Below are 115,343 nucleotides of genomic sequence, written 5' to 3' on the forward strand. Positions count from 1 at the left end.
TTTCCAACTGTTATCCCCCTCGACTGGGCAGATCCCTAGGCATTACTCACCCGTCCGCCGCTCGCCACCTCAGGAGTAAACTCCCTTGTGCTGCCGCTCGACTTGCATGTGTTAGGCCTGCCGCCAGCGTTCAATCTGAGCCATGATCAAACTCTTCAATTAAAGTTTTGTTGCTTCCGTCTTGCGACTTCAGCGGCTCAATGAATTCTGATTTTTTGTTTCTAACTAAAGAAACAAACTGTACATATTACTATGAACACTCATTGTTACATTGATTTAAATTTTTGACTGCCAACCCGAAGGTTAAGCAGTTTCGATTAACTCAACACCTGTGAGTGTCCACACAGATTTCTTGTTTTATCTTGTTAAAGAGCAACTCAATATTCGTAAGAGAACTTGAGTACCACACTGAGCGTCGAACGCTTCCAGTTGGCTAGGGCTGCGTATTCTACGCATTTCCCGTTTCGCGTCAAGGAGTTTTTGCAAACTTTCTCAACACTCATCAATCAGTAAACTCATCGATGAACTGTCACATCAGGCTGCTTAACGCTGTCTGCCGTGTCAGTGGATGCGCATTATAGGCAGCAGAGGATTTTGTGCAACCCCTATTTTAAGGAAATTTGCAGTTAATTCTAATTATCTAATCTAGCCACACCATACCCACCACTTACCCCCAAAGTTATCCACACCCCGCTCATTTTAGACTCAGTTTCAACTTAAAATGAGGTTTGATGAACCTCTATTACTACGAATAAAGCACGGAGATTCCGTTGATTCTCGAGGCCAGAGGTGGGTTCTTGATGCAGCTTGTTCTAATAAATGGGCGAACGATAGATTAAAGAAACTCTTTGCCGACTTAATCAGAGATACAGGCCGTATTGCACAAAGCTGATATTGGCCACTTGTTAGCGATGAGCTTATCTATTAAAGCTAAGTTGATTTATCAAAGACGTCATGCACATTAAGAGTGGCATGTTCGCTTACCTATATTTAGTGACAGAAAATTTAGTGGCAATAATTTAGAAGCAAAAAAATACCCGCCAATGGCGGGTATTTTCTCATTCAGCTATGGCGTTAAACGCTGAACTTATTCTTCAACAGGCGAGACCACGAACAGTAAGTCGCCTTGAGACACTTGCTGACCATTGCTGTTCAGGATGCGCTCGATACGATACTTCTTATCTTCAGGGTACAGAATCGCACTCTGACGGTTAAAGCCGGCTAAGGTCACTTGCGAGAACATCTTCATCGCTTCTGTTAGTGCTAGTGTTTGATCGACCGTGACTATGTCACCTTCTTTCACAAAATCCGCTTCACCCGGTGCAGAAGAGGTATAGAAGATACCTGCGCCTTGGGCTAACACTTTCAGTTCGTTACTTTCGCCAACACGCAGTGACTCAGTGTCTACTTCCACAGTTTCAGCGGCAGCTTCCATTTCTGCGATCAACGCAGGAATATCGAGCTCGGCCATTAAGCGTGGCAGATAGTTAGTATCGTAAACACCTTCGTTGAAAGTACCATCTTTCAAGATCAGCTTGAGCAACGGAATGTTAGTCGCGATGCCTTTCAGCACTACACTGTCTAAGTATTCGTACAGTTTGGCAATCACATCCTCACGGTTTTCACCACGCATGATGATTTGCGCAATCAAGCTATCGTAGTATGGCGATACTTCTTTACCTGGCGCAGCAATCGAAATGATTTCCACATCGGGATGATCTGGGAACACACACTCAGTGATCTTGCCCGGATTAGGAATCAGCTGCAGTATGCCATGGCTATCGAGCGCCGCTTTCTCAGCCGTCACACGTACTTCCATCGCATAACCAATTTCTTTCGGTTCTAACGCTGCAATCGAACGGCCAGCAGCAATATCAAACTGCGCGCTAACGATATCAATACCTGAAGTCGCTTCCGTAACTGGATGCTCAACCTGCAGACGCGTGTTCATTTCCATGAAGTAGACTTCGTTTGCATCTAAGTTATAGATGAACTCAACGGTACCTGCGCCCATGTAATCGGTCGCGTCGCCTAAGGCACGGGTATAAGCCAGCACTTGTCGCTTCAGCTCATCCGGCAGCATAGTTGAGCCAGATTCTTCGACCACTTTTTGATTGTTACGTTGAACCGAACAGTCACGCAAACCTAATACTTTCGCGTTGCCGAACTTATCACGCAGCAACTGCACTTCGATGTGACGTAGTGATGTCACATACTTCTCTAAGTACAAGTCACCATTACCGAAGGCGGCGGCCGCTTCAGTTGCGGTTTTTTGGAATAAACCAATCATGTCTTCAGGACGTTTTACAACCTGAATACCTTTACCGCCACCACCTTGTACCGCTTTAAGCAGTACTGGATAGCCGATTTCGCTCGCCACGTTTACGGCTTGTTCAGCATTGGTCAGAATACCGTGCGAACCAGGAACAACAGGTACGTTTTGCGCTTGCGATGTCTTAATTGCGTTCGACTTGTTACCCATAGTCGTCATTGAATGCACGCTAGGACCGACGAAGTTAACACCGTTATTCACACACAATGCAGCAAACTGCGGGCTTTCTGATAGGAAACCGATACCTGGATGCAATGCATCAACCTGTTCATATTCGGCCACTTTCAGCACTGAGTATGCGTTCAAGTAACTTTCGTCCGAGGTGTTACCACCAAGACAAACTAACTTGTCAGTTTCTTTAAGCATATCCGCGGGGACTGACGTCATATCAGGATCCGACGCCACTAATACCACATTGATATTATTGTCATGCGCCTTGCGAATAAGTTTCACCGCAGTACAACCACGGGCGTGAACCAATACTTTGTTAATTGGCTTCATTAACTTACGTGGATCGTTCTGCACGATCACTTCTTCTTCAACAGTAGCTTCAACCACTAAGGTCGACAGTGCATTGATGATCACGTCGTTAATTTTTGCCGAAGGCATTGGCATCAGAGGATCGATACCCGCTAACTGAGAGTCTAAATTGTCGCTGAATGGGTTATGGACTAAGCCCGCCATTGCGCCAGGTACTTTTGACAAGTAGTTAGACAGCGTTGCCGTTGATGGTAAGTAAGCTGGCACCACCATTTGACCTGCGAACGGCATGTTAGTACCAGACAGATAGTAAGTTTGCACCAATGGGTGAGTCACAAAACTCGCCTGCGCACCACCAGTACAGTCACCAAAACCAAACATCAGTACTGGCAATTCGTTATCACGAATAAAGCGCGTGATACGATCGTTCACCACAGCCATAGAGAATAGCGCCGCGGCGCCTTCTTTAGTCTGCATACCGCCTGAACTGATAAAGCACACAACGGGTAATTTACGCTTAGCACACTCGATTAATAGTGCAGAGAATTTCTCAGCACTGGCCATATCGAATGCACCCGCTTGGAATGCGGTGTTAGACACTGCCACACCCACACGCACTTTTTGACCTTTTTCTTTAAAGTCAGCAATACCTGTGATCAAACCACATGGGCGAATGCCTTTATCTAATGCGTCTTCAATCGATAAACGGAAGCCTGGGAAGTTGAGCAAGTTAGCCGACATTTTGTCGCCGTTGATCTCTTCGAAATGGGTAAAGAACTGCTTCACCACATTTTCCCAAGTCATGTTGCCTTTACGTTTTTCGTCACGTAGCACTTTTTGGATCAATAGATCTTGATAACCCATGGTCAAGCGGTTCCAGAAGTCCTTACGACGACCGATACGTACAGGGTTGATCGCACCAGTGTACTTGCTGGTATCGCTTTCACTATCGAAATACTCAGGCAGTAAACGCTCGAAGAAGTAAGTCAGTACCACGAATAGACTGTCGTTAAGTTGTGGGAAACCCACACTCTTCCACTGCTCTACTCGCACCAACAAATCGGCGCGGTTCGATTGACCCATAAAATACTTGAGCCACTTATAGAACTTAGCTTTGTCGTTCGAGGTATCTTGCGTCGACAATGCATGGTCAATTGACTTGTGCAACAGGTTGTTCACTGAGTTACGTGACAAACTCTTCGACATCATGGCTTCTTTAGCGATTGACGCTAAGCTGCCCACAACGTTGTCATACAAGGCATTAAAGATCAGAATGTTATGGCATTGCCAAATAAAGTCTTCACGCAGTTCTTCATTTACCACCACATCAAGCACAGTCAGCTGATTCAGCTCAGGCCATTTAGCTTGAGTCACAGACTTTGGCAAACTTTCTAAGTGCTGAATCAGCCCTTTAAAGTTGTTAGCCGCATTGCTCTTCCAGCGATGATACAAAGACCAGCTAATGTTGAATAACAACGCCTTACGTGCTTTTTTATAGTTCTCTTTTGGCTCACCCAAAATCAAACGTGTCAGCATGTTACGCTCGGTAGAGACTTCGTCACGTTTAGCGACAAAGTTAGTCCACAATTTATTCAAATCTTCGTCATAAACTAGCTTGTCAGGGTTAGACAACCAAGCTTGGAACACACGGTCTTGTTCCTGTTGAATACGTGCCAACAGATCACCTTCTGGCACGCTAGCACGTGACAGACGGCCATATTGCTCTTGAGAAATAGAATGGATACGGCTACGTAGCGTTAAATAACGCAGATAGCGATAGGCGCTACCGAACAAGTTATGGTGACTGGTTGGGCTCGTTGCCACAGCCAATTCTGCGTTCAGTTCCAAAGCCATCAAGTTTTTAGATGGATTAAGGAAACGAGTTAAACTGCGATCATAATGCTCACGTAAATCTTTAGATTCACGCACAAAATTCATCGCTGCACGCTCAACCGCTTCTACGCTGCTAATAATAGCGCGGCGCAGATTGTGCTGACGCTCGTCGCGATCGCCTGGTGAAAAGTCGATGATACCGTCGATACAACCTGAGGTATAAAGCTCTTCTGGTGATACACCCACAGATTTCGCACATTCTTGCCAAGATAAGTTGTACTTACGGGCAATACTTTGCAGACCTTGTGGCTGGATCGTGTTGAAAATACCGTCACGCAACGACAACAGAATGTTCGCCGCCGCTAATGGAATTGCGCCACCAGAATAACCAGCACCAATTACGATACCGACTGTCGGTACGTCAACGTTGGCACTTTCTGCGATGGCTTTAGAAATTGAATGCGCTTGGTTTTGGCTGTTAGCGATTTCGCCAGCATCCGCCCCTGGGGTATCAATTAAATAGATAATAGGCATAGACAATTCGGCGAAATGACGAATTGCTTTACAAGCGGCGTAATGATGCTCAGGCATCCAAGCACCGTTAGCGGTAGTGCGTTCTTGGGCAATAAAGCCAATACGACGAGTGCGTGAACCAAAGTTCAGCTCGACCTCAGCACTGTAAAAAGAGCCCAAGTGAGTTTCCGTAATCAAACGACCTTTAAGATCGGCAATAATACGTTTTGCACCAGGACGACCTTTATCTTGGGTCGGCTGGATCACTTTAGCAACGTAACCGTCGACATCTAAAGATGCCAAGTCTTTTAAGTTTGCTTGAATAGCATCCTCATTTAAAAGACCTTTAATTTCTTCCGATAAACTCTGTTTACTGTGCTTAGGAAACAGAGAAAAATCTTTTGCCAAATGCTCGGCCTGTAAAAAAAGCGGATCGGGCGTTTGGGCTTGAGTCATGTGTTTGGGCTGATTATTGCTGGTCATCAAAAGATCCTCTGCTTAGCCTCTGAAAATTTTTAGCCAATAAATATAACTTTGTTATCCCGTCAAATGCCATTAAACTGCATAGGACGCTTTGTTCCAAATATGAGACAGTGGGAATAACATGCCAGATTTAAACGGTATGATGCTATTTGCAGCCGTAGTTAGAGCGAAGGGATTCTCCCAAGCTGCACGTGAAACCGGCCACCCAAAATCCACCATAAGTCGCAAAATCGCGCAGCTAGAAGAACAACTTGGCGTGCGATTACTACAGCGCGACACCCGTAATTTGAGTTTGACCCAAATCGGGGCACTCTTTTATCAACACTGTGATTCGATTCGCAATGAGGTAGAAGCGGCCAAGGCAGTTATCGAGAATACTCACGATGATGTGTCAGGATCATTACGCATTGCAATCCCAGTGTCATTTAGCCAAGAACTTATCGCTAACCTCTGTAGCGGATTTATGCGTTTATATCCCAATGTTGAATTGGATGTCCAGTTTACCGACAACGATATTGGTTTAGTCGGTGAAGGATATGACATAGCCATCAAATATGGTCCACTTCAATCGTCGGACTTAGTCGCAAGATTACTGTTTGAACGCCAGCCAATTTTGGTGGCAAGCCCTGCATACTTAAAACTCAAAGGCACACCCGCGACCCCAAAGGAACTCAGCCTGCACAGTGGGATTTTATTGGGGACTTCTCGCTCAGCACCAATTTGGCCATTGGGTAAAGGTTCACGTAAAACCATGGCGAACTTTCAGCGTAAAGTGAGGGTCAACAGCCCGATAATGGTGAAGCAATTAGCCATAGATGATTTTGGCATCGCCATGTTATCCAATTCAGCCTGTAAGACAGAACTCGCCAATGGACAGCTAGTACCTATTCTACAGGAGTGGCCGATTGAACCTTTTAAGGTTTATGGGGTTTATTCGAGCCGACGCCAACTGGCCACCAACATCAGTGTCTTCTTAGACTTCTTTGTAAAACGCTTCAGCAGCCAAGAAAGCCTGCAATCCCTAATGGGTTAACGTTTCCCGTCGTATCAAGGAAGCCTGTTTCAAGAAAGCCCAATAAAAAAGCCTAGATCTGAGTCTAGGCTTTCAGTATCACGATTGATGTCAGCCAAGTAGGTCGCTTCATACGCAATTCTCGCAAGGTTTAGATACGCTATGCTTACGCGACCTAGCATGGGCTAAGGAATAACGCGTTCCCGTTTTAAGATTTCCTTAGTAATGGCTTGACGCAATGGTAAACCTGCCGCGTCGGGAATATCCATATTCATCGCAAAAAACCATACATTATCATCGAGTTCAACCCAACCTACCCACCAGCCAATGCTTGGTTCTGCTCTGACTGCAAAACCGGTTTTCGCACGGATAATATAATCAGAATTCGCTTCAGTAAGCATGGCTTGCTTAACAATACGTAAACTGCGCTCAGAAGCGTGTATCTTGTTGTGATAAAGCTTACGTAGGAAATCGATTTGCTCCGTAGCCGAAATTCGTATGCCACCATCTAACCAAAAGCTATCCAAATTTCCCGAAATATCCTCATTACCATAATCAAACGAGGCGATCATCTTCGACATACGCGCCTCACCAATTTGGCGAGCAAACTCTTGGTAGACAGGCACAACCGAATACTTCATTGCAGTAATAAGGTTATGATCACGATTCCAAGTTGCGATATCTCGACTTTTACCATCCCACTTAAAGACTTGATGCTCATCCTTTACCACGCCAAGCTCTAGCGCGATCAAACTGTTAGGAATTTTAAACGTCGATGCAGGTAAAAAACCTTGATTGGCACGTTTAAGATTATTAGTGAATCCCTGTTGCTTGTTTTCATTCCATAACACCACTACGCCTTTAGTTTGGTGCTGAGTAAAACTGGCATCCCAACTGCGGGTTTCTTGCCACTCCTTAGCTGTAGTAGATGCAAAAGTCGGCGCCACTAAGCTTGACGACACTAAAATAGACGACATCACCAGCACAGCCGATATGGTGAACAAACGCATAAAGTCTCCTTGTAGAAAAACAACCAATCCAATGAACTAAAAAAGTGATTAAGGCTATCACTTAGGGTTTTGGCAAGCCCTAGCAAACTGCTGACCAATTGTGGCAAAAAAAAGGCAAACTAGACCCTATTGCACTGTTGCAGATGGATTAATGCTAGCGCCATATGATTTGTGATAGAAGATATTGACATAAGATGACGAAGATCACTGAGCTTAACTTTATTACCCTCAGCTTGTAGTGCATACTTTTTGGCATAAGAGCCTATCCGTACGAAAAAAATAATTATTATTTCCAATGAATAACGTCTAATCACTACAGGGAAGCCAAACATGTTAAAGCCAGTGTTAACACTCATCCTCACCACCAGCTTAATGACTACAGCCAGTGCCGTGCAGTTATTTGGTGACGTTGAAGTTTCCCGCCTACCAGCAGCCGAAAAAACCATAGGCGACGTAGTAACTCGCTATCAAGCACTTGACGATGGTCTGGCTCAGCTGAGCTCAAAGAAAAACGAAGTTGACGCCACCCAATTAGCGGCGCGCCAAGGACACAGATTATGGCAACAAGCTGTCCGCGATGTGCAGTCAGGGCATTTTGACGACCGACCTTTATACTGGGCTCGCCTTGCCATGCTTAATAGTCTAAAAACCACCAGCGCCAACTTTAAAATGGCCGATTGGCAACAAGATATATTAATGAGTGCAGTTGAAAAGGCCTCACGGGGTTTTAGCGATATTCAATATGGTGATGATGTCCAAATCAAAATATTCCTCACGGGTTTCGATCCTTTCTTCCTCGACAAAGATATCACCCAGAGTAATCCTTCAGGTCTAGTCGCCCTCGCCTTGGATGGTTTTCGCTTTGATATTAATGGGAAAACGGCGCAAATAGAAACCGCTATGGTGCCAGTGCGTTTTGAAGATTTTGACCAAGGGCTTATCGAGTCGCTATTGAGCCCGATTTATCGCGATCCCAAAACCCAATTTGTGTTCACCGTTAGCATGGGCCGAACTGATTTTGATATTGAACGTTTCCCAGGGCGAAATCGCAGTGCAGCGGCGCCCGATAACCAAAACGTACTCACTGGCGGCACTAAAACCGCACCGGTTGCCCCAAAGCTTAATGGTAAAGATTTTATCGGCCCCGAATTTGTGGAATTTTCACTGCCTGTTTCGGCTATGCAAGTCAAAGATGGTCAATGGAAAGTCAATGATAACCATACTGTCACTACCCTTGCCCGCGGTGAATTTAGCGCGACGTCATTAAACGAACTGCAAAACGAAACCTCAGTCGAAGGTTCTGGCGGCGGTTATCTCTCTAATGAAATCTCCTATCGCGCCATAGTCTTGCAGCAAAAGTTTAATAGCCATGCCAAGGTCGGCCACATTCACACCCCAAGAGTGAAAGGCTATGATGCCGAAACAGAGCAAGCGATAGTCGAGCAAGTACGCACTATGGTGATGCAAGCGGCGGCGAGTTTATAGCCAAGTCACATTTCCTGAAACAGGCTGAAACTGGCATTGTCAGATAGCGTTCGCTATGATGCGAACGCTTAGGCAGGCTTAATCACCGATAAGTTTTAAGCACTCAATTTTATCTTTAACCGACGAGATCCAACGCTAACCCTATGCTGAAACCCGCTGACTTACTCAATGCCTTACGCCGTCGCAGCAGTGAAGCACTTGCCCCGCTGACAAAATCGACGTACGCAGCCTTAGGCCAAAGCCAAGATAAGTCGCAGGGGATAACGAGTCCACCATTACAAGATCCGGCTCAAGCACATATTTTCACCGGTTCATCACGCCCACTCTCGTCACTACAAATTCAAGTACTAGAGCGAATTGAAGCCTGTTATCAAGAGGCCGAGATATCGCTTAAGCGCACTTTTTCACGCCCAGTCACTCAATTTAGTCTAAGGGGTAAGAGTGCGGGTACGGCTCATCTGCAACAGAATCGCTTGCGATTCAATCCTGTATTGCTACGCGAAAACAGCGAGGCATTTCTGACTGAGGTCGTCCCCCACGAAATTTGTCATTTACTGTGTTTTCAGCTTTTTGGCAAAACCAAGCCCCACGGTAAAGAATGGCAATCTTTGATGTTAACGGTATTTAAGGTCAATCCGAGTACCACACATAGCTTTAATACCACTTCAGTTACGAGTCGCGATGTTGAGTATCGCTGCGCCTGTGGACCAATTCGACTGAGTATTCGCCGCCATAACAAGGTGCTGCGCGGTGAAAGTCGTTATATCTGTAAACGCTGTAAGACCCATTTAACTGCGATCTAGCGACTTTCAGCAAACAAAACTCCCACCTAAGTACGACTCAATTTGCATAAACAGCGATATTTCCCTTACCATCACGCCATAAAAGACGAGCCAAAGGCTCGCGTAGTGTTTGTTATTTTGGGATAAATTTTGAACATAGCTTCTTTAACCGTTAATTCACGGCGACTTTTGTTGTGCCTAATCACTTGGGCGGCGACCTTATCTGTGCCCGCAAGTGCCTCAGTGTCACATCCCAGCAGTTTCAGCCAAGCGAAAACCAAGTCACAGGCGCTCTACGCAGGCAGTCGCCAAGGTACTCTGCCCGCAGTCAGCTTTTACTGTGGCTGTGAAATTCAGATCAAAGGCAAATCGTGGAAACCCGATCTCGCCAGCTGTGGTTATCAAGTCCGTAAACAGGAAACACGCGCCAACCGTATCGAGTGGGAACACATAGTCCCCGCCTGGGAATTTGGCCATCAACTCCAATGCTGGCAAAAGGGCGGCCGTAAAAACTGTACCGATAACAGTAATGAATTTAATAAAATGGAATCGGACATGCATAATTTGGTACCCGCAATTGGTGAGGTCAATGGCGATCGCAGCAACTTCCGATTTAGCCAATGGAACGGTAAGGCTGACCAATATGGCCAATGTGCTATGGTAGTCGACTTTAAGAATCGTCAAGCACAACCTCCCGCGAATACCCGCGGTAAGATAGCCAGAACCTACCTCTATATGCAGCAGACCTATGGTCTTAAAATCGCCTCTAGCCAATTAAAATTATTTAAGGCATGGGATAAAACCTATCCAGTTGATACTATTGAGTGCAAACGTGATAACGCCATAGCGCAAACCCAAGGTAACCATAACCCCTTTGTGCAGAATGCCTGTAATGCGCCACCACAGCGTCAACAATTAGCCGAATAAGGTCGACAATGAGAGTCCCAAGAATTTATCAACCTCAGCCATTAGCCATCAATCAACAGTTGAACTTAGACGAAGATGGCGCGGCCCATATCGGCAAGGTGCTACGCATGGGCAACGGCGAACATATCAGTCTATTTAATGGCGATGGCAATGATTATCTTGCTGAAATTGTCGATGCAGGTAAGAAGCATGTCACAGTAAAACTGCTTTCCTGTGAGGCCAATTTATCTGAGTCGCCACTCAACTTGCACTTAGGCCAAGTGATTTCCCGTGGCGATAGAATGGAGTTCACCATTCAAAAATCGGTCGAGCTTGGCGTGAATACGATTACGCCGCTGTTTTCAGATCGCTGCGGTGTGAAACTCAACGGTGAACGCCTAGAGAAAAAAATTCAGCAATGGCAGAAGATCGTCGTGAGCGCCTGTGAGCAATCGGGACGCAGCCAAGTGCCCATGGTTCGCCCAGCGATGGACTTGCACGATTGGTGCAGTGAGCCGACCTCGGCGCTTAAACTCAATTTGCATCCACGTGCCGCACACGGTATCAATGGCTTAGATTTAGCCCATACCCGCGTGCGACTATTAATTGGCCCTGAAGGCGGTTTGTCGGCGGAAGAAATCGCCATGACAGAAACCTATCAGTTTACCGATGTGTTGCTTGGCCCCAGAGTGCTACGCACCGAAACCGCCTCGCTCACCGCCATTACGGCACTGCAACTCAGATTTGGTGATTTAGGCTAGACCGTCCACAACCGCACACTGCGGTGGTATGGCCCCCCATTATCCAATAAATGCTTTTTTGCCTGCAAACGGCGACAAATAAGGAACAGATTAATGATAAAACTCGGCATAGTGATGGACCCCATCAGTGAGATCAACATTAAGAAAGACTCCAGTTTTGCCATGTTAATGGCCGCGCAGGAAAGAGGTTATCAGCTGTTTTATATGGAAATGGCCGATCTTGCCATGGTCAACGGTGTGGCTATGGCCAATATGCGTCCGTTAACTGTTTTCAATGATGCGAGCAAATGGTTTGAACTCGGCGAAGCTACAGACACGCCGATGAGCGAACTCGACGTGATCTTAATGCGTAAGGACCCGCCATTCGATACTGAGTTTATCTACGCAACTTACATGCTTGAACGCGCCGAGGAACAAGGCGTGTTGATCGTTAACAAGCCGCAAAGCTTACGTGATGCTAACGAGAAACTGTTTACCGCATGGTTTAGCGAATTCACGCCAGAAACGATCGTAACCCGTGATGCCAAACGTATCCGCGCTTTCCACCAAGCGAAGGGCGATATTATTCTTAAGCCACTTGATGGTATGGGCGGCACCTCGATTTTCCGCGTGAAGCAGGACGACCCAAACCTTGGGGTCATCATAGAAACCTTGACCAGCTATGGCCAACAATATGCCATGGCGCAAGCCTTTATCCCTGAGATAACCAAAGGCGATAAACGCATTTTAGTGGTCGATGGTGAGCCTGTGCCCTACGCCTTGGCGCGTATCCCAATGAAAGGCGAAACCCGTGGTAACTTAGCGGCAGGCGGAAGCGGTGTGGCTCAACCTTTATCCGACAGCGATTGGGCAATTGCCCGCGCCATTGGTCCAGAACTTAAAAAACGTGGACTGATTTTTGTCGGCCTCGATGTCATTGGTGACAAGCTGACTGAGATCAACGTAACCAGTCCAACTTGTATCCGTGAGATCCAAGCAGCATTTGATGTCGACATCACCGGCATGTTAATGGATGCTATTGAAGCACGCATTAACACCAAAGCATAAAAATTTACCAACGAGTTTGTTGATTTAAGGCGCTTTGACATCACAAGCGCCTAGCCACTTTCTAGGGATGTGATATGAGTTTCACCAAAGCGCCATTCTTGTTACTCGGCATAGGTTTATTACTATCGACTCCGACTTGGGCCAACATAGAAACAGGTCCAACGAAAGCACCGTCGCGTCCCAAAAATATTGTCATCATGATAGGTGATGGTATGGGACCGTCTTACACTAGCGCTTACCGTTACTACAAAGATAATCCTGACACAGAGGAAGTCGAACAAACCGTATTCGACCGTTTACTTGTAGGGATGGCGAGCACTTATCCCGCCAGTGTCAGTGGTTATGTTACCGACTCAGCCGCGGCAGCAACTGCGCTCGCCACTGGCGTTAAATCTTACAATGGGGCGATTTCGGTCGATACCCAAAAGCAACCGCTGCCGACCATACTCGAAAAAGCCAAATCCCTTGGCCTCAGCACAGGTGTGGCTGTTACATCCCAGATAAACCACGCCACGCCTGCAGCCTTTTTAGCCCACAATGAGAGCCGTAAAAACTACGACGCCTTAGCACTCAGCTATCTAGAAACCAACGCCGATGTATTCTTAGGCGGTGGTCAAAAATACTTTACCCCTGAACTATTAGCGCAATTTAAAGCCAAGGGTTATCAACATATTACTCGTTTTGAAGACCTCGCCAGCATCACCCAACCTAAAGTGCTAGGCTTGTTTGCCGAAGTCCAATTACCTTGGGCGATTGATGAAAAAGATGCGAAAAAACTCAGCACTTTAACCCAAAAAGCGCTCCGTTTACTGTCGCAGAATGACCAAGGTTTTGTACTGTTAGTCGAAGGAAGCCTCATCGACTGGGCGGGTCACAATAACGACATAGCTACAGCCATGGGTGAAATGGATGAATTCTCCAATGCCATTGAAGTGGTTGAGCAATTCGTGCGTGAACATCCTGATACCCTGATGGTGATCACCGCCGACCATAACACCGGCGGCCTATCGATTGGCGTCGATGGAAAGTACAACTGGAACCCTGAAATCCTACGCAACATTTCAGCCAGTACCGACACATTAGCCTTGGCCGCCATCAGCGGTGAACAATGGCAGGCCGATCTCGCCCGCGGTTTAGGTTTTGAGCTCAACGAAGAAGAAATCGCAAAATTAACGGTCGCCAGAATGCAGGGATTAGAAACCATCGCGGTTGCAATTCGCCATGTTATTGATAAGCGAACTGATACAGGTTGGACAACCGACGGTCACACAGGCACAGACGTACAAGTGTTTGCCGCAGGTCCCGCATCTGAGCTGTTTAACGGCCATCAAGACAATACTGATATCGCCAATAAGATTTTCAGCTTATTGCCAAAACCGAAGAAACCTAAGAGCTAAGCGTTAATCGATTCCTTTCATTAAAGGCAATCACATAAGGCAACCGCATAATGCAGTTGCCTTTTTTATTGGGTCTTTTATTAGGGATTTTATTAGGTCTTAGCGCAGTGATTCGATGCAAACTGGCTCGGGCGTGAATAACGGGTATAATGCCCACACTTAAGTTTATAGGTGCCTGTAACTGTGTTAACTAATCCATCGCAAGTCATTATTCGTAATCAAGACAGCCTAAGCCAACATAAGGTGTTAGTGCTCAATCATGAAGCCGATCTACTGCCAAAAGCCCTGCTCGATGTCGCGGCCTCGGTCGATGCCCTCGCCTTGGATTATCACCATTATTTACACTTAGCGCCGCACGCGAATTCAAAACTGCGTTGCTACTTCGGCCACGAACTGCCACATCAAGACCCAATTAAACCAGAAAAGTACGATACGGTTATCGTTTATTTCCCCAAAGCTAAACCCCTCGCACCCTATCTGTTTAACCTCGCCGCCAGCCATCTTGTGCCTAACGGCCAGCTATTAGTCGTTGGGGAAAACAAAGGCGGGATTAAGTCTTTAGTTAAACTCTTGCCTGAGTATTTTGCGACGGGAATGAAGCTCGATAACGCCCGCCACTGCCTGCTGTTTGGTAGCCATTTAGAGGGCAGCGCCCCGGCAATGAAACTTAGCGACTGGGTCAGTCAGTATCAACTCACAACGCCGCAAGGCGAGATCAGTATCTGTAATTTAGTCGGGGTATTTAGCGAAAAACGGTTAGATCTCGGCACTGAATTATTATTGTCACACCTACCAACACTCTCGGGCCGAGTGCTCGATTTTGGTTGCGGCGCTGGCGTAATCACCGCAGCTCTACTAAAAGCACAACCGAGCCTATCCCTAGAATGCGTTGATATTAATGCCATGGCGTTAGCTTCTTGCGAACTCACCCTCGCGGCCAATGGCATGACAGCCAAAGTGTATCCATCCGATGGGCTCACGCAAACCACAGGAAAATTTAACGGCATTATCTCTAATCCGCCGTTTCATGATGGCCTCGCCAGCACCACCAGCATAGCGCAGAACTTTGTTACCGATAGCGCTAAGCAATTACAACATAATGGTATTTGGCAAATAGTCGCCAATCGCCACCTGCCCTATTCCGATATTATCGCTGCCGAATTTGGCCAATTGAAAGTGGTTGCCGACAACAACAAGTACAAGTTGTATTACTTCCAGCACAAATAGATGTTTGATTAATAACGCGCAGATGCTTTCGCTGAAGCGCGTTATTGGCAACTCAGCCACTCACTCTTATCCCAATCCCTGTTTGTTTTCAGATAAAACCTCCCTTTCATCGTGTTACAAAATTCAATATTGTGATCTGCCGCATGCCAGCGATTCTGACAAGTCCTCACTTATAGTCACTCAACAGCCGTTCCTAACATAGGGATTCGATTTAAAACATCAAAATAATGGTTAAACCTAAAATCAATATAAGTTGTGGTTTATTCAGTAATTTTTGCTATAAAACCAGAGATAACACTGATTATAGGACTCAAATTTTTATAAAAAACTATTTTAAAATTCACTCATAGACCATTAACAACAAAATGACAACATTTGCTGATTTTGCAGCCAAAAAGGCTTCTTTACCCTAAGTTTCTACTGTTATACTCAAAACAGCTTCTTAACAAGAATAAAACGCAATTACTAGGAATGCCCCTATGCTGGACCCTGAACTCATAGAGCTAAACAGCGATAAGACAAAAGCTGAATTGCGCCTGATCCCTAATGTCCATGGTCCAGTCACCCATGAAGACATAATGCGCCTGTTGTCTTTACCTGAATTCGCCGCCCTGTTTCCGCTAGAGCCAGCCATTACTAAAACCGTCGCTAAAATCAACTCTCTTTGTAATCAAGACGATGGAAAATTTGAGCTCTATACTACTTTGGCCGAACGTCGCGATGGCAGCATAGCTATCGAGATTAGTCCCGATAAAATGCAAGCCAGCCTTAAACTTACCGCAGCATGGGGTGGTAAACAGATAGATTTGCCAGAGATCCTCACTCATCTCAAAAAAAACAACGTCTGCATGGGGCTAAGCAAACTCAAAATTCAAGCTCTACTAAAGCAACTCAGCACACTCAAGCCAGGGGAAATCTGCCAAAGCGAAATAGCCCAAGGCAAAGCCCCTGTTAATGGACTCAATGCGGTATTAGAACGCAAAGTATTCCTTGCGCGGGAACGCTTGCTTCAGCCACAAGAGCGCGAAGATGGCAGTGTCGATATGCGCAATTTAGGCGCAATGATCGTTGTTAAAGCCAATGATCTCTTGATGGTTAAACATTTAGCCACCGAAGGCACTCCAGGCTACAACATCAAGGGCGAAGTCCTTAAACAAAAACCAGGTAAGGATGCAGTGCTTCAAGCAGGTACAGGCACAGCTTTTCATCCCAGAGATCCCAATAAGCTGATCGCCACAGTGCCGGGGCAACCCGTCGAAACCCGTACAGGTATGAATGTCGATGATGTACTGCAACTTAAAGATGTCGACATCAGTACAGGCCATGTCACCTTCAAGGGCAGTATTTTAATCACAGGTGATGTCCACGAGGGCATGATAGTTAAAAGCTCAGGCGATATTACCGTGATGGGGTTTGTAGACTCCGCCACCCTTGAAGCGGAAGGCGATGTCACTGTGAGTAAAGGCATCATTGGCCGCCAGATTAAAGCCAATGAATACTCTACCAATATCTATTCTCAAGGGCAGATCAGCGCCCAATTTGTGCAATATTCTCAATTAGTTGCCAAAGGAAATATCTTAGTCACTAAACAGTTGCTGCACAGTAATACCAAAACCGCTGGCAGTTTAACGGTCAGCGATCCTAGCGGTCGTCGTGGTGATCTGGTTGGCGGAATCGCACACGCTGAAAAAGGCATCACGGCGGTTGTCATAGGTGCAACGGCAGGGACTAAAACTGACGTTTACTGCGCAATGGGACAGGCTGAACTCAAGCAAGATCTCAAGTTACTCGATGAGAGCGTTAAAGCTATGGTCGTCGCCAGTTTAGATATCGAGGCTCGCCTCAATAAACTGCCCCCCAAGTCAGAATGGCAAGCGGACGCGGTTATGATTGAGCAAATAAAGATGATGCTTGATGAGAAGAATCGCATCATGGACGAACGTACCCGTGAAGAGCTTGAATTCGATACCTTTAAACAAGAAGTCGAAGGCTACTACGAAAAATACCGTATCGAAGTGCTTAAACACGTATTCCTTAACATTGAGCTGCATATAGGTCCAGCAAATCACCGTACGGCACGTGAACACGGCACTTGTTGTATTGCCAATGTTAATCAAGAGATTAACTTTGACTATAACGCCAAGGCCAAAGCTGCACCGAGCACATAAGGTTCACTAGGGTTCTTAACGCCAGTGCTGAGGCGGCTTTCGCTCGGTAGCCAAACTCTGAACTCGTTCTGGCCTCTATCTATCTTCTCCAAGCGTGGCATACTGCTCACAGATAAACACACGCAGCAGTATGCCAAGTCATCTTCTTGCTAAATCCTAATCCTTGTCTACTGCCGCCGATTGATCTCAGAGAATACCTCAGAGCCCATTTTAAACTTCCTAAGGATCTGAAATGACTAGCGTTAAGATGTCGAGTATTGAATGGCCAGCGATTGTAAAACTGACTCAAAATGACGAATTACTTTACCTAGAACATCAAAGAGATTGGCTCGAACTGGCCTGTCTCTATCAGCATCACTTCATCGAAACCGATCAATTATTAGACTCCAAAGGGCAGCGATACCTTATCAGTGCCTGTCCACAAAAAATCCATGAAGATCCTGTTGGCGAATTACCTCGATTACTGCGCCAAAAACAGGATTTGCCACTCAATGAATTTATCAAATGGGTTCAAAATCATGCCCAAGCACTAGGACAATGTTGTGTCGCTAAACTGGCTTTCACGACAATTGCCCAAGGCATCGAAATTGTTCGTACCCTCGATGAATAAACAGCAAGCACATGATAAGCCATAATAAATGGCTATCAATAACTCAGTTAATCAATAAAAAACAATATGACCTTAAAAGCTAATATCCTCATAATCAATTCACAGGCATAATTTGCCGCGGTGTAACAGCGCTAAGCCAGACGGTAAAGCGCTTAAGATCCACTCCAAAATAACCGTTTTCTGCGTCGACTCAAGAGATGACGTTTAAGTTGGCACTAAATATACAAACAGATGGAACCGAAATTGGAACTACTTAAGATTGACTGCTTAGGCAAACAACTGCGCTTAGAAGGCTCGCTCGCGGGCTGGCAACAACTCTACTGGGACAACACCTTAGTCTCACAAAAAGAAGCTTCCGTCGATAATGGCGGCCTCAAAGTCCATGTCTTTGAGCTCACCCACCACAGCAGCCCGTTGGTGACAGAAAGTGGTGAGCAAGCCATCGCCATGACAGAAGCTAAAATCCAAGTTCGCCTCGAAACCGATCTCGTTTGGCAGCCTTTCCGCCTCGATTACTGCTTGCTGATGGATGACAAGATTATCGACCAAGGGCGACGGACAGAGAAAGATATCGAACGCCAAACACCAGAAACGCCCATCGTTAAGCAGCAAAAAATCAGCATGATAGGACTCGCCTCCCTCGGCTTTAAGCTGTTAAAAAGCGCTAAAGTCATAAAGGTAGTGTTAGCGGGCGCCAGTGTTGCCGCTTACTCTTGGCTATTCTCCTTCCAATTCGCCCTCGCACTTATCGCCTGTTTGGTATTCCACGAATATGGCCATATTCGCGCAATGAAATATTTTGGGATGAAAACCAAAGGGATTTACCTTATTCCCTTTATGGGCGGACTCGCGCTCTCCGATGAGAAAATTAATACACGTTGGCAAGATGTGGTGATTTCTATCATGGGACCGACCTTTGGGCTCTTGATGTCCATCGCTTCCTTGATTGCTTACCACGCAACGGGCAATGTGTTTTTTGCTGGCCTTGCCGCCTTTAATGCGCTGCTTAACCTATTTAATTTATTGCCTATTTTGCCACTCGATGGCGGCCATATTTTAAAGAGCATTAGTTTTTCGATGAACAGCATCATGGGGCTGGTCGCCTGCGCCGCCGGTGCCGCTTTCGGAGTGTATATCAGCTACACCTTAGGCTTAGCGCTATTGGGCTTCTTGTTGTTGATCGGCAGCTTAGAAATCATCTTCGAGTGGCGAACTCGCCATCAAAGCCATTTGCTGCCATTAGACAGATACGGGCAAATCTTCTCGGTTATTTGGTATTTGCTCACGGTTGGCGCCTTAGTCGGCATCATCTGGCACTTAGCCGGAACCGGCGATGATATGCTCAGTCTGCCGCTGCAAATATTACGCAGCTAATGTGGCTTAACGGCTAAACGCAGCGCAAAGGCACTAGCACGAGTGCCTACACTTGCACTTGCCCAACAAAAAACCGCTATTAATAGCGGTTTTTTATTTTTCTGTCGCGCTGTGATGCTTTTACAAAAATGCGCTATTCCTTTGCCAAAGGCGGGGCAATATCGCTGCCGCCAAGGGCTTGATAAAGCGTCGCTTGGGCGGTGAGTTGGTTATAGCGATTCTCGAGTAAAGCCGCCTCGGCGCTGCGACGATTCTCTTGGGCATCAATCCAATTCTGAATACCGATAGCGCCATTGCGGTACTGGCTCTCATAAATGGCTTCAACGGCTGCCGCTGCACTGAATTGCTGTGCCAACTTCTCCCCTTGATAACGATATTGCTGCTTAGCCGAAATCGCGTTATCGACATCTTCAAAGGCGGAATAAAGCGTCTTGCGATAATTCACCACTGCAGTTTGATAATCGATATCGGCAATGTCATTATTGATTTGCATTTGATTCCACTGCAAAAAGGGCAAGACTAGCCCTGCGCCTAAACTGCCAACGGGATTACGTAACAACTCTTTTAACTCAGAGGTCGACTCCCCAACACCGCCGGTTAAACTCAGGCTTGGAAAATAACTCGCATAGGTCGCATCTTTACTCGCCAAGGCGGAGCGCAGTTGATACAAGGAGGCCTTCACATCTGGGCGTCTCACTAATAAATCTGCGGGTACACCCACGCTAACGTCCGGCACTGCTACGTCGGGGAGTTGCTTAATCTCAACCCAAGTTCCCCCTGAGGCTAAACTCTGCGCAGGAACAGCTGCAGGTGCCTGATTCAGTAATATCACGAGGGCATTTTTAGCCACAGTTAATTGCTGAATAAGCTGGCTATGGGCAGCCTCTTGTCCCGCCATACTGCGCTGAGCTTCAAGCACATTCACTTGCGTCACGGCCCCAGAATCATACTGCCTTTGGGTTAATGCCAGCGTTTGCTGACTGTACTCGATACTCTTTTGGCTTAAATCAATCCGTTGATTTAAATAACCTATCTGCCAATACAAGGATGCGGTGGTCGCCACTAGGCTTTGGGTGGTACTTTCTCTATCTTCGGCGCTCGCCAGCGCAGCCCATTGAGCTTGGTCGATATTGGCCGACACTTTGCCCCACAAGTCCACCTCATAACTCACGGACAATTTCGCTTGATAACTCTTAGTCGCATCGCCACCCTCAAATGGCTGATTACGGGAAGCGTCAAGGTTTGCCGATAACTGTGGGTATAGATCATCCCGCGTTAGCCCTGCCTGCAAGCGTGCTTTACGCAGCGTTAAGGCCGCTAGGGTTAAGTCATTGTTAGTGCTCAATACTTGGCTGACCAGCTTATCGAGCTCGGGCTGATGAAACTGCTGCCACCAAGGATCAACTCTCACTTGCTCATTCACTGTGGTGTTTTGCCACTGTTCGGGAATAGCCAGTGCGGGCGGTTCAAAGTCTGAACGCATAACACTGCCACAACCACTCAACAGGGCTATGCACAGAGCTGGTCCCAAAGCCGTACAAACAGCAATAGCGCAGCTACGAGGCGAAAATGGTTGATTAAATAGTTTAGTATTCATGGTGTTATTATTCTCTGGCTAGTGCATCAACGGGATCTAACTGCGCCGCATTGCGGGCGGGTAAGAAACCAAATAGCACACCAATTAAGGTCGAGCAGGCAAAGGCAGCAACGATGGAGGTGGTGGAATAAATCATTTGGAAACTGCCCCCCGTTTGAGCAAACACCACGCCAATTAAGTAGGACAAGGCGATGCCTAAGGTGCCACCACACAAACACACTAAAATGGCTTCGATAAGGAACTGGCGCAAAATATCGTTCTGGCGCGCACCCACGGCCATACGAACACCGATCTCACGGGTTCGCTCAGTCACAGACACTAACATAATATTCATCACCCCAATTCCGCCAACGACAAGGGAAATCACCGCGATAGCCGAGATCAGTAAGGTCATGGTTGCCGTGGTTTTTTCAATGTTCTGCCTAATGGTATCGGTATTAATGGTGAAGAAATCTTGCGTGCCGTGGCGCATCTTAAGCAGCGCGATAATGCCCTGCTCCGCCGCGTTACTCGGCACAGTTTCATCGAGTCGAACGGTAATACCATCCAAATAATTTTTACCCACCATACGGCCAGAAACTGTGGTGTAAGGCACCCATACATTAAGCGCATCGCTGTTACCAAAAGCACTTTCTTTGGGTTGAGTCACACCTATGATACGTACGGGTAAATCTCCAAGGAAAATCACTTGCCCTATCGCCGAGTTATTGTCGGCAGCGCTGTTAGGGAAAAGCTCCTTACGGGTGTTGTCATCAATCACCGCATCTTGGGCGAGCGATGCGACACTGGCATCATCCCAAAATTGGCCCTGCGCTAACTCGTACCCTCTTACACGGAAAAACTCAGGTCCCACACCATTCACCGATGCCGATACCGCTTTATTACCAAAACGAACCGTTGCAGTAGAGCCAATGCTTGGCGTCACGCTATCAACATAGGGCAGATTTTTAAGGGCATTGGCGTCCGTAGCGGTTAAGGTGCGCACCCGCGCCGAGCGTCTATCGCCAAAACCAGAACCGGGGCGAATATCAATCGTGTTAGTCCCCATCGAACTGATACTTTTGAGAATGGCCTGCTGCGAGCCTTCACCTAAGGCCACCACAGAAACCACTGAGGCGATACCGATAATAATCCCGAGCATAGTCAAGAAGGTACGTAACCTGTGGGTCGACATCGCCACCAGCGCCATTTTAAGCGCTTCGACATATCTGTCCCACGAAGCCACCCGCGCACGAGAGCCGTCTTTTGCTGCCACTGCACCGCTAGGCTTTTGTGGCGCTGTATTTTGTAACGTTGAGCTTTGCGATGTCGAAGTTTGTGGCTTAGCCGTTTGTTTATCCTGACTGCGCTCATCGCTGATGATCACGCCGTCTTTGATTTCGATAATGCGGTCGGCATATTGGGCCACATGCATATCGTGGGTCACGATAATGATGGTATGACCGTCGCTGTGCAGCTCCTGCAACAACTGCATCATTTCTTCGCCGCTGTGACTATCCAACGCACCCGTCGGCTCATCGGCAAGGATCACATCGCCGCCATTCATCAAAGCACGTGCCACACTGACCCGCTGCTGTTGTCCGCCACTGAGCTGATTGGGTTTATGGTCAAGCCTGTCGCCAAGGCCTAAACGCGTTAACAAATGCTCGGCCCTGTCTTTACGAACCGTGCGTTCTTTACCCGCATACACAGCAGGTACTTCGACGTTGCCTATGGCGGTCAAATCGCCCAGTAAATGATAACGCTGAAAGATAAAACCAAAGTGCTCGCGGCGCAGCTGCGCTAACTCATCAACGTCCATAGTCGAGGTATCTTGGCCGTTAATAAAATACGCGCCCTTTGACGGCTTATCTAAACAACCAAGAATGTTCATTAGGGTCGATTTACCCGAGCCAGAAGCACCTACTATCGCCACCATCTCGCCACGGCCAATCGACAAGTTCACATCTTTCAGCACAGTGAGTTGCTGCTCACCCGCCTGAAAAGTGCGATAACAACCTGAAATTTCAAGTAATGCCGTTGTCACTGTTAAAACCTCACGCTAGGTGAGCGACGTAATTTACTGCTGCCATCATCGGAAGACGGCATGCCAAGCACAACCTGATCGCCTTCCTTCAAACCCGCGGTGATTTCAGCATTGATTTTGTTGTTAATCCCCACAGTGACATCCACATATTGCACTTGGTTATCAACTAACACAGGCACTTGATATTGCGGGCCGCTGCGGGCTTTACGCTCGACAGACTTAGCCTCTGGCACCGCGGATTTCTCCCTCGGCTTTATACGCAATATCTGCGCAGGCACTAATAGCGCATCATCGGCCTTAGCTAACACTATGGACACCTGCGCCGTCATGCCGATACGCAAGGTGCGGTCAGGGTTTTCTACATCAAACAGACCATGGTAATAAATAGCGTCTGAGTCGCTAGAGCTCATATTGCTATCGTCGCCATCCATCGAAATCGGCCCAGGCTCAATCGCCCTCAAAACGCCACGGTAGGGATGATTCGGTTTTCCAAGGACAGTGAAATACACGGCTTGACCCGGATGGACATTGACAACATCGGCTTCGGAAATCTGCGCTTTAACTGTCATGGTATCCAGCTGCGCCATTTCAACTATGGTCGGTGTTGTTTGATTAGCGTTAACGGTTTGCCCCACTTCTACCGCGGAATACACCACAGTGCCATCCATCGGCGCAGTAATTTTGGTATAACCTAAATCGATTCTGGCACTGTCGACGTTAATCTCAGCCTGTTGTTTTTGCGCTTCTAATTGCTCAAGCTCGGCTTGATAAACCGTTAGATTAGCATCGGCCACTTCATAATCGGCACGAGAACTGGCCTTATCGGCAAGCATTTGCTGCTGGCGGCTAAATTCCAACTTAGCTTGGCGGATCTGCGCCTGTTTGGCGCGGAACTGAGCATTGATACTCTTGAGTGATGCGAGGGCATCCTTCAAATTATTCTGCTGCGCTAAGCTATCAATCTGAGCAATCAAATCGCCTTTCTTTACTTCATCACCCAGTGCCAGCGGCAAACTTAAGATTTGCCCCGATACCTGTGCGCCTACACTCACCAGTTTGGATGCCTGCAACATGCCATTGGCAAGTACTGAGTTTTCGATATCGCCACGGCGCACCGCTTCAGTTACATAGGTAGGTGCTGTTTCAGGCTTATGCCACATAAAATAAGCACCGCCACTCAGGAGGATTAAGCCGCTTAACGCGAGCAGCAATTTACGCTTTGAGGATTTTTTCATCGGTATTGTCGTGTCCATCAATGCTAAAGACAGCAAGCATTCATCTTGCTAAGGAACTGAAATTGTTCCAACAGTATATAGAGTTAGCCAAAGACAGTAGACGAAGGAAGTGTCGTTAACAGGTAAAGATTTGCAAATATCTGTGTAGAAATTGACAAGGAAAGCACGATTGAGTGGTGCTTAGACTGCCATGCCAATTTAGTGCGATACCAAATCGTCAGGTGATAAATTGTTGTTGTCTACATTCTATGACTATGCCACTTGTGGTAGTTCAGCCATTCAAACGAATCTAGATACAGACTTCATTTGATTCTGTTTCAAGAAAAATCAACGTTGTAAGGTGAAGCCCCACGACGTTGATCTTCTCTAAAAGAATGAAAAATACAAATCAAGTTCGTAAATAAAAGAAACCATTAGATTCCCCACCAACCCATTGCGAAAACAATAACGCCAAGTCACTGGCCATCCACAGTGAATAACCCAATGATTAATCGAATTAATTATTCAATTCGACTAATTCATGCTGGCGAGGATCACCTGCGTGACATCAAAACAGGCGAAACATGATTCGCCGACAGCCAAACTCTGCATTTGGGTGAGTGGCATCACTGAATAGATGATGTCTTTGCCATCAATATCTATGGCTAATTCGGCCTTATCGCCAAGTTCAGTCACGCTCAGCAAACGACCGCTTAGGCAATTTTGCCCATCCACTTCACAGGCATGAGTCGTCGCCAGTACAGCGGGGGCTTTAAACAGTAACAACACAGATTTATCCAGGGCTAACTGCAAGCGTTCGCGGCTCGAATGGGTCACTGAAATCTGAATCTGTTGTCCGCCCGCTAAGGTCACGCTGATTTTGTCATTTAATCCAAATGAGTCAATGCTATTGATACGCCCCGTTAACTGATTGCGGGCGCTGGTGTTGAGAGAGAAATGCGCCATCACATCCAATAAACTGTGCATATCGACGGACTCATCGAGCAAGGCAGCCAAAGCCATTTCTTGTACTTGGGAGGTGATGGAATACACCTTAAGCAACCGTTCGCCAAATTCGGTGAGTTTAGCGCCGCCACCGCCTTTGCCGCCCTTTTCGCTACACACTACGGGTTCGGGCATGGCGGTGTTCATCTCATTGATCGCGTCCCACGCCGCTTTATAACTGATCCCCGCAAGCTTGGCGCCTTGGCTGATCGAGCCTGTGTTGGCAACCTGCTCAAGCAGGCTTATCCGCCTAGGATTGGCGAAGGGCTTATCCCCGAGGGAAAGCGTAAGTAATGCATGTAAATCCATCGTCTATCCAGCACCCAAGTCTGACTTGAGTCCTATTGTCCTTCATCGTCTTGAGGATACCAATAAGATTGCCGAGATATTTCAGCGGATGAATGCCATTAATCCGCAAGAAACCGCACACAGATCACTAATTGATTGCTTAGGGCTTGAATGATCGATATATAGATTGGTATATAACGATCACTTTTTATCACGGAGGAACACAATGAAATCCATTCACCTTAAGCAATTACTGCGTTTTACCACGGCTTCGTTATTTACAATGGTACTGACATCTAGCCCAATTTTTGCGGCAGACAATGAGCAAGTGACTGTTTTTGCAGCGGCATCGCTCACCAATGCACTTAACGAAATCGGCCAGCAATATGAAAAAGAACACAATACTAAGGTGATATTCTCCTTCGCCTCTTCTTCAACACTGGCAAAACAAGTGGCCAATGGTGCGCCCGCCGATCTGTTTGTCTCGGCGAATCAAAAGTGGATGGATTATCTGGTCGATGCAAAAGCGGTCGATGTTAACAGCCGAAAAACCTTGTTAAAAAATACCTTAGTCTTGATTGCCGAGAAAAATAGTCCCATCACAGAAGTCGTGCTCAATGGCGATTGGGATATTAAAGCCGCATTAAAAGGCAGTCGTATGGCTGTTGGCGATCCAGATCATGTGCCTGCTGGACAATATGCCAAGCAAGCCCTCGAAAACCTCAAGCTATGGCAAGCCGCTGAGCCCTTACTCGCCCGTGCTAACAATGTCCGTGCCGCCCTCGCTTTGGTTGAACAGGGTGAAGCGCCGCTTGGCATAGTGTATTCAACCGATGCGAAAGTCGCCCAAAAGATCAAAATCGTTGGCACCTTCCCAGAAACGAGTTACAGCCCAATTGAATACCCTGTCGCCTTAGTCAAACAAGAATCGACCGCAAGCGCCAAAGCGTTCAATGAATATCTGCAGGGCCCAAGCGCAAAAAATGTGTTTGAGAAATATGGCTTTGGAGTGAATTAGGGTGCTGAGTGGTTCTTTGTTAAGCGGCTCTCTGCTAAGTGGCTCTCTTTTGAGCGACTATGAAATTGCCGCACTGCTGCTCAGCTTAAAGGTGTCATCCGTTGCCGTTATCGCCAGTTTACCCTTGGGTATTTTATGCGCTTGGTTGCTGGCAAGGGTCGAGTTTCCTGGCAAGGCTATATTTGACAGTGTGCTCCATCTACCACTGGTGTTACCGCCTGTGGTAGTGGGTTACCTCTTGCTGATCAGCATGGGCCGCCAAGGTTTTATCGGCCAGTGGTTATTTAATTGGTTTGGCATCAGTTTTAGCTTTAGTTGGCGCGGTGCGGCCCTCGCGGCGGCGATAGTGTCATTCCCGCTGATGGTCAGAGCCATACGCCAATCCTTTGAAACCGTTGATATTCGACTCGAACAAGCCGCACGCACTTTAGGTAGCAGTCGATGGCGGGTATTTCTCACCATCACACTGCCGCTCACCTCACCAGGGATAGTGTCGGGGATGATTATCGCCTTTGCCCGCAGCCTAGGGGAATTTGGCTCGACCATTACCTTCGTTTCTAATATTCCCGGTGAAACTCGTACTATTCCGCTCGCCATGTACTCTTTTATTGAAACCCCAGGGGCAGAATATCAGGCCATGCGTCTGTGCATTATCTCAATAGTGATCGCACTAGCATCTTTACTCGCCTCCCAATGGCTGAGTAAAAAAGCCCTGCAGAGGACAGCAAGCGTATGTTAAGGATCAATATTGAAAAACGGCTCGGACAACTGCAACTGAAAGTCGATACCCAATTGCCATTGCAAGGCGTGACAGCCGTTTTTGGCCGCTCGGGTGCGGGTAAAACCTCGCTAGTGAACCTGCTCGGCGGGCTTTCGACCCCAGATAGCGGTGAAATCCGCCTCGGTGACAAACTGCTTTATCAACAAGGCAAAGTGAACCTTCCCCCAGAGAAGCGCCAAATTGGCTATGTATTTCAAGAAGCACGACTGTTCCCGCACTATAGCGTGAAGGGCAATCTCAACTATGGTGTGCGTAAAGCTAACCCAGTCTTGTTCGATAGAATTGTGCAACTACTAGGGATTGAAAAACTCCTCAGTCGTTATCCCAGCACGCTATCTGGCGGTGAAAAACAACGGGTTGCCATTGGCCGTGCCCTGCTGACATCACCTGACATGCTGCTGATGGATGAGCCGCTGGCATCACTCGATTTACCCCGTAAACGCGAGTTACTGCCCTACCTGCAAACCTTATCGCAGGAACTAAAACTGCCGATTTTGTATGTGAGCCACAGCTTAGATGAGATCTTACAACTGGCGGATTATATGCTGGTGCTGCATCAGGGAAAATTGATCGCCCAAGGGGCCTTAAGTGAAGTGTGGAATAGCGAGCAAATGCGCCCTTGGGTGCCATTGCAGGAACTCAGCTCACTCCTCAGTGCAAAGGTCGCCGACAGACATCCCGACTACCCCATGACTCGACTCGTGATGGATGATGGAAACTATTTGTGGGTAAGTGGCTATCTGGCTGAAACGGCGAAGAAACTCAAAGTGCGTATTCAGGCAAATCATGTCTCGGTTTGCACTGAGATCCCCAAAGGCTCAAGTATCCGCAACCTGCTAAAGGGAGAAATTAAAGAGTTATACCCCAGCGATAACGGCGAGCAAATCCAATTAAAAATCGCCCTAGGCCGCGATGAACTTTGGGCCAACATCACCCCTTGGGCCTGCGACGAACTGCAACTCACTCATGGCAAAGCGATTTATGCACAAATCAAAGGCGTGACTATGACACAAATGGATATCGCCGAATCCCACTAGCTCAACCTAGAGCACCGTTCGAAAACCAAATTTCAGGCACAAAAAACCGACTCTAGGTCGGTTTTAGTTCCTTCATCTGAAGGATTTGGTACCAGTGGCCAGACTCGAACTGGCACGCTTTTAAGGGCGGGGGATTTTGAATCCCCTGTGTCTACCGATTTCACCACACTGGCATATCAAATATGCACTTAGAAGCAATCAAAACAACTGGCTGTCTCTAAGTGCTGGGAATTATACCTTTGCTTATGACAATGGCAAGTCTTTTGCCGCGACTTTAATACAAATTGCATTTAACCGCTCAAAAATCATGCTCTTGGGGTTATTCTGCGCCATGGGATAATAAAAAAACGGTATATTCTTTATCACTTTTTTGAATATGGTTTACCAACCAAGCTTTCAAGAAAGCCATTAATTCGTCGGCAACATCTTCACCTCTAACAACTCGCTTTTGAAAATCAAGTACTTGCCCAACTAACTTGCCGTGTTTTTCCTTGTGACTGTCAGTTTGAGGATAACCAAAACGCGCAAAGAGTTCCTCTTCATAGGCAAAGTGATTGGCCGTGTAATCCACTAACCCTTGCACGATACGTTTGATGGCTTCGAGTCCATACTCTTCATTTAATGTGCGGTGTAATTCATTGATCAATGAGACTAAGCGCTGATGTTGACGATTGATCTCAGGCATTCCTATGTCTAACTCAGGCCCCCATTTCACAAAGAGTTTATTTTGCGCCTGACTCGAATTAAAAAATGCCGCATTCACATGGAATCGATGCAGCAAGGAGCCTATTTCCTGCGACATGTTATACACTTTCAAACTCGATAAGTTAGTGTTGTTGGTGTGGGAGGCATTACTCAGGGCTAGCTCAGCCATCACACTGATATTTTTATTAATTTCCTCTGCTACTGTATGTTGTTGTCCCGATGCCGTGGCGATTTGGTGGGACATATCGGTAATGGTCTCCACCTGAGCGACAATCTGCCCGAGTGCACTGTGAGCTTGATCAACCATATCAGCCGTTTCGTCGGCAATCGCCACGTTTTTCAACATGACTTCAACACCATGTTGTGCGCCTTTTTGTAATGCGGCGATTTGCTGCTGGATCTCAACCGTTGCTTCGGATGTTCGTTTAGCAAGATTACGCACTTCATCGGCAACTACAGCAAAACCGCGGCCATGTTCACCCGCTCTCGCACTTTCAATGGCAGCATTTAAGGCGAGTAAATTGGTCTGTTCGGCCACCTGCGAAATGGTTTCAATAATGCTACTGATATTGTTGCTGTCGGCGGCCAAGTGCTCGATCACGGTTCGAGTATCATGGATCTGTTGCGACATAGCGCCAATTTTAGTGACTATGCCATTCATGATTTGATCGCCGCGCTTAGCAGAACTTTGTGCAATATCAGCTGCCTGCGCAGCACTCACCGCATTTTGCGATACGGCTTGTACGCTTGAAACCATCTGCGTCATTGCACTGGCTGCCAGTTCAGTTTGATGCTCTTGCTCTAACACGCCTTGCTTTGCCTGTTCACTGATAACCTTGATATCCGAGGCGACTTTTTTCATCCCTTCACAGGTATCAGATAAAGACAAAATCGTACGGCTGACATCCTCACCCATGCGATTAATGTTATGTACTACCTTAATGAACACACCCGCATCTTTCTCTTCCAATTGATAACTCAAATCTCCCTCGCCTAAGTGGTGTGCTGCACGCTCAAGTTGTCTCAAATTACGAATTAATTTATTGATGTTGAACATTAAAATGGCGGCGAGCGCGCTTAAACACAAAATGGCAACAAAGTGCCCTGTGATCACCAAACAATAGAGGGGATAAATCAGCAACAATAGTGGCGCAAAGATAGAATTATATCCCATTGAATCCTTGTGACTTTTTTTAGAATCCATTTTTTACTCCTTTAAAAAACTGATATCGCGCCTTCATATAAAAACAAGAACGAATAAATGGAATAGCGCGTTAACTGAATATCGATCGAGTTGAATAGGTTAATCCTAGACGCTAACGGAAGAAGAAACAAAGCTAAATTATTTGAACTCGTCGCTGTTAAGCATACTCTTAAATTTGACCAAGATCACAGAGTTAACTAAGGGTTATGACTTTGTATTCCTATGTCGATTTTTTATTGATCGAGATCAGTATTTTAGCTATCGAATACCGCTAATTTAGCGAGGACTTCACAGGAAAGAGGATTTCAGTCATGGCATTTTGGTTAGATCTAATGTTTGGTAACCCCATAGGCTTACTTTCAATGATCGTTATCTTTAGCACAATAGGGATAGTGTCTTATATCACTTGGATGTTCATTGTGAAGTCGGCACCGAAACCATAGTTTTTGCTCCAGTTGTTCTTCATGTTTCTTGTATAAATGCAAAATCTAGGGGGTCCTATCACCCCCATTTTTTTGTTGTCTCGCATGTTAAAAATGCTAACTAAAACATAGCTAGCACTCATCCGAGTGAGGTAGAACACGCCTATGCTGCGTGTTTTCTGTTTTGTACTAATCCATTCAAAAATTGCGGACGCGCCTTAATCAACGACTGCATTTCTTCTTGGCTCGGCTCACCGGCTGGCAAACGCAGCACATCACGGTTGAGGTACATACGCGCTTTCATGGCAATCTTATAGTCAGCGGTCGGTCCCTGAATTGCATAATGGCGCTCATTACCGAGCTTCTCTAAGATACAGGCATTCACTAAACTTTTTACAGCGGGTTCATTTTGCGGCAGAGTCAAAATCGTGGCGCCTTGAAGAAAGAATTCCCTCACTAAAGCTCGCTCAGCGGGATCAAGTAGATTCACTTTAGCTTCAATCGTCTCAATAACACGCTTATCACTTAAATGACGGATAGACTCATCTAAGCCTAAGTTAATTAATTGACTCAAAAAATAAGCGATAGAAACGATTAGACCTAATCCAACAAACTGTGCATGTTCTGGCACAAATTTATCGAGCGCCAGCACTGCCAGCACATTAGGGGGAATAAGAAGTAAGACAGAACAACTCACCATAAGCCACAGCATGACTCTAAACATCATTTTCTTCGGGCTAAAAAACTTAACTGAATCCAGCTTGAGTTTAAACATAGTGCTATCCCAGTGACAAAAAATTGAACTTATCGGCTAATAAGCAAATTTAATGCCACAAATGAAGACATATTTCGTTGATTTTATCTGCGAGAAAATGCACTTTCTGGATCTGTAGGTCTATGCTTATAAGCATCTCAAGCCGCTATTGCATAAAGAAAATTTAAGATGCTGACATTCTTTAGCCAACTTATCAAAAGCCCCATAGGCAGGCACCTTACCCTGTCTATTGTACTTTTTAGTTCTGTTATCACCTTAATCACCACTGCATATCAGTTGATCAGTGATTATCGCAATGATGTAGTGCGTATCGATAGAGTATTTTCCAACATGGAAAAGGTGAACTTAGATGTACTCGCCGCCAGTATTTGGGTTATTGACGAGCGGCTCATTAACACTCAGCTCAATGGGCTAATTCAGCTGCCCGATATTAACTATATTTCGATTAAAGATGACAGCGGCCAAGCATGGAATGCAGGCGAGCAGAAACAAGAACACTCCTTAGATAAAACCTTTCCTTTAGTCTATAAATCACCGACTGAAAACATCAATGTCGGCACACTCGAAATACAAGTCGATGTCGATGCTATCTATCAACGCTTGTATGATAAGGCCATTATCATTCTGCTTTCTAATGGCATTAAAACCTTCTTAGTGGCTGGGTTTATTCTATTTTTAGTGTGGTTCAACATTACTAAACACTTAGATAAACTCAGCCAATACTGCAAAAATATCGACATAGACCATGAATACGAGCCACTACAATTTGACCGTCATGAAAAAATTGATGAATTCAAACAAGTCGCCGATTCCATCAATAGCATGCAAGTACAACTTAGAAGCTCATTTAGCGCCTTAAAGAATTCTAAGACGGAACTGCAAATAGCCTTAGAAGATAGAGAGCGGCTACTCAAGCTCGAACGTAGCTATAAAGAAGAGCTCGCAAGGCAAGTAAAAGAAAGAACACTAGAGTTAGAACAATCCCTTAGCGCACTAAAACGAGCACAACAGGTTTTAGTTGAGCAAGAAAAAATGGCTGCCTTGGGTGGACTCGTGTCAGGGGTTGCACATGAGATAAACACCCCAATTGGCATTTGTTTGACGGCGGCAAGTGCGCAGCTCAGCCATATTGAAGAACTGATCGACCTGATCCACAGCGATCAAGCCACATTAGATGAGATAAATGAAATACTTAATGAGTACCAAGAAAGCTGTGAACTCATTGTCCGTAATATCACTAAAGCCAGTAGTTTAATTCAAAAATTTAAAACGATCGCCATCGATCGCAGTCACGAAGAACACCAATGCTGTAATCTAAACCAGCAGCTACATGAAATCCTAGAGTCGACATTAATTATGCATCCCAATGTTAACGCCTCAACGGAGATCAACGTGGAGCCTACACTCAATATCAAAACCAATATCAGTTTGTTAAATCAAATTGTTAGTAATATTCTCTCGAACGCCTTTACCCATGCATTCCAAGGACATGAAGACAATCTTATCCACATTAGTGCGACTTTGGATGAAGAATCAATTCAAATCAGCATTCAAAATAATGGCTTAGCCATTCCAGCCGATGTTGCTGAGCACATGTTCGAACCCTTCTTTACTACAAATCGTAATAAAGGTGGTACTGGCTTAGGATTATCAGCGGCCTTTAATGCCGCAACACTGTTGAAAGGCACTATGAGTTATTGCGCAGACTCAAAACTAGGCGGCCCACAATTTGATATTAAATTTCCATACACTCAATGTGAACCAGTCAATAATCAACAAGATTTTTATATCTAGGTATAACCTAATGAAATTACATAATATTGAAGGGGCATCACCGCCCTTGAAAGCGGTGATATCTTGACTGAATCTAGGTTAAGAGTTTAAACCGCCTCTTGAGCCTGCTGTGCCAATCGCGCTAATACGCGACTTGCCGCCACAAAACCAAATGTCCCAGTGACCATAGTTACAGCCCCAAAACCAGAAGCACAATCCATCCTCATGCTGCCATCAGCCGCCGCTTTAGTACCGCACACTGAGCCATCGGCTTGGGGATACACTAACTGCTCACTGGAAAAAACAGCATCGATAGCAAACCGGCGTTGCAGGTTTTTAGAGAAGTTATACTCGCGGCGCAAAATATTACGCACTTTGGCTAGCAAAGGATCTTGGTAGGTTTTAGCGAGATCAGTTAACTGAATTTGCGTCGGATCTGTCTGTCCACCCGCACCGCCCACTGTCACTATCTTAATTTTTTGACGTTTACACCAAGCAATTAACGCAGCCTTCTGCTTAACGGCATCAATACAATCAATAACATAATCAATATTGCCCCCCTCTTTAGCCCCGAGCAAATACTCGCCTAGATTATCCAATGTAATAAAATCTTCAATTTCATTCACTTGGCAATCAGGATTAATTTCACGGATCCGCTGCGCCATCACAGCGACTTTAGAGCTGCCGATAGTGGAACTGAGCGCGTGAATTTGACGGTTAGTGTTAGTGACACAGATATCGTCTAAATCCATCAAGCTTATCTGTCCGATGCCGCTTCGCGCTAAGGCCTCTGCCGCCCAAGTACCTACGCCACCAATACCAATCACCACCACGTGGGATGTGGCAAATTTAGCCAGAGCCTTTTGTCCATACAAACGGCCAATTCCGCCAAATCGATTTAGATAGGCCTCAGTCATAAATACTTACCTTATATTACTCAATAACAGCAGGAGCGCTTGCCCTAGCATCGAATGGATGCCAACAGGGCAGCTTAATAGCAACACCAGAAATGTGCCGTGGATTCTAAACGATATCGACATAAACCGAAATCAGATCCTCAGCCACCAAACACTAGATGCAAAGGGATACGAATACTAAATGAGTGTAATAAAAGCAAAGGCCCATCATTTACCACCGAGTCATTTGGTAATCGACTTAATAAAAACATGTATTTCACTTGTAAAACAATATGTTGAATAAGCCATCCTTTATATGAAACTTGATCAAGATCACACTTTATCATTTCAAGTCTGTGCAGACTTTGCCGCATAAAAGCTCAACAGCATGCATAGATACTGAAGTTATCAATGCATATAACAGCGATAAGCACAGGAAAATGAAGATGAAAAAGAATCTACTGACGACGGCTATTATTTCTAGCCTCACACTCTATTCATTCACAGCACTCGCCGATGGCCCTGAATTCTATGGTCATGCTGATCTTGCCATTACCAATTCAGACACAGGTTATGCAACTCAAAACCAAAAGGAGGGCACTGTTCTTGAAAACAACTTCTCTTGGTTAGGCGTAAAAGGTTCTGAAGCTGTAAGCCCTTACTTTGACATCATTTATCAAATGGAATTTGGTGTCGAAAACTTTGATAACTCAAATAAAACCTTCAATGCCCGTAATACATTCCTAGGTATCAGAAGTGCCGCAGGTACGGCTTTAGTGGGTCGTAACGATACCGTATTTAAAGCAGCTGAAGGTAGCTTCGATCTTTTCGGTAATACCAATGCTGATATCGACTTACTGGTTGCAGGCCAAACACGCTCCGCCGATGGCATTTCTTACTATTCACCTAAAATTGCCGATCTCGTGACGCTTAATGCCACTTATCTGATGAGTGATAACTATGACCAAGTGGATAGCAATGGCAACGACGTGTATAGCAAAGATCAAATGTATGCTCTGAGCGCCACCTTAGGGGATAAAGCCTTTAAAGCACAAAACTACTATGTCGCTGCCGCCTATAGTGATGGTATTGATAATGTTGAAGCCTACCGTGGTGTGGCCCAAGCTAAATTCGGTGACGTAATCTTAGGTGCCTTATATCAACACAGTGAGCATGTAGATGATAAGTTTGCCAATCTCTCAGGCGATACCTATTTTGTCAACGCAGCCTACTTAATTGGCGACTTAAAACTAAAGATGATGTACGGCAAAGATGACTCAGGTCTAGGCAAGTACGTGAGCCGTTATGTTGGTGACCAAGACAACAGTGGCCTAGAACAGGTCCGTGATGTTGACCTGCAACAGTTCAGTGTGGGCGCAGATTACCGCCTGAGCACTAAGACTATGGTCTATGGTCACTACACGCGCTTCGATGGTGATCTTATGTTGGCCGATGTAAAGCAAGACCTGAATGACAACATCTTTACTGTCGGTTTACGCGTTGATTTTTAAATAGATTAATCAACTAACCCCAAGGTTATTTATTGATAAAAAAGCGGCTTCGGCCGCTTTTTCTGCTTAGATATCGCCCCCAAACACAAATCTATAACCAATATGACAGACTTGCTACAGCATTAGTATATGCTACAGTTACCCTCGCCGACGCACTATCTAAGGCAATCCGCCTTACCTACCACTTAAGTAGTAAGTGAAAAATAGAGTTTTACCCCTTTCAGGTAAATTTGCAGTCAAGATATAAGGAAAGATCCCAGAAATGGCCCGAATATAGGCAAGGAGAGCCAAAAACATGATCTGCGCCACAGCCTGCGAGTCGTAAAACTGTAAAAATCGGCGGCAACTTTGTTACCGACTCAGGTAGCAAATGCGTTAAACCACACAAAAACCATGAAAAATGGATAAGAACTTAGGTTCGAGGGAGCACAAAACATGAAAAAGACATTCATCTCTGCATCAGTTGCATCAGTATTGGCATTGGCTTCATTCGGTGCGCTAGCCGAAGGCCCAAGCTTCTATGGTCGTTTAGAGCTTGCTCTAACCCATACTGACACAGGTGCCACTCTACAATCAGGTACTAACGGCTTAGAAGCAAACTATGCCGATGAGAATAACGCAGGTACTTATTTAGAAAACAACTTCTCTCTATTAGGTGTTAAAGGTTCAGAAAAAATCGCTGATGGCTTTGACGTTATCTACCAAATGGAATTCCAAGTTGAAAACACTTCTGGTGCAGGTGATGTTTTCAAAGCACGTAACACTTTCTTAGGTTTAAAAACTAACGCTGGTACTGTGTTAGTGGGTCGTAATGACTCAGTATTCAAACAAGCCGAAGGTGCTGTGGATATTTTCGGTAACACTAACGCCGATATCGACCGTTTAGTCAGTGCCCAAACTCGTACTGCCGATGGTGCTTGGTACTATTCACCAAAAATTGCAGGCTTAGTGACATTAAACGCTAACTATCAATTTGATGATAACGACACTACAGCTAAGACTTCTGAAAGCCTATATGCATTAAGCGCAACTCTAGGTGACAGCAAGTTTAAAGAGCAGAATTACTATGCTGCAGTAGCCTATAACAAAGGCATCGCGGGTGTTGATGCATACCGTTTAGTTGGCCAAGCAAAATTCGGTCAATTCAAAGTTGGTGGTTTATTCCAAAACTCTGAAGATGTTGTGAACAATGACATCGAAGGTAACACTTACTTTGTTAACGTTTCTTATGATCTGAACGGTGTAAACCTGAAGGCTGAATACGGCATTGATGAAGCTGGTTTAGGTGGCGCTTACACTAAACTGGGCGGCGTAAAAGGTGCTGATGACATCAATTTCCAAAACTTCAACATTGGTGCTGATTATCGCTTAGCGAAATCAACTATGATCTATGGTCAATACGCTATGTACCGTGGTGATTTTACTGTTGCTAATGCTAAAACAGATCTACAAGATGACAACGTATTCTCTGTAGGCGTACGTTACGACTTCTAATCTCTTACCTAAGAGATAATAAAAACCTATTGTAGTAATACAGTAGGTTTTTTTATGGCTCAAATCTAATCCAAAAGCGCCAAAAATAAAAAACCACCTAAGCCAAACTAAGGTGGTTTTAGTTAACCCATTTAATTCTTTACAGCATTGAAACCATTACAAAGCATTAGATGCTCGCTAAAGCATCACCGCCGTCACCTAATTCAACGCTATCGACACGTTGTAATCCTCTAGGCAATTTTGCACCACGACGACCACGTTCACCTCGATAATGCTCAAGATCGCTTGGCTTCAGTGTGAGTTTGCGCTTACCTGCCCACAAGGTAACCGGCGTATCACTCGGCACTAATTGTAAATGCGTCATAAGTTCATCGCGATTCTTGGCCCTTTCGGTTGGTATGCCAATAATTTTATTACCTTTACCCTTGGATAATTGCGGTAACGCTTCTAGCGAAAACAGTAACATCCGCCCTTCGTTTGTAATCGCTAGCAGTGACATTTCTTTAGTGCGGTCGATCAACTTAGGCGTTAATGATTTAGCGTTTGTTGGTAGACTCAGCAAGGCTTTACCCGCCTTATTGCGCGACACCATATCGTTGTATGAACAAATAAAACCGTAACCCGCATCCGTTGCTAACAAGTAACATTGGTCTTCTTCACCCATCAACACATGCTGCATGGTTTCGCCAGGAGCCATATTGAAGCGAGTCGTAATAGGCTCACCTTGGCTACGGGCCGATGGCAGAGTATGGCTATCCGTCGCAAAAGCCCGCCCAGACGAATCAATAAACACTGCGGCCTGATTGCTACGTCCCATCGCGCTACATAGATATTGGTCGCCAGACTTATAGGAGAGCGACAAAGGATCGATATCGTGGCCCTTAGCACAACGCACCCAACCTTTTTCAGATAAGACAACAGTCACGGCTTCTGTCGGCGTTAACTCTTGTTCAGTTAATGCTTTGGACTCATTACGCAATACGATTGGCGAGCGACGATTATCGCCATAGGTTTCGGCATCTTGAATTAATTCTTTCTTGATCAACGTCTTCAAGCGACGCTCTGAGCCCAATAACTGCTCCAGTTTTTCGCGTTCGGCTTCAAGCTCATTTTGTTCGGCCGTGATCTTAAATTCTTCTAACTTAGCTAAATGCCGTAACTTTAACTCGAGGATCGATTCGGCTTGTTTATCACTGAGTGAAAAACGGGCCATCAACTCAGCTTTAGGATCATCGTGAAAACGAATAATCTCGATCACTTCATCAATGTTGAGGAAAGCGATCATTAGGGCTTCGAGTATATGTAACCGCGATACCACCTTGTCTAAACGATATTCTAAACGACGTTTAACCGTATCAACGCGGAACTCTAACCACTCAGTTAATAAGGTTTTCAACCCTTTAACTCGCGGACGCCCATCGAGACCCAGCACATTTAAGTTAACTCTAAAGCTCTTTTCTAAATCTGTGGTGGCAAACAAATGCGCCATCAGTTGATCGCAATCGACGCGATTGGAGCGAGGCACCACCACAAGACGCACTGGGTTTTCATGATCCGACTCATCGCGTAAGTCGGCCACCATAGGCAATTTCTTCGCCTGCATTTGACCGGCGATTTGCTCTAAGATTTTACCGCTACTGGCTTGATGCGGCAGCGCCGTGATGATGATTTCACCGCCATCGACAGTGTAAACCGCACGTGCTCTTAATGACCCACGGCCCGACTCATAAATTTTTGCAATATCGGCAGACGGGGTAATAATCTCGGCTTCAGTTGGATAATCAGGACCTGGTACAAAGGCCATCAATTGCTCGAGTTCAAGCTTAGGATCATCGAGCAATGCTACGCAGGCGGAGACTAATTCTCTCACGTTATGCGGCGGAATATCCGTCGCCATACCTACGGCAATACCAGTAATACCATTGAGTAAGATATGCGGTAAACGTGCAGGCAGTACTTTAGGTTCCTTCAAAGTACCGTCGAAGTTAGCACCCCACTCGACCGTACCTTGTCCCAGTTCACTGAGTAACACTTCAGAGAATTTAGAGAGACGTGCTTCGGTATAACGCATAGCCGCAAATGACTTAGGATCATCGGGGGCACCCCAGTTACCTTGGCCATCGACTAACGGGTAGCGATATGAAAATGGCTGCGCCATCAATACCATAGCCTCATAACAGGCACTATCGCCGTGAGGATGGTATTTACCTAATACGTCACCAACCGTACGAGCCGACTTTTTATGCTTAGATTGAGCCGATAAACCTAACTCACTCATCGCATAGATAATTCGACGCTGTACCGGTTTAAGTCCATCACCAATGTGTGGCAGGGCTCGGTCCATAATGACGTACATGGAATAGTTCAGATAAGCCTCTTCGGTAAAGCGCCGCAATGGCATTTGCTCTACCCCATCGAGACTTAACTTGATAGCGTCACTCATTTTCTTCTAGTTCCTGTGTTTCTTCAGTACTATCGCCCTTATAAAACAAGCGATACACGTTACCTTTTAAATCATCAGAGATGTACATAGCACCATCGGATGCCGATAACAGCGCAAAGGGTCGAGCAACGGGAAATTCACCGTCAAGGAAACTAACAACCGTTTCACGACTCACCACTTTTTGATCTTCAATCTTCAACATCACCACTTGATAGCCAACTTTACTCGAACGATTCCACGAGCCATTTTCGGCGACAAACAACTGATTATGGTAAATATCGGGAAATTGACTGCCGCGATAAAATGCAAGTCCCGTGGGTGCAACATGGGCTGGCAATTCATACATTGGCAGAGTGATTTTTAAATTTTTCGGTTTTTCATAGGCGGGTTCGACAACACTACTGGCATGTAAATAAGGGAAGCCATAATGACTCCCTATCACATCGATGCGGTTAATCTCATCGGGTGGCAAGTTGTCCCCCATCCAATCACGGCCTTGATCGGCAAACCATAATTTTTTGTCTATTGGCGACCAATCAAATCCACTTGCATCACGCACACCAGCCGCAATCTGCTCACTCGCGCCTGTATCGACATTGATCGCTATGATACTACTGTAAGGCACTGGCGCTTCACAGACGTTACAGGGCGCACCAATAGACACATATAAACGGCCATCTGGGCCAAAATTAATTGCCCGAGAACTTTTCTTCTCTGAGTAAGGCAAGTCACTGTAAATCTCTTTGGGTCGACTCGGGCGGCGCAATCTTTGCTCAATATCAACAAAGCGCACGATTTGATTTTCAGTGGCGACAAACAAGTCACCATTGTGGAATGCAATCGCATCGGGTGATTCAAGCCCTTTGGCTATCACATAGCGCTTATCGACACGACCATCTTGATTACTATCAACGAGAGCATGGATAGTGCCGCTCTTATTGGAACCGACAAATAAAGTGCCATTAGCCCCCATCGCCATCTGCTTAGCATCGCCAATATCCGAGGCATAAAGCGATAAACCAAACCCCTTAGCAACGGTAATCATGATCGATTGGGAACCCGCAAAGGCGCTATTGCAGAGCAATAACGTCACACTCGCTAAGAGCGTAAAACCGGCAGAAAACACCTTTAAGCAATTATAATTATTAGTTTTAATATACAACATTGTAATTTTCTTTATGCCTATGTTTTATTGTTATCGGCAATAGTGCACAACATTAAAGTAAAGCCATGTCACCCTTATCTTCAAGCCAGTTTTTACGGTCCGGCGAACGCTTCTTAGCGAGCAACATATCCATCAAAGCATCCGTTTCTTCGATGTCATCTATCGTCAACTGTACTAAACGACGGGTGTTTGGATCCATCGTTGTTTCACGAAGTTGTAAAGGATTCATCTCACCCAAGCCCTTAAAGCGGGTGACTTGTACCTTACCCTTTTTATTCTCAGCGGCAATACGGTCTAAAATACCCGCTCTTTCTGCCTCATCTAAGGCGTAATAAACCTCTTTGCCGATATCAATACGGAACAACGGCGGCATAGCAATATACACATGACCCTGCTCAACTAAGATACGGTAATGCTTCAAAAATAGCGCGCATAACAAGGTAGCAATGTGCAGTCCGTCTGAGTCGGCATCCGCAAGGATACAAATCTTGCCATAACGTAATTCAGAGATATCACTACTATCGGGATCGCAACCAATCGCGACCGAAATATCATGGACTTCCTGTGAAGCTAACACCTGTGAAGCATCGACTTCCCAGGTATTCAAGATTTTGCCACGCAGCGGCATGATGGCTTGAAACTCACGATCGCGGGCCTGTTTAGCACTACCACCCGCAGAATCCCCTTCCACGAGGAATAACTCTCCGCGCATCGGATCTTGGCCACTACAGTCTGTCAGCTTACCCGGCAGTGCAGGTCCCGAAGTCACCTTTTTGCGGGCCACTTTTTTGGCAGCCTTTAAACGACTCTGGGCATTATTAATGCACATTTCGGCTAAGGATTCAGCTAACTCGGTATTTGAGTTCAACCAGAGTGAGAATGCGTCACGCACAACGCCAGACACAAAAGCAGCACATTGGCGACTAGAAAGCTTTTCTTTTGTTTGACCAGCGAATTGCGGTTCTTGCATCTTCACCGACAATATAAACGCGGCGCGATCCCAGATATCTTCGGGTGAAAGTTTAATGCCACGGGGAATTAAATTTCTGAACTCACAGAATTCCCGCATCGATTCCAATAAACCTTGGCGGAAACCATTCACATGGGTACCACCGAGCGGAGTCGGAATTAAGTTAACATAACTCTCGCCAATAGATTCTCCGCCTTCAGGCAACCAAGTAATGGCCCAATCTGCGGCTTCTAGTTGGCCTTTAAAGCAACCCACAAACGGCTCTTCTGGCAATCTTAAATTGTCACCGATAGCCGCCTTTAAATAATCAGTTAGGCCGCTTTCATAGAACCATTCATGGACTTCGTTTGTCTGTTTATTGGTGAATTTAATCCGTAAACCTGGACACAGTACCGCTTTAGCCCGCAGCAGATAAATCAGTTTTGAATTTGAGAAGTTAGCCGAATCAAAATAGCCCGCATCGGGCCAAAAATGCACTCTAGTCCCCGTATTACGTCGACCACAGGTCCCTGTTGGGCGTAAATCTTCAACCTTAAATCCATTTTCAAAAGCGATGTCATACACTTGGCCATCACGGCGAACCGTGACTTCGACACGGCGCGACAAAGCGTTAACCACCGAGATACCAACACCGTGTAAACCACCGGAGAACTGATAGTTTTTATTCGAAAATTTACCGCCAGCATGCAATTTGGTCAGAATTAACTCAACCCCAGGAATGCCTTCTTCTGGGTGGATATCCACTGGCATACCACGGCCATCATCAGTGACTTCGAGGGAGTTATCTGTATGTAGAACAACTTCAATTTTTGTCGCGTGACCTGCCAATGCCTCATCGACACTGTTATCTATGACCTCTTGGCCCAAATGGTTCGGTCTGGAGGTGTCGGTATACATACCTGGACGGCGTTTAACAGGATCGAGTCCGTTGAGAACTTCAATGGCGTCAGAGGTGTATTGATTTGTCATAGGGCACGCTATAGGTTGTTATATCCGGCCATGTTGCGGCTCGGCATGTCAGTTTGTCAAGGTAAGTGTAAAAATTGGCTTACAGTTTGCAGATGCGACTCATAACCAACAAAGCTGTGATCACCACCCGCTTCAACTCGCAATTGACAGTGATGATACTTATTGACCGCTTCGCGATAATCCAGCACATCATCACCTGTCTGCAATAATACCAAAAAACGATCCGGATTGCGGATCACAGCCGTATTAAATTCAGCGACTTCAGACTTATGCTCAGGTAAGACAAGATAATGCTGTTCAGTGTAAGGATTGAATTGCGGCCCCATAAACTCATCGAACAACTCAAAGGGTTTTACCGCAGGATTAACTAACACCGCTTTGCCACCATAGGTTTCGGCTAAATAGCTGGCGAAATACCCGCCTAAAGATGAGCCTATATAAGCTAATGGCTCTTTGGCATCAATCGCCGCCTCAACATAAGCGGTTAAGAGCACCATCGCAGCCTTAGGCGTATTAGGCAATTGGGGCTGATGGAAGGCCACACTAGGGTGATGCTGCGCCATGTACTTAGCCGTCGTCACAGCTTTATCTGAAAATGGAGAGCTATTAAAACCGTGAATATAAAGCAGCATATTTCCTCAGGCTGCGGCTATTCGCGTTAATAACCGCTAGAGTTGTTGTCGGGGGAAAAATGGTTACCCGGTACGCGATACACTTTAGTGTTGATGCTACCATCGGCTTTCAACTCCAGCAAACGATAACCCGGTTGAACGCCATCCAAGGCAAAATAAGGCGATAACGGCTTAAATTGAATACAAGTGGAAGGTGTCGCCATCAACTGCAACGTGCCATGGGGCCCATTATGATGGGTATCAATACATTGGTGCACATGTCCCCAGAGCAATCCTTTGACCTGCGGATACTTTGCCACTCGCGCGATAAACTCGGCGCCATTGTCCATGCTGTGCTGATCCAGCCAAGTACAATTCACAACGATGGGATTGTGATGCATCACCAGTAAAGTATGGCATTCAGGATGTGCGGCAATGGCTTCATCAATTAATTCGAACTGAGTCTCGGCCATATTGCCGCCAGGCTTTCCCCGCACGGTTGAATCTAACATGAGGATTTGCCAGTTTCCCGCCAGAATACGCTGCTGCCCAAAAATCTGTTCACCCTGCATGTGCAGATACATGATCCGTGGATCGTCATGATTTCCAGGAAGATAATGGCAAGGTAAGCCAACGGGGGTGACTGCTTTCACAAATTGCTGATAGGACTCAGCCGAATAGTCTTGACTCAAATCGCCCGTGGCGAGCATCAAGTGAGCAGGATAGTCCACAGCTCTAATCGTATTTAATACGGCAGCAAAACTTTTGCTAGTATTAACTCCTAATAGCTGAGCTTCAGGATCGGCAAAAAGATGCGGATCTGTGACTTGCACGATACGCACGCTTTCCCCTTCAGCTATGGAGTAAGAGACAGCCTCTTTCAGCACATTGAATACCCAATTCTAAGACTGGCACACGACACTGTGTTGGTAACCAATCTTTAATAACTCTCCCAGGAATGCATTCACCTGGTACTTTTCATCACTTTGATACATGCGTACATTGGGATAATCATACACTGGGCGTAATTGGTAAATCTGTTGGCCAGTTAACACTTCTGCTAATTTAGCATCGTGATAAATTCTCATTAACACCTTGGGAGTATTGATAAACTCCTTGATTTCGATGGGACGAGATATCTCAACTAGCTGAGTATATTTGGTATTTTCTAAAATTCGTACTACTAATATACCAAACTCACCTTCGAGTCGCCATGACTCACCGATAGCTATCTCTAACGGTAACCATTTCAACATGTAACCATAATTACGCCCGCACAGTGCTAAAAAATCACTGACGTTGGGTTTATAGCGCCGTTTTAGACTCGAAGTAGCCAAATTCATCCCAACTTAAACCAGTTGCTGATAGTTCAATTGTAACCATTGTAATCCAATAACGGTCGACGCATTATCGATCTCACCCGCAACCACTCGCTCATAAGCTTGCTCGCGGCTCATGACATGCAATCGAATATCTTCGTGCTCTTCAGCTAATCCATGCAATCCACGGGCGTTGTTTGAATCGACATCAGCCCAATAGAAATAGAAACGTTCTGTACTACCACCTGGACTCGCTAAATAGCTATTTACACTGTGTATTTGCTTAGCCATTAAGCCAGTTTCTTCCATTAATTCTCGGTGTGCAACATCCAGAGGCGTTTCTGCGGGCGCAATCATACCCGCGACTAACTCAAGAAGCCAAGGAGATTTAGTGGTTGCTAATGCAGGAAAGCGTACCTGTTCAATGAGTACGACTTTATCTTGCTTGGCATCATAGGGAAGGACGACCACAGCATGACCCCGTTCAAACACTTCGCGAGTGACAGGCTTACTCCAGCCACCAGCGAATAATTTATGCTTGAAAGTGTATTCATCCATTGAGAAAAACCCTTGATAAAGGGATTTTTTTCCTAAGATCTCAATATCCGTTTGCGAAAAAACAGGGGGTTTCATACTCTATCCTTAAAAGTTAAATTTGCGCCTACAATCAAGGCAATTTGAGCACATTTTTAAAATAAAATCTGTTACACTTCGAATTTGACTTGAAAGTGTCAGAGTTCTTAGACTCTAGGTCATTAAGTTTTAGCTGTATCGGGAAGCGTCGGGAAGCGCAAACCGCCTTGGTAAAGGCATTACTTAGTCTAAACGAAGTTAAAATATTCCTCCGTGGGGGGATTTTGTCTAATAAGGACAGCAAATGAAATTTAAGATCCATAATTTATGCGCAGCATTAACACTTGCGGCTTCCGCTTCAGCGGTGCAAGCAGATGATTTGTTGCAAATTTATCAGCAAGCACTGACCAGCGACCCGCTCGTATTGCAAGCCCAAGCCCAGCGTAATGGTTTGTTTGAGAAAATCGAGCAAAACCGCGCTCCGCTGTTGCCAACCATTAGTGCAAACGTCGGTTATGACAAAGCTTGGAATGATCCGAAGGATGATGCAAGTGGTCTAGTAGGTAGCCTGAAATTAAATCAAGTCATCTATGATCACAGTGCTTGGGTTGGTTTAAGTCTTGCTGAGAAAGCCGCTTCTCAAGCTGATTCCGCTTATGCTTCAGCATTACAAAACTTGATTACTCGTATCACTAAAGCCTATTTCGATGTATTAACGGCGAAAGACAACTACGAGTTCCAAGGTGCAGAAAAACGCGCAATCGAGCGTCAACTTGAACAAACTAAACAACGTTTCGCAGTGGGTTTAACCGCGATTACTGATGTGCATGAAGCTCAAGCGCAATATGACTTAGCCTCAGCCACTGAAATTTTAGCCGAAAACACGCTCGCCAATAGTTATGAAGCCTTACGTGAAATCACCGGCATCGATCACAAGACGATTAATGTGTTAGATACCAACCGTTTCTCAGCCGTTACGCCAGCGCCAACGTCATCTAGCGAATGGTTAAAAATTGCTGAAACCAATAGTGTTGATTTAATGACTCAACGTATTGGTAAAGATATTGCCCAAGAGACCATTAAGCTTTATCAAGCAGGCCACATGCCGTCTTTAAGCTTAAATGCCGGTTACAACAAAGGTCTTGAGCAAAAAATGGGGAATCTCAACGAACCTGATTTTGATAATGTCAGCGTTGGTGTCAACTTAAGCATTCCGATTTTCGAAGGTTTTAAAGTCAGCTCACAAGTTAATGAAGCACAATTCCAGTATGTTGAAGCAAGTGAAAAGCTTGAGCAAATTTACCGTGGTGTAGTGAAAAACGTTCGTAATAACTACAACAACGTAGGTGCTTCTATCAGCTCAATCAAAGCTTATGAGCAATCGGTTATTTCATCAGAAAGTGCCCTAAAAGCCACTCAAGCGGGTTTCGAAGTGGGTACTCGTACTATCGTTGATGTTTTGAACCGTACCCGTGACTTGTACGACTCAAAACGTAAATTATCCGATGCGCGCTATAGCTACATCAACTCAGTAGTTGCACTAAAGCAAGCTGCGGGTACATTGAATGAAGATGATGTTATCGCCATCAATAATGGCTTGATTGCACAGTAACAACGCTCTCAGTCATTAAATATAAAAAAACCGCCATTTGGCGGTTTTTTATGCTTAGAAGTTAAAATCAACAAAATTAGAAGTTGATTTCAACACCCGCAAAATAACCTTTAAATTTAGTATCAGCACTCACACCCGAGAAATTACTCACATCGAATAAAAATTCACGGTAGCCTACACGTACCCGTGTATCGACGGCCAAACCATCAAATTGCCAACCTAAACCAATAGCATAGTCGTGCACGCTTGACTCATTAACGCCCTGCATCAAATCAGCAAAACCGTACAAGCCTAAGCCAGGCATACCTACATGCGTACTGGCGTAACCCATCACAATACCGCTATCGACATCTTTCTCTTCAGGATGGCCAGGGTCTTGAACACGCAGTGAACCATTCATTAACTTGTATGCTGCACCAAGGTCCAATGACACTATGTCGTTGTCCAATATTTCGTAATACAGCACGAAGTCTGTGTTACTCAAATCAGTATAAGCAGTCACATTACCTTTAAAATCATGACCATTGAAGTTGAAATCAGCACCAGACATGCTGCCTTTCTGATCTAGGCTATTTTCACGGATTTTAATGTTAGGGACAAATGGCAATGGGTGCTCAACTGCAATCCAATAACTGCCTTGAGCAGATGAACTGTAATCAAATGTTTGTTGTGGTTGACCTTTATCAGCAAAAGTACCGCTAGTATCGGCGCGCCAGTAATCACCACCAATCGTAAAACCAACCACAGTTGCCGCTTGGGCAGATGAGGCCATACAGAATCCTAATACCGCACTGGCGAGGAGAGTTTTTTTCATAATTAACCTTGAGATAGCAAGTTCGTTAAATCAATCACCGCGGCATTCGCACGCGACACATAGTTAGCCATAACCAATGAATGATTAGCGACTAAGCCAAAACCGCTGCCATTAAGTACAACAGGGCTCCAGACAGTTTGCTGAGTCGCTTCCAGTTCACGAATGATCTGTCTTAGGCTTACTTCAGCATTTTTCTTCTTCAATACGTCAGCAAAGTCAACTTCAACTGCGCGCATAAAGTTCAACAACGCCCATGAAGCACCACGGCTCTCATAGAAGACATCATCAATTTTCCACCAACTGGTTTTTACCTGATGGCTGGTCAAATTTGGGGTTGATTGACGCGCCGAATTGTCACCAGCTAGATCTGTATTTAAGCGCTCTTGGCCAACGCTGGCAGATAAACGCTGCGACATACTGCCCAGACGTTTCTGCACTTCTTTCAACCATTCATTAAGGTTGTCAGCACGGGCATAAAACTGTGCATCTTGATTATTAGGGTCCATCATGCGGGCACGATAAAGCTTCAGCAATTTGATTGCATCGCGATATTCGCTTTCGGCACTGGGTACTAACCAGCTAGTGTGGTCAATATTGAGCTTAGATTGGGCTTCGCCTAAATCTTTGTCCGCCGCAGATTGTGACTGTGAGCGGCTAAACTCTTTACGCATAATCAAGGCTAAATCACGGGCTTGCTCCAAAGCACCATATTCAAATGCGGGCATGTTATCCATGAAGATGGAAGGTGGCATCACATCGTTTGATAACCAACCACCTTGCTTATCGAGTAAATTTTCGACAGTGAGGATTAGCGATGTAGTGGTAGCGTACCCAACAATATTCTTATTGGATGCTGTTAATTGTTGAGGGCTAATCGGATCCGGTTCGATACTCCACCATACACTCACGCCATAACCGATTAATACTAAAAATAAACCGACCCCGGTAACTTTTTTCCATGTAATTTGCATCAAGCGACTCCTTAATGATGGTGATGATGCTCTTGCTCTGCGGCGTTTTCTGCTGCTTTACTAACAGGCAGGGTAATTGCCATTTTCTCGCCACCGTCAAACTCTAATTGCAGTTCAACTTGTTGCTCTAACACCAATGGCGCTTTTAAGCCAAGCAACATGACGTGATCCCCTGACGGCGTTAACGTTAATGTGCCATGGGAGGGGATGTCAAAACCTTCAACATGGCGCATCTTCACCATGCCTTGGTCTTCGATAATCGTGTGTAATTGGGCATCCTTTGCCACAGTCGTACTGACACCGATAAGACGAATCGCTTTATCTGTGTGGTTTTCAAGCGTAAAGTAAGCGGCAGTATTTGGTACTGTCTCAGGCATGGCGCGTATATGACCTTCAGTCATGACTACGTTCGCCAACGCTGAAAATGATGCACAAGATAAAACTAGACAATTAAACAGCTGTTTGAATATTGGTTTCAATGTCTTAAACTCCATGTCTACCCAATGTCGTCGTAAAGGAAACAACCCATGAGTCATATACAGGTTCAGGATGATCAGGGCGTGCGTATTATTAGCTTTAATCGCCCTGATAAACGCAATGCACTTGATCTTAATATGTATAAACAACTGACAGAATACCTGATCGAAGGTGAAGCAGACAACGACATTCGTGCCTTTATGCTCCATGGCCAAGATAATTGTTTCACCTCAGGCAATGATGTTGCTGACTTTTTGAAAAATAGTGACTTAGGGCCAAATCATCCCGCAGTACGTTTCTTATTTTGTCTGCTCGAACTCAAAAAACCTCTGGTGGCTGCTGTTTCTGGTGCCGCCGTCGGTATAGGTACAACCGTACTGCTACATTGCGATCTGGTATACGCTGACAACACGGCGAAATTTCAACTTCCCTTCGTCAACTTGGCTCTCGTGCCGGAAGCGGGGGCTAGCCTACTCTTACCAGAACTCATTGGTTATCAAAAAGCGGCTGAGTTACTGCTACTTGGTGAAAGTTTTAATGCCGAGACGGCCCATAGACTCAATATGATCAACGAAATTGTGGCCCATGAAGATTTACTCAGTTATGCATTATCTCAGGCAAAAAAATTGGCCAATCAACCGCCACAAGCACTACAAATCACACGTCAATTAATGCGTCCGCATAAAAATCGTGTACAGCACCAAATGCACCAAGAACTTGAACAATTTAGCGCTAGGCTAAAAAGTGAAGAAGCCAAAAGCAGATTTCAGGCTTTTTTGAAAAAGTAGCCTGCAAGGCAGTATGCACATACATGTCGCATGAGGGTCAAAGTGCCCTCTTGTTGATAGGTTTAATTGCAACATTTTAAATCAAAACAAGCCACTTATTAGCTCATAAACGCCAGCCATCACTGCATGATTAGGCTGGTTTTTTCCATTGATCAACTAACAATGCTAAAACAAAGTAAATTAGCAAACTCACACCCGGCATAAATACAATTGCACCAGCCCACACCGCACGAGTCCAAAAACAAGACCAACCAAATTTCCACGCCATGCCTGCAGCAACACCACACACTAATCGCTCTGGACTCTCCATACGCACTTTTAATCGTTTCATCTAAAACCTCGGCTCAGTTGATCGCTAACTTATTTATCATTAACACTATGCCACTGAAACCAGCAAATAATGCCTGAAAACAACGCAAGACTAATTACAGGTAACAGTAGCAATGTCATCAAAGGTGCTACAAACCACATAAGCAGATCCTTTACTTAGCGCTATATTCATCGGCACCTGCCGATTCACCTTTATTTTCAGCGTTTAAGCTAAGTTGACTGTTGAAGTCATACATACTTTCAGCCAGTTGTGTTTGCAATGACATCACAAATTCACGCTTTACACTGACGAACAATTCTTGTGTCTGCACAGTTAATGTTTGCTCAATAGTTCCCACAACATCTGATATTGGTGCGGCTTCTGCGTGTGCTGCAACGCTACCGACTAACGCGCCTAATAACACACTCATTTGTACTGATTTTTTAATGGTTAACATAAACATGATGGCATCCCTTTCGATTAATTAACTTGACGAAGGGACTATTACAAACTGCGTGCCAACTTATAATAATATTTTTAACAGCATGATTCTAATCACTTTAAAGCATTTTAAGTGAACAGGATGAGATATAGGAATGAATTAGGAAATAACAAGTGGTGAAAAATACTACTCAAACTAGTAAATTTCACCATCTTTTAAGTTGATTAGAAATTACTCAGCGACTTCAGCCTGAATATTCTGAAAAGCCTGTTTTACCACTTCTATCCCAGCGCCGTTTTTATGGGCATTTTCACTCAAATAACGACGCCAAGCACGGGCACCTGGTAAACCTTGGAATAACCCGATCATATGGCGAGTAATATGATTAAGTCGCCCACCCGACTGCAAATGTGCTTCGATATAAGGCAACATAGCCTCAATCACAGCCTCGCGGCTGATCACTGCTTTTTGACTGCCACACAATATTTGATCCACCTGCGCCAGAATATAAGGATTCTGATAAGCCTCGCGCCCCATCATTACTCCATCGAGCTGTACTAAATGAACTTGTGCTTGCTCGAGAGTTGTTACACCGCCATTAATACCAATATTAAGAGCAGGATAATCACGCTTAAGTTGATACACACGCTCATAATCGAGCGGCGGGATCTCGCGATTCTCTTTTGGGCTTAACCCTTGAAGCCACGCCTTACGCGCATGGATAGTAAAATCCGTACACCCTTTTGCACTAACCACATCAATAAACTGGGTTAAAAACGCATAACTATCTTGCTCATCAATTCCGATACGCGTTTTCACAGTCACAGGAATATCAACGACTTGTTTCATGGCGTCAACACACTCAGCCACTAACTCAGGTTCCGCCATCAAACACGCGCCAAAGCGACCATTCTGCACTCGATCGGAAGGACAACCCACATTGAGATTAACTTCATCGTAGCCTCGCTCAGCAGCGAGTTTAGCGCAACGAGCCAAATCTAAGGGATTAGAGCCACCTAACTGTAGTGCCAAAGGATGCTCTTCTTGGTTATAGGCCAAGTAGTCACCGCGACCATGCAGTATCGCCCCTGTTGTCACCATCTCCGTATACAACAAAGCATTAGCCGACATCAAACGTGCAAAATAACGATAATGACGGTCCGTCCAATCCAACATGGGCGCAATGGAAAAGGTTCTATCGAGGGTTTTAGGCGCTAAACCTTGGTGTTGCTGGGTTTTATCTAAATTCATTACAATCCGAAAAGTTAATGTTTTTGCTAGTTTTTGTACGTTTTTGCATGTTTTGCATTGCTCGGGGAACCTATAGTGATCCACAATGGATTGGACTGAGGGGTTCGGGGAACCAAAAAACATGGCATCTTATAGCATTCAAAAACGTGAAAAAGCTGACGGTACTGTGCGGCATCGCTGCCTAGTTCGTGTAAAGAAAAACGGCAAAATATTATACACGGAGCAACGTACCTTTACCAAATATGCCGCTGCCGAGGCATGGGGTAAAGATCGGGTGATTGATATTGAGTCAAACGGGTTTGCTACTGAGGATACGGCTCCTGTTACATTGGGCAGCATCATCAGCAAAGCCCTGACAGATGAAAACATCGACAGCAGCATTGGTCGTTCGAAACGCTTTTGTTTACGGCTTTTATCGGATTGCGATATTGCTAAATTGAATCTGACTGATATTAAGCCGCACCACATCATCGAACACTGTAAATTGCGGCGCAGTGCAGGCACAGGGCCATCTACCATTGCAGTTGATGTAAGCGTGATCCGATGGCTGCTACGAATCGCTAAATCAAACTTTGGGCATGAGGTTTCACAAATTTCGGTTATTGAGGCTTACGATGCGCTGTATAGCCAAGACTTGATCGCTAAATCGGGGAAGCGTTCGCGCAGACCGACTACGGATGAGATTGAGAGGTTAAAAGTTGGATTAGCTGCAAGAGCAGATCAACGGGCTGCACACATCCCTTATATTGATTTGCTGGATTTCTCGATACTGAGTTGCATGCGTATTGGTGAAGTGTGCCGGATAACATGGGACGATGTAGATGAGGCACAAAAGGCCGTGATCGTTCGTGACCGTAAGGACCCGCGCAAAAAAGCGGGGAATCACATGTTGGTGCCTATGCTAGGTGGGGCGTGGGAGATACTGCAAAAGCAGCCGAGGAATGATGCGCGGGTTTTCCCCTACAACGAGCGCAGCGTTACTGCAGGATTTCAGCGGGTGCGTAACGAATTGGGCATTGAAGATTTACGCTATCACGATCTAAGGCGTGAAGGTGCTAGCCGGCTATTTGAGAAGGGTTATAGCATTGATGAAGTGGCGCAGGTGACAGGCCATAGGAATATAAATACTCTGTGGCAAGTGTATACAGAGCTATTCCCGAAGCGGTTGCATGATAAGGATGTTAGTTAATAAATAAAGTCATGATTGGATGCTAATTTTGAGCATCCATTCATTTATTTAATAGCGTCATTTACATTTTTATATGTAAACATTAAGACAGTTCTTTCGAAAAAAGACATATCTAGTATGCATAATGCCGCATTGATATTTTTTAATGCTTCTTGATAACGTTCTTTCATGTGTGAATCAAATTCTACTAACAGACCTGACAACTCCCACTCAATAGATGTATCTGATTCTCCCCTGATTTTTATTTGCAATGTTTGGCGAGACTCGATAAGCGTTATTAGCTGATTATTTATTGCATCAATACCTGACAGATTTCCCCATAAATATTCAACTTCAAAATTAGTAAATTTACTGTTGGAAAAAATTAAATCAGCAGCAGAATCTTTAAATCTAAATAAAGGGTTTTTAGTAAAAGTCCCTCTTTCTTTCATTCCTTCAATTTCATTGTTTAATATACCCACGTTACTCTCACACATGAGTTTATTGCTTTCCAAGGATGAACGAATAACACTTCTAACCATGCTATCTTTCTCTCTTTTACTAAACCATGATGATATGTAATTGATAAGCAAGGTAACAGCGCCAGCAGAAATTGCACCAATTAATGCGCCTGATACTACAGGTATCATTTCTGGGGTATTTAGAAAGGATATTGTTGAGATTGATAGGTCTGAAATATTACTAAGCAAGGTCAATTTTTAGTCCATTAAAATTAAATTTTTAGATAGTCTAAACCTCTATCTCAACAAATGGCAAGTCGGGTGCTGTGCCTAGCACCCTGCCGTCTTGTACGTAGATGTGATCACCAATCGTTCCTGAGCCAATGGCGCGGATAGTGTGGCCGCTGGCACTGCTGGCGGTGACAGTGCCATCGGCGTTTACGGCGGAAACTGTCATGATCATCCGTGGCAATACTAACGCTGTTTGAAGTTGTTTAAGCATGGTGCCTCGCTGGCTGTTAGCAGGGTTACGCGATTGAGCGGATCACTGTAATGGATTGTTCGATATCGATATCACCGCGATCACTGACGCTGGCGCGGATGCTCCAACTGTCACACGTTCCTTTAAAGACTTCGGCACCTTCACGAATACCAATCAACATGCCAGGCGTTGCGGGTGGTAAATCAACCATGACGGGCAAGGATAGCGTGACGTTGAGCTTGTCGCCTGTATCTGCCAGCGCATTGGTGCCAGCGATGCGAGCCGCTTGGTTATCTACGATCAACTGAGCGCTAATGTCAGCAGCAGGAATATTGCCCGCGCTGCCGGTGCGTTTCACCTTAGCGCTAATCCCTTGTTGTTCACCCCGCAACCACACTACATCACACAACGGATTGCGGGAGACTGATTCGCTGTAATTGGTGATCACGGCATCATGCACTGTTAGGTCCGGTACCGCTGTTGCCATTTCCCACGGCACGGTTGGCCAGCGTGGAATGATAGTCAATTTACGGGTGGCATCATCCGCTAAGATCATGCAGCCCAATTGGCTGGCGGCTTCGTTAATTGCGTCGATCGGGGACTTGTTACCCACGCTGAACGCGCCTGCAGGGACGCTAAAATCTGATATTCCGCTTAGCTCTGCAGTCCAGCCTGTGTTTTGCAACAGATCACCGATAATTCCGCCAAGGCTACGCAAGACAGTGTTGGTGTAGCTGATTGGCAAACGATAAGGCGATGACAACTCAGCGGCGCGTGATCGGCCTGTGCTGCTGTGGGTTTCAACACCAAAGGCTTTGCTGGAGCTTGGCTGCTCGGCAATGGCATAAAACTCATAACCGTTGATGGTGATCAGCAATAGCTCATTGTGGGCGCGCTGCGCATCGATACGGCTTGAGAACTCAAGGCTAACCGACCTCGCCCACTGTCCACGGCTTTGGCTAATGCTACAACTTACGATCACAATCGGTAAACTGTCTGATACTCGCACGCATGTGATCGTTGGCTGCATTAAGTAGTACCTGCGGATTTGTGGTTCAATCGGAATTTTAAAATCGATATTCGGTAATGGTGGATTGGCATCAATGAGGCCGCCGCCATCGTCCCAGTAACAATAATTCGGTGATGCTGTGAACCGTAAAACAATCGGGATTGGTTGTGTAGATAATGGTTCATTGAATCGAAGTGTGAGCTTACCAACGGGTGGGCGGTACTTGGTAGAGCAAACCCATCGCGGTTCGTGGAAGCCCCATTTAATCGACTTTTCATCATCGACCACAGTGCCACGGTACTGAATCATCAACGCGCTTTCTTGGTACTGACCATCTATCCATGCGACTGCAGTGTGTAACTGGTGCGCGGCAATATCCAGCCAGTTTATTAAGGATTGTATTTGATGCTCATCAGGCACAACCCAGTTAACGCTTAATGTAATTTGGTGATCAATTGGCAGCGACCAATTAACGCTAGTGTTTGTTTGGGTATCTAGATTGAATAACCAATTGATTGATAAAACTGAATCGTTTGCAATGTTAGATAACCATACTGCATCAAATGTAATCTCGTCGGCGTTGTAATTATCCCACTGCGATTCAATTTTAGATTCAATATCACTTGAGAACTCAGCCAATATTAACGCTTGTTCGACTGCATCGAGCGTAAACCAACTGAATCCACACTCGATACCAAATGAATTATCAACAACAATGGGTGTGTCAATAAACCTGATTGTTATTGGGCTAACTGCATTCGAAAAAGGTGTGTCAAACCTTACCACGATTGCTGTCATTGGCTCATATCCACAGTGTTAGCATCAGCCTGTTCTAGCATAACACCATCGACACATTTGGCACCGTACACCATATCTTTATCGACAATCGTCACAATTAACCTATTTACTAGAGTAAACCCTATTGGTAATATTTTTTTAACTATGCCCGTTGGTGAACGTTGACAGACCAGCAATGATTCACAATTTGTACGATCTGTGACAAACATTAGTTCAGCATCGGCATCGAGATCGACAACCAATAAACCAACGTAGTGGATACCTCTAGCAAACACTGCATTATTGATTTTACTCATACCAAGAAACCGCATTTATGCACATTTGATTATTGTTCACACACCGCATTTTCAAGTGTGAAACACCGTTTAACAACTCAAAATTAGGCCAACTCAGGGATGAATCTGCGTTAGCGTTTGCCATTAGCATTCCCGGCATAACACCCCTTACACTAGGCATTTTCAAACTGCAATGTTGTATTGTACCTGCGGAATCAAGTGATATTGGATTGTTACTTTCTATAATTACTTGGCTTAAAAATTTAGTGGTGGGGGATGTTAATGCACTAACGGTGTTAATGACGTCATAAGGCATACGCCAGCGATATAGTTGTGAACCAGCGCTACCATCTGTGTTATAAAAAAGTGCACAAGTTGAAACTGCACTGCCAAACATGTACGTCATACTGTAGTTATAACCAGTCGCAGTAACGTCCCCAGATGCATAAGGAGACATTATTAATTTAAACGCATCTACATCATTTGTTATCAGTGTGTCTATGTCACCAACAAAAAACATCGGCTCTACATTGGTGCCAAGTAAATACGTAGATATGTTATTTCTACCAAAAACCACATAAAAACCACGGCTAGTACCTATGACAATCCACTTTGTGTTAACAGTATCTAGTTTTGTAGATGCAAAATATATAGATTTTACAAATGTGTCGATATCAGTCATAGCTTGTGCAGACTGCATTCGCATTACACCGTTCGCCGTATCAGCACCAGTAACAGACCGAATTGAAAAATAACCACCACTACCTTGTGCCGTGGAATTTCTAAACGCTATTTTGAAGGACGCCGCATCTTCGAAAGCAACACTCCACCCTAGGGGTGATTTTGTACCATAACCATCTACTAAACATTTTTTTAGAACATTAATCATTTCAGATGGTTTACCGCTGGAAGATATGACAGGTGCACCCGCATCATCCCAACGATAAACAGTTACTGGTAATCCCATTGCATACCCCTATTAAGATTCATTGCCACGGAACGCGAGCACGGCGCGGTCGGTGGTGATTTGACTGTGACCGCTTTGCACTGTGCGTAATAACATGACGGGTTTACTCGCGGCGTAACTCATAAAACGAATGGCCTCGCCCGCTTGCCAGCCACCACCAAATGCACCAGAACGAATAATAAAGTACGGCTGCAGGGTTAGCGGGTTTACTGGGGCAAAGTCATTAAGAGTATCGCCCGTGGCAATTTGACCAAGGCGACGACCAACGCAACGGAATGCAGTTGCTGAGGTGAAGATCAACACCCAGTCCTCATTTACTGCAGTGTCGTTACGGACCTCAATGGGGAAATCAACGGTATTCATGTTGCCAGTTGCTGTGGCCCCATCGAGGTCCCAATTGTTAGCCCATGCACTCATATCCCGTACCGTGCCGATACGGGCCTGTAAGTCACCCAAATTTTGCACACTCGATACATTGGCACCGATTGGATAAGTTTGGCTTAATGGCGATGCCAGTATTAGCGCCTGTGCTTGTACGTCTGTCACTAGCGCAATTTCGCCAATGGTATCGGTGAGAATGAATGGCGCAGTAAAGCCCGTAAAATCGCTATTGATAGTGACTACACCTGTTGCTTTAACCCATGTGTAATGGGTATTAGTCAGCGTCCAAAGTGATTTACCCTCAGCATCGGTAATATCGACAAAGCGCGCATTAGCGCGAGCGTTGTAGGTTTGGGCTGGCGCTGGGCTGCTCACTACTTGTAATTCAGTATGCTGCACAGATACGGTGTTCCACGCAGTAAACGCATTCACCACACCGCCGTTCTTAATCCGTAATGGATTAAGGCCGTATAGTTCGGGTGGCGGTGATAGTGTGACAGTCTCACTAATGTCATAACGCAGCGTGGTTAAGTCCACGGCTTGCGCAAAGGTTAACTGCACATTTGAATCCGTGATATTCCCACTAATACCTAAGCCGGTGATCACACCTGCGTTGTCACTTGAGCCCGATAAAAGGGTGTCACCTGCAGCGTTGCTAATGGTGACATAAAAGGTGTCATAAATTGGGCTGTCGGTGGCTAACGCAAAGCTGACGGTATTGGCTGAGGAAGTCGATTCCTCAATCAAACAGTCATAATGCACAGTGAAGTCACCACGAGCATCAAGGAACTTAGTGACTGCGCCAGCATGGTAGTCAAGCTGTGCCAAACGCACACCACCACTGACAAAGTTGCCGCTAGACGTTTCTGTCATGCTGACACTGCCATGGGCAGTATTTAAGAATGTCAGCACCATTTTAGTGGTACCGAGTGATATCTTTTTAAAATCAGGGAATGTGTTGGCACTGCTATATAATCCATATTTTGCAGCGGAGACGTATTCAATTGTCAGCGTATCGACACCTGGTAAGCTAGAAGTGGTATTGGCTGTGATAGTTGTGCCTGTGACGCTTAAATTCCAATAGGAAAAATTTGAGGCCGTCATGCGCGGCTTAAAACCCAGAACCTCATTAACAAAGTCATTATCTAAAATATCTGGCACATCAAAAATGAAAGTGTACTGACCATAAATATAAGGCTGAGAAACGTTATTTTTGATAACGGTACTGGGCACATCGCTACTGCCGCCCTCGACAATACTTTTACCTGTCAGTGGATTAACCGTTTTTACTTTTGGTAGCAATTCCGTTTGAGTTGATTCAACAGCTAAAGTATTCGTTGCTGAGGCGGCAGTGAGTTTGGTTACACCATGATATTTAATCCCGTCATTATCACTGGTGTAGCGTAACTTAGTGCAGCCCGACTCACCGTTGATTGTTATATCGTAGTTAGGTGTGATAAACGGAATGGCAGGTTTAAACTTCACTATGCCTGTGGGACCACCAGTAACCGTTTCTTGAATTTGGCAGAAATGCTCAAACCGTGGGTAAAGTGCACTTTCGGCGCCAGGATACTCAACAGAAATAACAACGGTTTGTCCCTGCAGTAATGTAACGTTCGACCAATACTCAGTGCCATTAAATAGATAACTAGATTGCAGATACGACTTAGGAAAAGAGTCTTGCCCTTCCAAAAAGCCAATTAAGCGATTGCGGATCAACTGGCCAGCACGAACGGATGATTCCAGAATCTCCACCATATCTGTCATGCGGTCAGCATCATCAAGCGTAGCGGCCTCGGCGATCAATAAACTGACTAGATTATCGGTTGGCTTTTGGCTCATGAACACATGACCATCGAGCAAAATTGATGTGTCAGGGGTATCGAGTGCAGGGTAACACTTCACAATATCAACCGCTGATTGCGCGTGATCTATGTCAGAAATAGCGCGAAACAGTTCGTTAAGCTTGCCAGACTCCACCGCCAGCTTGGTACGTTGTCCACCCGCATCATCGCTTGAGCCCAATTGCTCGGGTTTGAATACTTTTAAATCAGCGCGAGAGATTGCCATAGATAGCCTATAAGGTCAGAAACTTAAGAACCACGTTAGTGAGCTTTTCAAACCCGCCAACTTCGTCAAATAAATCCTCACCCGTTATTGGTGAGCCTGCAGTGTTATCCCAAAGCACGTTGTAACTGGTGCCTTCATAGGCCAACGTGAAGGCTGTTAACGTGATAGCGGCATGGGCTTTTAGTTGTTCAAACTCAGTGCGCAGCATCCATCCCGATTTGGTGCCTAACTCCATGGCAATACCGGCTGGGATAATGGTTTGCTGCACCAATGGCGCACCGTTTAAGGCGCGCTTCATGTTGGCCGCAACGCGGGGCGTGTTGTCGCGGTTTAGCCACAGCAAATCCACCGCGATATCGTTCTCATCGATGGTTGTCATAAGGACCTTTGATTAAATGGGGCGAATAACAGGATTGGCTAACCGCCAACAGATTGCAGACGTTTGATCTCGTTCATCAGTTCGGTAACGAGGCTGCGCTTCATTTGAGTGTTAAAGGTGCTATTGCCAACCTGCAGTTGCAGCACTTGCATATCTGAAGTGTTAGCCACAGATTGCGTGCTGGTTTGAGTGTTGACTTGCGTGTTAACGGTAGCGGTTGCTTGAGTTTGAGCCGCAGTCTTAGCCGTTGCAGCACTAGCGTCGGCTTGCTTCTTCGCCTCGGCAGCGCTTTGCTTATCGGCTTCTTGCTGGGTTTTAATTTCAGCGGTGCGGAACTCATAGACTTGCTTTAGCGTTCGTTCTGCCTCGCGCAAATCGGCAATAAGCTGCTGGTCACCTGTACGTTCAGCAGCAACAAGTTGCTGCTTTAGGTCGGCAACTTGTTCCTGATAGCGGCGTTTTTCAATTTCATCTTGGCGGCCAAGGTAGCCATCAAGCTCATCCTGTAGCGACTTAAGCGTAGACTCGGCACTATCGCGCAGAGAGTCCATGCGCTGTTTGGCGCTGTCCAGTGCGGAAGTGAGCAAAGACATATCTTGATCATTCACCAGATCAAGCGCTTTAGTTGCCCGTGTTGCGCTGTTGATGATACTGAGATTTGCTTTATCAGTATTATCGAGTGCATCCACTAGATTAAGCAGTTCAAGCTTTTGGCGGTAATAAGCGCGTTCGGCAACTTTGCCGGCTTTCTCTGTTTCAAGTGCCCAGGTGCGAAGCCCGACAAAATCAACCGTTTTAGCTAACGTGTTATCAAGCTCATAGATAACACCCGTTAAACGTTCTATTTCGTTTTCGACTTGGCCAAGATCACCAAACTCCTTTTTCACGTTCTGCACACCATAAACAATGGTGTTGAAGTAACGCGCAGCGCCATCACTTAAGGCTTTAACGTTGTCATAAACGGCGGTACCAATATCGGCAAAGTATTGAGCAATAGACTGTAAGCCCACTCCTGCTTGCTCTGCTGACTTAACAACGGTATCCATAGTATTAGATATGGTGGTACCGATTTCTGTAGAACCTTTTTGTACATTATCAGCCGTTTGCTGAGTGTTATCACCTAAGCCAGATTGTGCATCTTTTAAACGAGAATATTGCGCAATCAGTTTATCGATATCGCCAGCAAGCCCCATAGTCGCAGCTTGCTGCCTTAGGCTAGCCTCAACCTGCCCATCACTGGCTTGACCTACTTTCAATGAGGCTTGTTCAGCCTTAAGCGCGGTTTCAGCATATTTTAAAAACGCTTGGTTTAGCTCATTGGTTGACGCAGTGCCATCCTTAGCGCCTTGTTTAACTTGATCAAATGTCTTTTTAGCCTCGGCAGCTTGGTCACGCAAAACTTTAATTGTGGTGATGCCAGCCTTTGCCATTGCCAATTCGTAATCGTTGGCAGCTGTAGAGGTTTTTTTAATTTCAGTAGATAACTGAGTTTGTGCCTTTGCCAACTCAGCGGCCGCTTTCTTGGCGTTGTCTTGGGCTGTTTTATAGTCCTCAACCGATGCTTCACCCGCAATAAAGGCATCACGCACTTTAGTGAGTTGATCTTGCGCTAGCTGATTTTGCTCGTTGCGAAGATTAACTGTCGCCGTTGAGAGGGCAGCATTTGAGGCCGCAAGTTGATTTTGTTTATCAAGCTGCGATAACTGCACATCACCGAGGCGCAATGTGGCGTTTTCAAGTTGGATCTGCGCGGCCTCAAGTTCAGCAAGGGTTGCTGTACCTGAGTTTTTTAATGCGGTGTAATGCTCTTTAGCCGCCTGTTCGCGAGCCTTCCATGCATCCACTTCTTTAGTTGCGGCTTCATTGGCTTTTTCGGCCGCTGCCACCGCTTGTTGACTCGCTTCTATCTGTTGCTCAAGCTGGCTTTTAACCGCCGCTTTTACCTTCTCGGCATTATTAACTTGGGTCTGAGTAGTGCTATCCGAGTCTAAACGGATATCCACACCCATTTGTTTAAGTGCAGCGGTTGCATCACGGGAATCTTGCTCGACTTGATCAAGATAAGCCTTAGAGACAGCCTTAAGCGCGTTCGCTTGGGTTTGAAATGTTTGCGCTAACTCATCACCACCAAACGTGCTAATGACCGTCGCCCAGCCTTGCAGAATGAGAGCGAACACACCACTTATTGCAGCACCAAATGTAGCCACCACAGAGGTGAAAACATTGAACACTAACCTTATGGAACCCACAACGACATTAAGCCCAGTGGTAAAGGCTGTGATGTTTTCCATCGTCGCCTTGAGGCTTTCGCCACCATCGCGCAAGATGGTTTTAAAAAAGTCGCTGATATCTTGTGCTGCGGCCTTAATCTTTCCGCTTTGATTTAACTGATCAAAACTCGTGTTAATGTCTTTGAGTAAATCAATCGCCACTTGATAGGCGCCAGAATCAGCAATGATCTGCTTGAATGACTCCCACTTATTCGAGAGAAGATTTAACTGACCACTTAACCGATCAAGACTTAATGCCGCTTGACCATTGGCTTGCTTGCCCATTTCGTCAAACAGTTGTTGCATCACATCACGGCCAAGCTTGCCCGCTTCACTCAGCTTGCCCAGTTGGACGGTATTTTTACCTGTAACTTTTTCCAGCAAATCCCACACAGGAACGCCGCGCTCTACCAGCTGCAGGATTTCTTCACCTTGCAGCTTTTGCTTTGCCCACGCTTGGCCTGTGGCGAGGATGATACCTTCTAGCTTTTCTTGGCTACCGCCTAGCTTAGCGTTGTAATCAACCATCGATTGCAAGGCCCCATTCATGGGGTCGATACCGAAGGTTTTTAACGATGCGAAAGCTTGCTTAGCACTATCGAGCTGGGTACCTGTGCGGTTAGCAAAATCCTTGATCCACGAAGTTGCTTGCTCGCCACCCGCAATACTGCCCATCATGGAAGTCATTTGCGCACTAAAAGACGCCGCTTTATCGCCTGCGGTAAGGATTGACTTTAGGCTTTCCCATAGGCGATCTACGCCAACATAGGCACCAGCCATGGCAAGCAATGAACCAGTGGCGGCTTTAATGCTACCGCCAAAATCACTCGATGATTTTTTGCTTTCATCGAGCAATTTATTGTGGCGCTCAAGCCGAGTGTTTACGCCCTTTAGCGCGATTTCAGCGGCGGCTTGCTGGGTCTTTAAGTCTTTGCTGGCATCAGCCAGCTTGTTCATATCAATACCGGCTTTATTCAGCACGGTTTGCTGTTTGTCTAACTCAGCCTTATTGCGGCCAAGGCTAGAGCCGAGTTGATTTAACTCAGTGCGCGCGCTTTTAACCTTAAGTGCATACTCGGCCTTTTTCTGGCCAGCCTGATCAACTTCGCCACTTAATTGCTTAAGCTCAATGCGTTCTTGCTCAAGCTCGGTCGCCAGTTGGTTAGCACTGGTAGCGGTATTTTTTTGCGCCGTTTCGAGTTGTTGTAAATCAGCATTCGCAGCAGCAAGGGCTTGCGCTTGATCTTTACTGGCCTGAGCGCCTTTATCTTGCGTCGCGGTTAAGCGCTCAACCTCAGCACGGGCAGCAGCAAGCTGTTCATCATATTTGCTTAGCTCAGCAACGGTTTGGCTGTATTCAGTTTCAAGCTTACTGGTTGAGGTTGCCGCCTCTTTTTGTGCCTGCTCGAGCTGCTTTAAATTCTGCGCGGCTTGCTTTTGCTCTTTGCTGAATTGTTCGAGCGCGCGCGAGCCATCGATAAAACCCTTTTCGCCTTTAGTGATGGCGGCGGTGAGATCATCAATCGCCTTAATCGCAGCCTGTTGCTGCTTTAAATCATCTAGGCGTTCGTTTAAGACTTCACTTTGGTTTGCTAACTCTTGCAATGCCTTTTCTGATTTAGCCGCCTCACTTGAGAACAAGTCGCGGCCTTGGATGATCAGGTTGATTACTTGATCTTTAAAACTCATGGCATCACCGATTGATAGGAATTAACAAACCAAAATAAAAAGCCCACAACACATGGATCACATGCTGTGGGCTATAGGGGAAAATCTTTCGACTTATGCAGCGCTACGAACGAAGAACTTAGACTTACCCGTGGCAACGATTGACGTATCGGCTAATACTCCGCCTTCAATATCGAAGGATCCGAAGTCTTCGCCGATGAGGTCCATGCCTGCGGTAGGGCTTGGGCTCCACTTGAAGAACTTAAGCACCCAAGGTTTACCTGTGGCATCGTTTACGCCATCAATCACCACAGGCACCACTGCACCGGATTCGGTTAATGCTTGCATCGCGTTACCGGCTTTTTTGGTGTAAGTCACTTTAAGCACTTCACCATCAGTGATATCACCGCTCGATAGCGCACGGATACCGCCTGCACTCACAACGTAGTCAGTATCTTTGACATACGTTGTTGCGGCAGTTGTATTAGTTACAACGGGGTCAACAGTGGTATCAATCATAAAGGCGGTATCGGCTAAGCCGTCCAACACTGCGTTGATGGTTTCAGGTGTAGAAAGCGCACCAGCAGTAAGCACTTCCACCTTGCCACGCAGAGCCATAGCCATGTTGGCGTTGCTAAAATCGTTCATGGTGAAAGATAGTTTTACCGATTTTACCTTGGTAATTTCAGCAGCATTACCGCCACCGCCACGATAGTTTGGTTGGGATTTTGTATCTTGTTCAATGGCAATTTTAACGCCTGAGGCGTTGCCAACATCGCGGCCAGCAACATACACGATGCCTGAGCCGATGTAACTTTCGGTTACTGTTTCACTCATAGTGAGTCTCCAAATTTAACGGTATTAACAAGGGATAGGGTGATAACCGCTAGGCCATGTTTTTCATGGGCTTCGGGCATGATGTACTTGCAGGGCTCAGACTCTTTAAAGCTGATCACCAATGGCAACCAACTTGGTTTCTCGCTATTACGTTCATCTTTATAGAACGCACTGCGAATGGCGCGAACCAAGTTAATGAGATCGGCTGTCGGATTGGTTGACTTGGTTAGATTGATACCCGCTACCACTTGCAGCACTAGATCATCTTTGTATTTATCGATGCCATTTTTGCTATCAAATCCATCGGTATACGGCTGCAAAAAGATAAACTTCTTTTCAGATGCGACCGATTGCACATAAAAACCTTCACGTACAGTGGCGCCGTCAACCAGCGCTAGGCGGTCTAAAATTGCTTGGATCATGGGACTGTCCTTTCGGTATTTATCCTTTAGGCATTAACGATTAGCGTACTGGCCATATTTATTTCGCAGATGAGCAATAATCGGCGGCTCAATATCGTCGCGGATCTTGCTAAAACTGCCTGCCACTGAAGGGCCGTACATCGCTTTTTGTCCTTTAAGCTTGCGCCAACTGTTATCGCCTTTCTGACGTTGGAACATGATTTGATTGCCATTGCGGCCAATCAGGGTAAAGGTGCCTTTAAACCATGTAGGTTGATTGCGCAGCGCACTGATCATGTGACCGTCAGGACGAGAGCCGCCGTTCTTTCCGGTGCGGGTTAACGCTCTGGCAAAACGGGTTAAAGTGCTGGCACGATAACGAGCGGTGATAAAACCTTTTAAACTGCGTGGGTCAAAACTGACAGACAAATGCTGTTCAATGTAACTGCGGGAACGGAAACCATAACGAGCAAATATGGCATCTACAGCCGCCTTTTCACCAAACTTTACGGCGTCCTCAATTGCCCGATTAATCGCTGGCGCTTGTGCATCACGAATGCGGTTAAGTTCCTTTGTTACCGCCTCCATGCCTTCAATCTTTATGCGTGCCATTGGCTAGGCCTCAAGCGGAATATAGATAAAGGTTACGCTGACTGAATCCATGCTTACCCGTTGGGTGAGGCGTCCTTGCTGGGCGCTAATGCCCTCACCTATCGTAAACTCATCACCAGAATTTACCGCCCCTTCGGATTGTAAAAACTCGGCACGACTGATTAGCTCGGGAATATATTCATTAGACGAGGCCGCAATTTCTGCACCGTTATCGTCTAAATTCACCAGGCGAGTAAATGGCGCAGAGCCATCGCTTGGGGTAAAAAGGCACGGATCAGCCAAACGCTGAAACAGCCGCACCATTTTACCCCGCACGCGTTCGGCAAAGTGTTTGCCAACGTTAGGCATTGATCTTCACCCATACGGTGGTTGATGGATTGCCTGCACCCAGCCACGCTTTACCGACTCGCGTATTATCAGTCGCGGTGGCAGTGATCACCTTAGCGGTATCATCCCAATACACATCATCGCCTTGGCCGATATCTGCTGTATTAGCTTTGGGTAATTCAAAAACGCCTTCGGCAACAAACTCGCCAGGTGTGTTAGCAGGGATATTGCTTAAAGCAACGGCCAGCAAAGCGCCGATTAGTAATGCCGCGCCGCTAGTCACAACAACTGTTGGGGTGAACGTGATGGTCTTGCCATCTTGCACATAATTTTTCATGAGAGTGTTCCTATCTTTAAATCAAGACTTAGAAAAATGGCTATCGATTGATAGCCATTTTTAACAGTGGAGATACCAGTTAACTTGCGACAATTACACGCCTGTTGATTTCACCAATCCACGGTAATCAAGTGGAGCCACACCCGCATCGATACGCACTTTGGTGGCTACGCCGTCAACGGTAAAGCCTTGTTGCTGCTCGATGTACGGGGTATCAATACCATCGAGGTAAGCCACTTCGATAGTGTCATTACCTTGTCCAGCAGCTAAGTAGTAAGCCTTATCGCTAACTAATTTCAGACGAGATTCTGAAATCACTTCCGCAAAATCTTGCATTGGATTAGCAATACCTGCGTTGATATCAGCACCTTTTACTGAGCTAGATTTAATGATCTGAGTCAGCGTACGTTTAAGATTAGGTGGACATAAAACAAACTCAGGCATGATGTTTAGTGCCCTTGGCGTTTTACCGCCCGTGGTTTGGCTTTCCATCAACTCAGCCAATACAGCTAAGCTTTCCGCACTGGGTACGCCTGAACCTAAGTTTTTATGCTCTGCATGGAACAGGTTTTTCCCGTCAGCCATCAGCGGGTTGCCTGTTAAGATAGCAAACACTAAATCGCCAATAGTTGCTTTAGCTGCAGCGCCCATTTTTTCAGGGATGGTAGTCAACACCGTCATATCATCATTAATGATACATTGGCGGGTGATAGAGAAAATTTCACCGTAGGTCGCTAGTGCAATATCTGCACCTGTATCACCAAGGGTAATGTATTTATATTCAGCACCTTCACGGACTTTTCGTAAGCTGCCAAACTCTTCCAAACCAACACGTTTAGAGACTTTAAAGTCACTAAGCTGGCCTTTACGGGTAAAGCGCTCAAAACTTTCTTGCGCGGCAGTCCAACCTTTTAACACTGACTTATTAGCCACATCTAACAAGATATTGCCAAAATCACTTGAGCTATGAGTAAACGCTAATGCGACCATTTGCATTTGATTAAGCCCAGCCATGCCGATACCGCGATCACCCAGTGAAGCTCGAGCTAACTCTTTCAAGTTATAGCTGGTATAGCCGTTTGACGCTTCGGCTTTCTCATAACCAGCGCGTGCCATTAAGTGAGCGCGAATCGAGTCACCAACGATATTACCGTTACCCGAGTGGATAATAGTACGGTTTGGCATGGTCGCCGCTGGTGTGGTGTTTTCGCCCAACTTTGCCAAAATGCGGTCTTTGGCAATTTCAGCATTGATGTTGGCATCCGCTAAACACTCATTCTTCAGATCAGCCAATTGCGGGAACGCAGCGAACGCAGCATTAATGCCGGTCATACGCTGAGTATTAAACGCAATCGCAGCCGCTTGAATGGTTGCTGCATCAGGTTGAGCAGCAACGTGGGTGGTTGTGGTAACTGCAGCGGCTGGCGCTGTAGTCGTTTGAGTTGTGGTGGCTGCAGTTTGAGTCGCACCGACATTTCCCTGTTGATTTAACAGGATTTGCATAGCTTTAGGCATATTATTAAAGTCCTTCAATCGTTTAAAATCAATTGATGCAGCCATTTGCATCGGTTCAATTACTTCGTCAGCCAACCCAAGGCCAACCGCTTCTTGGGCGGTCAACCAAGTGTCTTCTTTAAAAAACTGTGCAAGCTGTTCGTCACTAAGCTTTCCCGCTGCCTTGTCTTGATAAGCCTTACCCATACTTGAGCGCCACTTATCGAGCAAATCGGCGTACTCGCGTAAATCTTCTGCAGTGCCCACTGCGCCGCCCCAATTGCTGTGGATCATCAAAAAGGCATTTGATGGCATGATCACAGTGTCAAACGCCATGCAGATCACGCTGGCCATTGAAGCTGCAACCGACTCAATACAAATCGACTTTTGGCAAGGCCAGCGGGCGAGGATGTTATAGATAGCCATCCCATCCATAACATCACCACCACCCGATTGGATGTAAGCTTTTAGATGGGTGATTTTGCCCATTGCACGTAAATCGGTAGCGATCTGTTTAGCTGAGAAATCCCAACCAACATCGCCATACATAATCAATTCAGCTACACCGCCAGCGGCAGCTTTCATGCTATAAAAGCCGCGCTTTTCATTACTCTCTGTCTGACTGTTGCCTTGTGGCGCGATCACTGCTGCGCTTGTCAGCATTACGGCGAGCGTTGCTGCCATTCTGGATTTTTTCACTGGTTTGTTCTCCAAGTGTCGGGTCTGGGTCATTGGCCGTGACCATTTGGTTTTCGCGGTTGTATTCCACCTCGCGTTTACGCTGGCGTTTCACTTCCGCAGGATTACGGCCACGGGCTCGCGCCCACTCGGCCTCGGTAGCAGCGTTGCCGGCTATCATCATTTCCCAGCCTTCGGCCTCTTTGCGTGGGTCAATCCATGGCATGGTGGGGCCGTAGTACACGGCATCAAACAAGGTGCGGATGTCGAGATCAGGCGGCAACACTAATGGGTCCTGCTTGTTGAGCATTTCCATTTTTAAGAAGTTGCGGAACACTGGGCGCGACCAGCCAGCACAAAACCATTGCTGCATAATGCGGTTCGATTCGTCTTGCTCAACTAGCTCTTGGCGCTGGCTTGAATAACTGCCTTTGTAGTCGCGGGCAATGCTCGAGTAACTGCCACGGCTCCCCGCTGCCACGGCTTTCATTTGACCGTTGCGAAACTCAACTAAGTGCACATTAGGCCGATTGGATTCAATCATCCCGACATCTTCACCGGGCTTTAAATCGTCGAAGGTCATGCCAGGTGCAATAGGAATTTCACGACTTGACGATTCACCGCTTTGGTCGGCTTGAAACATAGTCGCATCGCCGCGCTTGATGTAAAACGCCAGCGCAGCGGCAATCCTTGCGGCTACTCGCTCGGATTCTTCATAGTCTTTAATGTCTCCAAGGCGGGTTAAAATGCCGTGGAATAGCGACACGCCGCGCAGCTGGTGCAAACGTTTGAACAAGCCCAAGTGCATCATGCTCGATGCAGGTACCGCTTTAGTTTTGTAGCGAAAGCCAACTTGATCCGCTGGGTGATCAAGCAATACGTGATAGTTAACTACTTGGCCCCAGCCGTTCACCTCAAGCCCTTGCCGAACCCGCTTTGCTGGTTCGTTTAACTCGTAGGGGATAAAGTCGGCTTCTAAGGCTTCAATACTGTATTGAGTGCCTTGCTCGTTTGGGTGGCCGAACTTAGGCACTTTACCCATCACATGCTGGCCGAACACATCACCATCACGCAGGGCGCTACGTAACACTAAGCGCTCAAGCTCAGGGCGGCTAAAGCGGCCAGTAACGTCACACTTAAGCGACCATGCACCGAAACGGCGTTGAATATCGTTAGCTAAGTCATCAAGGATTTCACCGCTAATACTGCGCGGCTGCGGTTCGACCACAATCCCTTGGGCACCGATCACCCGTTCTTCCATGCGGTCGAGAATGCCAATACTGAGATCATGATTTTCATCTAACCAGCGCGCTTGCTCACGCAGGCTTTTACCCGCAGCAAATACCGCTTGGTTTGCCCCGCGACTTTCCTTTTTAGCGCGATGCGTGCGGCTTGGGCTGGCGGCTTCATACCCTTTCAGGTTGCGGTAGCTCATCGCGGCCGCTTCACGCTGTAATGCTAAACGCGGGGCAAATATCGCCAGCGCATCATTGATAATGCTCATTTAAGCCCCTAGTGAATTAATTGAAGAACAACTTTTGAATAATCGACCACTGATAAAGTTGAAGCGGAATAGCAATTCCACCACAGAAGAAAAAAGCGCCCATCCTTAAAGCCTCATACCAACTTTCGCTATAATCGATAATCCTACATGGCGGAGGAACTGGCGGCGGTGGTGGATTCCGTTTATCAATGACTTTTTTCATTAGTTAAAACTCGCTAACTTAACGCCGCCCTGTGGACGGCTAAAGGCATTTAAACGGCGCTCCCACTCAAGCCGACCTTTGCGGATTTCGCCTAGGTCCTCTGTGGTCATCGTCTTGCCGTTGATCGTGGTTTGCTTGCCTGCCAACACATCAAGCTCAGCCTGAAAGTACGCATCGATCATCTGTTGGCATTGGGTTTTGGTCATGCTGTTATCCTTGGCTTTATTGGCATTAACTACAGCCAACCGCCAGAACTGCCACCACCGCCACCGTTTAGGTAAGCAGCATTCGCATTGGCCTGTTTTGCGGCTTTGGGTTTAGGTTCTTTGGGTTGGTCGCTTGATATGGCGATCGGGGTAACTTTTGAAAGCTTGTCGAGGTTGATGCCGAATTTCTCTATCGCGATATACAGCGCAGCTAGGGCGTAAACGAAACAATCTAGTGCCTCGTTGCGGCGCTTGCCTGCAGACCATTTATAGATAACGCGCCCTTTGTCGCGCACCTGAACCTTGCGTTCACTGGTGAGCTGCTGCAGCTCAACGTCATCACATACCGCTTCGTTTAGCGGGAAGTGAATCGCACCAGGTTTGCGCACATCAACATCAGGGGCAATTCGCAACATCGACATCAACAACTCTTTGGCGTTGTCGGTACCGACCTCCGTTAAGTAAACGCCTTTGGCGGTTCGCTTACGGGGGAAATTGGCGATCGGCTTGCCGTAAACGTTGGCGCCTTTAAGCGGGATCACCCGCATTAGCCCAAGCTTTTTACTCATGGCATAAACGTCATCGGTGTAGTGACCACCTGAGTCCCAACCCGCGACGCCGATATTCAGCACAACGCCATCGGCACGTGCATAACTTTTGGCGATACGCTCGGCCACTTTGTCTTTTAATACTTGGCTTGCTGGGTCGCCGTGTAAAATAAAGCGGTCAATTAATGCCGCCTCTTTACCTGCGCCCCAGCCCCAAATGCGGCCTTCGTAACGGTCGTCTTGGGTGTCGATACCTGCGGTTAAATACACTACCCAATTAGGCACTTTGCCACTCGGGTACATTTCGCGGCGCTTCGCTAATTCTTCCCACTCTAAGCGCTCGCCGTTGTCGTTATCCCATGGCTGGCCTAGCTTAGTGTTGACGAAAGTCTGCAGCTTTTCTTTATCGCCTTTGGCTTTAAAGAACTCAGTAACCAGTTTCGCCCAGCTGTTGAGCGAGTTATAGGCCGACCAGATATGAATCGAGATATTGGGCGGCGTGGTGATGTCGTTTCCGTCGGCATCATAAAAGTCTAAAAAGTCTTTAGTGTGGATGCCGGTGTTTTCGCATATCCAAACTGCGCTTGGGTGCAGCTCCATATCGTCGAGCTGATTGTTTTCGATGCAGCAACCACAGTGCTCACACAGATAATAGGCTGTGCTTGGGTCGTGCTCACCCTTGGCATTTTTATGCCACTTAATCCCAAAGGGTTCTTCGGGGCCGCCCCACTTTAAATCCTGCAGTTCGTCGCAGTGTGGGCAAGGCAAGTTGAACCTAAAATAGTGCGGTGATTCGCTGCAGGCTTTTTCAATCTGGCAGGTACCGAGCACTTTAGGCGTTGAACCGCGGATCGACTTAGGGAACATCGACAGTTCGATACGAGTATCACCAAGCGATGTGGCGTTACCTTCGTGCTCGATGGATTCATCAAAACCCGCTAGCTCATCGTAGATCACGTCATCAGTGGAGATTTCGCGATAGTTAGCTGCAGCGGTACCACCGCGCACCATCAACGTTTTACCGTTGGTGAAAATCTTATCTTCTAGCGTGCTGTCTTTATGCTTACGGCCCATCCAAGGTGCAAGCAATCGCCAAACAGGGATATCGCGAATCGCCGTTTCAACGTGCTTTTTCATGAAGGTTTTGGCTTGACCATCACGAGGTTGATAGATCAACACGTTGCGCTTTTTGTGCTCAATCTTGTAAGCAGCGTTAGCCATCAGCATTTTGGTGTAACCGACACGCGCTGACTTCATTAAGTTAAGCGTGCTGATTTGGTCGTTACCCATGGCATTAAGAATGCCAATTTGAAACGGTAAACTTTCCCACTTGCCCTCGGTGTAAGAGGACTCTGACGACATGTAAAAGTGCTCGTCGGCGTATTGTGAGCAGGTGAGCATGGGTGGGCGATAGAACGAACGCAGCCCAGCAGAAACGGCGGCTTTCAGATTTTTAATCTGCGCTGCCGATATACTCATCTAATAAACCCTCAATGCCCTCCGCAAGATCGGCGGCGGTGTTTTGGCTTTTAATCACCTCCGCTTTGATAGCGTCGATTGTGCGTTCTGGAATGTCGGGAAATTTGCGTTTTACCCGTATATGTATTTGATCAAGCACTGGGGCAATTTGCGCGGCAATGCGATTTAGCACAAAGGTGGCAAAGAGCACTTCGACCACTTCTTTACGGTCTTTTTCGTTTTTAAGCTCTTGGCCGTCGGCTTGCGCTCGGGTTAAGCGCCAGCGTTCGAAGTCGATATTTGGCGCATCTGGATCATCTTCATCGGGCTTAGTGATGGTTTTTTTGCGCTCGTTGGCAACTCTGTTACCCACCACATCGGCCATCTTGTATAAACACACGCGACCGTGCTTGCTGTGCACTGGCACGTCCCACTTGTCAAACGCTTGAGTGCTGATCTCAAGGCTTTTGCATAGGTCGGTTTTACTCAGTAGAACAGGCTCGGGTGGTGATGGTTGAATGCGGGCCATTAGGATGCTCCACTTGTTTTAGCAGGGCGGCTTTCAGTTGCATGTCGGCGGCGTGAAGTTCTTGTTTGCGCTTTTCGTCTTTTAGTTCTTGGCGACACTCGCGGCGACGACGGGATTCTTGATAAGCCATGTTCCCCAAATACGTGAGGAAGGCGAGTAATACGCCAACGAGGATCGCCACATCATTCATAGTAAAAGCACCTCCCAATGTGCTCATTAGTGACGATATATACGCGCTGAACGTGAGCCCTTTTTGGGTGGCAACATCATTAATGTATGGATTGTTCATGCTGTTTTTCCGTTCGCCATGTTTCGATGTTATGCAAATCGGTATCGCATTTGGTGATCACGGCTAAGAGTTGAATGATGCAATCGGGCAGATCGGCATTAGCATCTGAACTACATTCGGCTGGCAGGCACTGGCTCATTAATGATTGCGGCGGTAGTACATATTGGGTCTGCTTGGTGACTACGGTGCGCGCAATAGGCGGCGTGCTTGAGCAGCCGCTTAACATCATCAGGCACAGCAGTATTAGCCCAACTTCGGGTTTGTTCATTGGCTGAGGTCCTTAGTTTTTTAATGGCTTCTCGCTGATCAGCAAGCTGGCGATCAATCTCGGCCTTGGCTTTATCGGCTTTTTCATTGAGCGCTAAGGCAAAGGCGTAATCCTTAGCGAGCCTGTCACGTTCTTTAGCCTGCGCTTGCAGCTCATCGGTAACGACAATGAGATCATCTTGCAGCATTCGCTGGTTAACGGCGGCCGTTTCAATCTGCGAGTTTTTTAACGCGAGATCAGCTTTAACGGCGGTAAGGCTAAGGCCAAGTAGCGTTATCACTATGATGAGCGCTGCGATTAAATACAGGTGCAGCGAGCCAGTGGCATTAATGATTTTGTTCCACATATAAATCCTTTAAGCAGATTTTACGTTCTTCTTTGCGGCGTTCGACTAAGCCAGGCAACTTGATGTCAGCGGCATAGACAAAACCATTACAGCCGTGTTTACCGCATGCATCGGTGAGCTGGTGACAAGCGGGCACCCGTTCACCGCGCAGTAACAGCTTGCGCAAGGTGGAGGTTTGAAAGTTACCCGCACCAAAGTTGTAAATCAGACTTAGGTAAGCGGCGTGCTCGCCTTCGGTAAGTTGCACCGGATACGTTAGCCGCCGCAACTGGCGATCAGCTTTGCCTAAATCCTTGGCGTACATTTCAATGCATTGCTGCTCGCTAAAAAACTGGTTGAGCTCAAGCTCAGGACCAGTGTGCCCAAAGCAAGCGGTGAGAATATCCACCGGATCCAGATAGGTGTGCAAAATGGGCTCGCCGTTCGGCGCTTCAGCGGGGGCAATCAAATTAGCCCCCGCCAGTGCGACAGCAGAAGAAAGCCCCAGTGCCATGAGCTTTTGCTTTAATGACATAGGTCAGTCTCCTTTAAAATGAGGTTAGCCTTAGCGCGGCCAACGGTTAGGTCAACGGTGAGGTAGCCGCCTCTAACAGCTGATGTTTTTAGTGTCTTTCAACGTCCGAGGAGGTATTGATAAAACCTCGGCAACACATACCCACCACGACCACCATTGCAGCGGCCGCTTTTGTTCAGCGGGGGTTAGCTAACGAACAGCTATTTGGATGTTTGCGAACAAGAAATGGCGACAAATAAAAAGGGCCCCTAAAAGGAGCCCTTGGCAGAGAAATAACGTGCGACTGAATAAATGTAACCTTAGCAAGCGTATACAAATGTACTCGATTTTAAGGGCCTTGAAAGCGGCAAATGTGCCGCATAAAGCGACAAAAGTGCCGTTTCGGAATTTGTAAATATGTGATACGTGAAAACTTAATCACAGAGGATTTATTGTTTTACTTATCACTTAAGTGATTTACGCTCAATTTCGACCAATCTAAAAGCTGCGCTCATATTGCCAATTGAAGTTATTGACTTGAATGCAAATATCCAGAAAATGAACGAACCCAAAATACTCAATGATGCCCACATGATTCCAATCAAACCATACGACTCAAAGAGCTTAGGCACAGTAAACCAGCTTCCGTCATCATAAACATAAACGAAAGGAGCTATGGCATATGTCCCTATAATGCCAAAAATCACATAACACGAGAGAAGCAATAAATCTCTTGCATACACCTTCCGCTTCCAAATGGGTATTGACCAATAACATCCATTAAGAGTTATCGAATTCAGATTATTAGATAGTTTTAAATAAGCCTTTCCCTTCACAAAAAGTTCGAATGCACGGCTCGGATTTGAATACCTTAGCAAAACGTTGATCTCGTCGTAAGTGAGCTTACATCGATACATCAAGCTAAAAACATGCTCAGTGAGGAATCTTTGCTTCAGACTTGGTTTATGAAGATTGGCACTCAAAGTAGACTGAACGATTTCGAGATTTTTATGGTTAAACTTGTTCTTCTCAAAATGAAAGTCAAAAATCAATTTAATAATACCGATAAGTGCGCCAAGAATTGCGATCATCAAAGTTATACTTGGCCAAGTTGTGGCATCTGGTATCGCAGCATTTGGCATTCAAAACCTCCGTATGTTTGTTCTACGCACTTATAGGATCAAAAGTTGGTATATTAGATCCCTGTCGATCTACTAATAACAGCACATGCATTACAAACAATTTTAAGAAAAATATCAATTGGTTAGTAGGGATTTCTAAGCGGGTGTTGGAAGGGTGTTTTAGGGGGCTCATAAAACAACAACCAACCACCCCAAAATTCTCATATGTAGTGAAGCATTGCGCGTCACCGCCCCCGCAGTGAATCGAGCCGGAAGGACCCGTGATGATAATAGGTCGCATCTAGCTCTGATGATAGCCATTCTCATTTGAAAAGACCGCGCCTAACCTATTGACAAAGATGATATTTCACAACCAAACAACTCGTCGCGATAGTACTTGAGTTCCGCTATCGACTCCCGAATATCAGCTAAGGCTTCATGCTGATACTGCTTAGCCTTAATCGCATTACGCTCAACCTCAGGCGCCCAAGCTCTAGCTGCGAGCCCTAGTGCTGATATGTCTAGCTGCCTGTAATGCATGTACTCATGAAGCTCAGGCATTTGGCACATGATAAACGAACGATCAAGCATGATTGAGTTACCAGCAAACACCACACCAGTCTTAGCTTTACGGTCATGCTTAGGTATTCCCAGTGCTTTCAGGTGTTCGATAACCATCTGCTCAGCCTGTGCTAACGATACTGATGAGGCACGAACAGCATCTAACAACCCACTCTTGGTATGCACATCTATCGCCCACTCATGTGACCTTGCAATGTGTTCATCGTCTTGATGCACAACAATGTGCAGCGCTTCACCCACTTGGTTTAACTCACTATCAGTCACGATAAAAGCCAGCTCAAAGATAGGGTAATACTCCATACCCAGCATCCCATTGTCTAAGCGGCCGTTAAGTCCACCCGTTTCTAAATCACCAAACAAAAAGAATTGCTCCATCACCCACCTCACTTTGCTAATTGAATCTCTGCTCTTCTCAACCAATACACATACGACTTCTTACTGTCGAACCCCATCAATGCCCACTGGCCTTTGCACACGTAACAGGTGCGAATCGCCCGAATACAGTTTGGCGATAACCGCTCAATCATCCTATCGAACTGGACCACCTGCTTAGGAACGCTCAACTCCCTAACCAACGCACATCCATAAACTTGCACCTCACCTAACTTATCGCAAGCACTGCGATTAGTGAAACCTTTACCGAGTTCTTGGAACGCCCAATAACGCCCCCAGGCATTGAGCCCTGCACGAAGGGCTTTCATGTTAATAACCTGCTCTTGCGCATCACATACTCGCATTAGCCACCTCCGTGATCTGCTCAATCGATAAATGAAAAACATCATCCAAGATGGCAAGAAAATGGTTAGAAGGAACATTGCTTTTGCCGCTCTCCCATCGCTGATAAGTACGGCGATCAACTCCGTAAATCTCAGCCACTTCATGCTGACTAAAGCCCCTGATACCGCGCCCAGTTTTTAGAATGATTGCTGACCGATTGCTCATAAAACCACCTTATTTAGTGCCATTGCATACTCTTGTAAGGCTGATGCAACGATCATCACAGCCACCCACTCACACCAAGGGTTTGAGCACTCCCAACATTCGCAGACGATCTAGGGATTATCTCGGGCGCAACCTCACTAAAACCGAGCGAAATTAAATGCGCGTGATACGCATCAAGCGCACTCAACATACCCTTATCCAACGTCGAATGAACATAGGTACGCAAAAGCACAGGCAAGGCATGATTAAGCAACCGCTCACCCACCATAGTATCCACGCCCATGTCTTGAATAATCGTCCGGCAAAGCTTACGCAAATCATGCGAAGTAAACTCTTTAAACCGAATCGTCTCACTCCAATAATGCGCAGTGCGCTGGCTAATAGCGCCAACATCACCCGCAAACAAAAACGCCCGCTTACCCACATTTTTAAGCTGCCACTGCAAATAATGCTGGATCAACGCCTTAGCCGTAGGCGTTAACGGTAGCCGGTGCTCTTGGCGGTTCTTCGCGTTCGCCGCAGGAATAAACCAAAACTCACCCGCAAAATGCTCCCATCGTGCCAAACGGGTTTCACCAATGCGCGTGCCGAACATCAGCATCAACATAAACAACATCGCCACCGGCATAAATGCATCCCGCAACGCCACAAACAACGGCCCTAAGTCCGACTCCATCAACCGCGTATCAGGCTTAGGTGATAAGGTTAAACTCATCGTCACTCGATACCCCATCAGAGGATTAAGCAATAACAACCTAAAATCCGCCGCCAAACTCAACGCCCGCTTAAGCACATTCACACTCAAACGAATATAATGCGGCGCATAACCCTCATTCAGCATCAGCTTCACCAACGCACTATCCACCACCAAAAACGACAACTCAGCCAAAGCCACATCACCCAACTTAGGCAACAACTGCTTACGCATAATCGACCTACAGTTATCGCGCCAGCTCGGGCTTAACGTCGTATTACCATCCAAATAATCCCCATACCACAACAGCAAATCAGTCACAGTCGCAAACTCACCGCGCAACACATCCGCGCCCGCACTGCGCTTAGCCAGCATCACAGGTAAATCCGCTAAAAACGTCTTAATGCACATGCTCGGCCACACGCCTTGCTTCTTCCAAACCGTCTTATCGCCCTCATTAATCACCAAATGCACACTCGCCTTCGTCCTATCCGCCGTCGCCCGTAAACGCAGCTCAGGAAACTGCGGGTCCCTAAAATCCCGCGTCAAACCGCCACGTAACCAACGGCGCAGCGCAGCATCGTTCAACTTACCCACCTCAACCCCGCTAGCAGCCATCGTTTGCCCCCTTAAGCCCTAGGTTTGCCCGTAAATTGGCAATAATCGATTTCGCCTTGGCCGCCTCAGTGGGCCGCGTCACCGTTTCAGGTAATGCCTTTGGCAACTCAACATCGGTCAACTCGCCACGGCTAAAGCGCCTGCATAACACTTTGTAATTGCGCTCAAAGGTCATTAACACGTCCTTTTCAAGCCCAGTCGCAAACATCCAACTGCCCGTCTCGCGCACCGCTAAGCGCACCACATCGTGGCTCCACGTATGCTTATCAGGGTGATGGTAATGGCGGGTTGCCTCCTTGAATGCCGCCTCTAACTTAGGCAGCCCCAAATCACAGGCCGTGGGTTGGCACCACAAAGCAAACTGGCGTGGTGTCGGCCAAAACTGCCTATCGCCCTGCTCGCGTCTAGCGCGATTCAACCCCGCTTGCACTTGCTCGCGGCTGGTAATCCCCTGCGCCGCCAAGGTTTTAAGCCACTCACCTTTGTGGGTCGCTTCGTCCTCAGGCCGCGGCGCACTCACCGGAAACAACACCCGCAACTTGCTAAACACGCTGTCCACAATCGCCATATCCATCGCCGTGGGCTCAGGTTGTGCCACCCGCGCGCCCTGCCCAACCAGCGGCTGGCGTATCAAGGTCTGCAGTGATTTCATGCTCGTATTTTGCTTGGCAGTCATATCAAGGGATCCTCAGGGTCATACACCGCATGGCGCCAATCCACTTGCCCAACCGCCGTTGCTATCGGTCTTGGCAACGGTGTTAGCCAATGGCGTTCGCGGATAAACTTGGTAATGCCGAGCACAAACTGGCCGTTAGCGCTAAAGCCCCAACTGGCATCCAGCGCCGCAGCATCCTTCAACCAAGTCACCGCCAGCACACAATCGGCATCGGTCAACTTTTCACCCTTCCACGCTTTCCACGCAGCCGAATCCGATCCGCCTTTGCGATGGGCGGGATACGCTTTAAAAAACGCATTGAAAACCGACTTCGCACTCGTTGCTGGACAACTATCTTTTAAAGATTCCTTGATAGGTTCAAAAGAGTGATAGATTCCGGTGCTATCTGGTGGCACAGGGGGTGTGCTATCTGGTGGCATACCTATGCTATCTGGTGGCACCCCTTCGGTGCTATCTGCTAGCACAGGGGGTGCTACCTCGTAGCAGATTGAAATCGTGTAAATATTGGTTAAATTTCCCTTAGGTCCCTTACGATTTTTAATCGACACAAAACCCATATCAACCAAGGCCGCAATATGCTTTCTCACAGTGCTATGACCAATCTCGCACTGGTCAGCAATATGCTGATGGCTCGGCCAACATTCACCATTATCGTTCGCGTTGTCGGCCAGCTTAATCAACACTAGCTTACGCAGTGGATTGCCCACCTTGGCCTTCATCGCTTTTACCATCAATTCCATGCTCATAAGCCACCGCCTAACTGCGCGACAGCCAGCACAAAATTGACGAAATCATCATGTATACGTAACATGTAATCGCCTCTCTTAGGTATTAAGCCCGCGCCTGTCGCCAAACTTTTGCGGGCTTTCTTATTCTCGATAAGTAATCGATGCGTGTTCGTGTACCGTCATCAACAACCCGCCTTACCGCCATGACTCGCTAAATACGGATACGCCAGCTCTAACGCCGCCATGCTCGCTTGCGTGGTCGCCGCCGACTCTTTTAACTCACGGTGCGCCGCCACTAACTGCTCGCGCTTGGGCTCATCGCCCAAATGGATCACCGCCACTTGCGCCTCGGCGTTCTCTTTGGTGAGCGATGCCGCCATATCGGCCACATGCAACACATGTCCATCATTCATGCGGTCTGCAATCACAGTCACCCCAGTGCAACCAAATACATCGTTGAGATACTGCACCCGCAAATGTTCGGGCAGTGCCGCCACCAGTGCTTGCTCAACATGAAACAAGCGATCAACCTGTGGATGCTGGCCCTCGTACTGGCCCAGCCAACGGAACAGCTTTTGGGCATTAATCCGCGCATCGTTGTGCACGTCTTGAGTGCTGGCAAAGCTAATGCCCTCCGCCGCTAATACCTCACTCAGCCCAAGGCGCTCAACCGCCGCAACAAAATCTATCGCCAGCGCAAAGCGCGTCATCTTAGGTAACTCCAACACCCGATGAATCGTTTTCATCAACAAATTCAAACGACTATCTTTTTTACGTGAATGGGTTTTCATGTGTACTGTCCTCCTTCAACCTACAGTGAACCTAAGCCACACTCGCCGACTCAGGATTATCTAAAACAACGACGGGGTTAACTTTGAGTGCGCCATCAGTTAGGCGCTCAATTTGATAAGCGCGCAGTTCGGGAACGTCTTCACCCCACTGGCTAATTGCAGAAGGTTTGATGTTCAAAACCTGAGCTAGCTTGGTTTGAGAACCATAAAATTTGACGGCATCATCTTTTGTCATGGTAGATCTCCACACTGAACAAATAAGTTTTCTTACACAATAGAAAGAAAGGAAACTTATGTCAACAAAAGATAAGATCACTTACATGAAAACACTCGGTCAGCGCATACGCGAAAAGCGTAAAGAATTAGGTATCACCCAAAAAGCACTTGGTGCTTTAGTTGGGGTTTCTGCTGTTGCGGTAACACAGTGGGAAAAAGATGAGACAGCCCCAAAAGGCGCAAATTTATTTGCTCTGGCGAAATCATTAAAATGTGATCTCAGCTGGCTTCTAAATGGACAGGTCGCTTCGAAGCCTGAGTCGAATGCTGAATGGGCTGGCGGTTTTGATCTATGGGACAACGATAGTCCACTGGGTGATGATGAGGTTGAAATCCCCTTTTACGTGGATATCGAACTCTCAGCGGGCGAAGGCATTGCAGAAGGTGTTGAGTATAAAGGTCCTAAGCTACGCTTTGCCAAAAGCAGCCTTAAGCGCCAAGGTGTGAACACGGATCATGCGGCCTGTGTCAAAGTGAATGGCAACAGCATGGAGCCCGTATTACCCCACGGCTCAACGGTGGGCGTTGATACCTCAGCCACCGAAATCGTTGATGGTAAAATGTACGCTATTAATCACGATGGCATGATGCGCGTCAAAATGCTCTACAAACTCCCCGGTGGTGGCCTGCGTCTACGCAGCTACAACCTCGACGAATACCCCGACGAACGCCTCAATGCTAACCAATTAAAACAGGTCAAAGTGATCGGCAAAGTATTTTGGTATTCAGTTCTAATTTAATAAAGAGTTCTCTATGTCTGATGATCTGTACTACTCAGATTATATTTGCGGTTTACGTTTCGAAAAATTCGATAGCGATAAGTTCAAATCAAATGATAAATACTGGCATCTAACCAATCTAAAAAAGATTAACTTTTTTATTGGACAAAATAACTCTGGTAAAAGCAGACTATTACGTTCCACTTTGAGTAGCACAAAATTCGATATTGCTATCGTTGGACAAAATCCACATGAAATAATTACAAATATCGAAGATAAATCTAATGAAGACGAACTCAATTTAAGAGGTATTTACTCAGTAGATATAAATAATTTCAAAAAATTATTAAATAAAGATTTAACGATAAAAAACTTAAAGCAAACAATAATAACTGCAATAGCAAAAAACTCCCATAATAATAAAAAACCATTTGACAATGATGATTTAGACACTTTTACTGAACAGTTTTTAGATAAATATCTAAAAATTGAAAACCTTAAATTCTTTGAAAGCATTAACTTTGATGAATTCGACAAAATTTACATACCACTACTTAGAGGTCTACGCCCTTTGAGTCAAGATATTGATCTTTATCTTGAAAGAACTCAGAAAGATTATTTTTCAAAGTTACCAGGTAACTATTTCGGACCTAAAAACATATTTACTGGCTATACTATTTATACTGAAATTAAAGCAGCATTATTAGGAACACACCTAGAAAGACAAAGAATACGAAAATTTGAAGATTATCTATCCGCAAACTTCTTCAGCCATAATCAAATAACTCTTATTCCTCGTCTTAATGAAGATATGGTTTATTTGAAAGAGGGTGATAAAGAAGAACGTAGGATTGCAGACTTGGGCGATGGTTTGCAGTCAATTATTATTCTTACATTTAAGCTATTTATGGCCGAAAAGCCAACAGCATTTTTCATTGAAGAGGCAGAACAACATTTACATGCAGGAATGCAACGAGCACTCATCAATGCATTTACTCAACACCCAAAACACATGTATTTCATTACTACTCACTCCAATCATTTTATGGATATATCACAAGAACTTGACTGCATTAGCTTGCATCGTGTTTACCAAACGATTGATAATGAAAATGAAGTTAGCTATATCGATAGTCTGTCAGATAAATCTGCAATGCTAGCAGATTTAGGCGTAAGAGCATCTTCAGTTTTACTCGCAAACTGTTCAATATGGGTTGAAGGCATTACTGACAAATTATATTTATCAACATTCATGAATAAATATCTAATCGATTTAGATGAGTCAGTAAAAAAATTAAAACTTAAAAACTATAAAGAAAACCTACATTATATCTTCACAGAATATCAAGGTAGTAATATTACTCATTGGGACTTTAACAATAGCAATCAAACTGAAAACCATCAGACTAAAGCCAAATCACTTACATCTAACATCTTATTAATTGCTGATAGAGATATAGAGCGGAAAGCAGACCTCGTAGCTGTTCTAGAAAAAAACTTGCAAGAAAACTTTTTACTCTTGGATTTTAAAGAAATAGAGAATCATATTCCTGCAATAATTGTAGAAAAAGCAGCAAATAAACGTTGGAGCTCCTTTATCAAAAAAGGGGATGCTGAATTCGAAATATTCGATCTAACACAAAACGTATTACATGTTTCAGAAGGAATAGGTTCTATTTTAGAAAGATATGTAAGTAAAAATCCGAGTGAACGCCTTTTCTTCAAAGATAATGGCGGAACAATAAAAGATAAAGTAAAATTTTGTCATACTGCTATTTCTATTATGGAAGATCCTGCTACCGAATGGAAACTCACTCCAGAGCTAATAAAGTACTGTGAAAAAATTTGGGAACATATTGAAAAATGCAACCCTAATTAACTTAAATCTTAATAATATTCATGGCTATAACTCTGCTAAATAAAATTAGAAAACTTTCATCTTCTGGTAAAGAAATAATTAATATTTCAAAGCTAGCAGCAAGCCAAGTAATCTTACTTGCCGCATTTCTTTGGATTAATCATAACGCTAACTCTAGGTAGCTGGATTAACAACACTACCACTGTCAGTCGCATAGTATTTTTTTGTTGTCATACCTTGTTTATAATAATCATTAAGTAGCTTTAAGAAATGTTTACCATCCAACTCAGTTTCAATAACGATTTTCCCTTCATCATTGGTCTTGAATTCTTTACCTTGGAATCTTTTAAGTACCTCATTCATTGATTGGACTTCATTATGATCAAGCGTAGTGTGATTACCTTTTTCAGCTATATGTGCAAGAGTTTTTCTTAGCGATGGTTTATGCAACATTGCCTGCTCAACAATTTCAAGCCCTTCAACTAAGCCAAAGTCCTTAATTATATTTAGCGTTTTTTGTGCAGCCTCGGTAAATTCAGCTTCAAGCCCTACTATTGACTCAAAGCTCTTTTTATGGAAAACATAAAATTCGCTTTGAATATATATACAGTCAATTTTGTCATCAAAACTTACAATTTTTCCATCAAACTGCTTTAATTCACCACCAGTTTTGTCGAACATCGCTGATATTTTTTGAATCATGCCTTGTGGTTCATTTGTAGTGACTTTACCTTTTCCAATTTTTCTAAATGAATATGTAAAATCCTGTCCTTGCTGCACTTTTATGCAATAGGCCCATAAGTCATTTTTTATATCAGATAAATCCGTAAGCTCAGGTATTTTACTTGATATCATGTTTATATTTATAACACTAGCAAATGATATGGCATTATTCATCGCATAAGTGTAAATTTTGTTATCAATATCGTCATCGATAACAGTATACTTTTTCATCTCAATGTCATCTTTTGAGGCATGGGACAAAATTTGATTAGATAGTGTAGCTCTGAAAAATTCAGCTATATCAGGTGATATTGGCGCTTTTACCAAATCAAAATCATATTTATCTGTGAGCGTTGCGCTTTGGCGCATCCCTGCTTTTAAGTGACGTGTCACAAAATAAAGTGATACTTTCGATTTTTTATCTTCTTTTAAATCTTCTGCATACTCTAAAAGCTCTTCTAATTTTAGCATTAACTTTCCTTTATAGTTTGGGCATAAAATAGTTTCGGACCAACATCTTCAATGTCGAGTATGTCATCTTCATCTAAATATCTTGATGATGTTAAGAACATCCCACTTCGTTTCTTGCTACTTTCAATGTCAAGATAAGTAACTTGATATAATGTGTATTTTATACTTATTGTTGGATTTATCAGTATCATACTTGAATTAATATAGATCAAGCACGTTACGATCAATAAAGTAGTGATTGAAATCACATTAGTTATCACTGACAAGTCTTGAAACACAAATGGAATGATGTAAGTGAAAAGGTAGCTAATGGATTCACTATTTTTATTTTCAATATCTATTACCTTTACCGTTCTGCCACTGGTACTACATCTACGCTTTACATTACTTAAAAATATAAAGAATCCAATTACACCCATAACTGATAGACAAAAAAGTACAGATACTGCGCCAAAGTATTTACAGAAAATAGCTAAAGACTTAAGCGAAAAACCACCCCAATTCAGATAGTTAGAATAATTAAAAACCTGTACAATGCACATGATAAAAAATAGTGGTAGGTAGGATACAATAAAAAGCGATAGCCTCGCCCCTAGCTGTAGTCTATTTTTTCTCATATTCGCCTCTAGCGTACTGTATGTAAAAACAGTATATCAGATTGTAAAAACAAACTCTTACTCATACGAAAATTATCGCATTTATTATTAGCTAACTTTCGTTCCACGCTGTGAAGCCCTCTTCATAAAGAACTTGAACCTCACAAAGTCATCTACTAGGGTTACATACTGCTCCGCAACTAGAAGACTCTCGACTTTTTTGATCCATCTATTTCAATTTCAAGCCCAAAGTTACCATTTGCTTCATATTCTTGAAGAACTAGCTTACCGTCTATATTGCATTTATTGATTGTGGCATTCGTACTTTGCATCGACGTCAATATCACCATCAAACAAAAAATAGTATAGCTATAAAATCCTTTTAAAATCACTATAAAACCCTCCTTTGTTCAATCGCTTACTCTACATTATCACTCGTTCAAAAGACCATCAAAGCAAAAAACAGTATAAATAAGTTTACTTTTTAATTGACGATAAAGATAAGTTAACTTATCTTTAGACCTGTACCCACTATCGAGGACAGGGAAATGATTCTAGCGAAAGTTCACACCACACCTAAGCAACGCGATGAGTTTCGTCTACTGGTTGCAATACGTTTTGCCTGCTTGATGGCGCTAGCCAAGGGCCACACCGACCCAATGGATTGCCCACGGGTGCAAGCCCGTTGCGCCGAGCTGGTCAAGCATTTTGCCTATCACCACCCAAGCCCTGCGTTTTACCGCCAGTTCATCCGCCACACAGGTGAACTCGGGCTCAACTTCTGCCTGCGCTTTACCGAGCCCCAACAAGGTTTGTACGGCAAGGTGATGGTGTGGCGTAACGAACAGGCGGCCACTAACGTGCATCCGCTGCAATTCACCCAAGCGGAGCAACCAACATGAAAGGCATCAACACCGCGTTTTTGCTTATGGCCCAGTTCAACAAAGTGATAGTGCCACTGGATCAAATCAGCAAAGAGTATTTTGGCCTCGAACCGCGTACCGCGGCCAACTATGCCAAAGCCGGCCGCTTGCCCTTAGCCGCCTTTCGCACCAGTAACAGCAACAAAGCGCCTTGGATGGTCAATGTCACCGACCTTGCCGAATACCTCGACAAGCAACGCGACGCAGCCAAGCAAGATCAAATCAACTTAGCGTAATCAGCGGCTCAGTGGGGAGGTATCTATGTTTTTTGTTTACGGCGTGTCCATGACCTTAGCGAAAAATCAAGCGGCCAAAAAGTGCAGCACCTCAGTAGGCGCGCACCCTAACCGCCGTCAACTGAGCCCCGACGAGTACCAAGCTAAGTTGAATGATATGGCGCAACACTTGTTTGAAACCATGAAGCCACAACGCCTGTCGCATTCGTTATCGACGCCCGCGCTGTGCCAGCAATATATCGTGTTAGCCATGACCCAAGAAGCCCACCGCGATGTGCATATTCGCTATCACAAGCTGTCGGACAAGGTGAACCCCAAAACCAAGAAACCCATCATCAATCTGGTGGTGTTTAACGGCGAAGCCGCAGCTTAGCCCTGCTGATTCAAAAGGAAGGAATAGCGTATGAACCATTTACTCCCGGGCTTTGAATCACAAGAGCGCGTTGCGTTATTGCTGTCACTTACCCGTATTAGTTCGCCCGAGGTGATTGCCGCATTAACGCTGCATTACACCAGCGCCCTACCCGCCGAACGCGCGGCGGCTCGCCACGGCATTGAACTGTCAAACTTTATGCGCGGGCAAAAGAAGCTAGAGCAAATCGCCGCCACGGTCGAGGCCATTAAAGCCATCGACTGGGCCAAGCTGCAATCGGCTCATTTGCAATCAGACCCTTTGCAACCGAAGCAGGTGGCCTAAATGACTCAATCAGCGGCGTTTCGCCATCTGCTAAATCATTACCGCAGCCATAAGTTAAGCCTGTTACTCAAGGCTACAACGGGCGACAGCATCAAAATCGCGCTAGCACTCGGCGCGTTAGATTGTCTGTACTGGCAAGCATTGGGCAACGGCTTAACCAACCTCGCCAAGGGCATTAGCCGCACCATAGTGTATTCGTACCGATATCACCCAATGCGACTGCCCTGTCATCCGCCAGTCAGCCAAACAAGCGACAACCAAAACAAGGAGGCGGCATGAATACGTTCAGCACTAAAGCGGGTGTGGTCACGCTATCTAAGCCCTACTTCACCTTGATGTGCGATCAACAGCAAATCGAAGTGAAGTACACCCCCAATAACTACCACGGTTGGGGCATTTGTAAGTCTTTTAACGCCATCGAGTGCAGCGACTTCGGCCAAGCCGACGCCGAAGTATTCGCACTCAACGCAGAATCAAAACTCAGGATAAAAGGAGAAACAGCATGAACCCGATACAAGCAGCAACAGTAGAACGTGAAGAAGGTTATTGGACCCATCCAGATATGCCCGAGTGGGATGAAGGCGTAACCCGCGCAGAGTGTGAAGCATGGGCAGCCGAAAACGGTGGCGAGTTTGTGGCGATTTGGTTTGAAATGGATGCCCCTGAAAACCTCATCGAGCGCTACTTTGACGAGGGCGATAACGATATCAGCGACTGGCACCCCGTTTGCGACAAAGCCGGCTCATTCTTACTGAGTGTTCACGACACCGAAGATGGCCCCGTCGCACTGTTCTTTGCACCTAAGGACAAGGAGGCGGTGTGACGTCCAAAGCATCGCCCCTGCGAGGTCCTGCCCCACAGGGGCGATGCTGCCTTTGCTTGTTAAATGCTTATACTTTGATGGTGCCATTGGACCACCCCTCTACTAGCTGGCCAATATTGGTTGCAACCTTTTGAAACCTACCCTCAATTGGATAGAAAGCCCAAACCCCAGGCTTATGGATACGGTAACAAAACTCAATACCATCAGCACCGGCATGACCAATAACCAAGTGCTGATGTTCATTGCTTATAGTGACATCAGTTAACGGAAGCACTAACTGCAAGAAAGACTGCTCATCATAATGGCCACCCTCGTACCTTGATAAGTACTCAGCGCAATCATAATTTTCATCTAAGAATCTCTTGGCAAACACTCTGATTCCTTGGGGCATTTAACGCCCCAATAAGGGGCTGATAATGCTTGGCTAAACTGTGAAGCGGAGCGAAACTGAGCCAAGCTTTAGCAGTCCCGCACTTAATTGGCTTGTTAGGTGTATTATTGCATGCACATTATAGAATCCGAACTATAACTACCATGTTGTTTTTTATAATGTATTTCAAAGTTTTGACCACAAACATTACTATCTACAAAATTTTCACAGAAGAAATAATCCCCGTCGTGATTTACATACCAATGCGTAATGTTTTTTTTATTTTTTGATTGCAATGACACTGGAATGTCTATCACCTTATTCCAACCGTTAAGATCAAACTCACACCCTTTTGGTGGAGTTGATGAACAGCCAATTAAAACAAAAGAAAGTAATGATATTCGCCACACTCTAGATACACCTAACATGGAAGTGAGCGGCCTGCGCGGCTTTTCGCGCAGGTCCGCTCGACTGCAAGATTATGTTTCACGTTCACCGGAGCGCCTTTGCCTTTGCTTCAAAGCGAGCAGCAAGATCACTATCGGTGGCACCAGCAGCTAAGTGCCTACCATATTGGGACAATACCTCGCTGGCGTAAGCCTGTTCACGCGGGGAAAACTTTTCGGTCAATGGGAGCACACGCTCAAGATAACGGGCGCCATCGGACCACTTGTCTTGGGCGGCGAGGCTAACAGATAACTCAAGAAGACGACGACCGATCTTTTGTTCGGAAGGAACAGGCAACTTATCTTCTATTGCCAACGATTCCTTGAACAGTTGTTCGGCCTCTCCGAACTTGGATATACCCCGCTTGATACGGCCGAGGTTGTAAAGCGCCTGAGATTTTAGCTCTGGGCCGAGGTTGCCCCAATCGGTATTTACCAGTGCTCGGTAGCAAGCCTCCTCAGCAACATCGAGGCGGCCGTTACTTTCGGCAACTGCGCATGTTTCTGAGTAATTGTCGAAAGTAGCGCGGTTGATCGGATTGGCACAGGCCCCAAGAAATACTGCAACCAAGGCTGCTACTGGAAATGAATAATTCATGCGTGCTCCAGTGAAACATAACGTCTTAAAAGTGCTCACACGCGTTTACCTATTAGACCAGTAAAAACGCGCATAGTTAATTACTTGTAATAAAAGAAAGTTATCAGTTCTTTAACAAAGAAACCATGCAGAAAAACACTGTTGCGCGAGTTCTAAACCTATTATCTCAAGCCGCGTTTCAATAAGTCATTGATTAAAAATAGTATAAACTGGAATCAGCCCTATAAGTGCGCACAACTATATTTGGTTATAATCCGTGAAATGTGATCAAATCGAATAATACTGTATACATAACAGCATCTAAGACTGAGTTGTTATGAATACAAAAAACAGTTTCTATGCACGAATGTGAGGAATAGGCAGCACGACAGGTAAGGCGGGGAGCTAGTAGTTAAGTGAATAACTGACCGACTGTTTTCATTGGAATAAACATTCTTACACGACCGTTGATTTCACAAAGAACCTCGAAACCATACTTAGCGTAAAATGATTCAGCTTGGCCAGTTAAACAATCGACCACAATGGCATAAGCTCGCATGTGAGCGTTAATTTCCCAAAGATATTCTAGCGCTTTGATTAAGCTAGCTTTACCTAACCCATTACCATGAAACTCTTTATGGACAGCAAGTTGAGCAAGCAGAAAGACCGGAATGGGATAGCGTGGTAACTTTTTACCCATGGCTTGCGGCAAGGTATCACGGCAAATTGAACTTGGTGCGATAGTATAAAATGAGCAAATTGGGTATTTTTGATTGGGTAATGGCGTAGCAGCAGGTAAAACCATTGTGCGGCTAATACCTGCTTGCATGTGTTTCGCTGCTTGAGTTTGGATAAAATCGTTTAACTCTGCTTCGCCACAGTCAAATGATGCTCTATCGTGTTGTGATTTATCCAATTCTTTAAAAGTCTTGGAATAACTCACTTAAACTCACCACGTTTAGTAAATGCAGCCGCTTCACGCAATGCCTTGTTCGGGGCCTTAGCCTCATCACAAGCCATTATGAATTGGTCGAATACATCAGCTTTAACAGTAATGCTTTCGTGCTCAGCAATCACCTGAGTTGAATCTTCGTCCATTAAGCGAACAACGTATTCAGTTAAGCTTTTTAAACCAAGCAAAGCCGATGCTTTCTCAGCCTTAGCTTTGATCTCTTCATCCAAACGGATATCAAGTCTTGCAGTAGCCATAATACCTCCTATCGTACGGAGTTAATCCGTAATGGATTGGAGTATAAAGTTTAAACAACCACAGCGCAACTTGTACGGACACAGTACGGATTCAGTTTTTAGATTTGTGGGGGCTAACGCTTCGAATATGCAGCGTGTTGTTTACGTTTAGACCACAATTTGTTTATTAAAACTCCCTTACCCATAAAGGTGAACACGCTTTGTACGAGTGGTCTACTTGCATTAATTCATCTTTTTCGTTGAAAAAGAAGCTAATGCCCTCGATTATTACAGACGATGCAAATTTTTTATCGTCCCATGATTGGTGATTATATTGTTCTTTTACTTTCTCAATACCTAATTTGGATTTTGCAATCATTAAAAGCTCGTCTTTAGAAAGTGAGCTGTTCACAAATTGGGATAAAACAAAATTATCACGCTTTAATTTAGGGTGAGCTTCGATGGTGTAACTATTCTTAATGAACCAAAAAATGAGGTAAAAATTCAATAGCAAACTGAGAGAGAACAACACTTTTAGTAACATATACACCCATCCCTGATTAGTAGTTCTAACGCCCGCATTTGCGGCAAATTGGAGCACAGCGGAAATTTGTCCGAAACATGCGCTTGTTAGGGCTTGCTCTTGATGCCGAATTGCTTAGCAAACTCGGGATCAATCCAAGCCGACTCTACCTGGCCAGGCTCTAGTTCAACTTCTTCGGGAGCAAAACACCTAGAAACAAAATCATTTACTGACTCAGAAAGAAACTCGTAATCTCCTGTTTCGTGATCCCAGAAGCACACAGCCTCGTTAAGCAAAACGAAATAGTTACCGCAATCGTCTTCGGCAAGGACATTCGAAGTTGATAAGACTTCAGGGAATGGCTCCTTGGCATTTCGGATTATGCCGTACTCAACGCAAGTTTCGCTTTTGAATACTTTACCCAATGCTCGATTCATATTTGAGCCCTAACGCCGCAATAAGCGGACAAGTAATAGTTGGCTAAAATGTGAAGCGAAGCGAAACCTAGCCAACTGTTACGGGTCCGTTCTTAATTACCTTGTTAAGCTGCTAACTTGTTGTAAGCGAGTAAATAACACAGCCAAAAATTACAATTGATGAGAATGAACAAAACAGTTTAAAAGCGTTGGATAACTTCTTCCAGTTAAAACCAAGGATTAAAAAGTATGGGATCCAGACAATTGATGAATACATCCACATTATGCCAATGATCAGATTACCTTCATGGCTCCTTGGGTTTATTGTATCAAGGGTAACTAAAACTCCATGGATGCAATAAAATGCGGGATAAAGCAGAGTAATACTTAAGATTATCATCCATACTTTTGTACTACTCATCAGTGTCAAATTCCCTTTGCAACTTAACGCCGAGTTCAGCGGCGGGTTTTAAGTTGTAGTTTTATGGAATACTTTTGCGCAGCAAAACCATAAAACCGCGTGTTTAAAACTGTCCAGCGCAGGCACGAAGTGCCGGAGCGACGCTGGAACAGCTTGTTATGTTAACAATTTAGTGGGTCTATTCCTATGCTTCGCACATGTAAAAATCCTATAGGTTCAATAATATATTTTTTACCATTTATAATAATGGATGGTAACTGGATAGAGTAGTTTTCCAATTTATACTCAATATCTCTTGAAAAAATACTTATTGACGCACCAGAATTAAAATACTTTTTACCGAATAGTGTGTTATAGCCGAAAAAGGTATTACCACTTATCTTTGATGTTGGAATTACACGGAGATATTCATCCTTATTAGTGGACTCACCAGAATTAGCATTTGAAATATTATCTGTCCGTGTGATTAATTCAGTAATTTTTACATTCCACATTTTGTTTATTGTATTGTCAGTAATGACAATTTCGTCGCTCTCAAATTGAAAATATGTTCCAGATGGAGCATGAATTGAAGCTGTAAAATGAAAATTATTAAACCTCTCGTTTTTTGCAGAACTAGAGCTAGATACTACGAGCTCAACTCCCCCACTAAGCTGTATTGATATTTCATCCGCAGGGCCAGAGCTTCCGCAGCCACTACTGTGTGTAACTCCTTCGCTATATATTGGCTTGTAGTAATCTCTAACTACAGGCGCACACGAGACAGATATTATTGAAAGAGAAATTATAAATACACATTTTTTGAAAAGCATATATGGCACACAATTTCCTTGGAAACATAACGTCTTAGTGCGCATGCGCGTTAACCTCATTAGCCAGTAAAAAACGCGATACAGCTAATCAACTGTAATACATGAAATTTATCAGTACTTTACCAAATACACAATCAGGAAAAACGTACATGCACTATTTTAACTCGTCTTTAAGCTGCTCAATCTGCCGATCGATAGATGACACCAGCGTGTCGGCCTCTTGCGCTGCAGCGACTTGTTCCTGAGCTAAGCTTTGCTGCCACGTTGCACCGGCTAAGTTGTTATTCGCATACTGTCGACTTTCACGCAGATTACGTAAGCGCTGATCACGCGCCGCAATCACCCGCTTACGATCACCCTCAAGCCGAGTGATCTCTCGGGCAATGCGTTGTTTTTCGATATAGGTACTGATTTCTTTTTTCTTATCAGAAGTCGCGTTTGAACTCACGCTTGATTGAGAAATGCTGTCACTGCTTTTAATAAAGCTACCGACACCACTTAAATCAACTGGCTGACTGTTTTCATCGCAAGGATCGGCCTGATATTTTCCATCAGCACATTTATAGACTTCGGCAAAGGCCGAAAAAGTAGGACCGCTCGTTAACACCAGCGCGAGTATTATTAAAGATTTTCTATCCATAGATCACCTCAATGTTTATTGAGTAATCATATCACCAGCGGGGAACCATAAAACAACTTTTTAAAATCGGTGATCCTATAGTGAACCACACTTTTAACCACTTTATATAAATCAAATGGTTAAATTAAAATCTTACCTATCCAACATGGGCGCAATGGAAAAGGTTCTATCGATTGGAATAGTTGATATAACTGGGGTTTTACTCATTTTAGATTGAATCATTACACTCACATTTTAAGCTGTTTTTACACATTTGTGCATTTGTCTAATTGCCGGGCATCCTGTGAGGTATCCCAAATTATAAGATTGAGCGCTCAAGATGGTGTTCCCAGTAATTGACCTGAAAACACGTACTGAACAACACACTACAAATGCGTCGTTAGGGTGAAGCAAAAAGTGAGACAGTTTACAGCGAACATCGTACTTTTACAAAGTCAGCTAAGACACTCAAGGCCAAGACGCCTTTTTGATAGCACTCCACAATGCCGAAAATAGCCATATAAAATGGGATTACGTAAGACGCGATGGGATAGAGAATTGAGTAGCAACGCCTTCTCACAAGTTCAAGTGCAAATAAAAGTCGAGTTACTCCATAAAAAGACTAAAAAACTTTGCAGCATCGGCACTCATGAGCCACTATGAATGGGGCTAATGCAGCCCATTTTTGTGTGTATGAGACGTAAAACAACGCTATTTGACGATAAGCGTCTTCCAAGCAAACTTATGAACCATCTACAAAACGGTCTAAACAATAAAGGACACGGTTATATGGAGCTTTAGCGGCCTATAACTCAGATAAATGATAAGAATATCTTTAAATTAGCCTCACATTTATAGCTGTCTCATCTAAGCTGATAGAGTGTGATCAAGATTGCTGTCGATAAGCAACTTTTCTAATAGCCTTAAGCAATGCCATTACTCCATGGTTTAGGCTCAAAAGAGGACAAACTTAGGCATGAACGTTAATTTTATTAATCCTTTCCTCCAATCTTTGCTCAATGTCATATCTACGATGGCGAGCATGGATTTGACGCCGGGCAAACCCCAAATCAAAGTAGATAACTTAGCTAAAGGTGATGTATCCGGCCTAATAGGTCTTGTTGGACCCCAAACAAAAGGATCACTGTCGATTACCTTCGAACAAAAGCTTGTTTTGCAGATAATGCAGAATATGCTGGGCGAAAACCCGGGTAAAATTAACGAGGAAGTGACTGACTTAGTAGGCGAAATTACGAATATGGTGACTGGTGGCGCAAAAAATCTTTTGGGTCAAAAAGGCTATGAATTTGAAATGGCCACTCCTATGGTCGTATCAGGAAAAGGCCATACTATTTCCCATAAAGCTAATGGCACTAAGATTATCATGCCATTTACAAGCCCGCATGGTACTGCTTATATTGAAATATGTTTTGAAAACTAATAGCTTAAATGCATCAAGCCAGTCAGCTCAAAATACATTAAATATCCTGTCGCTCTGGATCTTATGTTTCATTCGCTTTTTTAAAGCCAGATAACAAAGATCAGAACAGCTGGTTTACCGTAACCTGAATTGAGATATTTTTATCGTCTATTTTGCCGCCTAACACCAGTTCAGCACAGCTTCATCCTCAGGTCCAAAACATATTGCGTCGCCAACGGTGAACTGCAAACCACTATTTCGCTTATCTCAGCCCTACAGGTTCGACACTTCTCTCGCTAACAAATAACTATAATTCATAGTGTTATTTGCAGTAACCATTCGTGTAGAGGCAATTATTCATCCTGACACTTTACATAAAAGAAAACGGTGTTTAATCACCGTTTTCTTGCTAAAAAGTGTCCCCAAATACTTCCATTTGTCAGGGTTAAGCTAAGCAAACCGCAACCCTTGGGGTGAGCTTAGTGACTAATTCATAAGCGATAGTACCGATATGTTCAGCGACTTCTTCAACGGGTAATGCTTTACCCCACAACAAAGCACTGTCGCCAACCTTATCTTGCGCATCTTGGCCTAAGTCGACAGTCAACATGTCCATAGAGACGCGGCCTACTATGGGTACGCGACGACCATTGACCCACACGGGTGTGCCTTCCGGTGCATTGCGAGGATAACCATCACCATAGCCAATCGCCACGACACCTAAACGGGTATCTTGCTTCGCGGTCCAGAAACAACCATAGCCCACTGGCTGATTGGCTTTATGATCCCGTACCGCAATCAACTGTGATACCAATTCCATCGCAGGAACTAGCCCGTGATTCGCACCGCAATCACCAGTAACAGGAGATACACCATAGAGTGCGATACCAGGACGGATCCAATCGCCTTGGCTCTGAGGCCAATACAAAGCACCAGCAGAGTTTGCTAAGGTTCTAAATCCGGGCAAGCCTGCCGTTAACGTATTAAAAGCCGCCATCTGTACTGAGGTATAGGTGTTTTCAGGCTCGTCCGCACAGGCAAAATGTGTCATCAAATGGATCGGTTTTGCCACATTGGGACAGGCCATTAACCTTGCGTAAACCGTTGAAAATTGTTCGGGCGTAAAACCTAAACGATGCATGCCTGAATCCACTTTAAGCCAGACAGTGACAGGTTTTGACAACACAGTTTGCTCTAACATTTCAAGCTGAGAGCTGTGGTGCACTACAGTGTCAATATCATGCCCGACGAGTAACGGGAGATCGGTGGCACGGAAAAAACCTTCTAGTAACAATAAACGCGCTGTCACGCCGCCCGCTCGTAATTCTAAGGCCTCATCCAATCGTGCTAGGCCAAAGCCATCGGCATTGACTAAACAATTAGCGACATTCAATAATCCATGACCATAACCGTTCGCTTTAACGACGGCCATCACACGACTCGCTGGTGCCTGTTGACGCAACGCAGCGAGATTGGTTTGCAGTGCACTACTGCTAATTTCTGCACGGGGAAAAGGGTTCAAAATTTACCTTGTTTACTCAGGAAATAAAAAGTCACGGATATAAAAAATACATCAATACAGCTCATCTTCTGCAAACGCAAACTGACTGTTTTTAAACGTCAATTAATCTTCTTCAAACTGCGGCCCAGCATAATTATCGAAACGCGAAAATTGCCCTTGGAAAGTGAGCCGCACCCGACCAATGGGGCCGTTACGTTGCTTACCAATGATGATTTCTGCCGTGCCTTTATCTTGAGAATCGTTGTTATACACTTCATCGCGATAAATAAACATGATGAGATCCGCATCTTGCTCGATAGCGCCCGATTCACGCAAATCCGAGTTAACAGGACGTTTATCGGCCCTTTGTTCGAGCGAGCGGTTAAGCTGCGACAGGGCAATAATCGGGATTTCCAACTCTTTGGCTAATGCTTTCAGCGAGCGTGAAATTTCAGAAATTTCTAAGGTACGGTTATCTTTTAAGGCGGGCACCTGCATTAACTGCAGGTAATCTATCATGATCATAGATAAACCACCGTACTCACGGGCAATACGACGCGCGCGGCTGCGAACTTCTGTCGGGGTTAATCCCGAACCATCATCAATATACATTTTGCCTTGCTCGAGCATGATACCCATGGTCGATGAAACCCGCGCCCAATCCTCGTCATCGAGTTGACCAGTACGGATCTTAGTTTGATCAACACGACCCAAGGAGGCCAGCATACGCATCATAATCTGTTCGGACGGCATCTCGAGACTGAAAATAAGTACGGGTTTATCTTCATTCATTGCGGCCTGTTCGCACAAGTTCATCGCAAAGGTGGTTTTACCCATAGAAGGACGCGCCGCAACGATAATCAAGTCACCGGACTGGAAGCCAGCGGTCATCTTATCCAAATCGTTAAAGCCACTCGATACTCCAGTCACACCGTTATGGGGGTTATTGTAAAGCTGTTCAATCTTATCGACGGTTTTTTCCAGAATGGTTTTGATACCTTCGGGACCTTCATTAGCATTGGTTCGCATCTCGGCGATCTTAAATACTTTACTCTCAGCCAGGTCGAGTAATTCACCCGAGTCCCGACCTTCTGGGTTATAGCCCGCATCGGCAATCTCATGCGCGACGCGGATCATGTCACGAACGACAGCACGTTCACGGACGATTTCAGCGTAAGATAAAATATTACCCGCACTTGGGGTATTTTTCGCAATCTCACCTAAATAGGCAAAACCACCGGCATCTTCTAATTGGTTCTCAACTTCGAGCTGTTCAGAAACAGTGATCAAATCGATCGGTTGCCCTAAATCGACCAATCTGTGCATGGCAGAAAAGATCATCTTATGTGAGCGAGAGTAAAAATCCTCTTTTACGACAGCCTCTGCGACCCTGTCCCACGCTTCGGCATCTAACATCAAGCCGCCTAATACCGATTGTTCAGCCTCAATTGAATGCGGTGGCAGCTTGAGTCCATCAAGCTGCAAATCTCTTGGCTTACTTTTAGGCTTAAAAGCACCTTGTTGTGACATTAACGCTCCCGATTTCCAACAACTTAACAAAATATGATATAAAACCCGCGTCAAGCAAACAGGATGTTTACACTCGCCTGTTATTTCATTCCAACGGACACTCTAACAATCAATAAGGAAAGAACATGCGTATTGCATTGGTTGCGGCCTTAGTACTGACATCCGGCATAGCAACTGCCGACGAAGGACAATGGCAACCTTATCAAATGCCTTCAATTGCAGACAAACTCAGTGAACGCGGAATCGATATTCCGGCAGAAAAACTGGCCGATCTGACAAGTTATCCAATGAACGCCGTGGTTGGGTTGGGCTATTGTACCGCCAGTTTTGTCTCCCCCCAAGGGCTAGTTGTGACAAACCACCATTGTGCCTACAAGGCGATACAATATAACACTAAGCAAGAGCATAACTACCTAGAACAAGGCTTTTTAGCAACATCGATGGACAAGGAGCCCTCTGCCGGTCCTAACGAACGTTTATACATCACAGAAGCAGTGACCAATGTCACCGAGCAAATCAATAAAGACCTCAGCCAAGACCCGCTAAGTCGTTACGAAGACATTCAAAATCACAGTAAAGCGCTCATCAAAAGCTGTGAAGCCGATGCTAACTATCGTTGTAATGTGCGCAGTTTCCATAACGGCTTAGAATACTACTTAATCAAGCAATTGATGATCCGCGATGTGCGCTTAGTCTACGCACCACCTGAAAGTGTTGGGGGCTATGGTGGCGATATTGATAACTATGAATATCCACGCCATTCGGGTGATTTTGCCTTCCTACGGGCTTATGTTGGTAAAGATGGCAAACCTGCCGCGTATAGCGACGATAACATTCCTTACCAACCAAAGAGCTACCTTAAGGTCAATGCCGATGGCGTAAAAGCCGGTGATGGCGTGTTTGTGGCGGGTTACCCAGGCACGACTAGCCGTTACAATCTGACCAGTGAACTTAAATTTGCCAGTGATTGGTTGTACCCAACCCAAGCTAAGCGCTATCAATTACAGATTGATACTATCGAGGCTATGGGACAAAAAGATGCCGATATCGCCATTAAGTACGCAGGTAATATGGCCTCAATGGCCAACCGGATGAAGAAACTCAACGGCCTATTAGCGGGTTTTAAAGCAACGGATATCATTGGCATTAAGCAAAGCCGTGAAGATAATTTTTTAGCTTGGCTTAAACAAAACCCTAAGCTAAATCAAAATCTCATTGCTGAGTTAGAAGTGTTACTCGCCGAGCAACAACAAGCATTCCAAAGTAATTACTACTTTACCAATGCTCAATCTAGCACATTGTTAACCGCAGCAAACAGCCTCTACCGTCTTGCTAAAGAAAAACAAAAGCCCGATGCCGAGCGTGAGCAAGGCTACCAAGAACGTGATATTGCTATGCTAAGCTCACGTCTTAAACGTATCGATTCAAGTTTTGATGTCACTGTTGATAAGACTTTGTGGCTACAGGATTTAAATGCTTACCTTAGCCAATCAAATCGCGTAGCAGCACTCGATGAGATGCTAAATGTGAACACGAAAGATGCCGATCTCGCAGCTAAACTCGATGGTTTGTACTCACTCACTACGCTCACAGACCAAGCTAAGCGCCTTGCGTGGATGAATGCCGATGCTAGCGCTTTCGAAACCAGTGCAGATCCCTTTATTCGTTTAGCCGTAGCACTTTACGACACGAATATGGCACAGGAAAAATCAGAAAAAATCTTAGACGGCAAGCTATCTAGTGCTCGCCCTGATTATATGGCGGCTGTGATCGAATACTACAAAGCAAACAACTGGCCAGTCTACCCTGACGCCAACGGTACGCTACGGATCAGCTATGGCATGGTTGATGGTTATCAATCACGTGATGCGCTCTATAAACAGCCGTTTACTCGTCTTGATGGCATAGTCGCAAAACACACAGGCGTTGAGCCCTATAATGCGCCGAAAAAACTCCTCGATGCGATTAGCGAACAACGTTTTGGCGATCATCTGGTGAAGTCGGTTTATCAAGATCCCCGAAGCTGGATTTGCAGACTCTTCTCTTGTTTAGATAAACCAGAGGAATTTAACTCAGTACCGGTTAATTTCTTATCCAGCGTGGACACCACAGGTGGTAACTCTGGTTCACCAGTCTTCAACGGAAAAGGTGAGTTAGTGGGCCTTAACTTCGACTCAACCTATGAAGCTATCACTAAAGATTGGTTCTTCAACCCAACCATCACCCGTGCAGTGCACGTGGATATTCGCTATATCCTGTGGATGATGGATGAAGTGGACCATGCCGATAACTTAATCCAAGAATTGGATTTAGTGAGAAATTAATACTCTGAGCCAAACACGGATTTAACCCATCTAGTCAAAAGCCGCTCACTGTCATGACAGTGAGCGGCTTTTATTTGGGCTAGTATTTTAAAGGCGGATACGCTTTGAGACTGAATGAGTAGACATATCACTTGCCGCATTATACCAATCGTATTAAATATCTGTTAATTCAGCGGGAGTTCAAAGCGCTTTAGACAAGGCGAAGGCTTGAAGGCATAGTGGTGCTCTGTCGAAAGCCTTAAACGCAGTATAAAGCGCTTTGCCATGCCGTTAACATCAGCCGCCCTTCGGGAGCCTCACAGGTATCCCACTCCCGTGTTGCATTGACTTAAAAGGGAATAACCATTTCTGCGTCAATGCGCCTTGGATTGAGATGCCTGTGAGGCTCTGAACTGATTAGATATTTAATGTGATTGGTATTAATCCATAGCAAACCAATATCAAACCATATTGACCACAGCTAAATACTGAATTTCAGCCATAAAAAAACACCGCCGAAGCGGTGTTTCTCTTAAGATTAAAGCAAGGAGTAATTAAGCTTCTGCAACGATAGAAACTTTAACAACAGCTTTAACTTCAGTGTGTAACTGAACTTCAACTTCGAAGTCGCCAGTAGTACGCAGAGCGCCTAATGGTAAACGAACTTCTGATTTAGCCAGCTCAACACCAGCAGCAGTCACTGCATCAGCGATGTCACGGTTGCCAACTGAACCAAACAGTTTGCCTTCATCACCCGCTTTAGAAGCAATAACAACAGCTTCCAGTGCAGTGATTTTCTCAGCACGTAGGTTAGCAGCAGCTAATTCAGCAGCTAATTTAGCTTCTAATTCAGCGCGACGAGCTTCAAATACTTTAACGTTGCTTTCGTTAGCAACAACAGCTTTACCTTGTGGCAAAAGGTAGTTACGAGCGTAACCAGCTTTAACAGTAACTTGGTCACCCAAGTTGCCTAGGTTAGCGATTTTATCAAGCAGAATAACGTTCATTATCAAATCCTCTATATTCGATTAGGAATACTGCAATTACTGATGTAAATCAGTGTATGGCAGTAGAGAAAGATAACGAGCACGCTTGATAGCGCGAGCTAGTTGGCGCTGATATTTAGCACTAGTACCAGTGATACGGCTAGGAACAATCTTGCCGCTTTCAGTGATGTAGTTCTTTAAAGTAACGATATCTTTGTAATCAATTTCTGCAACACCTTCAGCGGTGAAACGGCAGAACTTGCGACGACGGAAATAACGTGCCATGTTGACAGTCTCCTAAGTTTTCAATTCGACATTTTCGGCATGGATGACTAAGCGGTTCTGACCATTACGCCCCTGTTGAAGCGTCATAAAGCCCTGCACTTGTACTTCCACACCTGCTTTCAGATCTTCTGCGACGCTTTCAAAGCGTGGGCCACTCAATATCACTTGAATTTGTACGTAGACGTTGCGGAGCATTTCGGCTTCATAACGCTGCGATTTGTGTTCCAACATAATTACACTGTGTGCAATACCTGCTGGGCTTTTAAAGCGTCTTGAACGAGTTATCGTTCCTGACAACACCAAGTTATTGGTGGTCACAGATTACCTTACTCAGCGATTTCTTCAGCGTGAGCTTCATCATATGAGCGTTCGCCAGCTGGGCCACGACGTGAATCGCGCTCATCTCTAGCTCTAGCCATTGGAGATGCTTCAGTAACGGCAACTTTAGTACGCATTACCATGTTACGCAGAACTGCGTCGTTGAAACGGAAAGCTGTTTCTAGCTCTTCGATCGTCTCTGCTTTAGCTTCAACGTTCATCAGAACGTAGTGAGCTTTATGCAGGTCAAGGATTGGGTAAGCCAGTTGACGACGGCCCCAATCTTCTAAACGGTGGATTGTGCCGTTAGCTTCGGTGATAACACCTGTGTAACGCTCAATCATACCTGGTACTTGTTCACTTTGATCTGGGTGAACCATAAATACGATTTCGTAATGACGCATTTATTGCTCCTTACGGTTATGTAGCCTCGGTATTGGCTCAGTCAAACCAAATGGAGGCAAGGAACGAAAAATAGTGACTGATTTGAGCGCGAGGATAGTACAGAAAGCAAGCCAGAAACTCAAGCAATAACTTTGCCTCGCCAATCAATACAGGTATGATGGCGGTTCGCCTATATTCGGACGTCTGAAATCAGCTAACCAAGAATAAAACATAATGCTAAAAGTTATTGCGCCAATCAGTTTGTTTTTCCTTTCATTTCCTGCGCTTGCGCTTGTTCCACCTGATTATCAGGAACCGCCCAGCGATTTTACCGCGGAAATCGAAGCTGGCTTGCAACTGAACACAGGCAATACCGAATCCAGCAGTTTTAATGGTCGAACCCAACTGATTTACGATACAAAGCAAACCAAGCAAGAAGCCACACTAAAAGCCTATTTTGCCTCAGAAAAAAGTCAAACAACCTCCGAAAAATATGAGCTACAGTTACAATCGAACTATAAACTGACTAAGGGTTATGTCTTCGGACGTGGTGATTTTACTTGGGATCAATTCGGTAGTTACACGCAAATATCAACGCTTTCGAGTGGTTACGGTTTCAATGCTATCAGTAGTTATAAAACAAAACTCAGTCTCGAGTTCGGCCCAGGTTATCGATATAACTTACCTGCAGAGTCGGTAACCATTCCCAACCCTGATGCCGAAAAAGATGTCATTCTTCGTACCGCTGCCAAATTCTCTCAAAAACTACAGGAATACAGCAGTCTCAATGCCGATCTCACCGCGGAAGTGGGCGAGAACAACAACACCCTCACCTTAGATATGAACTATAAAAATCTGGTGTTCCAAGATTGGGCATTTAAGATCGGTATGAACATCAAATACACTGAAGTGGTACCAGAAGGAAGCCAACCCATGGATACCATCACCACCTTCAACTTGCTTTACACTTTTAGATAACTCTTTTTAAAAAATACGACGAAACACATAGAGTAAGATGACGCTAATAGCCTACTCGGCTGGCGTCTATGTGAATACTTTACAAGCATCCCCTTGAGTTGTTCCGACATAATTCAGTGATTTTTTGAGCAGAAATGCGCAATTAATCAAGATTTACCAACAATTTGCAACACAACATAAACACTAACCCCTGATATACTCACTCCTCATTATCAATCTAGTTTGTGTTTTCGGAGTTGTATATGACTAATCCGCTGCGCACTTTCGCCTCTTTATATAGCACCACATTATTAATGGTATTAGCCGGCGGCTTGCTTACCACCTATCTTGGGCTCAGACTCTCAGTAATGAATGTGCCACAAATATGGATTGGCGGCATGATGTCGGCCTACTATGTTGGCCTAGTGGCAGGCTCTAAGATTGGTCATCGACTTATCGCTCAAGTGGGCCATATCCGCGCCTTTGTCGCCAGCGCAGGCATAGTCGCTGCATCGGCATTAGGCCATGCACTCGTGGATGAGCTTGCGGTTTGGCTGCTCCTCAGACTCGTGGTCGGCATGGGGATGATGTGCCAATACATGGTGTTAGAAAGTTGGCTTAACGAACAAGCTGAAAGTAATCAAAGGGGCACAGTGTTTGCGAGTTATATGATCGTATCTTACTTCGGCTTAATCTTGGGCCAAGGTGCGATCAGTATTTTCCCCGAATTAGGACTAGAGCCACTACTGCTTATCGCAATTTGTTTTTCACTCTGTATCGTACCGATTTCACTCACGCGTCGTCTTCACCCTGCGCCCTTAGTTCCTGCCCCACTCAAAATTGCCTATTACTGGAAAAAAGCACCACAAGCACTCACGACAATCGCGATTGGTAGCATGATAGTGGGTTCGTTTTATGGTCTCGCTCCCGCCTACGCCAGTAACTTAGGTTTACCGCCTGAAAAAGTCGCCACGTATATGACGGCAACGATTTTAGCGGGATTACTGGCACAGTGGCCAATGGGAAAATTGTCCGACATTATGTCCCGCAGTCGCCTTATCCGTATCAACTGTATATTGCTCGGTATCTTAGCCTTGGCTATCGCCTTAACCCCCTATCATCCGGTGATTTCACTGGTGATGACTTTCCTATTTGGTATTTTAGGTTTCACTTTCTATCCGCTCGCCACAGCGCTTGCCAACTCTCGAGTAGAGCAAAATGAGCGGGTCGGCTTATCAGCAACAATATTATTAACCTTCGGCTTAGGCGCCAGTATCGGTCCGCTTATCGCATCGACATTAATGCAATGGTTTGGCAATAACATGTTATATGGCTTTATGTCAGCCTGTACCTTAATACTCTTTGTGCGTTTACGTTATGTACATTCACAGCAAAAAGTCGAAACTAATGTCACCCAAGACTACATAATGGCGACGGGCGACTTAGTCTCTTCACCACTGGCGGCAGCGCTGGATCCACGAGTTGATGTCGAATCGATTCAAGAACATATGACACCCAGTGCTAACCTAGATGAAGCGGAATATGATTTAGGGGCTGATGGTGTCGATGACGATATTATCGACGCAAATGACAGTGATGAGGAGCAACTCGCCTTCAGTTTCGATATCGAGCAAGCAGAGCCTGAAGCCGTTCAAACGGATGACGCCGATAGCCATCAGATCAACCTAGACAAAGCGCTGACATAAAAAGGCCAATAAAAAGGCCGATTAACTGTTTAAAGTTAATCGGCCTTTTTATTTCTGTAAGCTCTAACTAAAACATATAGTTACTACAACAAGTCGTTACTGCAAGCCTGATACCTCATGTTCGAAATCAGGCAAACGTGAGTGTATTAGCTACGACGCTGACGCACTGCTTCAAATAAGCAAATACCCGTTGCAACCGATACGTTCAAGCTAGACACACTACCGGCCATAGGGATAGAGATCAGTGAATCGCAAGACTCACGGCTTAATCGGCGTAAGCCTTTGTCTTCAGCTCCCATAGCAATCGCCAATGATCCCTTGAGATCCGCTTGATAAAGCTCGCAATCTGCCTCGCCCGCAGTGCCCACAATCCACACACCTTTATCCTGCAGGTGACGCATAGTGCGCGCAAGATTAGTCACTTGGAATAAAGGTACTGTTTCCGCAGCGCCACATGCCACTTTACTCACAGTCGCAGTTAAGCCAACTGAATTGTCTTTAGGCACGATAATACCTTGTACGCCAGCCGCATCGGCATTACGTAGGCAAGCGCCTAAGTTATGGGGATCCGTCACACCATCCAAGATCAACAGGAATGCTTGCTCAGTGTTAGCAAGCAGCACATCTAAATCTTGCTCATTCAATACTTTCGCCGCTTTAACGCGCGCGACTATGCCTTGATGTTGGCTGCTTTCCGCTTTGTCATCTAAGGCTTTACGAGAAGCGACTTGAATCGTCGTGCCAAAGGCTTTGGCCTGATCGGCCAGCACAGTTAAGCGCTCATCGTCACGACCTTGTAACAGCCACAACTCAATAATGCGCTCAGGGCTGTGTTTTAACAGGGCTTCAACTGCGTGGATCCCAAAAATAATATCTTGTTTTTTCATTTATTTCTTTCTCGTGCTCCGCTTAGCGGCTTTTGGCTTTTTAGCCGGATCTTTTACTGCTGCTTTTTTAGCTTTAGTGCCAGCTTTGGCCTTAGGTTTGGTTTTGCCTGTTTCAGCCTTGGCGCTAGATACCGCGGTTTTGCCTGCTTTACCTTGCTTAGCGCCTTCACGATTAACGCGCTCACGGGCTGTCATCGGCTTATCACGGCTGGCAGATGCTTTACGTTTACCACCTTTGCCGTCATCACCCAGCATAACCAAATCAATCTGTCTGTCATCTAAGTTGACTGCAGCGACCTTAACTGTCACAGGATCACCCACTTGATAGACTTGGCCTGTGTGCTCGCCGATAAGACGTTGACGCATTGGATCGAACTGGTAGTAATCGCTACCTAGGCTTGAGATATGCACTAAGCCATCGATAAATAGCTCATTTAAACGCACAAACAAACCAAAACTGGTTACTGAAGCAATCACAGCTTCGAAGGTATCGCCGACGTGATCTTGCATAAACTCGCACTTCAGCCAATCGCTGACATCGCGAGTTGCTTCATCGGCACGACGTTCTGTGGTCGAACACTCTTCGCCTAATTGATCGAGTTCATCGAGTTGATAATGGTAGCCACCATCCTGCGTCCACTTCTCAGTGGTTTCGCCTCTTTCCTTCGCGAGTAAATAACGGATCACACGATGTAACACTAAATCCGGATAGCGGCGAATGGGCGAAGTAAAATGCGCATATTCTTCTAAGGCTAAACCGAAGTGACCTTCGTTATCCGGAGTGTAAATTGCCTGACGCATAGAGCGCAGTAACATCACTTGGATAAGTTCAGCATCAGGGCGGTTGGCAATTTGCAACATCACATTCTGATAATCTGACGGCGTAGGCTCAAGTCCACCGGGCATGCTTAAACCACGCTCAGCAAGGAACTCTTTAAAGTTCGCCAATTTTTGCTCGGATGGCGCTTCATGCACACGATACAAGACTTCGCCTTTGTGTTTCTTCACAAACTTAGCTGCAGAAACGTTGGCTAAAATCATACATTCTTCAATGATTTTATGGGCTTGATTACGGCCACGCGGCACGATTTTATCAATCTTGCGCTGCTCATTGAAAATGAACTGCGTTTCCATGGTTTCAAACGCAATCGCACCACGCTCGGCCCTTTGCTCATCGAGCGCTAAATACAATGACTGTAAACACTGCAAATGCGGGAACAAAGCCTCATGCTCAGGCGCAATGGGGCCGCCTTCTAACATTGCTGCCACTTGGGTATAAGTGAAACGGGCATGGGAATACATCACAGCCGGATAAAACTTATAACCTGATAACTTACCTTTAGCAGATACGGTCATCTCGGCGACCATACATAAACGGTCGACGTGGGGATTAAGCGAACAGAGGCCATTGGAGATTTTCTCCGGCAGCATAGGGATCACTTGCGACGGGAAATACACTGAGTTACCACGGGCACGCGCTTCGGTATCTAAGGCAGAATCGGTACGCACATAATAACTGACGTCGGCAATCGCAACCCATAAACGCCAGCCACCACCGGCTTTTTTCTCCGCGTACACGGCATCGTCAAAATCGCGGGCGTCTTCACCGTCGATAGTCACTAATGGCAGATGACGTAAATCCACACGACCGACTTTATCGGCGTCGGTTACTTCATCGGGAATACGGCGCAGTTTCTTCTCAATCACAGGTGACCAAGTATGGGGTAAATCATAATTACGCAGGGCAATTTCGATTTCCATCCCCGGCGCCATTTGCTTACCAAGCACTTCAGTCACTTTACCCGCAGCCTTAACAAAACGGCCTGGGCGACGCGTTAATTCAACCACAACCACATCACCTTGACGGGCACCGTTGCGATCTTCATTCGCGACTAAAATTTCTTGGGTAATACGCTTATCATCGGCAATGACAAAGGCCATACCGCTATCGACATGATAACGGCCAACAATCGCGGCACTTCGCGGCTGGATCAGACGAACCAAACGCGCTTCGCGACGGCCACGACGATCTGTGCCCGCTTTTTGCGCCAGCACTTTATCACCGTGGAAATACATCAGCATGTCGCGGTTCGAAATAAATAAGTCATCGCCGCCTTCATCGGGTTTGAAAAAGCCGAAGCCTTCTCTGTGTCCGAGCACAGTGCCGGGGATCAGATCCATTTTCTCGGGTAAGCCATAGCTTTGCCCACGGGTGAACACCAGTTCGCCATCGCGTTCCATCGCACGCAGGCGACGGCGCAAGGCCTCAAGTTGTTCTTCCTCTTGGATGTTTAACGCCGCGGCAATGCTGTCACGGGTGATAGGTGATTTTTGAGAACGTAAGTAATCGAGAATATACTCACGGCTTGGGATAGGGTTTTCGTACTTATCCTGTTCACGCTCAAAATGAGGGTCTTTGATCATTCAATATCCAAATAATGTGTCTCTAGATTAAGAGACCACTTAACGGGTTCGCAACTGTTCTTGCTGGGCCCGCGCCACTGCACTGGGGGGCATTTTAGCTGCTAACACCTGCAGTAAAGACAAGGCTTTATTCTTAGTCGCCTCGTCCGCAAATACATCGTTATATAACCAGTGATAGGCCATCTCGTAATCCCTAGGACTACCATAACCTTCACCGAATAAACGAACTAACATCATACGAGCGGATAAACTGCCACTTGCAGCCGCAGGCAGTAAATAATGCACTGCTCTGTCTTTATTGCGGATGACAAATTTCCCACTCTGATAATACTCGGCAAGCTTTAACATCGCTTCTGAGCTACCTTGTTCGGCCGAGTCACGTAACAAAGCAATACCCTTCACAGGGTTAGCCTTCACACACGTTCCATGATTGAGCATTTCGCCCCAAAGAAATTGATATAAAGGCTGTTTTAAGACTTGGGCTCGCGCCTCAATGTCTTGGACTAACTGGCAATCATCACGTTTCACTTTCGCTAAGTATTGATTGCTACGGATCAAATCAAGCAATTGATCTTGACTATAAATATCTACCGCCTGCGTTTCAGCAAAGCACATTGAAGATACTAAAGGCAGTAGCGCAACGAGTGCTGTACGTAGCATAACGACTCTCAATGACAGTAGGATGAATACTTGCATCGGCAGTATAACCTATTTCTTGAGCTTGAGCTGAATTTCTAACCGCAGAATGAAACAGAGAAAGGCATAAAGAAGCAGAGAAAAAGGCCGTGAAACACGGCCTTAACAGATCTTAATTGAACGGATTAACCAAAATCATGGTTTCGTTACGATCAGGACCCGTAGAGATAATGTCGATAGGTGTTTCTAATAACTCTTCAAGACGCTTGATATAATTGATCGCTGCTTGAGGCAGTTGCTCAATTGATGTCGCGCCAAAAGTCGACTCGCTCCAACCCGGCATAGTTTCATAAACCGGCGTAACCAGTTCATAACCTTCAGCGGCCAGCGGAGTGACTTTAGAGATAGTGCCATCAGGATTCTGATAACCGACACAAATCTTCACTTCTTTCAGACCATCAAGTACATCTAACTTAGTCAAGCAGAAGCCGCTAACACTGTTGATTTGAACTGCGCGGCGCATTGCCACAGCATCCAACCAACCTGGACGACGCTTACGACCCGTTGTCGCACCAAACTCATGACCTTTAGTACCTAAATGATCACCGACTTCACATAATAGTTCAGTTGGGAATGGACCTGCACCTACGCGAGTGGTGTAAGCCTTCATGATACCTAAGACATAGTCTAAGTGACGCGGACCAAAACCTGAACCCGTCGCAACACCACCGGCAGTGGTATTTGAAGAAGTTACAAATGGGTATGTTCCGTGGTCAATGTCGAGTAATGTACCTTGAGCGCCTTCGAACAAAATTGGCTCACCGGCTTTACGCGCAGTATCCAATAATTCAGTCACATCAACACACATGCTCTTCAGATAATCGGCCATAGCCAAAGCATCTGCTAGCGTTTGCTCGTAATCAACCGCTTCGACTTGATAGTACTCTGTCAGCATAAAGTTATGATATTTCATAACTTCTTTCAGCTTTTCAGCAAACAGTTCAGCATTGAACAGGTCGCCTACTCGCAGACCGCGACGAGAGATCTTGTCTTCATACGCAGGTCCAATACCACGGCCAGTTGTACCAATAGCTTTATTACCGCGCGCTTTTTCACGGGCAATATCAAGGGCACAATGGAAGGGAAGGATCAGCGGACACGCTTCAGAGATCAACAGACGTTCCTCAACAGGAACTCCACGATCTTTCAGCATGTTGATCTCTTTCATCAGGGCGTCAGGTGCAAGCACCACACCGTTGCCAATAATGCATTTCACATTATCGCGCAGGATACCCGATGGGATCAGATGAAGAACGGTTTTTTCACCGTCGATAACCAAGGTATGACCAGCATTGTGGCCGCCTTGATAGCGAACTACATATTTTGCCTGTTCTGTTAGAAGGTCGACAATCTTACCTTTTCCTTCGTCACCCCATTGGGTGCCGAGAACAACTACGTTTTTGCCCATTATTTGCTGCAAGGTTGCGGTTAAAAAAGAATTTTAACAGATCTTAGTTAATAAGGGCAAGCAGGCTATTTTTCACGCAAAAATAACCCAAATGACGACTCCAGCAGTGACTAATGCCCCACCAAGTCGCTGGATAACTTGCTGATTTTGATGGGAGAGTTCATTTAAATAACGACGCCATTTATTTGGGAATAATAATGGCCCAAGGCCTTCCAAAACCAACACAAGTGCCACTGCTAGCATAAAAATTTGAAAAGTCATGCTTACCTCAAACTCACTCGCTTAATATAAATTTATTGTATATCAGCATACTCCAACCAAAGAGTTTTCTTATACCGTCAATTTTTAGCCAATAAAAAACCCAGCATAGGCTGGGTTTTTTGATATTCCAAAAACGAATTAACGCTTAGAGAATTGTGGCTTACGACGTGCTTTACGTAGACCCACTTTCTTACGCTCAACTTTACGAGCGTCACGGGTAACGAAACCAGCAGAACGAAGTGATGGACGCAGTGCTTCATCTAATTGCATCAGAGCACGGGTAATACCGTGACGGATTGCGCCTGCTTGGCCAGTGATACCACCGCCTTTAACAGTTACATAGATGTCCAGCTTGTCAGTCATTTCAACTAACTCTAAAGGTTGACGAACAACCATACGAGCAGTTTCACGACCAAAATACTGATCCAAAGGACGTTGATTTACAACGATGTTGCCACTACCTGCTTTAGCGAAAACGCGAGCTGTAGAGGTTTTGCGACGGCCAGTGCCGTAGTACTGAGTTGCAGCCATTTGCTTAATCCCGTTTAGATATCAAGAACTTGAGGTTGTTGTGCAGTGTGGTTATGTTCTGCGCCAGCGTAAACTTTCAGTTTACGGAACATGGCACGGCCCAGAGGACCTTTTGGTAACATACCCTTAACTGCTTTCTCGATGATCATTTCTGGCTTTTGCGCTTGCAGCTTTTCAAAGCTGATTTGCTTAATGCCACCAGGGAAGCCTGAATGCGAGTAGTACGTTTTGCCTTTCGCTTTGTTACCAGTAACAGTCACTTTTTCAGCATTAACAACAATGATGTAATCACCGGTATCAACGTGTGGAGTGTATTCTGGCTTATGCTTACCGCGTAAACGGACAGCGATTTCAGTAGCGATACGACCTAAAGTTTTGCCGTCTGCGTCGACGACGAACCAGTCACGAGTTACAGTTTCTGGTGTAGCAGTAAAAGTCTTCATTATTACAAAAACCCAAAGTTAATTTTCTGTCTCACATGTTGTCTGCATTTGCAAACAACACAAAATTGCCTTTTAGTACCCCTTCGAGCACCGACTTCGGCTTACAACTTCCGCCCAATTGGCGGAGTAACGTGGGCAGGTGGCGGAGTATAGACAAAGCTGAGTTAAAAATCACCTGATATTTTGATAAAAATTATAAAATATCGACCAATCGGACTTGTCATCCTAAGGATTAACAAGCCTCTGGTGATTTAAGGCCGCAGCTAATGCAAAACTCTTACACTACTGGGTTACGGCAGGTGTTCGGTTTTTAAATAATCGTGGGATTGCATCTCAATTAAGCGTGAACGGCAACGCCTAAATTCGAAGTTAAGCAAACCATCGGCATAAATATCTTCGAGTGGCACTTGAGCCGATACAATCAGCTTTACATTGCGCTCGTAAAATTCGTCGACCATAGCTAAAAAACGTCTAGCGATGTCATCGCCAGTCAAAAAGGCGCCCATTTGTTCTATGCCACTCACGAGGACAGTGTGATAAATCCGCGCAAGTTCCATGTAATCACGCTGGCTTCGTGGACCATCACAGAGCGCTCTAAAATCGGCCAACAATACTCCCTGCGCCTGTTGCCGAATACTAATACTGCGGCCTTCTATTTCGATGTCAGCAGTAAGCACCTCAGACTCAGGCGCTAACTGACTAAAATAACGTATAAGATTGGCATCAGCTTGTGCATCTAATGGATGATGATAAATCTCTGCTTGCTCAAGGGTACGCAATCGATAGTCAATGCCAGAATCCACATTGAGCACTTCACAATGTTGATTAATTAGAGCTATCGCAGGTAAGAAACGTGCGCGCTGTAAGCCATTTTTGTATAAGTCGTCGGGGATAATATTCGAGGTTGCAACCAGTACAACGCCTTCTTTAAATAACGCTTGAAACAGCGTACCTAATAGCATGGCATCGGTAATATCAGAGACAAAGAATTCATCGAAACAGATAACGCGATATTTTGCAGCCATCTTTTTCGCAATCACCAACAAGGGATCGCGCACGCCTTTCAGCTCATCTAAATCTAAATGTAGCTGATGCATGAAACGATGGAAGTGAGCCCGCAGCTTTTGATCGCCAGGCAAGGCATCAAAAAAAGTATCCATCAGGTAAGTTTTACCGCGCCCAACTCCGCCCCAAAGATACAGGCCTTTAGGTGATGCTGGTGCCGATTTTAAGCCTAATGCGCTAAACAATTTCCCTACAATAGAACTCGGCTCTTCTGCCGTAGTTAAGTCTTCATAGACACGTTGTAACGCCTTAACGGCAATTTCTTGAGCCGGATCATGGGAAAAACCGTCACGGGTAAGATCTTTTTGATAATGCTGCCAAGGGCTTAACTGAGGCACGTTTAAATTCTCTTATGTCCTTTATTAAAACTGTGACGATATTAGCACGGCCAATATGACGCAGGATATATTAATGCAGAATACGACTTTTACCTTAACGCTAAACTGCATACAAACGTCTAATAAGCATCTATGCTGTAGGTCATTTTAATCGGCAAAATCCGCTAATATTGGGGCTTGAAAAATCCTAATCTCGCCCACAGATTTCTGTTCAGAAACAAGTATGAAACAGCCGACAAAATAGGCTAAAAAAATTAACATTTATTAATATAATGAACTTTTTCAATAAGGTGCGAGTCAGAGTGATTACCTAGGCAAATAGCCGGTACCGATACAGATTTGATCTGGCACTCGCACGATTGCTGATGCATTACATCCAGATCTTTCAACCCTTATTTGGAGTTATGAATAGATGAAAACAAAATTATCTGTACTTTCAGCCGCAATGTTAGCCGCGACCCTGACTATAATGCCTGTCGTCTCACAGGCCGCCATTCCACAGACGGTTGAGGGACAATCCATTCCAAGTCTTGCGCCTATGCTTGAGCGTACGACGCCCGCAGTCGTATCAGTAGCAGTAACGGGGACTCATGTTTCTAAGCAAAGAGTACCTGATGTTTTCCGTTACTTTTTCGGCCCTAATGCGCCACAAGAGCAAGTGCAAGAACGTCCTTTTAGAGGCTTAGGCTCAGGCGTCATTATTGACGCAGAAAAAGGCTATATCGTCACGAACAACCATGTGATTGACGGTGCTGATGATATTCAAGTTGGTCTTCACGATGGCCGTGAAGTAAAAGCAAAACTGATTGGTACTGACTCAGAGTCAGATATCGCATTATTGCAAATTGAAGCGAAAAATCTCATCGCAATCAAATCCTCTGATTCCGATGATTTACGCGTAGGTGACTTTGCCGTTGCCATTGGTAATCCCTTCGGTTTAGGTCAAACCGTCACCTCGGGCATTGTTAGTGCTTTAGGCCGTAGCGGCTTAGGCATTGAAATGCTGGAAAACTTTATTCAAACCGATGCCGCGATTAACAGTGGTAACTCGGGTGGCGCACTCGTCAATCTTAACGGCGAGTTAATTGGGATTAACACCGCAATCGTAGCACCGGGCGGCGGTAACGTCGGTATTGGCTTTGCCATCCCTGCTAATATGGTGAAAAACCTCGTGGCACAAATTGCCGAACACGGAGAAGTACGCCGCGGTGTATTAGGTATTTCGGGACGTGATCTCGATAGCCAACTCGCCCAAGGTTTCGGTTTAGACACTCAACACGGCGGCTTCGTGAATGAAGTAGCCAAGGGCAGTGCCGCAGAGAAGGCCGGTATAAAAGCAGGTGATATTATCATCAGCGTTGATGGCCGTGGTATTAAGTCATTCCAAGAACTGCGGGCTAAAGTCGCCACTATGGGTGCAGGTGCTAACGTTGAGTTAGGACTCATCCGTGACGGTGATAAGAAAACAGTTAAAGTGACCTTAGGTGAAGCGAGCCAAACCAGTGAAACAGCGGCTGGTGCCGTGCATCCTATGCTGCAAGGTGCGTCCTTAGAAAACTCATCTAAGGGCATTGAAATTACCGATGTCGCACAAGGCTCACCAGCGGCCATGAGTGGCTTACAAAAAGGAGATGTGATTGTCGGTATTAACCGTACTGCGATTAAAGATCTTAAGACACTGAAAGCACAACTTAAAGATCAAGAAGGTGCCGTTGCACTGAAGATAATGCGTGATAAGAGCATGTTGTATTTAGTCCTACGTTAATCGACAAAATAGGCCATTTTTTCTGCCATAGATAAGCATAGGGAGCTTAGGTTCCCTATGCTTACATCGATTAAACATGTTAATCTAACTCACCTTTTTCTAGATCCATCCTGCCATGACTATAAAAGACACTCTGTTATATCTCGGTAAAGCCACCCTTTTCGGCCTTATCATGGCGGCCATGTTTTTATTGGTGACACGTTATATCGATAACCAATCCCTCGGTAGTAGTCTGCTACAAACCCGTGCCAACAACACAGTCGAGCTATCCTTTGCCAAGGCGGTACGCCGTGCAGCTCCTGCCGTTGTGAATATTTATAGCCTCAGCATAGATCAGAATCGGCCGCTTAATTCAGGCTCACTTCAAGGTCTAGGTTCTGGGGTGATAATGAGTAAAGAAGGTTATATTCTCACTAATTATCATGTCATTAAGAAAGCCGATGAGATTGTTGTCGCCCTGCAAGATGGACGCAAATTTACCTCTGAAGTGGTTGGCTTCGATCCTGAAACCGATTTATCGGTACTCAAAATTGAAGGCGATAACTTACCGATTGTCCCCGTTAATCTCGACAGTCCGCCTCAAGTCGGTGATGTCGTACTCGCTATTGGTAATCCCTACAATTTAGGCCAGACCATTACCCAAGGCATCATCAGTGCCACGGGGCGTAACGGCTTAAGTTCAGGTTACTTAGACTTCCTACAAACCGATGCAGCGATTAATGCGGGTAACTCGGGTGGCGCACTCATTGACACTAACGGCAGCCTCATAGGTATTAATACCGCAGCATTCCAAGTGGGTGAAGAAGGCGGCGGCCACGGGATTAACTTCGCTATCCCGATTAAATTAGCCCACAGCATTATGGGTAAATTGATTAAAAATGGTCGCGTGATCCGTGGCGCTTTAGGAATTTCTGGCGAGCCGATTAATCCTGTGGTAGCACAAATCCTTAAT

General features: G+C 45.5%; 113 protein-coding genes, 1 tRNA gene and 1 rRNA gene (1 of these 115 running past the window's edge). 36 read left to right on the forward strand and 79 right to left on the reverse strand.

All coding sequences use genetic code 11. The features are described from left to right. Both L5M11_RS06260 and L5M11_RS06265 read right to left on the reverse strand, forming a co-directional pair. A 16S ribosomal RNA gene (locus L5M11_RS06260) occupies positions 1 to 162 on the reverse strand; the annotation flags it as partial. A 925-nt stretch (positions 163 to 1,087) separates the two neighbouring features. Further along, positions 1,088 to 5,641, reverse strand: coding sequence for a biotin carboxylase N-terminal domain-containing protein (locus tag L5M11_RS06265; RefSeq protein ID WP_105251502.1), 4,554 nt, complete (start codon positions 5,639 to 5,641; stop codon positions 1,088 to 1,090). Positions 5,642 to 5,762: 121 nt separating this feature from the next. On the opposite strand from L5M11_RS06265, the gene L5M11_RS06270 reads away from it, so the two are divergent. Further along, the gene (locus L5M11_RS06270) at positions 5,763 to 6,674 is read left to right on the forward strand and encodes a LysR family transcriptional regulator (protein WP_105251501.1); all 912 of its coding nucleotides are present in this window, start codon (positions 5,763 to 5,765) and stop codon (positions 6,672 to 6,674) included. Between the two features lie 164 nt (positions 6,675 to 6,838). Here L5M11_RS06270 and blaOXA read toward each other — a convergent pair whose 3' ends face one another. After that, positions 6,839 to 7,663 carry a class D beta-lactamase gene (gene blaOXA, locus L5M11_RS06275; protein ID WP_263191662.1) on the reverse strand — a complete coding sequence of 275 codons (825 nt, stop codon included), beginning with the start codon at positions 7,661 to 7,663 and terminating at the stop codon, positions 6,839 to 6,841. Positions 7,664 to 7,993: 330 nt separating this feature from the next. On the opposite strand from blaOXA, the gene L5M11_RS06280 reads away from it, so the two are divergent. The 10 genes from L5M11_RS06280 to L5M11_RS06325 all read left to right on the forward strand — a co-directional run bounded on the left by L5M11_RS06280 (position 7,994) and on the right by L5M11_RS06325 (position 19,420). Beyond that, positions 7,994 to 9,148: a hypothetical protein gene (locus L5M11_RS06280; RefSeq protein WP_263191664.1), complete on the forward strand. Its 1,155-nt coding sequence runs from the start codon at positions 7,994 to 7,996 to the stop codon at positions 9,146 to 9,148. 143 nt (positions 9,149 to 9,291) lie between these two features. Continuing rightward, the gene (locus tag L5M11_RS06285) at positions 9,292 to 9,951 is read left to right on the forward strand and encodes a SprT family zinc-dependent metalloprotease (RefSeq protein ID WP_263191666.1); all 660 of its coding nucleotides are present in this window, start codon (positions 9,292 to 9,294) and stop codon (positions 9,949 to 9,951) included. A gap of 129 nt (positions 9,952 to 10,080) precedes the next feature. Then, positions 10,081 to 10,857, forward strand: a complete 777-nt coding sequence (gene endA / locus L5M11_RS06290) for an endonuclease EndA (protein WP_411569154.1) — start codon at positions 10,081 to 10,083, stop codon at positions 10,855 to 10,857. Positions 10,858 to 10,865: 8 nt separating this feature from the next. After that, a complete protein-coding gene (gene rsmE, locus L5M11_RS06295; protein WP_113941550.1) occupies positions 10,866 to 11,597 on the forward strand; it encodes a 16S rRNA (uracil(1498)-N(3))-methyltransferase in 732 nt (243 codons plus the stop codon). 93 nt (positions 11,598 to 11,690) lie between these two features. Next, complete coding sequence (gene gshB, locus L5M11_RS06300; protein ID WP_168826802.1) at positions 11,691 to 12,644, forward strand: glutathione synthase; 954 nt, start codon at positions 11,691 to 11,693, stop codon at positions 12,642 to 12,644. A 74-nt stretch (positions 12,645 to 12,718) separates the two neighbouring features. Continuing rightward, entirely contained in the window at positions 12,719 to 14,041 is a 1,323-nt protein-coding gene (locus L5M11_RS06305; RefSeq protein ID WP_168826800.1) for an alkaline phosphatase, read from the forward strand. A 183-nt stretch (positions 14,042 to 14,224) separates the two neighbouring features. Continuing rightward, positions 14,225 to 15,268, forward strand: a complete 1,044-nt coding sequence (locus tag L5M11_RS06310; protein ID WP_105251493.1) for a methyltransferase — start codon at positions 14,225 to 14,227, stop codon at positions 15,266 to 15,268. Between the two features lie 479 nt (positions 15,269 to 15,747). Continuing rightward, positions 15,748 to 17,436, forward strand: a complete 1,689-nt coding sequence (locus tag L5M11_RS06315) for a DUF342 domain-containing protein (RefSeq protein ID WP_263191669.1) — start codon at positions 15,748 to 15,750, stop codon at positions 17,434 to 17,436. Positions 17,437 to 17,668: 232 nt separating this feature from the next. After that, positions 17,669 to 18,046 carry a DUF4144 family protein gene (locus L5M11_RS06320; protein WP_028759298.1) on the forward strand — a complete coding sequence of 126 codons (378 nt, stop codon included), beginning with the start codon at positions 17,669 to 17,671 and terminating at the stop codon, positions 18,044 to 18,046. Between the two features lie 231 nt (positions 18,047 to 18,277). Continuing rightward, positions 18,278 to 19,420: a site-2 protease family protein gene (locus L5M11_RS06325; protein WP_173913176.1), complete on the forward strand. Its 1,143-nt coding sequence runs from the start codon at positions 18,278 to 18,280 to the stop codon at positions 19,418 to 19,420. A gap of 133 nt (positions 19,421 to 19,553) precedes the next feature. Here L5M11_RS06325 and L5M11_RS06330 read toward each other — a convergent pair whose 3' ends face one another. The 4 genes from L5M11_RS06330 to L5M11_RS06345 form a co-directional block, all read right to left on the reverse strand. After that, entirely contained in the window at positions 19,554 to 21,017 is a 1,464-nt protein-coding gene (locus L5M11_RS06330; protein WP_263191670.1) for an efflux transporter outer membrane subunit, read from the reverse strand. 7 nt (positions 21,018 to 21,024) lie between these two features. Then, on the reverse strand, positions 21,025 to 23,043 hold the full coding sequence (locus tag L5M11_RS06335; RefSeq protein WP_263191671.1) for a MacB family efflux pump subunit: 2,019 nt from the start codon (positions 23,041 to 23,043) through the stop codon (positions 21,025 to 21,027). Positions 23,044 to 23,045: 2 nt separating this feature from the next. Further along, a complete protein-coding gene (locus tag L5M11_RS06340; RefSeq protein ID WP_263164845.1) occupies positions 23,046 to 24,278 on the reverse strand; it encodes an efflux RND transporter periplasmic adaptor subunit in 1,233 nt (410 codons plus the stop codon). A gap of 513 nt (positions 24,279 to 24,791) precedes the next feature. Continuing rightward, positions 24,792 to 25,571 (reverse strand): TOBE domain-containing protein, encoded by a 780-nt coding sequence (locus L5M11_RS06345; RefSeq protein ID WP_263185679.1) that lies wholly within the window; start codon positions 25,569 to 25,571, stop codon positions 24,792 to 24,794. Between the two features lie 205 nt (positions 25,572 to 25,776). On the opposite strand from L5M11_RS06345, the gene modA reads away from it, so the two are divergent. From modA to modC, 3 genes are read left to right on the forward strand one after another with little or no spacing between them, the layout of a single operon-like run. Further along, positions 25,777 to 26,568 carry a molybdate ABC transporter substrate-binding protein gene (modA, locus tag L5M11_RS06350; protein WP_263185678.1) on the forward strand — a complete coding sequence of 264 codons (792 nt, stop codon included), beginning with the start codon at positions 25,777 to 25,779 and terminating at the stop codon, positions 26,566 to 26,568. Position 26,569: 1 nt separating this feature from the next. Next, positions 26,570 to 27,307, forward strand: a complete 738-nt coding sequence (gene modB, locus L5M11_RS06355) for a molybdate ABC transporter permease subunit (RefSeq protein WP_006083011.1) — start codon at positions 26,570 to 26,572, stop codon at positions 27,305 to 27,307. After that, on the forward strand, positions 27,301 to 28,386 hold the full coding sequence (gene modC / locus L5M11_RS06360) for a molybdenum ABC transporter ATP-binding protein ModC (protein ID WP_263185677.1): 1,086 nt from the start codon (positions 27,301 to 27,303) through the stop codon (positions 28,384 to 28,386). Before modB ends, modC begins: the two co-directional genes overlap by 7 nt. An 86-nt stretch (positions 28,387 to 28,472) precedes the next feature. Here modC and L5M11_RS06365 read toward each other — a convergent pair. Both L5M11_RS06365 and L5M11_RS06370 read right to left on the reverse strand, forming a co-directional pair. Continuing rightward, a tRNA-Leu gene (locus tag L5M11_RS06365) sits at positions 28,473 to 28,559 on the reverse strand. Positions 28,560 to 28,705: 146 nt separating this feature from the next. Continuing rightward, positions 28,706 to 30,295: a bacteriohemerythrin gene (locus tag L5M11_RS06370; RefSeq protein WP_263185676.1), complete on the reverse strand. Its 1,590-nt coding sequence runs from the start codon at positions 30,293 to 30,295 to the stop codon at positions 28,706 to 28,708. Positions 30,296 to 30,606: 311 nt separating this feature from the next. On the opposite strand from L5M11_RS06370, the gene L5M11_RS06375 reads away from it, so the two are divergent. Then, positions 30,607 to 30,738, forward strand: a complete 132-nt coding sequence (locus L5M11_RS06375; protein ID WP_105251481.1) for a DUF3149 domain-containing protein — start codon at positions 30,607 to 30,609, stop codon at positions 30,736 to 30,738. A gap of 142 nt (positions 30,739 to 30,880) precedes the next feature. Here the strand turns inward: L5M11_RS06375 and L5M11_RS06380 are convergent, their stop codons facing one another. Further along, complete coding sequence (locus L5M11_RS06380) at positions 30,881 to 31,492, reverse strand: superinfection exclusion B family protein (protein WP_105251480.1); 612 nt, start codon at positions 31,490 to 31,492, stop codon at positions 30,881 to 30,883. A 168-nt stretch (positions 31,493 to 31,660) separates the two neighbouring features. On the opposite strand from L5M11_RS06380, the gene L5M11_RS06385 reads away from it, so the two are divergent. Next, positions 31,661 to 33,286: an ATP-binding protein gene (locus L5M11_RS06385; protein WP_263185675.1), complete on the forward strand. Its 1,626-nt coding sequence runs from the start codon at positions 31,661 to 31,663 to the stop codon at positions 33,284 to 33,286. An 86-nt stretch (positions 33,287 to 33,372) separates the two neighbouring features. Here L5M11_RS06385 and tcdA read toward each other — a convergent pair whose 3' ends face one another. Beyond that, positions 33,373 to 34,182, reverse strand: a complete 810-nt coding sequence (gene tcdA / locus L5M11_RS06390; RefSeq protein ID WP_113941536.1) for a tRNA cyclic N6-threonylcarbamoyladenosine(37) synthase TcdA — start codon at positions 34,180 to 34,182, stop codon at positions 33,373 to 33,375. A 425-nt stretch (positions 34,183 to 34,607) separates the two neighbouring features. Between tcdA and L5M11_RS06395 the strand changes: the two genes are divergently transcribed. Next, entirely contained in the window at positions 34,608 to 35,672 is a 1,065-nt protein-coding gene (locus L5M11_RS06395; RefSeq protein ID WP_113941534.1) for a porin, read from the forward strand. Positions 35,673 to 36,107: 435 nt separating this feature from the next. Beyond that, positions 36,108 to 37,166 carry a porin gene (locus tag L5M11_RS06400; protein WP_105251476.1) on the forward strand — a complete coding sequence of 353 codons (1,059 nt, stop codon included), beginning with the start codon at positions 36,108 to 36,110 and terminating at the stop codon, positions 37,164 to 37,166. Between the two features lie 166 nt (positions 37,167 to 37,332). Here the strand turns inward: L5M11_RS06400 and parC are convergent, their stop codons facing one another. Genes parC through nudF form a run of 7 tightly spaced genes read right to left on the reverse strand, consistent with a single transcriptional unit; the run spans position 37,333 to position 45,276 of the window. Continuing rightward, complete coding sequence (gene parC / locus L5M11_RS06405) at positions 37,333 to 39,609, reverse strand: DNA topoisomerase IV subunit A (RefSeq protein WP_198573784.1); 2,277 nt, start codon at positions 39,607 to 39,609, stop codon at positions 37,333 to 37,335. Next, on the reverse strand, positions 39,602 to 40,774 hold the full coding sequence (locus tag L5M11_RS06410) for a PQQ-dependent sugar dehydrogenase (RefSeq protein ID WP_105251474.1): 1,173 nt from the start codon (positions 40,772 to 40,774) through the stop codon (positions 39,602 to 39,604). The genes parC and L5M11_RS06410 overlap by 8 nt, the downstream gene beginning before the upstream one ends. A 52-nt stretch (positions 40,775 to 40,826) precedes the next feature. Further along, positions 40,827 to 42,713 carry a DNA topoisomerase IV subunit B gene (parE, locus tag L5M11_RS06415; protein ID WP_263181661.1) on the reverse strand — a complete coding sequence of 629 codons (1,887 nt, stop codon included), beginning with the start codon at positions 42,711 to 42,713 and terminating at the stop codon, positions 40,827 to 40,829. A 56-nt stretch (positions 42,714 to 42,769) separates the two neighbouring features. Beyond that, positions 42,770 to 43,345 (reverse strand): YqiA/YcfP family alpha/beta fold hydrolase, encoded by a 576-nt coding sequence (locus L5M11_RS06420; protein ID WP_263185673.1) that lies wholly within the window; start codon positions 43,343 to 43,345, stop codon positions 42,770 to 42,772. A 26-nt stretch (positions 43,346 to 43,371) separates the two neighbouring features. Beyond that, a complete protein-coding gene (gene cpdA / locus L5M11_RS06425) occupies positions 43,372 to 44,211 on the reverse strand; it encodes a 3',5'-cyclic-AMP phosphodiesterase (RefSeq protein ID WP_263191672.1) in 840 nt (279 codons plus the stop codon). Between the two features lie 15 nt (positions 44,212 to 44,226). Beyond that, complete coding sequence (locus L5M11_RS06430; protein WP_263191674.1) at positions 44,227 to 44,667, reverse strand: DUF1249 domain-containing protein; 441 nt, start codon at positions 44,665 to 44,667, stop codon at positions 44,227 to 44,229. 6 nt (positions 44,668 to 44,673) lie between these two features. Continuing rightward, complete coding sequence (gene nudF / locus L5M11_RS06435) at positions 44,674 to 45,276, reverse strand: ADP-ribose diphosphatase (protein WP_263191675.1); 603 nt, start codon at positions 45,274 to 45,276, stop codon at positions 44,674 to 44,676. A 244-nt stretch (positions 45,277 to 45,520) separates the two neighbouring features. Here nudF and tolC point away from each other — a divergent pair, with 244 nt between their 5' ends. Next, positions 45,521 to 46,828: an outer membrane channel protein TolC gene (gene tolC / locus L5M11_RS06440; RefSeq protein ID WP_105251469.1), complete on the forward strand. Its 1,308-nt coding sequence runs from the start codon at positions 45,521 to 45,523 to the stop codon at positions 46,826 to 46,828. A 76-nt stretch (positions 46,829 to 46,904) separates the two neighbouring features. Here the strand turns inward: tolC and L5M11_RS06445 are convergent, their stop codons facing one another. Genes L5M11_RS06445 through L5M11_RS06455 form a run of 3 tightly spaced genes read right to left on the reverse strand, consistent with a single transcriptional unit; the run spans position 46,905 to position 49,107 of the window. After that, a complete protein-coding gene (locus L5M11_RS06445; RefSeq protein ID WP_028761742.1) occupies positions 46,905 to 47,642 on the reverse strand; it encodes a TIGR04219 family outer membrane beta-barrel protein in 738 nt (245 codons plus the stop codon). Positions 47,643 to 47,644: 2 nt separating this feature from the next. Continuing rightward, the gene (locus L5M11_RS06450; RefSeq protein ID WP_105251468.1) at positions 47,645 to 48,613 is read right to left on the reverse strand and encodes a DUF2333 family protein; all 969 of its coding nucleotides are present in this window, start codon (positions 48,611 to 48,613) and stop codon (positions 47,645 to 47,647) included. A gap of 11 nt (positions 48,614 to 48,624) precedes the next feature. Next, positions 48,625 to 49,107, reverse strand: a complete 483-nt coding sequence (locus L5M11_RS06455) for a copper chaperone PCu(A)C (protein ID WP_028761867.1) — start codon at positions 49,105 to 49,107, stop codon at positions 48,625 to 48,627. Positions 49,108 to 49,140: 33 nt separating this feature from the next. On the opposite strand from L5M11_RS06455, the gene L5M11_RS06460 reads away from it, so the two are divergent. After that, complete coding sequence (locus tag L5M11_RS06460; RefSeq protein ID WP_263146715.1) at positions 49,141 to 49,878, forward strand: enoyl-CoA hydratase; 738 nt, start codon at positions 49,141 to 49,143, stop codon at positions 49,876 to 49,878. 130 nt (positions 49,879 to 50,008) lie between these two features. Here the strand turns inward: L5M11_RS06460 and L5M11_RS06465 are convergent, their stop codons facing one another. The 3 genes from L5M11_RS06465 to dusA form a co-directional block, all read right to left on the reverse strand. Beyond that, positions 50,009 to 50,209: a PspC domain-containing protein gene (locus tag L5M11_RS06465; RefSeq protein WP_263185670.1), complete on the reverse strand. Its 201-nt coding sequence runs from the start codon at positions 50,207 to 50,209 to the stop codon at positions 50,009 to 50,011. A 151-nt stretch (positions 50,210 to 50,360) separates the two neighbouring features. Beyond that, entirely contained in the window at positions 50,361 to 50,651 is a 291-nt protein-coding gene (locus tag L5M11_RS06470; RefSeq protein ID WP_263164672.1) for a hypothetical protein, read from the reverse strand. 210 nt (positions 50,652 to 50,861) lie between these two features. Continuing rightward, a complete protein-coding gene (gene dusA, locus L5M11_RS06475) occupies positions 50,862 to 51,881 on the reverse strand; it encodes a tRNA dihydrouridine(20/20a) synthase DusA (RefSeq protein WP_263191676.1) in 1,020 nt (339 codons plus the stop codon). Between the two features lie 121 nt (positions 51,882 to 52,002). Between dusA and L5M11_RS06480 the strand changes: the two genes are divergently transcribed. Further along, positions 52,003 to 53,070: a tyrosine-type recombinase/integrase gene (locus L5M11_RS06480; protein WP_263191678.1), complete on the forward strand. Its 1,068-nt coding sequence runs from the start codon at positions 52,003 to 52,005 to the stop codon at positions 53,068 to 53,070. A 44-nt stretch (positions 53,071 to 53,114) separates the two neighbouring features. Here the strand turns inward: L5M11_RS06480 and L5M11_RS06485 are convergent, their stop codons facing one another. The 31 genes from L5M11_RS06485 to L5M11_RS06630 all read right to left on the reverse strand — a co-directional run bounded on the left by L5M11_RS06485 (position 53,115) and on the right by L5M11_RS06630 (position 80,724). Beyond that, positions 53,115 to 53,765 (reverse strand): hypothetical protein, encoded by a 651-nt coding sequence (locus L5M11_RS06485; RefSeq protein ID WP_263191679.1) that lies wholly within the window; start codon positions 53,763 to 53,765, stop codon positions 53,115 to 53,117. Positions 53,766 to 53,799: 34 nt separating this feature from the next. Continuing rightward, positions 53,800 to 54,012: a hypothetical protein gene (locus L5M11_RS06490; RefSeq protein ID WP_263191680.1), complete on the reverse strand. Its 213-nt coding sequence runs from the start codon at positions 54,010 to 54,012 to the stop codon at positions 53,800 to 53,802. 25 nt (positions 54,013 to 54,037) lie between these two features. Continuing rightward, complete coding sequence (locus L5M11_RS06495) at positions 54,038 to 55,798, reverse strand: hypothetical protein (protein ID WP_263191681.1); 1,761 nt, start codon at positions 55,796 to 55,798, stop codon at positions 54,038 to 54,040. After that, the gene (locus L5M11_RS06500) at positions 55,795 to 56,094 is read right to left on the reverse strand and encodes a hypothetical protein (protein ID WP_263175990.1); all 300 of its coding nucleotides are present in this window, start codon (positions 56,092 to 56,094) and stop codon (positions 55,795 to 55,797) included. The genes L5M11_RS06495 and L5M11_RS06500 overlap by 4 nt, the downstream gene beginning before the upstream one ends. Next, positions 56,087 to 57,040: a hypothetical protein gene (locus tag L5M11_RS06505; protein WP_168826651.1), complete on the reverse strand. Its 954-nt coding sequence runs from the start codon at positions 57,038 to 57,040 to the stop codon at positions 56,087 to 56,089. Before L5M11_RS06505 ends, L5M11_RS06500 begins: the two co-directional genes overlap by 8 nt. A gap of 12 nt (positions 57,041 to 57,052) precedes the next feature. After that, positions 57,053 to 59,491, reverse strand: coding sequence for a hypothetical protein (locus L5M11_RS06510; protein WP_263191682.1), 2,439 nt, complete (start codon positions 59,489 to 59,491; stop codon positions 57,053 to 57,055). 7 nt (positions 59,492 to 59,498) lie between these two features. Further along, positions 59,499 to 59,870 (reverse strand): hypothetical protein, encoded by a 372-nt coding sequence (locus L5M11_RS06515; protein ID WP_263191683.1) that lies wholly within the window; start codon positions 59,868 to 59,870, stop codon positions 59,499 to 59,501. Positions 59,871 to 59,908: 38 nt separating this feature from the next. Next, positions 59,909 to 63,829: a tape measure protein gene (locus tag L5M11_RS06520; protein ID WP_263191684.1), complete on the reverse strand. Its 3,921-nt coding sequence runs from the start codon at positions 63,827 to 63,829 to the stop codon at positions 59,909 to 59,911. Positions 63,830 to 63,922: 93 nt separating this feature from the next. Next, positions 63,923 to 64,645, reverse strand: a complete 723-nt coding sequence (locus L5M11_RS06525) for a hypothetical protein (protein WP_263191685.1) — start codon at positions 64,643 to 64,645, stop codon at positions 63,923 to 63,925. Then, positions 64,642 to 65,067, reverse strand: coding sequence for a hypothetical protein (locus tag L5M11_RS06530; RefSeq protein WP_259544804.1), 426 nt, complete (start codon positions 65,065 to 65,067; stop codon positions 64,642 to 64,644). Before L5M11_RS06530 ends, L5M11_RS06525 begins: the two co-directional genes overlap by 4 nt. Before the next feature lie 33 nt (positions 65,068 to 65,100). Further along, positions 65,101 to 65,658, reverse strand: a complete 558-nt coding sequence (locus tag L5M11_RS06535; protein ID WP_263169055.1) for a hypothetical protein — start codon at positions 65,656 to 65,658, stop codon at positions 65,101 to 65,103. 3 nt (positions 65,659 to 65,661) lie between these two features. Continuing rightward, entirely contained in the window at positions 65,662 to 66,006 is a 345-nt protein-coding gene (locus tag L5M11_RS06540) for a hypothetical protein (protein WP_263191686.1), read from the reverse strand. Beyond that, positions 65,999 to 66,322, reverse strand: a complete 324-nt coding sequence (locus tag L5M11_RS06545) for a DUF2190 family protein (protein ID WP_263191687.1) — start codon at positions 66,320 to 66,322, stop codon at positions 65,999 to 66,001. The genes L5M11_RS06540 and L5M11_RS06545 overlap by 8 nt, the downstream gene beginning before the upstream one ends. 93 nt (positions 66,323 to 66,415) lie before the next feature. Next, entirely contained in the window at positions 66,416 to 68,515 is a 2,100-nt protein-coding gene (locus tag L5M11_RS06550) for a ClpP-like prohead protease/major capsid protein fusion protein (protein WP_263191688.1), read from the reverse strand. Further along, the gene (locus L5M11_RS06555) at positions 68,424 to 69,998 is read right to left on the reverse strand and encodes a phage portal protein (RefSeq protein WP_263191689.1); all 1,575 of its coding nucleotides are present in this window, start codon (positions 69,996 to 69,998) and stop codon (positions 68,424 to 68,426) included. Before L5M11_RS06555 ends, L5M11_RS06550 begins: the two co-directional genes overlap by 92 nt. 201 nt (positions 69,999 to 70,199) lie before the next feature. Beyond that, the gene (locus L5M11_RS06560; protein ID WP_263191690.1) at positions 70,200 to 70,406 is read right to left on the reverse strand and encodes a hypothetical protein; all 207 of its coding nucleotides are present in this window, start codon (positions 70,404 to 70,406) and stop codon (positions 70,200 to 70,202) included. A 29-nt stretch (positions 70,407 to 70,435) separates the two neighbouring features. Continuing rightward, positions 70,436 to 72,433 (reverse strand): phage terminase large subunit family protein, encoded by a 1,998-nt coding sequence (locus L5M11_RS06565; RefSeq protein WP_263191691.1) that lies wholly within the window; start codon positions 72,431 to 72,433, stop codon positions 70,436 to 70,438. Then, complete coding sequence (locus L5M11_RS06570; protein WP_263191692.1) at positions 72,408 to 72,941, reverse strand: terminase small subunit; 534 nt, start codon at positions 72,939 to 72,941, stop codon at positions 72,408 to 72,410. Before L5M11_RS06570 ends, L5M11_RS06565 begins: the two co-directional genes overlap by 26 nt. Then, entirely contained in the window at positions 72,895 to 73,230 is a 336-nt protein-coding gene (locus tag L5M11_RS06575; RefSeq protein WP_259213791.1) for a phage holin family protein, read from the reverse strand. Before L5M11_RS06575 ends, L5M11_RS06570 begins: the two co-directional genes overlap by 47 nt. Further along, positions 73,211 to 73,459, reverse strand: a complete 249-nt coding sequence (locus tag L5M11_RS23945) for a hypothetical protein (protein ID WP_227257030.1) — start codon at positions 73,457 to 73,459, stop codon at positions 73,211 to 73,213. The genes L5M11_RS06575 and L5M11_RS23945 overlap by 20 nt, the downstream gene beginning before the upstream one ends. Next, positions 73,341 to 73,844, reverse strand: coding sequence for a hypothetical protein (locus L5M11_RS06580; RefSeq protein ID WP_263191693.1), 504 nt, complete (start codon positions 73,842 to 73,844; stop codon positions 73,341 to 73,343). The genes L5M11_RS23945 and L5M11_RS06580 overlap by 119 nt, the downstream gene beginning before the upstream one ends. Further along, positions 73,825 to 74,358 (reverse strand): lysozyme, encoded by a 534-nt coding sequence (locus L5M11_RS06585; protein WP_263191694.1) that lies wholly within the window; start codon positions 74,356 to 74,358, stop codon positions 73,825 to 73,827. Before L5M11_RS06585 ends, L5M11_RS06580 begins: the two co-directional genes overlap by 20 nt. A gap of 443 nt (positions 74,359 to 74,801) precedes the next feature. Further along, positions 74,802 to 75,479 (reverse strand): hypothetical protein, encoded by a 678-nt coding sequence (locus tag L5M11_RS06590; protein WP_263191695.1) that lies wholly within the window; start codon positions 75,477 to 75,479, stop codon positions 74,802 to 74,804. Between the two features lie 321 nt (positions 75,480 to 75,800). Continuing rightward, positions 75,801 to 76,415 (reverse strand): oligoribonuclease, encoded by a 615-nt coding sequence (gene orn, locus L5M11_RS06595; protein ID WP_263191696.1) that lies wholly within the window; start codon positions 76,413 to 76,415, stop codon positions 75,801 to 75,803. A gap of 8 nt (positions 76,416 to 76,423) precedes the next feature. After that, positions 76,424 to 76,777 (reverse strand): hypothetical protein, encoded by a 354-nt coding sequence (locus L5M11_RS06600; protein WP_012196674.1) that lies wholly within the window; start codon positions 76,775 to 76,777, stop codon positions 76,424 to 76,426. Then, positions 76,764 to 76,982 carry a helix-turn-helix transcriptional regulator gene (locus tag L5M11_RS06605; RefSeq protein WP_263191697.1) on the reverse strand — a complete coding sequence of 73 codons (219 nt, stop codon included), beginning with the start codon at positions 76,980 to 76,982 and terminating at the stop codon, positions 76,764 to 76,766. The genes L5M11_RS06600 and L5M11_RS06605 overlap by 14 nt, the downstream gene beginning before the upstream one ends. A gap of 55 nt (positions 76,983 to 77,037) precedes the next feature. After that, positions 77,038 to 78,294: a tyrosine-type recombinase/integrase gene (locus L5M11_RS06610; protein WP_263191698.1), complete on the reverse strand. Its 1,257-nt coding sequence runs from the start codon at positions 78,292 to 78,294 to the stop codon at positions 77,038 to 77,040. Further along, positions 78,284 to 78,970, reverse strand: a complete 687-nt coding sequence (locus tag L5M11_RS06615; protein ID WP_263191699.1) for a replication protein P — start codon at positions 78,968 to 78,970, stop codon at positions 78,284 to 78,286. The genes L5M11_RS06610 and L5M11_RS06615 overlap by 11 nt, the downstream gene beginning before the upstream one ends. Next, a complete protein-coding gene (locus tag L5M11_RS06620; protein ID WP_263191701.1) occupies positions 78,967 to 79,716 on the reverse strand; it encodes a helix-turn-helix domain-containing protein in 750 nt (249 codons plus the stop codon). The genes L5M11_RS06615 and L5M11_RS06620 overlap by 4 nt, the downstream gene beginning before the upstream one ends. Before the next feature lie 164 nt (positions 79,717 to 79,880). Beyond that, on the reverse strand, positions 79,881 to 80,489 hold the full coding sequence (locus tag L5M11_RS06625; RefSeq protein WP_263191702.1) for a hypothetical protein: 609 nt from the start codon (positions 80,487 to 80,489) through the stop codon (positions 79,881 to 79,883). A gap of 31 nt (positions 80,490 to 80,520) precedes the next feature. Beyond that, entirely contained in the window at positions 80,521 to 80,724 is a 204-nt protein-coding gene (locus tag L5M11_RS06630; RefSeq protein ID WP_012196666.1) for a Cro/CI family transcriptional regulator, read from the reverse strand. Positions 80,725 to 80,782: 58 nt separating this feature from the next. Between L5M11_RS06630 and L5M11_RS06635 the strand changes: the two genes are divergently transcribed. Further along, complete coding sequence (locus L5M11_RS06635; protein ID WP_263191703.1) at positions 80,783 to 81,505, forward strand: helix-turn-helix transcriptional regulator; 723 nt, start codon at positions 80,783 to 80,785, stop codon at positions 81,503 to 81,505. Positions 81,506 to 81,518: 13 nt separating this feature from the next. Continuing rightward, a complete protein-coding gene (locus L5M11_RS06640) occupies positions 81,519 to 83,363 on the forward strand; it encodes an ATP-dependent nuclease (RefSeq protein WP_263191704.1) in 1,845 nt (614 codons plus the stop codon). A 153-nt stretch (positions 83,364 to 83,516) separates the two neighbouring features. Here the strand turns inward: L5M11_RS06640 and L5M11_RS06645 are convergent, their stop codons facing one another. Both L5M11_RS06645 and L5M11_RS06650 read right to left on the reverse strand, forming a co-directional pair. Continuing rightward, entirely contained in the window at positions 83,517 to 84,536 is a 1,020-nt protein-coding gene (locus L5M11_RS06645) for a DUF4868 domain-containing protein (protein WP_263191705.1), read from the reverse strand. Beyond that, positions 84,536 to 85,153: a hypothetical protein gene (locus tag L5M11_RS06650; RefSeq protein ID WP_263191706.1), complete on the reverse strand. Its 618-nt coding sequence runs from the start codon at positions 85,151 to 85,153 to the stop codon at positions 84,536 to 84,538. The genes L5M11_RS06645 and L5M11_RS06650 overlap by 1 nt, the downstream gene beginning before the upstream one ends. Before the next feature lie 527 nt (positions 85,154 to 85,680). Here L5M11_RS06650 and L5M11_RS06655 point away from each other — a divergent pair. From L5M11_RS06655 to L5M11_RS06685, 7 genes are read left to right on the forward strand one after another with little or no spacing between them, the layout of a single operon-like run. Beyond that, positions 85,681 to 86,034 carry a hypothetical protein gene (locus L5M11_RS06655; RefSeq protein ID WP_263191707.1) on the forward strand — a complete coding sequence of 118 codons (354 nt, stop codon included), beginning with the start codon at positions 85,681 to 85,683 and terminating at the stop codon, positions 86,032 to 86,034. After that, entirely contained in the window at positions 86,031 to 86,291 is a 261-nt protein-coding gene (locus L5M11_RS06660; protein ID WP_006082040.1) for a pyocin activator PrtN family protein, read from the forward strand. Before L5M11_RS06655 ends, L5M11_RS06660 begins: the two co-directional genes overlap by 4 nt. A gap of 25 nt (positions 86,292 to 86,316) precedes the next feature. Next, entirely contained in the window at positions 86,317 to 86,664 is a 348-nt protein-coding gene (locus tag L5M11_RS06665) for a hypothetical protein (RefSeq protein WP_011847795.1), read from the forward strand. 30 nt (positions 86,665 to 86,694) lie between these two features. Then, positions 86,695 to 86,988: a hypothetical protein gene (locus L5M11_RS06670; protein WP_259582312.1), complete on the forward strand. Its 294-nt coding sequence runs from the start codon at positions 86,695 to 86,697 to the stop codon at positions 86,986 to 86,988. Then, positions 86,989 to 87,267 (forward strand): hypothetical protein, encoded by a 279-nt coding sequence (locus L5M11_RS06675; RefSeq protein WP_168825293.1) that lies wholly within the window; start codon positions 86,989 to 86,991, stop codon positions 87,265 to 87,267. Beyond that, positions 87,264 to 87,494: a hypothetical protein gene (locus L5M11_RS06680; RefSeq protein WP_263191708.1), complete on the forward strand. Its 231-nt coding sequence runs from the start codon at positions 87,264 to 87,266 to the stop codon at positions 87,492 to 87,494. Before L5M11_RS06675 ends, L5M11_RS06680 begins: the two co-directional genes overlap by 4 nt. Continuing rightward, positions 87,491 to 87,811: a hypothetical protein gene (locus tag L5M11_RS06685; RefSeq protein WP_263191709.1), complete on the forward strand. Its 321-nt coding sequence runs from the start codon at positions 87,491 to 87,493 to the stop codon at positions 87,809 to 87,811. The genes L5M11_RS06680 and L5M11_RS06685 overlap by 4 nt, the downstream gene beginning before the upstream one ends. A gap of 67 nt (positions 87,812 to 87,878) precedes the next feature. Here the strand turns inward: L5M11_RS06685 and L5M11_RS06690 are convergent, their stop codons facing one another. From L5M11_RS06690 to L5M11_RS06725, 8 genes are all read right to left on the reverse strand, one after another. Beyond that, positions 87,879 to 88,202 carry a hypothetical protein gene (locus tag L5M11_RS06690; protein WP_259582316.1) on the reverse strand — a complete coding sequence of 108 codons (324 nt, stop codon included), beginning with the start codon at positions 88,200 to 88,202 and terminating at the stop codon, positions 87,879 to 87,881. A gap of 471 nt (positions 88,203 to 88,673) precedes the next feature. After that, positions 88,674 to 89,225: a tetratricopeptide repeat protein gene (locus L5M11_RS06695; protein ID WP_263191710.1), complete on the reverse strand. Its 552-nt coding sequence runs from the start codon at positions 89,223 to 89,225 to the stop codon at positions 88,674 to 88,676. A 391-nt stretch (positions 89,226 to 89,616) separates the two neighbouring features. Next, the gene (locus tag L5M11_RS06700; protein ID WP_263191711.1) at positions 89,617 to 90,147 is read right to left on the reverse strand and encodes a GNAT family N-acetyltransferase; all 531 of its coding nucleotides are present in this window, start codon (positions 90,145 to 90,147) and stop codon (positions 89,617 to 89,619) included. Further along, entirely contained in the window at positions 90,144 to 90,413 is a 270-nt protein-coding gene (locus L5M11_RS06705; protein ID WP_012586779.1) for a DUF1778 domain-containing protein, read from the reverse strand. Before L5M11_RS06705 ends, L5M11_RS06700 begins: the two co-directional genes overlap by 4 nt. A gap of 166 nt (positions 90,414 to 90,579) precedes the next feature. Further along, positions 90,580 to 90,936 carry a hypothetical protein gene (locus L5M11_RS06710; protein WP_263191712.1) on the reverse strand — a complete coding sequence of 119 codons (357 nt, stop codon included), beginning with the start codon at positions 90,934 to 90,936 and terminating at the stop codon, positions 90,580 to 90,582. An 86-nt stretch (positions 90,937 to 91,022) separates the two neighbouring features. Beyond that, complete coding sequence (locus L5M11_RS06715; RefSeq protein WP_263191713.1) at positions 91,023 to 91,352, reverse strand: SMI1/KNR4 family protein; 330 nt, start codon at positions 91,350 to 91,352, stop codon at positions 91,023 to 91,025. 561 nt (positions 91,353 to 91,913) lie between these two features. Further along, positions 91,914 to 92,564 (reverse strand): hypothetical protein, encoded by a 651-nt coding sequence (locus L5M11_RS06720; RefSeq protein WP_263191750.1) that lies wholly within the window; start codon positions 92,562 to 92,564, stop codon positions 91,914 to 91,916. 154 nt (positions 92,565 to 92,718) lie between these two features. Then, positions 92,719 to 93,204 carry a hypothetical protein gene (locus L5M11_RS06725; protein ID WP_263191714.1) on the reverse strand — a complete coding sequence of 162 codons (486 nt, stop codon included), beginning with the start codon at positions 93,202 to 93,204 and terminating at the stop codon, positions 92,719 to 92,721. Between the two features lie 955 nt (positions 93,205 to 94,159). Between L5M11_RS06725 and L5M11_RS06730 the strand changes: the two genes are divergently transcribed. After that, positions 94,160 to 94,624 carry a chemotaxis protein CheX gene (locus L5M11_RS06730; protein WP_105251417.1) on the forward strand — a complete coding sequence of 155 codons (465 nt, stop codon included), beginning with the start codon at positions 94,160 to 94,162 and terminating at the stop codon, positions 94,622 to 94,624. A 424-nt stretch (positions 94,625 to 95,048) separates the two neighbouring features. Here L5M11_RS06730 and alr read toward each other — a convergent pair whose 3' ends face one another. Both alr and dnaB read right to left on the reverse strand, forming a co-directional pair. Further along, positions 95,049 to 96,125, reverse strand: coding sequence for an alanine racemase (gene alr / locus L5M11_RS06735; protein ID WP_263142828.1), 1,077 nt, complete (start codon positions 96,123 to 96,125; stop codon positions 95,049 to 95,051). A 102-nt stretch (positions 96,126 to 96,227) separates the two neighbouring features. Next, positions 96,228 to 97,634: a replicative DNA helicase gene (gene dnaB, locus L5M11_RS06740; protein ID WP_105251415.1), complete on the reverse strand. Its 1,407-nt coding sequence runs from the start codon at positions 97,632 to 97,634 to the stop codon at positions 96,228 to 96,230. Between the two features lie 125 nt (positions 97,635 to 97,759). On the opposite strand from dnaB, the gene L5M11_RS06745 reads away from it, so the two are divergent. After that, positions 97,760 to 99,958 (forward strand): S46 family peptidase, encoded by a 2,199-nt coding sequence (locus L5M11_RS06745; RefSeq protein WP_263185667.1) that lies wholly within the window; start codon positions 97,760 to 97,762, stop codon positions 99,956 to 99,958. Between the two features lie 533 nt (positions 99,959 to 100,491). Here L5M11_RS06745 and rplI read toward each other — a convergent pair. The 4 genes from rplI to rpsF are packed head-to-tail and all read right to left on the reverse strand — an operon-like array spanning position 100,492 to position 101,930. Continuing rightward, complete coding sequence (gene rplI, locus L5M11_RS06750) at positions 100,492 to 100,944, reverse strand: 50S ribosomal protein L9 (protein WP_113939970.1); 453 nt, start codon at positions 100,942 to 100,944, stop codon at positions 100,492 to 100,494. A 36-nt stretch (positions 100,945 to 100,980) separates the two neighbouring features. After that, positions 100,981 to 101,208: a 30S ribosomal protein S18 gene (gene rpsR / locus L5M11_RS06755; protein WP_006083042.1), complete on the reverse strand. Its 228-nt coding sequence runs from the start codon at positions 101,206 to 101,208 to the stop codon at positions 100,981 to 100,983. A gap of 12 nt (positions 101,209 to 101,220) precedes the next feature. Then, entirely contained in the window at positions 101,221 to 101,526 is a 306-nt protein-coding gene (priB, locus tag L5M11_RS06760) for a primosomal replication protein N (protein ID WP_105251411.1), read from the reverse strand. 8 nt (positions 101,527 to 101,534) lie between these two features. Next, positions 101,535 to 101,930 carry a 30S ribosomal protein S6 gene (gene rpsF / locus L5M11_RS06765; RefSeq protein WP_105251410.1) on the reverse strand — a complete coding sequence of 132 codons (396 nt, stop codon included), beginning with the start codon at positions 101,928 to 101,930 and terminating at the stop codon, positions 101,535 to 101,537. Positions 101,931 to 102,144: 214 nt separating this feature from the next. Here rpsF and L5M11_RS06770 point away from each other — a divergent pair, with 214 nt between their 5' ends. Both L5M11_RS06770 and L5M11_RS06775 read left to right on the forward strand, forming a co-directional pair. Beyond that, positions 102,145 to 102,888, forward strand: a complete 744-nt coding sequence (locus L5M11_RS06770; RefSeq protein ID WP_219255974.1) for a YdiY family protein — start codon at positions 102,145 to 102,147, stop codon at positions 102,886 to 102,888. A gap of 242 nt (positions 102,889 to 103,130) precedes the next feature. Continuing rightward, on the forward strand, positions 103,131 to 104,573 hold the full coding sequence (locus L5M11_RS06775; RefSeq protein ID WP_198573779.1) for an MFS transporter: 1,443 nt from the start codon (positions 103,131 to 103,133) through the stop codon (positions 104,571 to 104,573). Positions 104,574 to 104,719: 146 nt separating this feature from the next. On the opposite strand, the gene rlmB is transcribed toward L5M11_RS06775, so the two are convergent. From rlmB to zapE, 8 genes are all read right to left on the reverse strand, one after another. Next, positions 104,720 to 105,460, reverse strand: a complete 741-nt coding sequence (gene rlmB, locus L5M11_RS06780; RefSeq protein ID WP_028759536.1) for a 23S rRNA (guanosine(2251)-2'-O)-methyltransferase RlmB — start codon at positions 105,458 to 105,460, stop codon at positions 104,720 to 104,722. Beyond that, a complete protein-coding gene (rnr, locus tag L5M11_RS06785; RefSeq protein WP_263142837.1) occupies positions 105,461 to 107,884 on the reverse strand; it encodes a ribonuclease R in 2,424 nt (807 codons plus the stop codon). Between the two features lie 39 nt (positions 107,885 to 107,923). Further along, positions 107,924 to 108,580, reverse strand: a complete 657-nt coding sequence (motX, locus tag L5M11_RS06790) for a flagellar protein MotX (RefSeq protein ID WP_113939975.1) — start codon at positions 108,578 to 108,580, stop codon at positions 107,924 to 107,926. Between the two features lie 112 nt (positions 108,581 to 108,692). Then, on the reverse strand, positions 108,693 to 109,988 hold the full coding sequence (locus tag L5M11_RS06795) for an adenylosuccinate synthase (protein ID WP_028759421.1): 1,296 nt from the start codon (positions 109,986 to 109,988) through the stop codon (positions 108,693 to 108,695). Between the two features lie 72 nt (positions 109,989 to 110,060). Continuing rightward, entirely contained in the window at positions 110,061 to 110,249 is a 189-nt protein-coding gene (locus L5M11_RS06800; protein ID WP_105251404.1) for a DUF2065 domain-containing protein, read from the reverse strand. A gap of 138 nt (positions 110,250 to 110,387) precedes the next feature. After that, a complete protein-coding gene (gene rpsI, locus L5M11_RS06805) occupies positions 110,388 to 110,780 on the reverse strand; it encodes a 30S ribosomal protein S9 (protein ID WP_006083052.1) in 393 nt (130 codons plus the stop codon). 14 nt (positions 110,781 to 110,794) lie between these two features. Then, positions 110,795 to 111,223, reverse strand: coding sequence for a 50S ribosomal protein L13 (gene rplM, locus L5M11_RS06810; protein WP_105251403.1), 429 nt, complete (start codon positions 111,221 to 111,223; stop codon positions 110,795 to 110,797). A 290-nt stretch (positions 111,224 to 111,513) separates the two neighbouring features. Beyond that, complete coding sequence (gene zapE, locus L5M11_RS06815) at positions 111,514 to 112,626, reverse strand: cell division protein ZapE (protein WP_263142838.1); 1,113 nt, start codon at positions 112,624 to 112,626, stop codon at positions 111,514 to 111,516. Positions 112,627 to 113,038: 412 nt separating this feature from the next. Here zapE and degQ point away from each other — a divergent pair, with 412 nt between their 5' ends. Together degQ and degS are read left to right on the forward strand one after the other, a co-directional pair. Next, the gene (degQ, locus tag L5M11_RS06820; RefSeq protein WP_131524126.1) at positions 113,039 to 114,391 is read left to right on the forward strand and encodes a Do family serine endopeptidase DegQ; all 1,353 of its coding nucleotides are present in this window, start codon (positions 113,039 to 113,041) and stop codon (positions 114,389 to 114,391) included. A 115-nt stretch (positions 114,392 to 114,506) separates the two neighbouring features. Next, positions 114,507 to 115,343 carry the 5' portion of an outer membrane-stress sensor serine endopeptidase DegS gene (degS, locus tag L5M11_RS06825; protein WP_263146696.1) on the forward strand. The gene runs 246 nt beyond the window's last position, so the window shows 837 of its 1,083 coding nt (coding positions 1–837); its start codon is at positions 114,507 to 114,509; its stop codon lies beyond the right edge, outside the window.

The sequence above is a fragment of the Shewanella sp. SM87 genome (genome assembly GCF_025653705.1).
Lineage (GTDB): Bacteria > Pseudomonadota > Gammaproteobacteria > Enterobacterales > Shewanellaceae > Shewanella > Shewanella oncorhynchi.

Bases quoted from the DNA above. Each gene is read 5' to 3' on its own strand.
- L5M11_RS06265 (WP_105251502.1), bottom strand. From the start codon at position 5,641: ATGACCAGCAATAATCAGCCCAAACACATGACTCAAGCCCAAACGCCC.
- L5M11_RS06270 (WP_105251501.1), top strand. From the start codon at position 5,763: ATGCCAGATTTAAACGGTATGATGCTATTTGCAGCCGTAGTTAGAGCG.
- blaOXA (WP_263191662.1), bottom strand. From the start codon at position 7,663: ATGCGTTTGTTCACCATATCGGCTGTGCTGGTGATGTCGTCTATTTTA.
- L5M11_RS06280 (WP_263191664.1), top strand. From the start codon at position 7,994: ATGTTAAAGCCAGTGTTAACACTCATCCTCACCACCAGCTTAATGACT.
- L5M11_RS06285 (WP_263191666.1), top strand. From the start codon at position 9,292: ATGCTGAAACCCGCTGACTTACTCAATGCCTTACGCCGTCGCAGCAGT.
- rsmE (WP_113941550.1), top strand. From the start codon at position 10,866: ATGAGAGTCCCAAGAATTTATCAACCTCAGCCATTAGCCATCAATCAA.
- gshB (WP_168826802.1), top strand. From the start codon at position 11,691: ATGATAAAACTCGGCATAGTGATGGACCCCATCAGTGAGATCAACATT.
- L5M11_RS06305 (WP_168826800.1), top strand. From the start codon at position 12,719: ATGAGTTTCACCAAAGCGCCATTCTTGTTACTCGGCATAGGTTTATTA.
- L5M11_RS06315 (WP_263191669.1), top strand. From the start codon at position 15,748: ATGCTGGACCCTGAACTCATAGAGCTAAACAGCGATAAGACAAAAGCT.
- L5M11_RS06320 (WP_028759298.1), top strand. From the start codon at position 17,669: ATGACTAGCGTTAAGATGTCGAGTATTGAATGGCCAGCGATTGTAAAA.
- L5M11_RS06325 (WP_173913176.1), top strand. From the start codon at position 18,278: ATGGAACCGAAATTGGAACTACTTAAGATTGACTGCTTAGGCAAACAA.
- L5M11_RS06330 (WP_263191670.1), bottom strand. From the start codon at position 21,017: ATGAATACTAAACTATTTAATCAACCATTTTCGCCTCGTAGCTGCGCT.
- L5M11_RS06340 (WP_263164845.1), bottom strand. From the start codon at position 24,278: ATGAAAAAATCCTCAAAGCGTAAATTGCTGCTCGCGTTAAGCGGCTTA.
- L5M11_RS06345 (WP_263185679.1), bottom strand. From the start codon at position 25,571: ATGGATTTACATGCATTACTTACGCTTTCCCTCGGGGATAAGCCCTTC.
- modA (WP_263185678.1), top strand. From the start codon at position 25,777: ATGAAATCCATTCACCTTAAGCAATTACTGCGTTTTACCACGGCTTCG.
- modC (WP_263185677.1), top strand. From the start codon at position 27,301: ATGTTAAGGATCAATATTGAAAAACGGCTCGGACAACTGCAACTGAAA.
- L5M11_RS06370 (WP_263185676.1), bottom strand. From the start codon at position 30,295: ATGGATTCTAAAAAAAGTCACAAGGATTCAATGGGATATAATTCTATC.
- L5M11_RS06375 (WP_105251481.1), top strand. From the start codon at position 30,607: ATGGCATTTTGGTTAGATCTAATGTTTGGTAACCCCATAGGCTTACTT.
- L5M11_RS06380 (WP_105251480.1), bottom strand. From the start codon at position 31,492: ATGTTTAAACTCAAGCTGGATTCAGTTAAGTTTTTTAGCCCGAAGAAA.
- L5M11_RS06385 (WP_263185675.1), top strand. From the start codon at position 31,661: ATGCTGACATTCTTTAGCCAACTTATCAAAAGCCCCATAGGCAGGCAC.
- tcdA (WP_113941536.1), bottom strand. From the start codon at position 34,182: ATGACTGAGGCCTATCTAAATCGATTTGGCGGAATTGGCCGTTTGTAT.
- L5M11_RS06395 (WP_113941534.1), top strand. From the start codon at position 34,608: ATGAAAAAGAATCTACTGACGACGGCTATTATTTCTAGCCTCACACTC.
- L5M11_RS06400 (WP_105251476.1), top strand. From the start codon at position 36,108: ATGAAAAAGACATTCATCTCTGCATCAGTTGCATCAGTATTGGCATTG.
- parC (WP_198573784.1), bottom strand. From the start codon at position 39,609: ATGAGTGACGCTATCAAGTTAAGTCTCGATGGGGTAGAGCAAATGCCA.
- L5M11_RS06410 (WP_105251474.1), bottom strand. From the start codon at position 40,774: ATGTTGTATATTAAAACTAATAATTATAATTGCTTAAAGGTGTTTTCT.
- parE (WP_263181661.1), bottom strand. From the start codon at position 42,713: ATGACAAATCAATACACCTCTGACGCCATTGAAGTTCTCAACGGACTC.
- L5M11_RS06420 (WP_263185673.1), bottom strand. From the start codon at position 43,345: ATGCTGCTTTATATTCACGGTTTTAATAGCTCTCCATTTTCAGATAAA.
- L5M11_RS06430 (WP_263191674.1), bottom strand. From the start codon at position 44,667: ATGAATTTGGCTACTTCGAGTCTAAAACGGCGCTATAAACCCAACGTC.
- nudF (WP_263191675.1), bottom strand. From the start codon at position 45,276: ATGAAACCCCCTGTTTTTTCGCAAACGGATATTGAGATCTTAGGAAAA.
- tolC (WP_105251469.1), top strand. From the start codon at position 45,521: ATGAAATTTAAGATCCATAATTTATGCGCAGCATTAACACTTGCGGCT.
- L5M11_RS06445 (WP_028761742.1), bottom strand. From the start codon at position 47,642: ATGAAAAAAACTCTCCTCGCCAGTGCGGTATTAGGATTCTGTATGGCC.
- L5M11_RS06450 (WP_105251468.1), bottom strand. From the start codon at position 48,613: ATGCAAATTACATGGAAAAAAGTTACCGGGGTCGGTTTATTTTTAGTA.
- L5M11_RS06455 (WP_028761867.1), bottom strand. From the start codon at position 49,107: ATGGAGTTTAAGACATTGAAACCAATATTCAAACAGCTGTTTAATTGT.
- L5M11_RS06460 (WP_263146715.1), top strand. From the start codon at position 49,141: ATGAGTCATATACAGGTTCAGGATGATCAGGGCGTGCGTATTATTAGC.
- L5M11_RS06465 (WP_263185670.1), bottom strand. From the start codon at position 50,209: ATGAAACGATTAAAAGTGCGTATGGAGAGTCCAGAGCGATTAGTGTGT.
- L5M11_RS06470 (WP_263164672.1), bottom strand. From the start codon at position 50,651: ATGTTTATGTTAACCATTAAAAAATCAGTACAAATGAGTGTGTTATTA.
- dusA (WP_263191676.1), bottom strand. From the start codon at position 51,881: ATGAATTTAGATAAAACCCAGCAACACCAAGGTTTAGCGCCTAAAACC.
- L5M11_RS06480 (WP_263191678.1), top strand. From the start codon at position 52,003: ATGGCATCTTATAGCATTCAAAAACGTGAAAAAGCTGACGGTACTGTG.
- L5M11_RS06490 (WP_263191680.1), bottom strand. From the start codon at position 54,012: ATGCTTAAACAACTTCAAACAGCGTTAGTATTGCCACGGATGATCATG.
- L5M11_RS06495 (WP_263191681.1), bottom strand. From the start codon at position 55,798: ATGACAGCAATCGTGGTAAGGTTTGACACACCTTTTTCGAATGCAGTT.
- L5M11_RS06500 (WP_263175990.1), bottom strand. From the start codon at position 56,094: ATGAGTAAAATCAATAATGCAGTGTTTGCTAGAGGTATCCACTACGTT.
- L5M11_RS06505 (WP_168826651.1), bottom strand. From the start codon at position 57,040: ATGGGATTACCAGTAACTGTTTATCGTTGGGATGATGCGGGTGCACCT.
- L5M11_RS06510 (WP_263191682.1), bottom strand. From the start codon at position 59,491: ATGGCAATCTCTCGCGCTGATTTAAAAGTATTCAAACCCGAGCAATTG.
- L5M11_RS06515 (WP_263191683.1), bottom strand. From the start codon at position 59,870: ATGACAACCATCGATGAGAACGATATCGCGGTGGATTTGCTGTGGCTA.
- L5M11_RS06520 (WP_263191684.1), bottom strand. From the start codon at position 63,829: ATGAGTTTTAAAGATCAAGTAATCAACCTGATCATCCAAGGCCGCGAC.
- L5M11_RS06525 (WP_263191685.1), bottom strand. From the start codon at position 64,645: ATGAGTGAAACAGTAACCGAAAGTTACATCGGCTCAGGCATCGTGTAT.
- L5M11_RS06530 (WP_259544804.1), bottom strand. From the start codon at position 65,067: ATGATCCAAGCAATTTTAGACCGCCTAGCGCTGGTTGACGGCGCCACT.
- L5M11_RS06535 (WP_263169055.1), bottom strand. From the start codon at position 65,658: ATGGCACGCATAAAGATTGAAGGCATGGAGGCGGTAACAAAGGAACTT.
- L5M11_RS06540 (WP_263191686.1), bottom strand. From the start codon at position 66,006: ATGCCTAACGTTGGCAAACACTTTGCCGAACGCGTGCGGGGTAAAATG.
- L5M11_RS06545 (WP_263191687.1), bottom strand. From the start codon at position 66,322: ATGAAAAATTATGTGCAAGATGGCAAGACCATCACGTTCACCCCAACA.
- L5M11_RS06555 (WP_263191689.1), bottom strand. From the start codon at position 69,998: ATGAGCATTATCAATGATGCGCTGGCGATATTTGCCCCGCGTTTAGCA.
- L5M11_RS06560 (WP_263191690.1), bottom strand. From the start codon at position 70,406: ATGACCAAAACCCAATGCCAACAGATGATCGATGCGTACTTTCAGGCT.
- L5M11_RS06565 (WP_263191691.1), bottom strand. From the start codon at position 72,433: ATGAGTATATCGGCAGCGCAGATTAAAAATCTGAAAGCCGCCGTTTCT.
- L5M11_RS06570 (WP_263191692.1), bottom strand. From the start codon at position 72,941: ATGGCCCGCATTCAACCATCACCACCCGAGCCTGTTCTACTGAGTAAA.
- L5M11_RS06575 (WP_259213791.1), bottom strand. From the start codon at position 73,230: ATGAACAATCCATACATTAATGATGTTGCCACCCAAAAAGGGCTCACG.
- L5M11_RS23945 (WP_227257030.1), bottom strand. From the start codon at position 73,459: ATGATGTTAAGCGGCTGCTCAAGCACGCCGCCTATTGCGCGCACCGTA.
- L5M11_RS06580 (WP_263191693.1), bottom strand. From the start codon at position 73,844: ATGTGGAACAAAATCATTAATGCCACTGGCTCGCTGCACCTGTATTTA.
- L5M11_RS06585 (WP_263191694.1), bottom strand. From the start codon at position 74,358: ATGTCATTAAAGCAAAAGCTCATGGCACTGGGGCTTTCTTCTGCTGTC.
- L5M11_RS06590 (WP_263191695.1), bottom strand. From the start codon at position 75,479: ATGCCAAATGCTGCGATACCAGATGCCACAACTTGGCCAAGTATAACT.
- orn (WP_263191696.1), bottom strand. From the start codon at position 76,415: ATGGAGCAATTCTTTTTGTTTGGTGATTTAGAAACGGGTGGACTTAAC.
- L5M11_RS06600 (WP_012196674.1), bottom strand. From the start codon at position 76,777: ATGCGAGTATGTGATGCGCAAGAGCAGGTTATTAACATGAAAGCCCTT.
- L5M11_RS06605 (WP_263191697.1), bottom strand. From the start codon at position 76,982: ATGAGCAATCGGTCAGCAATCATTCTAAAAACTGGGCGCGGTATCAGG.
- L5M11_RS06610 (WP_263191698.1), bottom strand. From the start codon at position 78,294: ATGGCTGCTAGCGGGGTTGAGGTGGGTAAGTTGAACGATGCTGCGCTG.
- L5M11_RS06615 (WP_263191699.1), bottom strand. From the start codon at position 78,970: ATGACTGCCAAGCAAAATACGAGCATGAAATCACTGCAGACCTTGATA.
- L5M11_RS06620 (WP_263191701.1), bottom strand. From the start codon at position 79,716: ATGAGCATGGAATTGATGGTAAAAGCGATGAAGGCCAAGGTGGGCAAT.
- L5M11_RS06625 (WP_263191702.1), bottom strand. From the start codon at position 80,489: ATGAAAACCCATTCACGTAAAAAAGATAGTCGTTTGAATTTGTTGATG.
- L5M11_RS06630 (WP_012196666.1), bottom strand. From the start codon at position 80,724: ATGACAAAAGATGATGCCGTCAAATTTTATGGTTCTCAAACCAAGCTA.
- L5M11_RS06635 (WP_263191703.1), top strand. From the start codon at position 80,783: ATGTCAACAAAAGATAAGATCACTTACATGAAAACACTCGGTCAGCGC.
- L5M11_RS06640 (WP_263191704.1), top strand. From the start codon at position 81,519: ATGTCTGATGATCTGTACTACTCAGATTATATTTGCGGTTTACGTTTC.
- L5M11_RS06645 (WP_263191705.1), bottom strand. From the start codon at position 84,536: ATGCTAAAATTAGAAGAGCTTTTAGAGTATGCAGAAGATTTAAAAGAA.
- L5M11_RS06650 (WP_263191706.1), bottom strand. From the start codon at position 85,153: ATGAGAAAAAATAGACTACAGCTAGGGGCGAGGCTATCGCTTTTTATT.
- L5M11_RS06655 (WP_263191707.1), top strand. From the start codon at position 85,681: ATGATTCTAGCGAAAGTTCACACCACACCTAAGCAACGCGATGAGTTT.
- L5M11_RS06660 (WP_006082040.1), top strand. From the start codon at position 86,031: ATGAAAGGCATCAACACCGCGTTTTTGCTTATGGCCCAGTTCAACAAA.
- L5M11_RS06665 (WP_011847795.1), top strand. From the start codon at position 86,317: ATGTTTTTTGTTTACGGCGTGTCCATGACCTTAGCGAAAAATCAAGCG.
- L5M11_RS06670 (WP_259582312.1), top strand. From the start codon at position 86,695: ATGAACCATTTACTCCCGGGCTTTGAATCACAAGAGCGCGTTGCGTTA.
- L5M11_RS06675 (WP_168825293.1), top strand. From the start codon at position 86,989: ATGACTCAATCAGCGGCGTTTCGCCATCTGCTAAATCATTACCGCAGC.
- L5M11_RS06680 (WP_263191708.1), top strand. From the start codon at position 87,264: ATGAATACGTTCAGCACTAAAGCGGGTGTGGTCACGCTATCTAAGCCC.
- L5M11_RS06685 (WP_263191709.1), top strand. From the start codon at position 87,491: ATGAACCCGATACAAGCAGCAACAGTAGAACGTGAAGAAGGTTATTGG.
- L5M11_RS06690 (WP_259582316.1), bottom strand. From the start codon at position 88,202: ATGCCCCAAGGAATCAGAGTGTTTGCCAAGAGATTCTTAGATGAAAAT.
- L5M11_RS06695 (WP_263191710.1), bottom strand. From the start codon at position 89,225: ATGAATTATTCATTTCCAGTAGCAGCCTTGGTTGCAGTATTTCTTGGG.
- L5M11_RS06705 (WP_012586779.1), bottom strand. From the start codon at position 90,413: ATGGCTACTGCAAGACTTGATATCCGTTTGGATGAAGAGATCAAAGCT.
- L5M11_RS06710 (WP_263191712.1), bottom strand. From the start codon at position 90,936: ATGTTACTAAAAGTGTTGTTCTCTCTCAGTTTGCTATTGAATTTTTAC.
- L5M11_RS06715 (WP_263191713.1), bottom strand. From the start codon at position 91,352: ATGAATCGAGCATTGGGTAAAGTATTCAAAAGCGAAACTTGCGTTGAG.
- L5M11_RS06720 (WP_263191750.1), bottom strand. From the start codon at position 92,564: ATGCTTTTCAAAAAATGTGTATTTATAATTTCTCTTTCAATAATATCT.
- L5M11_RS06725 (WP_263191714.1), bottom strand. From the start codon at position 93,204: ATGGATAGAAAATCTTTAATAATACTCGCGCTGGTGTTAACGAGCGGT.
- L5M11_RS06730 (WP_105251417.1), top strand. From the start codon at position 94,160: ATGAACGTTAATTTTATTAATCCTTTCCTCCAATCTTTGCTCAATGTC.
- dnaB (WP_105251415.1), bottom strand. From the start codon at position 97,634: ATGTCACAACAAGGTGCTTTTAAGCCTAAAAGTAAGCCAAGAGATTTG.
- L5M11_RS06745 (WP_263185667.1), top strand. From the start codon at position 97,760: ATGCGTATTGCATTGGTTGCGGCCTTAGTACTGACATCCGGCATAGCA.
- rplI (WP_113939970.1), bottom strand. From the start codon at position 100,944: ATGAACGTTATTCTGCTTGATAAAATCGCTAACCTAGGCAACTTGGGT.
- rpsR (WP_006083042.1), bottom strand. From the start codon at position 101,208: ATGGCACGTTATTTCCGTCGTCGCAAGTTCTGCCGTTTCACCGCTGAA.
- rpsF (WP_105251410.1), bottom strand. From the start codon at position 101,930: ATGCGTCATTACGAAATCGTATTTATGGTTCACCCAGATCAAAGTGAA.
- L5M11_RS06770 (WP_219255974.1), top strand. From the start codon at position 102,145: ATGCTAAAAGTTATTGCGCCAATCAGTTTGTTTTTCCTTTCATTTCCT.
- L5M11_RS06775 (WP_198573779.1), top strand. From the start codon at position 103,131: ATGACTAATCCGCTGCGCACTTTCGCCTCTTTATATAGCACCACATTA.
- rlmB (WP_028759536.1), bottom strand. From the start codon at position 105,460: ATGAAAAAACAAGATATTATTTTTGGGATCCACGCAGTTGAAGCCCTG.
- rnr (WP_263142837.1), bottom strand. From the start codon at position 107,884: ATGATCAAAGACCCTCATTTTGAGCGTGAACAGGATAAGTACGAAAAC.
- motX (WP_113939975.1), bottom strand. From the start codon at position 108,580: ATGCAAGTATTCATCCTACTGTCATTGAGAGTCGTTATGCTACGTACA.
- L5M11_RS06795 (WP_028759421.1), bottom strand. From the start codon at position 109,988: ATGGGCAAAAACGTAGTTGTTCTCGGCACCCAATGGGGTGACGAAGGA.
- L5M11_RS06800 (WP_105251404.1), bottom strand. From the start codon at position 110,249: ATGACTTTTCAAATTTTTATGCTAGCAGTGGCACTTGTGTTGGTTTTG.
- rpsI (WP_006083052.1), bottom strand. From the start codon at position 110,780: ATGGCTGCAACTCAGTACTACGGCACTGGCCGTCGCAAAACCTCTACA.
- rplM (WP_105251403.1), bottom strand. From the start codon at position 111,223: ATGAAGACTTTTACTGCTACACCAGAAACTGTAACTCGTGACTGGTTC.
- degQ (WP_131524126.1), top strand. From the start codon at position 113,039: ATGAAAACAAAATTATCTGTACTTTCAGCCGCAATGTTAGCCGCGACC.